102 protein-coding genes and 1 riboswitch (1 of these 103 only partly in view) are annotated in these 114,578 nt (G+C 64.9%); of the genes, 48 read left to right on the top strand and 54 right to left on the bottom strand.

From position 1 onward, the window contains the following. Positions 1-826 carry the final stretch of a TonB-dependent receptor gene (locus tag EDF56_RS08510; RefSeq protein ID WP_243652479.1) on the top strand. 1,493 nt of this gene lie to the left of the window's left edge, so the window shows 826 of its 2,319 coding nt (coding positions 1,494-2,319); the start codon falls outside the window, past its left edge; its stop codon occupies positions 824-826. A gap of 57 nt (positions 827-883) precedes the next feature. Here the strand turns inward: EDF56_RS08510 and EDF56_RS08505 are convergent, their stop codons facing one another. Continuing rightward, a complete protein-coding gene (locus EDF56_RS08505; RefSeq protein ID WP_132386284.1) occupies positions 884-2,119 on the bottom strand; it encodes an MFS transporter in 1,236 nt (411 codons plus the stop codon). Between the two features lie 165 nt (positions 2,120-2,284). Continuing rightward, the gene (locus EDF56_RS26585) at positions 2,285-2,416 is read right to left on the bottom strand and encodes a hypothetical protein (protein WP_279389704.1); all 132 of its coding nucleotides are present in this window, start codon (positions 2,414-2,416) and stop codon (positions 2,285-2,287) included. 253 nt (positions 2,417-2,669) lie between these two features. Here EDF56_RS26585 and EDF56_RS08495 point away from each other — a divergent pair, with 253 nt between their 5' ends. From EDF56_RS08495 to EDF56_RS08485, 3 genes are all read left to right on the top strand, one after another. Further along, the gene (locus tag EDF56_RS08495; protein ID WP_132386282.1) at positions 2,670-3,236 is read left to right on the top strand and encodes a ferritin-like domain-containing protein; all 567 of its coding nucleotides are present in this window, start codon (positions 2,670-2,672) and stop codon (positions 3,234-3,236) included. A 63-nt stretch (positions 3,237-3,299) separates the two neighbouring features. Beyond that, positions 3,300-3,563: a DksA/TraR family C4-type zinc finger protein gene (locus EDF56_RS08490; protein ID WP_132386281.1), complete on the top strand. Its 264-nt coding sequence runs from the start codon at positions 3,300-3,302 to the stop codon at positions 3,561-3,563. 104 nt (positions 3,564-3,667) lie between these two features. Further along, positions 3,668-4,252: a DUF4142 domain-containing protein gene (locus EDF56_RS08485; RefSeq protein ID WP_132386280.1), complete on the top strand. Its 585-nt coding sequence runs from the start codon at positions 3,668-3,670 to the stop codon at positions 4,250-4,252. A 56-nt stretch (positions 4,253-4,308) separates the two neighbouring features. On the opposite strand, the gene EDF56_RS08480 is transcribed toward EDF56_RS08485, so the two are convergent. Next, positions 4,309-6,648 carry a transketolase gene (locus EDF56_RS08480; protein ID WP_132386279.1) on the bottom strand — a complete coding sequence of 780 codons (2,340 nt, stop codon included), beginning with the start codon at positions 6,646-6,648 and terminating at the stop codon, positions 4,309-4,311. A 131-nt stretch (positions 6,649-6,779) separates the two neighbouring features. Here EDF56_RS08480 and EDF56_RS08475 point away from each other — a divergent pair, with 131 nt between their 5' ends. From EDF56_RS08475 to EDF56_RS08460, 4 genes are all read left to right on the top strand, one after another. Further along, a complete protein-coding gene (locus EDF56_RS08475; protein WP_132386278.1) occupies positions 6,780-7,253 on the top strand; it encodes an Lrp/AsnC family transcriptional regulator in 474 nt (157 codons plus the stop codon). Between the two features lie 105 nt (positions 7,254-7,358). Next, on the top strand, positions 7,359-8,108 hold the full coding sequence (locus EDF56_RS08470; protein WP_132386277.1) for an isocitrate lyase/phosphoenolpyruvate mutase family protein: 750 nt from the start codon (positions 7,359-7,361) through the stop codon (positions 8,106-8,108). Between the two features lie 123 nt (positions 8,109-8,231). Beyond that, positions 8,232-8,473: riboswitch (cobalamin riboswitch) on the top strand. A gap of 175 nt (positions 8,474-8,648) precedes the next feature. Next, entirely contained in the window at positions 8,649-10,676 is a 2,028-nt protein-coding gene (locus tag EDF56_RS08465; RefSeq protein WP_132386276.1) for a TonB-dependent receptor, read from the top strand. Between the two features lie 349 nt (positions 10,677-11,025). Continuing rightward, a complete protein-coding gene (locus EDF56_RS08460; RefSeq protein WP_132386275.1) occupies positions 11,026-12,042 on the top strand; it encodes an NAD(P)-dependent alcohol dehydrogenase in 1,017 nt (338 codons plus the stop codon). A gap of 29 nt (positions 12,043-12,071) precedes the next feature. Here the strand turns inward: EDF56_RS08460 and EDF56_RS08455 are convergent, their stop codons facing one another. The 3 genes from EDF56_RS08455 to EDF56_RS08445 all read right to left on the bottom strand — a co-directional run bounded on the left by EDF56_RS08455 (position 12,072) and on the right by EDF56_RS08445 (position 15,675). Continuing rightward, the gene (locus EDF56_RS08455; RefSeq protein WP_243652478.1) at positions 12,072-12,734 is read right to left on the bottom strand and encodes a hypothetical protein; all 663 of its coding nucleotides are present in this window, start codon (positions 12,732-12,734) and stop codon (positions 12,072-12,074) included. A 149-nt stretch (positions 12,735-12,883) separates the two neighbouring features. Further along, positions 12,884-15,043: a bifunctional diguanylate cyclase/phosphodiesterase gene (locus EDF56_RS08450; protein ID WP_243652477.1), complete on the bottom strand. Its 2,160-nt coding sequence runs from the start codon at positions 15,041-15,043 to the stop codon at positions 12,884-12,886. Between the two features lie 383 nt (positions 15,044-15,426). Then, positions 15,427-15,675, bottom strand: a complete 249-nt coding sequence (locus EDF56_RS08445; RefSeq protein WP_132386273.1) for a hypothetical protein — start codon at positions 15,673-15,675, stop codon at positions 15,427-15,429. A gap of 496 nt (positions 15,676-16,171) precedes the next feature. Here EDF56_RS08445 and EDF56_RS08440 point away from each other — a divergent pair, with 496 nt between their 5' ends. Both EDF56_RS08440 and EDF56_RS26345 read left to right on the top strand, forming a co-directional pair. Beyond that, on the top strand, positions 16,172-17,002 hold the full coding sequence (locus EDF56_RS08440) for a DUF2092 domain-containing protein (protein WP_132386272.1): 831 nt from the start codon (positions 16,172-16,174) through the stop codon (positions 17,000-17,002). 514 nt (positions 17,003-17,516) lie between these two features. Continuing rightward, positions 17,517-17,750 carry a hypothetical protein gene (locus EDF56_RS26345; protein WP_132386271.1) on the top strand — a complete coding sequence of 78 codons (234 nt, stop codon included), beginning with the start codon at positions 17,517-17,519 and terminating at the stop codon, positions 17,748-17,750. 184 nt (positions 17,751-17,934) lie between these two features. On the opposite strand, the gene EDF56_RS08420 is transcribed toward EDF56_RS26345, so the two are convergent. From EDF56_RS08420 to EDF56_RS08400, 5 genes are all read right to left on the bottom strand, one after another. After that, positions 17,935-18,795: a bile acid:sodium symporter gene (locus EDF56_RS08420; protein WP_132386270.1), complete on the bottom strand. Its 861-nt coding sequence runs from the start codon at positions 18,793-18,795 to the stop codon at positions 17,935-17,937. Positions 18,796-18,837: 42 nt separating this feature from the next. Beyond that, entirely contained in the window at positions 18,838-19,464 is a 627-nt protein-coding gene (locus EDF56_RS08415; RefSeq protein WP_132386269.1) for a hypothetical protein, read from the bottom strand. Continuing rightward, entirely contained in the window at positions 19,461-20,234 is a 774-nt protein-coding gene (locus tag EDF56_RS08410; RefSeq protein ID WP_132386268.1) for a DUF2092 domain-containing protein, read from the bottom strand. The genes EDF56_RS08415 and EDF56_RS08410 overlap by 4 nt, the downstream gene beginning before the upstream one ends. Before the next feature lie 256 nt (positions 20,235-20,490). Continuing rightward, positions 20,491-20,868: a DUF1622 domain-containing protein gene (locus EDF56_RS08405; protein WP_132386267.1), complete on the bottom strand. Its 378-nt coding sequence runs from the start codon at positions 20,866-20,868 to the stop codon at positions 20,491-20,493. Positions 20,869-20,888: 20 nt separating this feature from the next. Beyond that, positions 20,889-21,854, bottom strand: a complete 966-nt coding sequence (locus EDF56_RS08400) for a transporter (RefSeq protein WP_132386266.1) — start codon at positions 21,852-21,854, stop codon at positions 20,889-20,891. Between the two features lie 476 nt (positions 21,855-22,330). Between EDF56_RS08400 and EDF56_RS08395 the strand changes: the two genes are divergently transcribed. Next, a complete protein-coding gene (locus EDF56_RS08395; protein ID WP_132386265.1) occupies positions 22,331-23,233 on the top strand; it encodes a hypothetical protein in 903 nt (300 codons plus the stop codon). Between the two features lie 57 nt (positions 23,234-23,290). On the opposite strand, the gene EDF56_RS08390 is transcribed toward EDF56_RS08395, so the two are convergent. Continuing rightward, on the bottom strand, positions 23,291-24,145 hold the full coding sequence (locus EDF56_RS08390; RefSeq protein WP_132386264.1) for a hypothetical protein: 855 nt from the start codon (positions 24,143-24,145) through the stop codon (positions 23,291-23,293). Between the two features lie 379 nt (positions 24,146-24,524). Between EDF56_RS08390 and EDF56_RS08385 the strand changes: the two genes are divergently transcribed. From EDF56_RS08385 to EDF56_RS08375, 3 genes are all read left to right on the top strand, one after another. Then, the gene (locus EDF56_RS08385; protein WP_132386263.1) at positions 24,525-25,190 is read left to right on the top strand and encodes a DUF202 domain-containing protein; all 666 of its coding nucleotides are present in this window, start codon (positions 24,525-24,527) and stop codon (positions 25,188-25,190) included. A gap of 220 nt (positions 25,191-25,410) precedes the next feature. Continuing rightward, the gene (locus EDF56_RS08380; RefSeq protein WP_132386393.1) at positions 25,411-26,340 is read left to right on the top strand and encodes a formylglycine-generating enzyme family protein; all 930 of its coding nucleotides are present in this window, start codon (positions 25,411-25,413) and stop codon (positions 26,338-26,340) included. A gap of 160 nt (positions 26,341-26,500) precedes the next feature. Next, positions 26,501-27,361, top strand: coding sequence for a histidine kinase (locus EDF56_RS08375; RefSeq protein ID WP_132386262.1), 861 nt, complete (start codon positions 26,501-26,503; stop codon positions 27,359-27,361). A 33-nt stretch (positions 27,362-27,394) separates the two neighbouring features. Here EDF56_RS08375 and EDF56_RS08370 read toward each other — a convergent pair whose 3' ends face one another. Then, positions 27,395-28,045: a response regulator transcription factor gene (locus tag EDF56_RS08370; RefSeq protein WP_132386261.1), complete on the bottom strand. Its 651-nt coding sequence runs from the start codon at positions 28,043-28,045 to the stop codon at positions 27,395-27,397. Between the two features lie 322 nt (positions 28,046-28,367). Between EDF56_RS08370 and EDF56_RS08365 the strand changes: the two genes are divergently transcribed. Next, positions 28,368-29,243, top strand: coding sequence for a hypothetical protein (locus tag EDF56_RS08365; protein WP_132386260.1), 876 nt, complete (start codon positions 28,368-28,370; stop codon positions 29,241-29,243). An 11-nt stretch (positions 29,244-29,254) separates the two neighbouring features. On the opposite strand, the gene EDF56_RS08360 is transcribed toward EDF56_RS08365, so the two are convergent. Beyond that, entirely contained in the window at positions 29,255-30,556 is a 1,302-nt protein-coding gene (locus EDF56_RS08360) for a hypothetical protein (protein WP_165912143.1), read from the bottom strand. 252 nt (positions 30,557-30,808) lie between these two features. On the opposite strand from EDF56_RS08360, the gene EDF56_RS08355 reads away from it, so the two are divergent. Next, the gene (locus EDF56_RS08355; protein WP_165912142.1) at positions 30,809-31,948 is read left to right on the top strand and encodes a BamA/TamA family outer membrane protein; all 1,140 of its coding nucleotides are present in this window, start codon (positions 30,809-30,811) and stop codon (positions 31,946-31,948) included. A 20-nt stretch (positions 31,949-31,968) separates the two neighbouring features. On the opposite strand, the gene EDF56_RS08350 is transcribed toward EDF56_RS08355, so the two are convergent. The 3 genes from EDF56_RS08350 to EDF56_RS08340 all read right to left on the bottom strand — a co-directional run bounded on the left by EDF56_RS08350 (position 31,969) and on the right by EDF56_RS08340 (position 34,638). Further along, positions 31,969-32,499 carry a DUF4136 domain-containing protein gene (locus EDF56_RS08350; protein WP_132386257.1) on the bottom strand — a complete coding sequence of 177 codons (531 nt, stop codon included), beginning with the start codon at positions 32,497-32,499 and terminating at the stop codon, positions 31,969-31,971. Positions 32,500-32,599: 100 nt separating this feature from the next. Further along, positions 32,600-33,973, bottom strand: a complete 1,374-nt coding sequence (locus EDF56_RS08345; protein ID WP_132386256.1) for a HAMP domain-containing sensor histidine kinase — start codon at positions 33,971-33,973, stop codon at positions 32,600-32,602. Then, positions 33,970-34,638: a response regulator transcription factor gene (locus EDF56_RS08340; protein WP_132386255.1), complete on the bottom strand. Its 669-nt coding sequence runs from the start codon at positions 34,636-34,638 to the stop codon at positions 33,970-33,972. The genes EDF56_RS08345 and EDF56_RS08340 overlap by 4 nt, the downstream gene beginning before the upstream one ends. Positions 34,639-34,884: 246 nt before the next feature. Here EDF56_RS08340 and EDF56_RS08335 point away from each other — a divergent pair, with 246 nt between their 5' ends. From EDF56_RS08335 to EDF56_RS08320, 4 genes are all read left to right on the top strand, one after another. Continuing rightward, entirely contained in the window at positions 34,885-35,700 is an 816-nt protein-coding gene (locus tag EDF56_RS08335) for a hypothetical protein (protein ID WP_132386254.1), read from the top strand. 102 nt (positions 35,701-35,802) lie between these two features. After that, positions 35,803-36,450 carry a nucleoside triphosphate hydrolase gene (locus tag EDF56_RS08330; protein ID WP_243652476.1) on the top strand — a complete coding sequence of 216 codons (648 nt, stop codon included), beginning with the start codon at positions 35,803-35,805 and terminating at the stop codon, positions 36,448-36,450. Beyond that, the gene (locus EDF56_RS08325; RefSeq protein ID WP_207904663.1) at positions 36,450-37,796 is read left to right on the top strand and encodes a lipopolysaccharide biosynthesis protein; all 1,347 of its coding nucleotides are present in this window, start codon (positions 36,450-36,452) and stop codon (positions 37,794-37,796) included. Before EDF56_RS08330 ends, EDF56_RS08325 begins: the two co-directional genes overlap by 1 nt. Continuing rightward, on the top strand, positions 37,793-38,629 hold the full coding sequence (locus tag EDF56_RS08320; protein ID WP_132386252.1) for a hypothetical protein: 837 nt from the start codon (positions 37,793-37,795) through the stop codon (positions 38,627-38,629). Before EDF56_RS08325 ends, EDF56_RS08320 begins: the two co-directional genes overlap by 4 nt. A gap of 15 nt (positions 38,630-38,644) precedes the next feature. Here EDF56_RS08320 and EDF56_RS08315 read toward each other — a convergent pair whose 3' ends face one another. Beyond that, complete coding sequence (locus EDF56_RS08315; protein WP_132386251.1) at positions 38,645-39,355, bottom strand: response regulator transcription factor; 711 nt, start codon at positions 39,353-39,355, stop codon at positions 38,645-38,647. Positions 39,356-39,498: 143 nt separating this feature from the next. Continuing rightward, complete coding sequence (locus tag EDF56_RS08310) at positions 39,499-39,714, bottom strand: hypothetical protein (protein WP_165912141.1); 216 nt, start codon at positions 39,712-39,714, stop codon at positions 39,499-39,501. Between the two features lie 497 nt (positions 39,715-40,211). Between EDF56_RS08310 and EDF56_RS08305 the strand changes: the two genes are divergently transcribed. Further along, on the top strand, positions 40,212-40,892 hold the full coding sequence (locus tag EDF56_RS08305) for a response regulator transcription factor (protein WP_132386249.1): 681 nt from the start codon (positions 40,212-40,214) through the stop codon (positions 40,890-40,892). After that, positions 40,892-42,217 carry a HAMP domain-containing sensor histidine kinase gene (locus EDF56_RS08300; protein ID WP_165912140.1) on the top strand — a complete coding sequence of 442 codons (1,326 nt, stop codon included), beginning with the start codon at positions 40,892-40,894 and terminating at the stop codon, positions 42,215-42,217. The genes EDF56_RS08305 and EDF56_RS08300 overlap by 1 nt, the downstream gene beginning before the upstream one ends. Before the next feature lie 16 nt (positions 42,218-42,233). Here the strand turns inward: EDF56_RS08300 and bdcA are convergent, their stop codons facing one another. Both bdcA and EDF56_RS08290 read right to left on the bottom strand, forming a co-directional pair. After that, complete coding sequence (bdcA, locus tag EDF56_RS08295; protein ID WP_132386247.1) at positions 42,234-42,947, bottom strand: SDR family oxidoreductase; 714 nt, start codon at positions 42,945-42,947, stop codon at positions 42,234-42,236. Positions 42,948-42,972: 25 nt separating this feature from the next. After that, positions 42,973-43,602 (bottom strand): FMN-dependent NADH-azoreductase, encoded by a 630-nt coding sequence (locus EDF56_RS08290; protein WP_132386246.1) that lies wholly within the window; start codon positions 43,600-43,602, stop codon positions 42,973-42,975. Between the two features lie 205 nt (positions 43,603-43,807). Here EDF56_RS08290 and EDF56_RS08285 point away from each other — a divergent pair, with 205 nt between their 5' ends. Further along, complete coding sequence (locus EDF56_RS08285; protein ID WP_132386245.1) at positions 43,808-44,731, top strand: LysR family transcriptional regulator; 924 nt, start codon at positions 43,808-43,810, stop codon at positions 44,729-44,731. Here the strand turns inward: EDF56_RS08285 and EDF56_RS08280 are convergent, their stop codons facing one another. Beyond that, positions 44,732-45,151: an Ohr family peroxiredoxin gene (locus tag EDF56_RS08280; protein ID WP_132386244.1), complete on the bottom strand. Its 420-nt coding sequence runs from the start codon at positions 45,149-45,151 to the stop codon at positions 44,732-44,734. An 8-nt stretch (positions 45,152-45,159) separates the two neighbouring features. After that, positions 45,160-45,627, bottom strand: coding sequence for a carboxymuconolactone decarboxylase family protein (locus EDF56_RS08275; protein ID WP_132386243.1), 468 nt, complete (start codon positions 45,625-45,627; stop codon positions 45,160-45,162). A gap of 255 nt (positions 45,628-45,882) precedes the next feature. Between EDF56_RS08275 and EDF56_RS08270 the strand changes: the two genes are divergently transcribed. After that, entirely contained in the window at positions 45,883-47,184 is a 1,302-nt protein-coding gene (locus EDF56_RS08270) for an ATP-binding protein (protein ID WP_132386242.1), read from the top strand. Between the two features lie 9 nt (positions 47,185-47,193). Here the strand turns inward: EDF56_RS08270 and EDF56_RS08265 are convergent, their stop codons facing one another. Continuing rightward, positions 47,194-47,976, bottom strand: coding sequence for an SDR family NAD(P)-dependent oxidoreductase (locus tag EDF56_RS08265; protein ID WP_132386241.1), 783 nt, complete (start codon positions 47,974-47,976; stop codon positions 47,194-47,196). Between the two features lie 114 nt (positions 47,977-48,090). Here EDF56_RS08265 and EDF56_RS08260 point away from each other — a divergent pair, with 114 nt between their 5' ends. Next, positions 48,091-48,987: a LysR family transcriptional regulator gene (locus EDF56_RS08260; protein ID WP_165912139.1), complete on the top strand. Its 897-nt coding sequence runs from the start codon at positions 48,091-48,093 to the stop codon at positions 48,985-48,987. Here the strand turns inward: EDF56_RS08260 and cls are convergent. The 3 genes from cls to EDF56_RS08245 form a co-directional block, all read right to left on the bottom strand. Next, positions 48,979-50,376: a cardiolipin synthase gene (gene cls / locus EDF56_RS08255; RefSeq protein ID WP_132386239.1), complete on the bottom strand. Its 1,398-nt coding sequence runs from the start codon at positions 50,374-50,376 to the stop codon at positions 48,979-48,981. The genes EDF56_RS08260 and cls overlap by 9 nt on opposite strands. 69 nt (positions 50,377-50,445) lie before the next feature. After that, complete coding sequence (locus EDF56_RS08250; protein ID WP_132386238.1) at positions 50,446-50,940, bottom strand: MarR family transcriptional regulator; 495 nt, start codon at positions 50,938-50,940, stop codon at positions 50,446-50,448. A gap of 31 nt (positions 50,941-50,971) precedes the next feature. Beyond that, on the bottom strand, positions 50,972-52,879 hold the full coding sequence (locus EDF56_RS08245) for an FAD-binding monooxygenase (RefSeq protein ID WP_132386237.1): 1,908 nt from the start codon (positions 52,877-52,879) through the stop codon (positions 50,972-50,974). 368 nt (positions 52,880-53,247) lie between these two features. Here EDF56_RS08245 and EDF56_RS08240 point away from each other — a divergent pair, with 368 nt between their 5' ends. Both EDF56_RS08240 and EDF56_RS08235 read left to right on the top strand, forming a co-directional pair. Beyond that, positions 53,248-53,574 (top strand): hypothetical protein, encoded by a 327-nt coding sequence (locus EDF56_RS08240; protein WP_132386236.1) that lies wholly within the window; start codon positions 53,248-53,250, stop codon positions 53,572-53,574. Positions 53,575-53,748: 174 nt separating this feature from the next. Then, entirely contained in the window at positions 53,749-54,711 is a 963-nt protein-coding gene (locus tag EDF56_RS08235) for an alpha/beta hydrolase (RefSeq protein ID WP_132386235.1), read from the top strand. A gap of 41 nt (positions 54,712-54,752) precedes the next feature. Here the strand turns inward: EDF56_RS08235 and EDF56_RS08230 are convergent, their stop codons facing one another. The 7 genes from EDF56_RS08230 to EDF56_RS08200 form a co-directional block, all read right to left on the bottom strand. Further along, positions 54,753-54,983 (bottom strand): hypothetical protein, encoded by a 231-nt coding sequence (locus tag EDF56_RS08230; protein ID WP_132386234.1) that lies wholly within the window; start codon positions 54,981-54,983, stop codon positions 54,753-54,755. Positions 54,984-55,109: 126 nt separating this feature from the next. Continuing rightward, positions 55,110-56,216: an acyltransferase gene (locus EDF56_RS08225; RefSeq protein WP_165912138.1), complete on the bottom strand. Its 1,107-nt coding sequence runs from the start codon at positions 56,214-56,216 to the stop codon at positions 55,110-55,112. Continuing rightward, positions 56,213-57,343: a glycosyltransferase gene (locus EDF56_RS08220; protein ID WP_132386232.1), complete on the bottom strand. Its 1,131-nt coding sequence runs from the start codon at positions 57,341-57,343 to the stop codon at positions 56,213-56,215. The genes EDF56_RS08225 and EDF56_RS08220 overlap by 4 nt, the downstream gene beginning before the upstream one ends. Positions 57,344-57,376: 33 nt before the next feature. Next, entirely contained in the window at positions 57,377-58,678 is a 1,302-nt protein-coding gene (locus tag EDF56_RS08215) for a glycosyltransferase family 4 protein (protein WP_165912137.1), read from the bottom strand. A gap of 77 nt (positions 58,679-58,755) precedes the next feature. Continuing rightward, the gene (locus EDF56_RS08210) at positions 58,756-59,991 is read right to left on the bottom strand and encodes a DegT/DnrJ/EryC1/StrS family aminotransferase (RefSeq protein ID WP_132386230.1); all 1,236 of its coding nucleotides are present in this window, start codon (positions 59,989-59,991) and stop codon (positions 58,756-58,758) included. Positions 59,992-60,189: 198 nt separating this feature from the next. Then, a complete protein-coding gene (locus EDF56_RS08205) occupies positions 60,190-61,416 on the bottom strand; it encodes a cell wall hydrolase (RefSeq protein ID WP_243652475.1) in 1,227 nt (408 codons plus the stop codon). Beyond that, positions 61,409-62,533, bottom strand: a complete 1,125-nt coding sequence (locus EDF56_RS08200) for a glycosyltransferase 61 family protein (protein ID WP_243652474.1) — start codon at positions 62,531-62,533, stop codon at positions 61,409-61,411. Before EDF56_RS08200 ends, EDF56_RS08205 begins: the two co-directional genes overlap by 8 nt. Before the next feature lie 221 nt (positions 62,534-62,754). Here EDF56_RS08200 and EDF56_RS08195 point away from each other — a divergent pair, with 221 nt between their 5' ends. Next, a complete protein-coding gene (locus EDF56_RS08195) occupies positions 62,755-64,083 on the top strand; it encodes a glycosyltransferase (RefSeq protein ID WP_132386229.1) in 1,329 nt (442 codons plus the stop codon). A gap of 92 nt (positions 64,084-64,175) precedes the next feature. On the opposite strand, the gene EDF56_RS08190 is transcribed toward EDF56_RS08195, so the two are convergent. The 5 genes from EDF56_RS08190 to EDF56_RS08170 form a co-directional block, all read right to left on the bottom strand. Next, the gene (locus EDF56_RS08190; protein ID WP_132386228.1) at positions 64,176-65,141 is read right to left on the bottom strand and encodes a hypothetical protein; all 966 of its coding nucleotides are present in this window, start codon (positions 65,139-65,141) and stop codon (positions 64,176-64,178) included. Between the two features lie 71 nt (positions 65,142-65,212). Further along, positions 65,213-66,016, bottom strand: a complete 804-nt coding sequence (locus EDF56_RS08185) for a CpsD/CapB family tyrosine-protein kinase (RefSeq protein WP_165912136.1) — start codon at positions 66,014-66,016, stop codon at positions 65,213-65,215. After that, the gene (locus EDF56_RS08180; protein WP_132386226.1) at positions 66,016-67,509 is read right to left on the bottom strand and encodes a lipopolysaccharide biosynthesis protein; all 1,494 of its coding nucleotides are present in this window, start codon (positions 67,507-67,509) and stop codon (positions 66,016-66,018) included. Before EDF56_RS08180 ends, EDF56_RS08185 begins: the two co-directional genes overlap by 1 nt. After that, entirely contained in the window at positions 67,506-68,711 is a 1,206-nt protein-coding gene (locus EDF56_RS08175; RefSeq protein WP_132386225.1) for a hypothetical protein, read from the bottom strand. The genes EDF56_RS08180 and EDF56_RS08175 overlap by 4 nt, the downstream gene beginning before the upstream one ends. Positions 68,712-68,734: 23 nt before the next feature. Further along, positions 68,735-69,445: a polysaccharide biosynthesis/export family protein gene (locus EDF56_RS08170; RefSeq protein WP_243652473.1), complete on the bottom strand. Its 711-nt coding sequence runs from the start codon at positions 69,443-69,445 to the stop codon at positions 68,735-68,737. A gap of 305 nt (positions 69,446-69,750) precedes the next feature. Between EDF56_RS08170 and EDF56_RS08165 the strand changes: the two genes are divergently transcribed. The 3 genes from EDF56_RS08165 to EDF56_RS08155 are packed head-to-tail and all read left to right on the top strand — an operon-like array spanning position 69,751 to position 73,813. After that, positions 69,751-70,608 carry a WecB/TagA/CpsF family glycosyltransferase gene (locus tag EDF56_RS08165; protein WP_132386224.1) on the top strand — a complete coding sequence of 286 codons (858 nt, stop codon included), beginning with the start codon at positions 69,751-69,753 and terminating at the stop codon, positions 70,606-70,608. Beyond that, positions 70,557-72,170, top strand: coding sequence for a hypothetical protein (locus tag EDF56_RS08160; RefSeq protein ID WP_165912135.1), 1,614 nt, complete (start codon positions 70,557-70,559; stop codon positions 72,168-72,170). Before EDF56_RS08165 ends, EDF56_RS08160 begins: the two co-directional genes overlap by 52 nt. Continuing rightward, positions 72,167-73,813, top strand: coding sequence for an O-antigen ligase family protein (locus EDF56_RS08155; protein WP_132386222.1), 1,647 nt, complete (start codon positions 72,167-72,169; stop codon positions 73,811-73,813). Before EDF56_RS08160 ends, EDF56_RS08155 begins: the two co-directional genes overlap by 4 nt. A gap of 274 nt (positions 73,814-74,087) precedes the next feature. Here EDF56_RS08155 and EDF56_RS08150 read toward each other — a convergent pair whose 3' ends face one another. Next, positions 74,088-75,473, bottom strand: a complete 1,386-nt coding sequence (locus EDF56_RS08150; protein WP_132386383.1) for an oligosaccharide flippase family protein — start codon at positions 75,471-75,473, stop codon at positions 74,088-74,090. Positions 75,474-75,707: 234 nt separating this feature from the next. Between EDF56_RS08150 and EDF56_RS08145 the strand changes: the two genes are divergently transcribed. The 7 genes from EDF56_RS08145 (at position 75,708) to EDF56_RS08115 (ending at position 91,825) form a co-directional block, all read left to right on the top strand. Then, positions 75,708-76,607, top strand: coding sequence for a 2OG-Fe(II) oxygenase (locus tag EDF56_RS08145; protein ID WP_132386221.1), 900 nt, complete (start codon positions 75,708-75,710; stop codon positions 76,605-76,607). Further along, positions 76,604-77,791 (top strand): glycosyltransferase family 2 protein, encoded by a 1,188-nt coding sequence (locus tag EDF56_RS08140; protein ID WP_132386220.1) that lies wholly within the window; start codon positions 76,604-76,606, stop codon positions 77,789-77,791. Before EDF56_RS08145 ends, EDF56_RS08140 begins: the two co-directional genes overlap by 4 nt. After that, positions 77,788-78,699, top strand: coding sequence for a glycosyltransferase family 2 protein (locus tag EDF56_RS08135; RefSeq protein ID WP_132386219.1), 912 nt, complete (start codon positions 77,788-77,790; stop codon positions 78,697-78,699). Before EDF56_RS08140 ends, EDF56_RS08135 begins: the two co-directional genes overlap by 4 nt. Before the next feature lie 145 nt (positions 78,700-78,844). Then, positions 78,845-83,593 (top strand): MupA/Atu3671 family FMN-dependent luciferase-like monooxygenase, encoded by a 4,749-nt coding sequence (locus tag EDF56_RS08130; protein ID WP_132386218.1) that lies wholly within the window; start codon positions 78,845-78,847, stop codon positions 83,591-83,593. 3 nt (positions 83,594-83,596) lie between these two features. Further along, positions 83,597-90,064, top strand: coding sequence for a type I polyketide synthase (locus EDF56_RS08125; RefSeq protein WP_132386217.1), 6,468 nt, complete (start codon positions 83,597-83,599; stop codon positions 90,062-90,064). Continuing rightward, on the top strand, positions 90,061-91,065 hold the full coding sequence (locus EDF56_RS08120; RefSeq protein ID WP_132386216.1) for a glycosyltransferase family 2 protein: 1,005 nt from the start codon (positions 90,061-90,063) through the stop codon (positions 91,063-91,065). Before EDF56_RS08125 ends, EDF56_RS08120 begins: the two co-directional genes overlap by 4 nt. Further along, positions 91,058-91,825: a 4'-phosphopantetheinyl transferase superfamily protein gene (locus tag EDF56_RS08115; RefSeq protein ID WP_243652472.1), complete on the top strand. Its 768-nt coding sequence runs from the start codon at positions 91,058-91,060 to the stop codon at positions 91,823-91,825. Before EDF56_RS08120 ends, EDF56_RS08115 begins: the two co-directional genes overlap by 8 nt. Here EDF56_RS08115 and EDF56_RS08110 read toward each other — a convergent pair. After that, a complete protein-coding gene (locus tag EDF56_RS08110) occupies positions 91,819-92,049 on the bottom strand; it encodes a helix-turn-helix transcriptional regulator (RefSeq protein WP_132386215.1) in 231 nt (76 codons plus the stop codon). The two genes, EDF56_RS08115 and EDF56_RS08110, sit on opposite strands and share 7 nt — an antisense overlap. A gap of 604 nt (positions 92,050-92,653) precedes the next feature. Then, positions 92,654-93,322 (bottom strand): response regulator transcription factor, encoded by a 669-nt coding sequence (locus EDF56_RS08105; protein ID WP_243652471.1) that lies wholly within the window; start codon positions 93,320-93,322, stop codon positions 92,654-92,656. Between the two features lie 526 nt (positions 93,323-93,848). Between EDF56_RS08105 and rfbC the strand changes: the two genes are divergently transcribed. The 4 genes from rfbC to rfbA are packed head-to-tail and all read left to right on the top strand — an operon-like array spanning position 93,849 to position 97,319. Further along, positions 93,849-94,427 carry a dTDP-4-dehydrorhamnose 3,5-epimerase gene (rfbC, locus tag EDF56_RS08100; protein ID WP_132386213.1) on the top strand — a complete coding sequence of 193 codons (579 nt, stop codon included), beginning with the start codon at positions 93,849-93,851 and terminating at the stop codon, positions 94,425-94,427. Continuing rightward, positions 94,418-95,476 carry a dTDP-glucose 4,6-dehydratase gene (gene rfbB / locus EDF56_RS08095; RefSeq protein WP_132386212.1) on the top strand — a complete coding sequence of 353 codons (1,059 nt, stop codon included), beginning with the start codon at positions 94,418-94,420 and terminating at the stop codon, positions 95,474-95,476. Before rfbC ends, rfbB begins: the two co-directional genes overlap by 10 nt. Further along, positions 95,473-96,399 carry a dTDP-4-dehydrorhamnose reductase gene (rfbD, locus tag EDF56_RS08090; RefSeq protein WP_132386211.1) on the top strand — a complete coding sequence of 309 codons (927 nt, stop codon included), beginning with the start codon at positions 95,473-95,475 and terminating at the stop codon, positions 96,397-96,399. The genes rfbB and rfbD overlap by 4 nt, the downstream gene beginning before the upstream one ends. Further along, positions 96,396-97,319 carry a glucose-1-phosphate thymidylyltransferase RfbA gene (gene rfbA / locus EDF56_RS08085; RefSeq protein WP_132386210.1) on the top strand — a complete coding sequence of 308 codons (924 nt, stop codon included), beginning with the start codon at positions 96,396-96,398 and terminating at the stop codon, positions 97,317-97,319. The genes rfbD and rfbA overlap by 4 nt, the downstream gene beginning before the upstream one ends. A gap of 10 nt (positions 97,320-97,329) precedes the next feature. Here rfbA and EDF56_RS08080 read toward each other — a convergent pair whose 3' ends face one another. After that, positions 97,330-97,812, bottom strand: a complete 483-nt coding sequence (locus EDF56_RS08080) for a CHAP domain-containing protein (RefSeq protein ID WP_243652470.1) — start codon at positions 97,810-97,812, stop codon at positions 97,330-97,332. A 388-nt stretch (positions 97,813-98,200) separates the two neighbouring features. Here EDF56_RS08080 and EDF56_RS08075 point away from each other — a divergent pair, with 388 nt between their 5' ends. After that, positions 98,201-99,088, top strand: coding sequence for a PhzF family phenazine biosynthesis protein (locus tag EDF56_RS08075; protein WP_132386209.1), 888 nt, complete (start codon positions 98,201-98,203; stop codon positions 99,086-99,088). 249 nt (positions 99,089-99,337) lie between these two features. Here the strand turns inward: EDF56_RS08075 and EDF56_RS08070 are convergent, their stop codons facing one another. The 3 genes from EDF56_RS08070 to EDF56_RS08060 are packed head-to-tail and all read right to left on the bottom strand — an operon-like array spanning position 99,338 to position 101,633. Next, positions 99,338-99,766, bottom strand: a complete 429-nt coding sequence (locus tag EDF56_RS08070) for an SgcJ/EcaC family oxidoreductase (protein ID WP_132386208.1) — start codon at positions 99,764-99,766, stop codon at positions 99,338-99,340. Between the two features lie 41 nt (positions 99,767-99,807). Next, complete coding sequence (locus EDF56_RS08065; protein ID WP_243652469.1) at positions 99,808-100,536, bottom strand: GntR family transcriptional regulator; 729 nt, start codon at positions 100,534-100,536, stop codon at positions 99,808-99,810. Positions 100,537-100,571: 35 nt separating this feature from the next. Beyond that, positions 100,572-101,633 (bottom strand): aromatic ring-hydroxylating dioxygenase subunit alpha, encoded by a 1,062-nt coding sequence (locus EDF56_RS08060; RefSeq protein WP_243652468.1) that lies wholly within the window; start codon positions 101,631-101,633, stop codon positions 100,572-100,574. Positions 101,634-101,806: 173 nt separating this feature from the next. Between EDF56_RS08060 and EDF56_RS25880 the strand changes: the two genes are divergently transcribed. The 4 genes from EDF56_RS25880 (at position 101,807) to EDF56_RS08045 (ending at position 104,688) form a co-directional block, all read left to right on the top strand. After that, positions 101,807-101,983: a hypothetical protein gene (locus tag EDF56_RS25880; protein WP_165912134.1), complete on the top strand. Its 177-nt coding sequence runs from the start codon at positions 101,807-101,809 to the stop codon at positions 101,981-101,983. A gap of 73 nt (positions 101,984-102,056) precedes the next feature. Further along, positions 102,057-103,460, top strand: coding sequence for an aldehyde dehydrogenase family protein (locus tag EDF56_RS08055; protein ID WP_132386206.1), 1,404 nt, complete (start codon positions 102,057-102,059; stop codon positions 103,458-103,460). Further along, entirely contained in the window at positions 103,457-103,795 is a 339-nt protein-coding gene (locus EDF56_RS08050; protein WP_132386205.1) for a gamma-glutamylcyclotransferase family protein, read from the top strand. The genes EDF56_RS08055 and EDF56_RS08050 overlap by 4 nt, the downstream gene beginning before the upstream one ends. Next, positions 103,792-104,688 carry a bestrophin family protein gene (locus EDF56_RS08045; protein WP_132386204.1) on the top strand — a complete coding sequence of 299 codons (897 nt, stop codon included), beginning with the start codon at positions 103,792-103,794 and terminating at the stop codon, positions 104,686-104,688. Before EDF56_RS08050 ends, EDF56_RS08045 begins: the two co-directional genes overlap by 4 nt. Before the next feature lie 36 nt (positions 104,689-104,724). On the opposite strand, the gene EDF56_RS08040 is transcribed toward EDF56_RS08045, so the two are convergent. The 7 genes from EDF56_RS08040 to dld form a co-directional block, all read right to left on the bottom strand. Further along, positions 104,725-105,429 carry a glutamine amidotransferase gene (locus tag EDF56_RS08040; protein ID WP_132386203.1) on the bottom strand — a complete coding sequence of 235 codons (705 nt, stop codon included), beginning with the start codon at positions 105,427-105,429 and terminating at the stop codon, positions 104,725-104,727. A 16-nt stretch (positions 105,430-105,445) separates the two neighbouring features. Next, positions 105,446-105,622, bottom strand: a complete 177-nt coding sequence (locus EDF56_RS08035; RefSeq protein WP_132386202.1) for a YezD family protein — start codon at positions 105,620-105,622, stop codon at positions 105,446-105,448. Between the two features lie 10 nt (positions 105,623-105,632). Further along, complete coding sequence (locus EDF56_RS08030; protein ID WP_243652467.1) at positions 105,633-106,586, bottom strand: sulfate ABC transporter ATP-binding protein; 954 nt, start codon at positions 106,584-106,586, stop codon at positions 105,633-105,635. After that, a complete protein-coding gene (gene cysW / locus EDF56_RS08025) occupies positions 106,583-107,422 on the bottom strand; it encodes a sulfate ABC transporter permease subunit CysW (RefSeq protein WP_132386200.1) in 840 nt (279 codons plus the stop codon). Before cysW ends, EDF56_RS08030 begins: the two co-directional genes overlap by 4 nt. Then, positions 107,419-108,270, bottom strand: coding sequence for a sulfate ABC transporter permease subunit CysT (cysT, locus tag EDF56_RS08020; protein WP_132386199.1), 852 nt, complete (start codon positions 108,268-108,270; stop codon positions 107,419-107,421). Before cysT ends, cysW begins: the two co-directional genes overlap by 4 nt. A 46-nt stretch (positions 108,271-108,316) precedes the next feature. After that, entirely contained in the window at positions 108,317-109,354 is a 1,038-nt protein-coding gene (locus tag EDF56_RS08015; RefSeq protein ID WP_243652466.1) for a sulfate ABC transporter substrate-binding protein, read from the bottom strand. A 249-nt stretch (positions 109,355-109,603) separates the two neighbouring features. After that, positions 109,604-111,361 (bottom strand): D-lactate dehydrogenase, encoded by a 1,758-nt coding sequence (gene dld, locus EDF56_RS08010; RefSeq protein ID WP_132386198.1) that lies wholly within the window; start codon positions 111,359-111,361, stop codon positions 109,604-109,606. Positions 111,362-111,573: 212 nt separating this feature from the next. On the opposite strand from dld, the gene EDF56_RS08005 reads away from it, so the two are divergent. Next, a complete protein-coding gene (locus tag EDF56_RS08005; protein ID WP_132386197.1) occupies positions 111,574-112,308 on the top strand; it encodes an SDR family oxidoreductase in 735 nt (244 codons plus the stop codon). 17 nt (positions 112,309-112,325) lie between these two features. Here EDF56_RS08005 and EDF56_RS08000 read toward each other — a convergent pair whose 3' ends face one another. Continuing rightward, positions 112,326-114,458, bottom strand: a complete 2,133-nt coding sequence (locus EDF56_RS08000; protein WP_207904661.1) for a PKD domain-containing protein — start codon at positions 114,456-114,458, stop codon at positions 112,326-112,328. Positions 114,459-114,578 lie beyond the last annotated feature (120 nt).

Raw genomic sequence — 114,578 nt, 5'->3', positions numbered from 1 at the left:
GGAAGCGGGCGTGCACTGGCAGGTTGCGGACCACCACGAACTCTATGCCAGCTATGCCGAGAACATGGCGATGTTCCAGGGCGGCTTCAAACTCGGCCCGCAGTCGGTGACGCAGACCGTCTGGGACGCGCAGGGCAAGACGCTGAAGCCCGAGACATCGCGCAGCTTCGAAGGCGGCTATCGCTATGTGAACGGCCCGGTTCAGCTCGCGCTGAGCGGCTACTGGGTCAATTTCGACAATCGCCTGCTCCAGTACAACCCGTGCCCGACCAACCAGCAGCAGAACCCGGGCTGCGGCAATTCCTTCCACAATGCCGGTGGTGTCACCAGCCGGGGCGTGGAACTGGGCGTATTGTGGAAGCCTGCGCCGTGGCTGACCTGGTACAACTCGGCATCGTACAACAAGTCCACTTATGACGACGATCTCAACTGGTGCACGACCACTTGCGTCGTCAAGGCAACCGCCGGCAAGCAGCAGGTGGATACGCCCAAGGAGATGGTCTCCAGCGTGCTGACCGTGCGGCAGAACGGCTTCTCGGCCTCGCTTCAGGGCAAGTATACCGGCCGCCGTTACTACACCTACACCAACGACCAGAGCTTCGGCGGCTACACCACCTTCGATCTCGGTATGGGGTATGACTTCGGTTCGGTCGGCGTGGTGAAGGGCGCGAAGCTGTCGCTGAACGTCACCAACCTGACCAACAAGCGCTATGCGTCGAACTTCGACAACAGCGTGTTTGCACCGGACGATGCCGCCGGGACGCTGCTGGTGTTCCACTCGTCGGCGCCGCGCCAGATCTTCGGAACGCTGGGCGTCGCCTTCTAAGCCTTTGTAATACGCTCTCGATCCTTCCCCGTCGCGACAGGCGGGGAAGGGTCGACATCAGGCCGAACGAGTGGGCCGGGTCTCGGGGATCATCGCAAAGACCGGCAAAACGCCGAGGGCGACAGCGGCGATCATCAGGCCCGGAACGGCTTGCCACCCGGTCAGCGCAACCAGCCAGTGGGCAACGAATGGCGCAAGGCCGCCGAATATCGCCGTCGCTGCCGTCGCTCCAAGAGCAAGCCCTGAAAGGCGGCCTTCTCCGGGAAACAGTTCGGCGGTCGCCACTGCCCCCACGGCGCTGACCGCACCGCCCAGCGCTGCCAGTATCAGCGCGCCGATCAGGGCCGCGCCGTACGAGCCCATGCCCATCGCCGCAAAACAACTGGCGGGCGCCAGAACGGAAAGCACGCCCACTCCCAGCAGCACCGGCCGCCGTCCGATCCGGTCGGAAAGGGCGCCCACGAAAGGCGTCACGAAAATCACCATGACCGCCGCCGCCGTTGAGAGCCACAGCGCCTGGCTCTCTACCATCACGCCCGTTCCCGTGATGAACACGGGCACATAGGTGATGCCGACATAGTAGGTGATCGAACCCAGCGCGGAAATGGCGAAGCCGCGCGCGATTGCCGCGCGGTGGCGGGAAAGGACCTGACGCAGCGGCTGCTCGGGAACTGTGCGGTGGATGACTTGCCGCTCGAACTCGGGTGATTCTTCCAGCGTGGCGCGGGTTAGCAGTACGGCTCCGGCCAGAACCGCGCCGAACAGGAAGGGTATGCGCCAGCCCCATGAATCGAGCGCGGCTGGAGCCAGTGCATTGACCACCAGCGCGGAAAGTCCCGCTGCCAGCAGCCCGCCCAGCTCGCTCGCCGCCGCGGCGGAGGAGGTAACAAGGCCGCGCCGCCCGCGATGCGCGCCTTCCATCAGATAGGCAACGACGCCGGTATATTCGCCGCCCACCGAAAATCCCATTATGCAGCGCAGGAACAGCAGCAACCAGCCAGAGGCCGGGCCGATGCTGGCATAAGTGGGCAAGGCAGCAGTGGCGAGCATGGCCGCCGTCATCAGTGCCATGGACAGCAGCATCATTCGCCGTCGCCCAAATCGGTCTCCGACATGGCCGAAGACTGCGGCGCCGAGGGGGCGCATCAGATAGGCAATCGCGAAACCGCCCAGTGTGGTCGACAGCGCGGCTTCATTGCCGCCGAAGAACACGCGCGACAGGACGGTGGCCAGATAGAGATAGAGCGTGAAATCGTACCATTCGACGATTGTCGAAAAGGCGGCGATCGCCATGGACTGCCTCGACAAAGGCGCGTGTTCGCGTGCCCCGTCTCCGGCGTTCATCGGCCGGGGCGGCCCGTGCGATTTCCAAACGACATGAAGGGCATGATAATCCGTTGCCCGGTCTTGGCAATCGCAGGACTTCAGTGGCTCAGAGGTGTGGCCGCAAGGAAATAGTCAGAGCGCGCTGGCAAGATGTCCCAGCGTCAAGGCGACACCGGCGCAAGAGATAACTGCTCCCAGACCAAGCTGTACGGGATTGGACAATTGCCGAAGGGGCAGGGCGAGCGTGTTTTCCAGTGTTTTCATGCCCCTTTTGTAGTCCGGTTCGGGGTGGGCAATGAGTGGGAAATGCCGCTCACTCTGATTGCCCATGGCGATTTCCGCAGGTCGCAGCCAACGGCTGTCGTTCGGCGCAAAACTAAATATCCGAGTATACGCCGCGAAATCAAAGACAAGGATAGTCTTGAAGCGCCCAGGTCATTGTTGAGAGTCGTTCGCGTGGAACAAGGGGGCGGCCATAGTCATTGAAGGCGCAAACATCCATGACAGGAACTCCACCATGGCAGGCAAAGTCGAGGAACGCAGCGCCTTTCTGACCGACGTCAAGACTCTGCGTGCACGGGCGCGCAAGTCGCTGGACGATGGCGCGGTCATGCCCAGCTATCACGGCGATGTCGCAAAGACGATTGAGCTGTTGCAGAACGTGGTGGCGACCGAACTCGTCTGCGTGTTGCGATACCAGATGCACGCGATCACGGCGGACGGCATCACCTCCAAGAGCGTCGCTGCCGAATTCGAAGAGCACGCCGCGAGCGAGCACGAGCACATGATGATGGCCGCGAACCGCATCGACCAGCTTGGCGGAGTACCGAACCTCAACCCCGAAGGCCTGGCCTCGCGCGCCGCTACGGAATACGGAAACGGCGGCAATCTGGTTGAGATGATCAAGCAGAATCTCGTGGCCGAGCGGCTGGTGATCGAGCACTATCAGGAACTGATCCGCTATTTCGACGATCACGATCCCACCACGCGCATCATGCTGGAACACATTCTGGCCGACGAGGAGGATCACGCTTCGGACATGCACGATCTGCTCGTCGCGCATGAGGGCCGCCCATTTTTGTAATGGGACGTCACCGGCCTTGCCGATGACGTGCCCGCAAATCGGAGGGATGGAAAGGCAACGGTCATGGCCAATGGCTGGGCGCCGGACGGCGCCGTTCAGGACCAGATAGAAGACAGCCTGAAGGACGCGATATCGGCCGCGAGGGCGCGAATGCCTCATGGCGAAGGCCTCGCGGAATGCGAGGAATGCGGCGATCCCATCCCGGACGCGCGGCGTCAGGCAATGCCCGGTGTCCGCACTTGCGTTGCCTGTCAGGCCCGGCGCGACAAGGTGCCGGTCCATGGGGGCATCAATCGGCGCGGGAGCAAGGACAGCCAATTGCGTTGAATGGAGGAAGGGCCTCCGGGCTGCGGAGCGGTCCAATGGGAACGCGTCAGGCCCTGAGTAGTTGGGGGAACACGATTGCCATCTTTCGAAACGGGAGCTTTTTCATGAAAAATGCCGCTCTGTTCGCAATCCCGCTTGCGGTTCTCGCCTTGGCGGGGTGCAAGAAAGAATCGCCCCAGCCCGCCGAGGCGACCTCTCCCGCGGCCCCGGATACCGCGATGCCGCCCGCCGTGGTGCCCACCGCTACAGAAACCGTTGCAGAGGTCGTGAGCCCGGGACAGGCCTTCGCCAACACCGCTGCGGCCAGCGATGCCTTCGAAATCGCCGCATCCAAGCTTGCCGCGACGCACGCCCAGTCGGCTAACGTCAAGCATTTTGCCGAGCAGATGATTACGGCCCACACCAAGTCCACCACCTTGCTGAAGACCGCTGCCAGCGCTGCGATTCCGGCGATCACGCCCGATCCGACGCTCAGCCCCGCGCAGCAGCAGACGCTCGATACGCTCGCCACCAAGTCGGGTAAGGACTTCGACGAGGCTTTCGCCAAGGCTCAGGTGGATGGTCACCAAGCGACGCTTGATGTTCTCAAGGCCTATTCCTCGACCGGAGACGTGCCTTCGCTGAAGGCTTTCGCGGATCACGTGATTCCGATCGTGGTTGCCCACCTCAACATGGCCAAGGCCCTGTAAGGCGGCGCGGGTTGTCCGGCTACGCGGCGATTGCGCCGCGTAGCCGGATTAATCGATCAATGCCCAAGGAAGAGTTCCGCGACGGCATCGATGATCGCATCGGCATCGAGGCGGTATTCGCGGTAGAGATCGATCAGATCACCGGTCTGCCCGAAGCGGTCGGTTCCGAGCGGACTGACCCGCATGCCCCTGACCCCGCCCAGCCATGAGAGCGCCCCCGGTGATCCATCCAGCACCGTTACGAGGCCTGCGCCCGGTGCCAGTGCCGACAGCAGCGTTTCCGCATGGCAGGACTGCGCCTCACCGCCGTTCCAGCGCGCTGACCGGCGCTCTGACCAGCCCCGGTGCAGCAGGTCCGGCGATGTGACATTGAGCAGCCCGATTCCGGGCAGATCGTCGGCAAGCTGCTCCCACGCGGACAGCGCTTCCGGGGCGACGATGCCGGAAAAGACGATCGCCGCCTCCGCGCCGGGGCCGGGTTTCCGCAGCCAGTACCCGCCCTTGAGCGCATCGCCCTCCCATGCCGCATCCTCGCGCGTCACTTGCGGGATCGAACGGGTCGAGAGCCGCAGATAGACCGAACCGCCGTCCGCCTCCTGCATATGTGCGAAGGCCCAGCCCATGATGAGCGCAAGCTCGTCCGCAAAGGCGGGGTCGAAATAGGTCAGGTTCGGCTGCCCCATGCCGATCAGCGGTGTGTTGATGGACTGATGCGCGCCGCCTTCCGCCGCCAGCGTCAGCCCCGAGGGGGTGCCGACCAACAGGAACCGGGAATCCTGATAACACCCGTAATTCAGCGCATCGAGCCCGCGCGCGATGAAGGGATCGTAGACCGTGCCCACCGGCAACAGTCGCGTGCCGAAATGCGGTGCGGCAAGCCCCAGCGAGGCGAGCATGATGAAGAAGTTGTTCTCGGCAATGCCCAGCTCGATGTGCTGTCCGGCGGCATGCCCCTGCCATTTCTGCGCGGAGGGGATTTTCGCTTTCTGGAACACGTCCACCAGTTCCTGACGCCGGAACAGCCCGCGCTGGTTGACGAAGCCGCCCAGATTGGTGGTCTGCGTCACGTCCGGCGCGGTGGTGACGATGCGGTCGCCCAGCTCCTCACCGGACTTGGCGATGTCGAGCAGGATGCGCCCGAACGCGGCCTGTGTGGATTGCTCGGCGCCATCGGGAGTGACCAGTGCCGGAACCGCGACGATGGGGGCTGCCGGCTCGGCGGCTTTCCGGGCGAGGGCGCTCGTTTCGATGAAGGCCTTGAGCCGGGCCGCGACATTGTCGCCCAGACCGCCCCAAGGCTCCCATTCCTGCCCTTCGGCAATGCCCATGCTGGCGCGGAACTGCTCCATCTGGGGCTTGTTCATCATCCCCGAATGGTTGTCCTTGTGCCCGGCAAGCGGCAAGCCGTGCCCCTTGACGGTATAGGCGATGAACATCGTGGGCCGATCATCGTCGCAGGCATCGAACGCGCTGGTCAGAGTGTCGATGCAGTGCCCGCCGAGGTTGGTCATCAGCGCGGCCAGACTGTCGTCGTCGAAGCTTTCGATCAGTTGGCGCACATGCGCCTTCTCGCCGATATCCGCCATGAGCCGCGTACGCCAGGCCGCTCCGCCCTGATAGGTGAGCGCCGCGAATTCCGCGTTGGGGCAGCTGTCGATCCATTCCTCGATCGCCTTGCCGCCGGGTCGCGCGAAAGCCTCGCGCTGCAACTTTCCGTACTTCAGCGTGACGACGCGCCAGCCGCAAGTCTCGAAAATGTCGTCGAAACGGCGGAACATGCGGTCCGCCGTCGTGGCATCGAGCGACTGGCGGTTGTAGTCGACGATCCACCAGCAATTGCGCAGATCGTGCTTGTAGCCTTCGATCAGGCACTCGTAGATATTGCCCTCGTCCAGCTCGGCATCGCCCATCAGCGCGATCATTCGGCCTGCGTCTTCCTCGCGCACTTGGCCGTGGGCGATGAGATAGTCCTGCACCAGACTGGTAAAGGCCGTGACCGCCACGCCAAGGCCCACCGATCCGGTCGAGAAGTCGACCGGTATCGCGTCCTTCGTCCGCGAGGGGTAGCTCTGCACGCCGCCCAGCCCGCGAAAGCGCTGCAAGCGGTCGAGGCTCTGGTTGCCCAGCAGATAGTGAATCGCATGGAGCAGCGGCCCGGCATGCGGCTTCACCGCAACCTTGTCTTGCGGGCGAAGCGCATGGAAATAGAGCGCGGCCATGATCGCCGTCATCGAGGCGCAGCTTGCCTGATGGCCGCCCACTTTCAGTCCATCGCGCTTCTCGCGAATGTGGTTGGCGTTATGGATAGTCCAGGCGGAGAGCCACAGCAGTCGCTTTTCCAGCGCCTCAATCGCGCTGACGATTTCGGCCCGATCCTGTTCGACGATAGCCGCCATATTTCCCTCTCTCCCGTACTTATTGCGAAGGAGAATAGGCCGGATCGCTGTGGCAGGTCCTTGCAAAACCATGCGCGATGCGCTGCACGGATGGCAGATAGTGCCAAATCTGGATGGCCGGAGAGAATTATATGCCAAATTCGTCGCTCGATCACTTCGACAGGCGTATTCTCGATGAAGTGCAGATCAACGGCCGCGTCACCAATCAGGACCTGTCGGACCGGATAGGACTGTCTCCTTCGCCATGCCTCCGGCGCCTGAAGCAGTTGGAGAGCGACAACGTCATCACCGGCTATGTTGCGCTGGTCGATCCGGAGGCTGTCGGCTTGTCGGTAACCGCCTTCGTCCGCGTACGGCTCGATCAGCAGGACGATCACCATCTGGCATTGTTCGAAGATGCGGTGACCAGCTTTCCGGAAGTCATGGAGTGCTACCTGATGACCGGGGAAGCGGACTATCAGCTTCGCGTTCTGGTGCCCTCGCTCAGCGCGTTCGAGGATTTCCTGCGCGCCCGGCTGACCCGGATCAAGGGCGTGGCGCAAGTGACGACCAGCTTCGCGCTGCGCCCCGTCGTATACCGGACCGCGCTGCCGACCACTGCGTGATCCTGCCGGACAGGGGCGAGCGGTTCATCCTCCACGAGGAACGGAACGTCTTTGCGCTGGCCCACAGGCCAATCGTGGATATGCTCCGCACCAAGGAGAACCACGATGCCGACCACGTCCGAGAAGCGAGCCGCGTTCCGCAAGCTGCATGAGAGCGGGTTCTTCATCATCCCCAACGCCTGGGACGGGGGGAGCGCGGTGCGTCTCGCCAAGCTGGGTTTCAAGGCGATCGCCTCCACCAGCGCGGGCGCCGCGTGGGCTGCCGGCAGGGACGACGGCCAGCTCAGCCGCGACGAAGTGCTGGACCATCTCGGCATGCTGGTCGCCGCGACCGACCTGCCGGTCAATGCCGACTTCGAGAACGGTTTTGCCGACGATCCGGCCGGTGTCGCCGCGAACGTCGCGCTGGCGGTGGATACCGGCATTGCGGGCCTATCCATCGAGGATTGGTCGGGCAGCGTGATGTACGACCTTGGCCTTGCGGTAGAGCGCATTGCCGCCGCGCGGGCGGCAATCGACGCGATCGATCCGGCAGTCATGCTGATCGGCCGTAACGAGAATTTCCGGGTGCCGGGCATGACGGCGAAAGTGAGTATCGCCCGCGCGGTAGCCTATGCCGAAGCCGGCGCGGATTGCCTATTCGTGCCGTTCATCCTCGACCTGGGCGCCGTTGCCGAACTGGTGTCGGCCGTTGCGCCCAAGCCCGTCAATGTCGTTATCCACGACTACGACGCCAGCATCCGCGCGTTTGCCGATCTGGGCGTGCGGCGGTGCAGCGTCGGCGGGAGCCTTGCCAAGCGCACCTGGACGGCATTCGACGAAGCCGCCGCAGCGCTTAGAAGGTGCGAGCCCTAAGGCCACCGAACACACCTCCCAAGCCCGAAAACATCGCTGGAACAATCCTAAACGCGCTTCCTGCCCTTGCGTCCGCCTGCGGGGCAAGTTAGCAGGCGGCGTCTTTCCGCGTCCTGTGGACCGGAAGGGCAAGATCGCGCCGGTGCCTCGAAAGAGGCTTAATAGGGAACGCGGTGAGGGGGCTCGCCCCTGAATCCGAGGCTGTCCCTGCAACTGTAAGCGGCGAGCGCGATGCACATCGCGGCAGGGCAAGGACGCCTGTCGCAGCCACTGGGCCGGACGCTAAGTCATGCGGGGCCTGGGAAGGCCGTGCATCGTGCCGTGACCCGTGAGCCAGGAGACCTGCCGGCGTCTGGTCGCTCTCGCTTTGGCCCAGGGAATGGCCGGGGCCCGGTGATTTTTCCGTCTGAGCGACGAACGAGCGGTGGAGACCGCATCGGTTCGCGTAACGGTCGCCTCGGGCGTCCGGCCGTCCACGCGCGCCGACCGTCGTTGGCGGCAGGTCTCTGCCGGTAGTCGCAAGACGCCGGGGAAATATTGATGACTTTCCGTATAACTGCATTTTGCGCAGGCGTGGCCCTGTGCGCGATTGCTTCCGCTCCTGCCCTTGCGGAGGACGCGCCTTCGGCGTCGGACGCTGGAACCGCCGAAGAAATCGTGGTCTTCGGCCGCGGCGAGACGAAGATCGGCGAGGCCCATGCCGCCAGCGAAGGCAGCGTGGCGGGCTCGGACCTGCTGGTCCGCCCCCTGCTGCGCGTCGCCGAATTGCTGGAAGCCGTGCCGGGCATGGTGGCGGCCCAGCATTCGGGCAGCGGCAAGGCAAACCAGTACTTTTTGCGCGGCTTCAACCTCGACCACGGGACCGATTTCACGACCTATATCGACGGCGTGCAGATGAACTTGCGCACGCACGGCCACGGGCAGGGCTATCTCGACCTCAATGGCCTGATCCCCGAGATCGTCGCCCGTGAGGATTTCCGCAAAGGGCCCTATCGCGCGGATGGCGGCGATTTTGCGCTGGCGGGCGCGGCCTACATGACCACTATCGACGGGTTCGACCGGCCTTGGGTCTCGGTGGAAGGCGGTTCCTACAATGCCGGGCGTCTTGCGGCGGGCGGTACGATCAAGGACCTTGGCGGCGGCGATCTCACCCTTGTCGGGCAGGCCAAGCGCTATGACGGGCCCTGGGAAGAGGCCGAGCATCTGCGCCATTATGCGGGCTTCGCGAAGTACGCGGTGCCGCTCGGCGATGGAAAGCTGGAAGCCTCGCTCCACGCCTATCACGCCACCTGGCGGCCGACCGAGCAGATCCCCGAGCGCATCATCGGCTCGGACATTTGCCCCGATGTGTTCTGCTCGCCCGATCCTTCCGCGCGCGGGCGGACCACGCGTTTCGTTGGCAATGTCGGCGTGACGCAGGCCAGCTGGAGCGCCAATCTCTACGCCCAGTACTACGACTGGAACATGTACTCGAACCCCACCTACAGTGACCCGGACGGCACCAGCGCGCAGATCGAGCAGTACGACAAGCGCTGGGTCACCGGCCTCACCGCGCGCAAGCAGTGGGAGCTTGCGGACAGCCTGCAGTTCACTGTCGGAACCGAAAATCGCTACGACCATATCGGCAGCGTCGGCGTGAACCGCACGGCGGATCGCGAGCTGCTCTATTCGCTCGGCCGCTATCATGTCGAAGAGCTTTCCGGTGCGCTCTACGGCGAAGCGATGTGGAAGCCTCTGCCCGGCCTGCGCCTGACCGGCGGGCTGCGCGGCGATTACTATCACTATTCGGTACGTGCCCGCGATGCGGCGGCCGCCGCGATTGGCGAGGGCAGCGGGCACGATTCCATCGTCTCGCCCAAGTTTTCGGCCGCTTATGAAGTGACGCCGCAGTTCGAGGTCTATGCCAACTGGGGCCGGGGCTTCCATTCGAACGACGTGCGCGGCGCGGTCAATGTGGATACGCCGGTGCCCGTGCTGGTGCGCGGCACCGGCAAGGAACTGGGCGGCCGCCTCCAGATCGGCAAGTTCTCGCTGACCGGCACGTACTGGTGGCTCGACGTGGCCAGCGAACTGCGCTTCGTGGGCGATTCCAACGCGGTGGAGCCCACCGGCGCCAGCAAGCGCCATGGCTACGAGGTAGTCGCCTTCTGGCGTCCGCTGCCGTGGCTGGCGCTCGACGGCAATTATACCGAGAACCATTCGCGCTACGACAATGGCGACCGCATTCCCAACGCCTTCGAGAACGCCGCCTCGGCGGGTGCCTCGATCGTGCTCGACCCGTGGGAAGCGAGTATCCGCGTACGCCATCTCGGGCCCTATCCGCTGGTTGAGGACAACTCGGTGCGCGACAAGGGCAGCACCGTCGTCAACGCCCGCGCCGCGTGGAAGGGCAAGAAGATCGAGATCTATGGCGAAGTGCTCAACATCTTCGACAGCCGGGACAAGGACATCGCCTATTACTACGAATCCTATATCCCCGCATTCGACGCCGACGGACCGACCGATGGCCGGTTGAGCCGTGTGATCGAACCGCGCACCTTCAAGATCGGCGCGCGCTACACGTTCTGAATGCAAGGCGTACCGCGGAGTTTGCTCCGCGGTACGACGCGCCCGTCATGCCCGTCATCCTGAGCTTGTTTCAGGATCCATCTGGCCGCCGATGTGAGTGTTTCGGGAACCAGCGGATATCCCAGTCTGCCAAGGCGACGGCGGTGCGGGCGGAGAGATGGACCCTGAAACAAGTTCAGGGTGACGATGTGGGGAGTACAGGTTGTACTTCTTGTCGAAAGCGGAATTGCCGGATTTGAGCCCGCGATTGATCGGCAGGGCGGTGTCATCACGGTTGCGGCAGGTTCGCGTCTGGACCCCGCCCCGAACGCAAACTACCCCTTGGCCGAACGAACCGAGGGGACATCGAATGAAGCGCGCACGAGCGATGCACATCCGCCAACCGGCGGGGCTGGATCATCTGGAACCGGGCGAAGTCGATGTCGGTTCGCCCGGTCCCGACGAGATCCTCGTGCGCCTTCACGCGGCGTCGCTGAATTTTCGGGACGATCTTGTCGTGCGGGGCGTGTTCCCCGCGAAGGACGGGCTGATCCCCTTGTCCGACGGCGCGGGTGAGGTGGTCGAGGTCGGCTCTGCGGTCTCCGGCTTTGCCGTGGGGGACGCGGTCGTCAGCACTTTTCATCCCAACTGGCGCGACGGTCATGTCGAGCGGGCGGAGCTGAACAATTCTCCCGGCGGTCCGGCAGACGGTTATGCCTGCGAATTCGCGACCCGGTCGGTATCTCACTTCACGCGTGCCCCCGCCGGTTACACGCATGCCGAAAGTGCGACGCTCACTTGCGCCGGTGTCACCGCATGGCGCGCGGTGGTGACCGACGGGCAGGTCCGCCCCGGTGAGACCGTGCTGGTGCTGGGCACCGGCGGCGTGTCGCTGTTCGCGTTGCAATTTGCCAAGGCTGCCGGGGCCACAGTGATCGCGACGTCTTCAAGCCGCGAAAAGCTGGACCGCTTGCAGGAACTGGGCGCGGATCATGTCATCAATTACCGCGAGAATCCCAATTGGGGTGCCGCAGTGCTTGAGCTGACTGGCGGGCTGGGCGCCGATCATGTCATCGAGGTTGGCGGGCCGCACACGCTTCCGCAATCGCTGGTGGCGGCGAGGACGGGCGGCCACATTGCTATCATCGGCGCGGCGGCAGGCTTCGATATCGACACGATGCCGTTCGCGATCGTGCAGGCCAAGCGCCTGCGGCTGCAAGCCGTCACCGTGGGCAGTCGGCGCGATCAACTCGACATGGTGCGCGCGATCGAGGCGCACGGGATACGGCCGGTGATCGACCGGAGCTTTCCGCTGGAAAAACTGCCCGACGCTTTCGACTATCTCAAGACCGGGCAGCATTTCGGCAAAGTGGTGATTGCCATCTGAAGGGCGGCTGGTCGACCGCCCTGAATCACTCATCCGTGCTTTTGTATGAGCGGTGTCTGCGCCCGGATCGCGACAAGGAGACCGTCAAGATACTTCTCGGCCTCGGCAGCGTCACTTTCGGGATAGGCGGCGGTCAGTCGTCCGCTCCAGTAGCCGTAGTTTGCGGTGGTCAGACTGAAGCGCCAGGGAACATTGTTCCGATTGCCACTGAAGATGCCGCGATAGGCATCGAGGTTCGGGTTGTTCGGCACGGTGACCGGGCCTTCGGAGACGATCTGGGGCGCCGAGAAGTGCGACATCGTCTGCTGCCGCATGATCGTGTAGTGATCCTTGGCAGGCATATCGTCGATATGCACCACGGCCATGCGCACGATGAGGTGGTCCTTGCCCTCGTTCAGCAAGTGATCGTAGCCGATCGCGACATAGTCCCCGCTGGTATCGAAGGCCTGTTCCTTGAGGCGGGTGAAGCCTTCCACTTGCGCCGGGAAGCGAAGCCCGCTGGCGACGTGGATAAGCGTGGTTCCGTCAGGCGCGAACTTGAAGCCTTCCGGCACCTCGCTTCCGGTCACCTTTTTGGCGGCGGCCTTGGTCGTGTGCGCGGCGTTGGCAGCGGAAGAAGAGGCCTGAGCCGCCGATGGAGCGGTGAGCAGAAGGCCCAGAAGGGCTACCGATGCAAGTGGCAAGGGCGACATCGCGTTGGCTCCTGTGATCGAGAGACTGAACGAACAGAATGCCTTGAATGAAACAGGCTTCTGGAATTGTGAAGAGTATTATGACGCGGCCATGAAATTCGATGTCGATAAGCGATCATTTGGTGGCAAATTCACCGAATGATCGCAGGTCATGCGGGGTGCGATTGCGCCTCCGGTCCCAGCGCGGCGCAAAGTTCTTCGACCGAAGTCGGCCGCCCGAAGTGCCAGCCCTGCATGCGGGTGCAGCCCGCCGCGCGCGCGATCCGCGCCTGTTCCTCGGTCTCCACGCCTTCGGCCGTGACTTCGGCGTCGAAGGCATTGGCCAGCGCGACGATGGAGAGCATCATCTCGCGCGAACGGGCATCGCGGCTGAGCGGCGCGACGAAGGCCTTGTCGATCTTGATGCGGTCCAGTTTCAGCCTTTGCAGGTAGCCGATGCTCGCATAGCCGGTGCCGAAATCGTCCAGCGCGATCCGGACGCCGAGTTCGCGCAGCCGATTGATCACTTGCGCGGCCTTGTCGGGACGGCGCAGCAGCAGGCTTTCGGTGATTTCCAGTTCCAGCCGCTCGGGCGGGAACTGGGTTTCCTGTAGCGCGTGGCGCACGTCGTCCAGCAGGTTGTGGTCCCAGAACTGTACCGGCGAAATGTTGACTGCCAGTTCGAGTGCGGTCTCCCGCATCGCCAGACAGGCCTGATAGAGCACCTGACGGCCGACCGCGTTGATCAGGCCGCTCAGTTCGGCAATGGGAATGAAGACATCCGGCGGAACGTCGCCGTGTTCGGGATGGCGCCAGCGCACGAGCGCCTCCACGGCCACGATCCTGGCATTGTCGGACGCGACGATGGGCTGGTAATGGACATAGAGTTCCTTGCCGGCGATCGAGGCCTGAAGATCCCGCTCCAGCTTCATTCGCAGCAGGTGGCCTTCGTCCAGATTGACGGCATATTTGCGGGTGCAGTTCTTGCCATCTCCCTTTGCCGCGTACATCGCCACATCTGCGCGGCGCATCAGTTCGTCCTGTCCTTCCGGCCCCACATCGGCCGCATCGGCGCATCCGATGCTGATGCCCAGCGTGACGCGATAGGCGCCGATGACGAACGGCGCCTCGAACGAGCGGATGATATTCTCGCAGATGCAGTCCGCGTCCCGCGCCATGTCGCGGGAGAGCAGGACGGCGAATTCGTCTCCTCCGGCCCGCGCCACCAGTTCGCCCTGGGCGATGCTGCGAACGCGCGCGGCGGCTTCCTTCAGCAGGAGGTCTCCGGCGGCGTGGCCGTAGACGTCGTTGGCGTCCTTGAACCCGTCGAGGTCCATGAACAGGAGCGTGAGATCGTCCCCTGCGGCGAGGTGGGCGGAAATCTGGGAGAGCAGGGTCCGCCGGTTGGGCAGCCCGGTCAGCGAATCGTGGCCCGCGTGGTGGCGTGCGCGCAATTCGCTTTGCCGGAGCGCTTCGATGGTGCGGCTGTTGTTCTGGAAGATCAGGATCGCCGCCGCCACGGAGAGCAGCCCCAGCGCGACGATGGCCGGCGCCACCTGCCGCAGCAGCCGGGTTCCCGGTTGATGGGGTGCCCACGCCAGCCAGCCGAGCGTCGTGCCGTCGGTTCCTTTCAAGGCAACCGATGCGGACGACGGCTCTGGCGGCGCGAGGCTCAACTGCACGGTCGAAAGGCGCAGTTCCTGCGTGATCCGGGCCAGAGTCGGAGCATCGATGGCATGGGCGATCACCAGCATGAACGTGGGATGGTCGGCCGGGATCGAGACTTTGGGTGTCAGGGGAACGATGGCGGCGGTGGAATAAGTGACGATGCGATTGCCCTGGCGGCTGAAACCGGCCTCGATAGGGCTGCCTTCGCGCGGCATCTTTCGCACTTCGTCTATCGAGCGGGTGAATGCCGGGCCGAGCGTTTCCTGCGCGGCGTGCGCGGGGGCTTGGGGGTGCCTGAAGCTGTAGATGGTCTCATCCCGGCCATTCAGGATGAAGATGTCCTCATAGCCCTGAATTCGGCCGAGATAGGCAACGACGTTGTCGTCCACCCAACCCGGTTGCAGGCCCATGCTGATATGGCGGACGGCATCGTCCCACTTCGCATAGTCCTGCAAATCGTGCTGGACCCCCACCGCGAGAGTGCGCACGGCGCCTTCCACGGCCTGTTGTTCGCGCTGCTGTTCCAGACCGTCTTGTGCGCGCGTGGTGAGCGCGATCAGAAACAGAACCGATCCGAAACAGGCGAGGAGCAGCAGGATGACCGGCCAAAAATGCCTTGCCTTGAGCGTGAAACTCAGACGTCTCAGGACAGGATGAGTCATGAAGGACATGTTTCGGAACTAGAAATCACCTCTTAAATTATAGTTCCACTTGGCCTCGGTTGGTCGAATTCGATCAGCTTTCCTGCGCGGGCGAGCGGCGCCAAGTTTGGCGCAATTATGTTTCCCATGATTTTTTCGGCCGCAACTGATTGAGTCGGAAGTGTTTTGGACTGCCAATCGCCGGGAGGCTATTGCGATTTTTCGGAGGGTGCGTGCCGCGATTGGGGCATCCGCCTGCCGGCGCTGCCGCCGATTGCCGCAAGCCATGCTCCCCGAACCCGCTCAGGCTGAGCTTGTCGAAGCCCCTGCGAGCGTGGTGGGAGGTTCCGATCCTTCGACAGGCTCAGGATGAGCGGGGTGGGGAAGGGGAGAAGAGGGGTTATCTATTCCGCTGCGGCGGCAAATTCCGTTGCGCATTCGATCGTCTTGCGCACCACCATGGAGTCATGTTCGAGGAAGACGCGCTCGATTTCCGAGCGTTTCTCGAAGATCAGCTTCGCCACGCCTGCCGTCATGCCGCCTTCGTCACCGACGCGGCCGAGTACACCCGCGAGATCTTCGAGAGTCGCTTTTTCGGGGCTTCCGTGAAGCCCTCCCTTCGAATCGCGATAGGCTACGCACTCGGTTGCCATTGCTTACCCTCATGACAGTAATAATTTGAACGAGATGCGGCGAATTCCGGAGCCGAGCCACCGATCGGATTTCGGGAGGATACCCCAAGGAACATGCCTGTTTGTCTCAAATATGCAGGTATAATTCCAGACATAACTGCGGCTAAAATTGATGATCGATAGACAAATTTGATCCATCGGCCGTCGCCGTTTGTGCTGGTGAGCGGAAGTTTACCATTGCGATGGCAAGTAATTCAGCGGCTTGCACTTTTCTCCTTTTCGTAACACCCACGAACCACCCCGGCGGATGCATGTGGATAAAACACCGCATCACTTCGGCGTGCCGGGGACCTGTCAGCCGTGGAGAATGGACTGACGGACGGCCTCATGCCATTCGCATCAAGGGGTTCCTGCCGCTGGGACAAGGGGTCCGCCCGGCCGTTCATCCGGATAAACCCCGATGGCAACGGATGGTCCGGTGGGAGAGGCTGGGCACCGCTCAAAGCGGAGGCCTCGCATGCGATCAACTCATTCTGGTGCGGCTGTCGGAGCCCCGGCCCTGACTGCCGTCCTGACAGTGGCGCTGGCCCTGTCGGCCGTCCCGGCAAACGCGCAGGACAATGCCACTGCCGCGCAAGACACCCCATCGGCGGCCCCATCTTCGGGTAACGACACGCTCGTACTCGATCCCGTCGCGATGTCCGCGCTCAAGGGGATGGGCGCCTATCTCGCCTCTCTCCAGAAGTTCGAGCTGCACACCAAGGCCACCGTCGAAACCACGCTTCAGGACACCGACCTGTCGGTGCATCTGGGTTACGAGGGGACGTACTACGTGCAGCGGCCGACCGGATTCTTCGTCCAGATGAAATCGGACCGGACCATCCGCGAGTATATCTACGACGGCAAGACCTTCACGGTGAACGTGCCGCGGCAGAAGTTCTTCAGCACCGTGGCCGCGCCGCCGACGATCCGCAAGACGATCGACAAGGTCTATCTCGATTACGGCATCAGCCTGCCGCTGGCGGACTTGTTCTACTGGGCGGACAATCCCACCACGGACGGGATCCGCAAGGCGGTGCGTATCGGTTATGCCAACGTCAATGGGCAGGACTGCGACCAGTTCGCCTATCGCGGCGATGACCTCGACTGGGAGTTGTGGATCGCGCGCGGCAAGGCGCCGCTGCCGCTGCGTATCGTCGTGACACACCGCGATACGAACCCGCGCGGTTCCTACAGCGCGGACCTGACGTGGAATACGTCTCCCAGCTTCGATGCGAGCCGCTTCAGGTTCACGCCGCCCGATGGCGCGAAAAGCATAAGCCTTGCGGCCGCAACAGGGGAGCAGTGACATGCGCAAGAAAAGGTCCTGCCAGCTCATCGCCGCCACCAGCGCCCTGCTGCTGGTCGCGACGGCCCTGACTCCGGCTGAAGCCCAGCGCCGTTTCGGCGGTGGGGGCGGCATGCGCGCCGGGGGCGGTTTCCATGCCGGAGGCGGCATGCGCGGCGGCATCTCTCCGGGCCGTGCGCCGGACAATTTCCATGCACCCGGAAGCGGGGGTGGGGGCATTCACAACCCCGACATTCCCCGGGGGCCGCCGCCGTCGCCGGGACCCCATCCCGGCCCGGGACCCAATCCGGGCCCAAATCCGGGACCAAATCCAGGACCGCATCCCGGACCGGGCCCAGGCCCAGGACCAGGCCCTCATCCCGGACCAGGCCCAGGACCCGGACCTGGCCCAGGACCACATCCGGGCCCCGGCCCCGGGCCCGGACCGCACCCGGGACCGCCTCCTCCTCCTCCGCCGCCCGGTTGGGGCTGGGGTTGGGGCTGGGACGACGATCCATACTGGGATGCCGTGGGCGTGGGGATGATCGCCGGCACGACGGCGGCCGTGGTCGCCAGCAGCGCCGCGAACAACAACACGACCGTGGTGATCAACACCATGCCCGTGGGCAGCGTCGTGGCTGTGCTGCCGCCCAATTGCGCGCAAGTGACGCGGGCGGACGTGACGTACTATTCCTGCGACAACGTCTGGTACAAGCCGCAGTACCAAGCGAGCGGCGTCACTTACCTGATCGTGAACCCGCCCGAATAAAGCCCGAAGCACAGGGGTGGAGGCGCTGCGAGCCATTGCGCTCGCAGCGCCTTTTCATTTGGCCCGTTACCCCGACAAGCGGGCGTTCGGGGCGATGAGGGGGCAAAGGGGCGATGAGCGGGATCGCGAGCGCATGGGCTGCACTCTCGAAACGGCGCGGGTTTATACCCGGCGCCGCTTTTTTTCAGGCGGGATTTCCGGCGCTCTTCCTGCCGAGATAGTGCAGGAACGGAATGCCGATCAGGGTCGAGACGACCAGCGACAGCACCACCGCTGCCGGAACCAGCGGCACATTGGGTATGGTCTGGGTAACGATGGCAAGCGCGACGCCAGGATGGCGCGTCGATGCGGCCAATGAGAGTGCGGCCTTGTCGCCGCGATCGGGGCCGCCCAGCCAATAGCCCGCAGCAAGGCCGACCACGGCCATCACCGCGAAAGCGACCAGCGTTCCGTTACCCGCCAGCCTCCAGAACGCGGGTGCGAGAATGATGACGAAAGCGATCACCACCAGCAACAGCAGAATGGTGCCCACCTTGCTGACGATTGCGCTGACGCGCGGCACCGCGCAGCCGAACAGGGGCTGCGCCAGCAGGCCGAGGACCAGCGGGATCAGTACCGAAATCGCCAGCGGCTTGAGCAGCGCGAGCGGCGAGATCGAAACGTCGACCGCGAATATGCGCGAGGCGATGGCGAGCCCTATCGGGACGACGAACAGCGAAACGATCGTCGCCCCGAACAGGAGGCCGGTCACATAACAGCTCTCCGCCCCTGCCTTGAGCTGTTTGCCGGGCAGGATGGGCGGCAGTGGAGACAGCGCCATCGCCGCAACGGCGATGACCACCGGCCGGGGCAGCTCCACAAGGTAGATCATGAGGAACGCCGCGGCCGGGACCAGCACGAACATGGCCACGAAAGCACCGAGGCCCAGCCGCCAGTGAATGACCAGATACATCAGGTCACTCACTTTGGCGCGCAGGGCCAGCGCGAAGAGCAGGAGCACCACGCTCAGGACGGTGGCGAGCTTGACGACGACGAGAAGGCTCATACCGTTGCTCCCGTGGCCTTGCGTGGAGCGGCGTCAGGGCCCTCAGCGCGGCGGATTGACGACGACGTACTGGACCGACGATCCCGCATATTGCGGCTGGTACCAGGTGTTGCCGCATTGCGAGTAGCTGACACCGTTGACCACGACGGTCGAGCAGTTCGGTGGAACCGACCGCACGATGCTGCCCACGACGGCGGCGGTGACGGCGGCGGTCGCGATCGTCGCGGCCGGGTGCCAGTGATCGTCCCAATCGTCCCAGTCGCCGTGGCCGTGATAGCCGCCGTGATAGTCATTGTGCACGTTGACGTTGACGTCGCGATTGACGTTTCGGTTGACGTTGCGGTTCACGTCCCGGTTGGCGTTGTGGTTGATGTTGCTTGAAGCTCCACCACGCGCGGCGGGACGGCCACCGCCACCCATGTTCGGGTGCGCGCCGCCGCCGGCATGGACACCGCCACCAGCGGGCCTCGCACCTCCGGCATGACCGCCGCCGGCGCGGGCTCCGCCGCCGCCTCCCCGCTTGGGAGCAAGCTCGACAACAGCCGGGGCGCCCGCGCCGTCAAGCGAAGTTCCGACGCCATGGGAAGCGGGTGCGGCGAGCGGCGCTCCCTCGAAGGCCAGCGCAAGCGACGCAGCCAGTGCCACGCCGCCGTTCAGCATCATGCTCATTGTCCTTCTCCCTTGGCAGGCGTCATCTTCGAGACATCGGCAATGTTGATGCGGTTGGCACCGGACGGCGGCACGAAGGTGAAGTTCTCACTCGGCGAAAGCGGAGTCAGGTCCCAGGTCAGCAGGGCCGTGTACTGGGGCATCGTCGGATCGTCCTTGTTGGTGATGACGATCTTGCAGGGCAGCCCTTGCGATCCCTGGTCGATCCACAGTTGCCAGTCGACGTGTTCCTGCCGGAACGCGTAGTGCATGCACTGCTTGCCGCCGACCTGCTCGGGCCGGACGATCATCGCCTCCTGAATGCGGGAGCGGATCTTCTGGTCGGTGCTCCAGGTGAACAAGTCCGCCAGCGGGATCTCGATATCGAACTGGGTCTGCGCCTTGTCGACGGTCAGGCCGATAGTCGAAGGTGCGGCGAAGTCGGCATAATAACCCAGTTTCGGCGCGAAGATCGTGAAGGTCTTGCCGTCATAATACATCTCGCGCGAACGGGTGTCGGCGGCGACGATGATCCTGAACGCATTGGGCCGGCGTACGAACGTGTCGACCGTTCCGCCGAACTGGATCTTCTGCCCGGTCACCAGCACCACTTCGGTGGTGACGTCCGACCGGACGTGGAAGGAGGACAGCGCCTGAAGCGCGGCGCTCATCTTGTCGACCGCCGCCATGGCGGCCGGATCGATGGGGGCGCTGGCATCCGCACTCGCCGCCGATGATGCGGCGCTTTGGGCCTGCGCGGGGAAACTCGCCCCCGCCGCGGTGCCAAGCATCGCGATGACCAGTAGTCCGCGCCGAATTGAACCTGAACCCAAAGAGCCTGGACGCAAAGAGCCGGGGCTGGCCATGATCTCTTCCTTTCCTTGATCGGTGTTTCGGTTTCGATATCGCGGGCCGGACAAAGGGAGCGAAGCGTGACGGACGCCGCGTGAACTCTCCCACTATCTGCGTTCCAGCGGGAAACCCCATCGGGGTTTCTGCTGAGGCGGCCGGGTTAGAACCCTTTGGCCGGGCCCCGTTGTTTCCTTGTCAGGAGCGGATTTCTTCCGCTCTCGCCGCCGCGGCCATGGCTTCCTTTTCGGGCGCGAATTCGTCGATGTCGCGCTCAAGGAAGAAGCTGAGACCTGTGCGGATCGCGGCGATCGCCGCCAGCTTGCCGACATCGTCCCAGGTCGGCGCGATGGCCGTCCTGATGATGTCGGCGCCCAGCGCGAATTCCAGCGCCAGCACGATCCACTGCGCGAACTGCATCCAGACCTGGCGGCGCGTCCATGCATTGGGGCGGCGGGTGAGGCGTACGGCCATGCGGACCAGCGCCTCGGCCGCGCCGTAGACCACGATGAGCGCGACCACCGTCTCCAGAATGAGCGCGGAGGATGAGGCAAAGAGGCGAAGTGTGTCTTCCATCTGCGGCGTCCTCCGGGCCTTTATTGCTTGGGGATGTTCATTTTCAGCGGGATCGAGAAGTCCAGCCAGAACGAGTCGCCCTGGAGACGGTTGGTGGTGTCGAGTTCGTGCATGATGCGGGCCCGGAAAGTCGCGGGTGTGCGCGCCATCACGACATTGAGCGCCGCCGTGCCGCCCACGGCCACTGCCTCGCCCTTGAACGAACCCAGGGGGCCCTGGTCGCTGGTCACCTGCTTCTGGTAATAGGCCTGCGCGCCCAGTGAGAACTTTTTCGACAACGCCTTTTCCACGGCGCCTTCCAGATGGATCTCGTCACCGCTGCTATAATCGGTCACGTCGTTCCTGCCGTTGAACGTGTAGCCACCCTTGGCGGAAACATCCCAGCCGGACTCCGGATCGTGCCAGCTGACAGCGACAGACTGGTCGACCGCCCAACGGTGGAGCGAAAGATTGGCCAGCTGACCCTCCCGGTAATTGCCGACCGGAACGCTCACCAAGGTTGCAAGTTGAGCGTGGAGCTTCTTGCCATGCCAGCCAAGCATGATCACGCCGACCGGATCGCCGGTGGTGAGGGCCGTATCGCGCCGGTTCGCCGAGAAGACGCCGCCGTTCGGGCCGGTCAGCACCGCGTCCGCACTCATCATCGGCGCGCCGAACGGCATGATGCCGCCGACGGCAATCGTGCCGCCTAGGAAATTCGTCGAGGGCACGAGCAGAATTGTCTCGAAATCGGCGACGATCGTGGCGTCAAGACCGGCCACGACGTTGCCGTTGATGGGAAACTCCCGCTTCGCGCTGACGCTGCCGTCATAGACGTAAATCGTCTTGTCGTAGAAGATACCTTCGACGGGGGGCATCACGGCCGTGCCCGGACCGCCGGATCCCAGCAGATAGAGCGAAGTACCGCCCTCGGTCGCGTACGCCGCGCCGGGCAGCCCAAGCGACAGGACCGCGAGTGCGGCCGATGCCTTGCATAGTGCCCTCATGTTCGTTCTCCGCAAACCTAAGTTCGGCGGCAAATCTACACGTTCGGATAATGTCGCTTTATCGGGATAAACCCTTGGGAACCGTGACGGACGTTCCCCGCCGTTTCTGCCGTCGCGATTGCACCGACAATCAAGGCGCAGCGCACATAAAGGCGGCGATCCGTATGGGATCGCGGTGGCCGGTCTTAGGGCTTACCCTATGTCCTCCTTAGGGAAACCCCCGATACGCGGTGGAGCAAGCCAGTCATATCCTCAAGCGAACAAAGGACTCTTGAGATTGCTTCGAATTTTTGGCTTCGGCTGATAAATTACCATCGGAATCGAGCGCGTGAGGCCGCTCTCAACTTTGTCTGGATATAGGGGCCGATCCGGAATTCGCCGAAATCGGGCCCGGACAGCCTCGCGAACCTGCCAGTTACTTCACTTTTCCAGTTGCCCGCCTGCCAACGACAGGCCGTCCTATCAGGGAGCCGAACATGGGAAACGATTTAGCCGAAGTGATTTCAGATCGCTTGCCAGTCGCCACGGCGGCACATCGGGCGCAGTCTGCTGGGCGCCGGCATCGGCGGCTGGCCGGGGTGCTCGGCGCAATAGCGGCGACGTGCGTCTGGCAATTGCCCGCGCATGCGCAGACCGTCGATAACGATTACTGGATCAGCGGGATGGCCTATTTCCCGCGCGTGGCCACCAATGTTCGGGTATCCACGCCCGCGCAGGTTCTTCCCAGCACCGACATCAGTCTGGAAAAGGACCTGAAGCTCGACAAGAATGACGTGCTGCCTTCCTTCACGGCCGGCGCCCGGTTCGGCAGGTTCATCATCGGTGCGGACTACTACAAGCTCAAGCGCAATGGCGACGTATCGCTGGCGGACGACATCACGTTCGACGGCGTGACCTATCCGGCGGCCGCCAATGTCAGCAGCGGCTTTGACAGCACGATCTACCGCCTGACGTTGAACTATGCGATCGTCAAGAAGCCAGACCTTGAACTGGGGGCGGGGATCGGCCTTCATGCCACCGATTTCGTCATTTCCATTTCGGGCGAAGGCTCTGTCGGTAATCAGGCCGCGCAGACCGAGGTTCGGCGGCGCAAGGCGCTCGCGCCTTTGCCGACGCTGGGTCTGTTCGGCATCTACAAGGTGGCGCCGCGCGTCGAACTGAATGCACGGGCGGATTACCTTTCGCTCAACATCGGCGATTACGATGGCCGCCTGATCAATGTGCAGGGCGGTGCGAATTACAACGTCATGAAGAACGTCGCGATCGGTGTGGTCTATCGCTACGTCAACTACCGGCTGGGCGTCGACAAGGACAGCTGGAATGGCCGTGTGCGCTACAAGCTCTACGGCCCCGCCGTGCAGCTTCAGGCCTCGTTCTGACGGGGCGAGGCCTGCCCGCAAGCAATGCCGAAGCCGGGCCCTGGGCCCGGCTTCAGTTCATTTCGGGAACAGGAACGTGACCACAAAGCGGGCGCCCCACTCGGGGCCGCCCTCAGGGCGTTCCGCGTAATAGCGCGCGCCGACGGTGAGATTGACCGGCTGCTTGCCGAACTTGACCACGTGACCCACCGAGAAGTTGATCGGGACCACCCAGTTCTTCCCCTTCCAGTCATAGCTGGTTTCGGTGTTGAGCGTGAAACTGGTGGAATCGGGAAGCGTGCGCGTCACGAACGGCTGGAGGAAAGTCTGGCTGACATCCGCGCTGGAAGACTTGCCTGCAAACGACCAGATATGGTTGGCGAGGATCCCGAATGTCATGCCGTGGCCCTGCTTGAGCACGACTGCGGTGGGGCCGGCGCCGAACTTGCGGCCGCTGAAGGCGTCGGCGCCGCTGGGCCACAGGATGGCCGGGCCAACGCCCCAGACGAGGCCGTTTTTCGCCTGCTTGGGGGAGAGAAAGAAGCTTTGCGTGATATCGCCGAAGCCGGTGGCGCCATCTTCGCCGCGAACGGTCGAACCCTCGCTGATGAACGGCACGATGGTTCGGGTGATGAGATTCCAGTTGCTCCCCACGCTGAAGGGAATCACCGGTTGAAAGTTGAGCGTGAAGCGGTCTCCGTCATGCGGGCCGTAGCAACAGTCATAGTTCGTCTGGAACGGCACCGAGATGAGGTTCGAGACCGGATTCGCCAGTTGCTGTGCCAATGCCTGCACATCGGATGAGGCGGCGGGGCCGGCGCTTACGGTAGCGGGCGGCGCTTCATCTGCCTGCGCATGCGCCGCCATGGGGGAAAGGCCGGTTCCGACCAGCGCGAGAAGCGCAAATCGTGACTTCCATCCGTGCGTGGCCATCTGTACCTCCTGAGGTCCCTGAAGCGACTGTTATCAGGGGCTCCATTGTCCGGTCCCTGCGCGCGCATACCATTGGTGTTTTCCCTAGGGGTGCGCGGACAAGTCGTCAGTCCACCGGCATGTGCCGATCGCATCGCCGCGCACGGAATGTCCATCAGGCGTCCAATTCGCCCCCGCGCCCATGTTCCGGGCACAAATTCCTCTGCATTGAATTGGCGGCATATTCGGGATCACGGCGGGTCCGCGAGTCGCAGCGCATCGCCTCGGGGCAAGTCCGCCACGGGCTCGGGAATTACCCTGATTGCCGAGCGCGGACCCTGAGGGGAGAACTGCGTAGTCTCGCGCCACTCAACCCCATTTCGTCAGGGAACGTACACGCATGGCCCAAGCTCCAAACGAAACGCCGTCGAGCAAAACCCCGCTGGCCCGCCCGGAACGCTTCACGGTAACGCCGGTACCGCCATTGCCGGACGTCGGCGCGGCGAAATCGGAAGAAGCCTCGACGATCTATTCCCACTTCCGCACCGGCCTGTCCCGGCATCGCACCGGGCTTTCCGAGCATCGCACCGATCTCTCGGAATATCGCACGGACCTCTCGCGGCATCGCACGGACTTGTCGGAAGACCGCACGGAGATGTCCACGCGGCGCACCGGAATGTCGATCCAGCGCACGCGAATGTCGGCGGATCGGACACTTATGTCCGAAATTCGCACCTCTCTGTCGATGATCGGCTTCGGGTTCACCATCTTCCAGGCGTTCAAGCGACTGGCCGATGCCGGGACCATTTCGAATTCACGCGCACCCGGAAACTTTGGCGGGACCTTGATCGTTCTCGGCATGCTCATTCTGGTGGGCGGGATCTGGCGACACGTCCAGTTCGCGAACGAACTGCGCGCCCGCCGAAAGGAGATGATCGCCGACGGACTGCTCCATGGAGACAGCGCCTATCCGGTCTCCATCACGCTGATCGTGGCCATCGGGCTGATGATCGTAGGACTGCTCGCCTTGGTAAGTGTGGTGTTCGATATTTCCGCATTCGGATGAGGCGTTCCCTGAGTGCGGCGAAGGGAAAAATGCAAATATGTCAATTGCGGCCTAAGGGTAATTACCGATGACAAAGGGCAATTACTGATGGTAACACTACTGAAATTCGGTCCACGTACATAGCAGTGCGATGGATCTTCGAAGAACCATCAGGAGGATTTCGGTGCGGGAAGCTTCCGATACAGCCATGCAGGCGCCTGACCCGATGGTGATTCAGGGCATGGTGTTCGTGTCCGGTGGAACCTTTTGGATGGGTTCGGACGAGCATTATCCCGAAGAAGCGCCCGCGCACCCCGTGATCGTGGACGGTTTCTGGATAGATGCAACTCCGGTCACCAATCGGGACTTCGCCGCTTTCGTCGATGCGACGGGCTATGTCACGACAGCGGAAATCGCGCCGAACGCGGCCGACTACCCGGGCGCGATGCCCGAAATGCTGCGGCCCGCTTCGCTTGTGTTTACGCAGCCGGACCGGCCGGTGCCGCTCGACAACATCGGTTACTGGTGGGACTACCGCTTCGAGGCGGACTGGCGCCATCCTTTGGGACCGGGCTCATCGATCGAGGGGCTGGAAAACCACCCGGTGGTCCACGTTTCCTATGACGACGTTCTGGCTTACGCGAAATGGGCGGGCAAATCGCTTGCCACGGAGGCAGAATGGGAAATGGCCGCGCGCGGCGGGCTCGATCGCGCCGAATTCGCCTGGGGCCACGAACTGATGCCCGATGGGCAGCCGATGGCCAACACCTGGCAGGGGAATTTCCCGAGCGAGAACCTGCTGGAGGACGGCTATCTGCGGACCTCGCCGGTGGATGCGTTTCCGGCCAACGGCTACGGCATTTTCGACATGATCGGCAACGTCTGGGAATGGACGAGCGATTACTTCGCGGCGGCGCATGAGGTCGTGACGACCAAGCCTTGCTGCGCTCCGCGCAATCCTCAAGGCGCTGCGCGTGAACGCAGTTTCGATCCGGCCCAGCCCGAGATTCCCATTCCGCGCAAGGTGCTCAAGGGGGGCTCTCACCTCTGCGCACCCAATTATTGCCGCCGCTATCGGCCCGCCGCGCGCCATGCGCAGCCGATCGACACGTCGACCAGCCATGTCGGCTTTCGCTGTGTCGTGCGCCCGGTCGACGACACCGCCGCATAGGCAGATCGCCTCCGCGGATATCCGTAGGGAAATTTGAAAAAAGGACTGGAAAATGACTTAATTTTCGATCGTTGGGTGGGTGATGAAATAGTTGCAATAGGAAAAAAATCAGGGGTCGCGCTGTCGATTGTGATGTGTTTTGCAACATCGAGGCGCCCAAATGGCTTTCAGCGAACTCTCTTATCTCATCGAGCGTCTGGCCGGCGACATGTCGGTCGATGCGCTTGCTGCCGAAACCTGTACGCCGGAAGACGTCCGTGTAACCTTGCTAAGGGCACGCGACGATGAACGACGGCGGCTGGCGCGCGATCTTCATGACGTGCTGGCGCAGCACCTTTTCATCCTGGAACTCGAATTGCAGTCCCTGCACGACGGCAGGGCCGAGTATCGCGAGCGTGCACATCGCAGCGCGAAAAGCACGATCGACGAACTCCAGCGGCAGATCCGCTGTTTCAGCTATCTGCTGCATCCGCCCGAACTGGAGGTATTGGGACTAGCCGACGCGCTGGATACGCTCGTCTCCGGCATGGCCGCGCGCACCGGGATCGACGTGGAATTCGACACTTATGGTTATAAACCCGGCGCCTGCCACGAAACGGAGCTGTCCCTGTTCCGCGTGGCACAGGCCGCGTTGATGAACGTCTTCAAGCACAGCGGCGCCGGCAGCGCGCAAGTGCGCCTGAAATCCCGGCGCAACTGGATCGTCCTGACTGTGCGCGACTATGGGCCGTCGGATGGCCACGCGGCGAAGCCGCCGGTGGATCCGCGGGACTGCGGAGTCGGCCTCAACGGAATGCATGCCCGGATGGCGGGCCTGTGCGGCCGCTTCACGGTCCGTTCCAGCCAGGACGGGACCGTGGTCACTGCGATCGCGCCGCGACGGCTTGGCGACGATTGCGCGATGGACGCCGCCCTGTTCGAAGACCGCGACGCGTTCCCGCTTCGCGCGCAAACCGTGCCGCGTCAGGCCGATGTCTTGCGCGTCATGAAGGTCCTGCCCGCGATCGCGGGCAGCGGCTGAGGCCCCGCAGAGTGCGCTGATCGGGGCCTGTAATCAGGGTTCGATAATGTTGTTCCGCACGGCATAGCGCACCAGCCCGGCGGTAGTCTTGATATCCAGCTTATGCATGGCCGAGGCGCGGTGCGTCTCAACCGTCTTGATGCTGAGCCCCAGAATTCCTGCAATCTCCTTGTTCAACCGCCCTTCGGCGATCAACTGGACGATCTCCCGCTCGCGCGTGGTCAGTTGCGAGCTACTGGAACTGCGCGTGGACGCCTCTACGAAGCGGTCAAGCAGTGTCTGCGAGACATTGCCGGAGAAGTAGGGGCGTCGCACTGCCAGCGCTTCGACCGCCGAGATCAGGTGCTTGGTCGCATCCGACTTGAGCAGATAGCCGCGCACACCGGCCGTCAGTAATTCCGCCAGAATATCTTCGCGATCATGCATGGTGAAGATGAGTATTTCGACACGCGGAAGTTCCCGCTTCACCGCTCTTGTCACTTCGAGGCCGTTCATCATCGGCAACGAATAGTCAAGAATGACAATGTCGGGCTGTGTCGACCTGATCAGTTCAAGTGCATCCCTTCCGTTTGAAGCTTCCCCGACGATCCGCCAGTCGGGATTTACGGACAATGTGGATCGTACACCGAGACGAATGGCCTCGTGGTCGTCCGCAATTACGATACGCCTGACAGGGCTACTCATCGCCTCCTCGTCGATGCGGCGCGCAGTGCGGGCCTGAATTGTTCGGAAAAGGATTCATCGGACAATCGAACTGTGTCGGCTATCGGGAAAACCCCTTATCCCGGCATGCACATTCCCCGGCCATGACTGAAAGAAACAGGGGGATTGCTGAGTTGCCTTGCGAAAGTCCTCTGGAAGTCGCGATGGCCTTGATGCTGTTAGGCAGCATTCCTTTTGTGGTCTCGACCGGCGCTATCCCTTCTTGGAATTTCCCAGGGTTTATACGGATATTGAGGAAGTTGGGTGGGTGTCAAGCTGTTACTCCCAACAACGGAGCGCGGCTATGTCGGTACTTGGTCATTGGTTGCTTGTCACACCGATCTGGATCATCGGAATCGTGCTCTATGGCGCGATGATCGTGGCGGCATGGGCCGGGTGGAAGCTGCGCGGCGTCACGCGCCGTCGGAAGGCCTCTGCCGCCGGACCGGGAGACGAGGACGAGCAGGCCAAGGACGACCATGCCGAGCTTGGCTACATCGTCTCGGCCGTGATGGGGTTGCTGGCACTGCTGGTGGGTTTCACCTTTGCCCTGGCGATCGACCGTTTCGACACGCGCCGCATGATGGTTCTGGACGAATCCAACGCTATCGGCACGGCCTACTTGCGCACGCAATTGCTGGATGAACCGCATCGCACGAAGATCAGCACCTTGCTGCGGAACTACACGGAGAACCGCATCGCGCTCGCCCGCGAACCGATCGGCCCGCATCAGCAGGAGTTGCTGGCGCGCAGCAACGCGATGATCACGCAGCTCTGGTCGGATACCGTCGATGCCTTCCCGACGATGGTCGCGCGGCCTTTCTCCACGTCCTACATCTCCTCGATCAACGAGATGATCGATGACGATGCCAAGCGCCAGCAGGCCCGTCGTTCGCATGTTCCGCTGGAGGTGTTCGTCCTGCTGGTGGTCTACCAGACTGTCGCGGGCGGCGTGCTGGGCTATGTGCTGGCCGGTCAGCGGGGGCGGATGAGCGCGGCGATGCTGCTTTTGCTGTTCGGCGGCGCTTTGCTGCTTGTCATCGATATCGACCGTCCGACATCTGGCGGCATCGTCGAGGACCAGGAGCCGATGATCGAGTTGCTGGACATGATCAAGGCGCAGCCGCCGGGCAGCTTTGGAAGCGCCCCGACTGCGGCTGCGTTGCCGCCGGGGCACTGATCCGCGCCGGATCAGTCCAGCCCGAAGGACCAGGCGTGGCCGAATTGCAGGTAGAACACCGCCCCGCCCGGTCCGTAGGCCACGTCTACCCCCGCATCGAGACCGAGCTTTCGGGCAATGCGATAGCGAAAACCGCCGCCTCCGGCGAAGATCGCGCCGGAATTGTCGAAGGTTCGCTTGCCGCCGGCGTCGGTAAAGCCCAGCCCCGCAAAACCCAGGATCGACCACCGATCGCTCAGTCGCCGCGTTACTTCGATTTCGCTGCTGTAGACGGTGGCACCCTGATAGCGCGAGGCCTCTACACCGCGAATGTTGATGGCGGGCGCGAAGAAGGCCGGATAGTTGTCCCGCGCGGCATCGATCTCCAGCTTGGCGCCTACGTCCCAGGCCGGCGAGAGCTGATGAAAGCCGTAGCCGTGAAGCTGATAGATCTGGAAGTCGCGGTCGCTGCCGAAGGCGCCTGCGTTGAACTTGCCCTCGGCGTAGATGTTCACGCCCTCGGTAGGTGAAAGCGCATTGTTGCGGCTGTCGAAATGCACGCCGAAGCCGAGCGCGCCGGTGTTCAGCTTGCGGTCGAAATCGGGGGTGAAGTTGTCGGGCAGTTTAGGACCGTCCGGGTCCTGCTGGAAATCCAGCTTCGAATGGAGCTGGCGGAAATCGAAGACCGGCCCGAACGAGAAACGCCGGTCGGCCAGATGCAGGCGCACCGAGCCGACGGCGCCGTAGTCGTAGCGGTTGGTATATTCGATGCCCTGCGGCAGGAACGACGGGTAGATATTGAGATTGATCTTGCCCCGGCCGACTCCGAATTTGTAGCTGACCTCGCCGTCCCACAGCGATCCGGAGCGGAAGAACCCATAGCCGTAGGAGCCGTTTCCGGTTTTTACCGCACCGACCATCGTGCGCGTTATGCCGCTCTTGCTGTCTTTCGGCAGCTTGATGAACTGGGCGATGAGGCCGAAGCCACCGTCCACCGCCGGTTCGGTGATGATGACCGGCATCGGCAGGAAACCACCTTTGGCAAGCGTGTTCGAGAAGTCGAACTTGCCGTCCTTCTCGTCGAAGAACATCCGGTGGAATTTCGATTCCTTCTTGGGTTGAGGGGCTGCCCCGTCGGCCGTGGTATCGGCGGAAGTGTCGGCAGGTCCGTCGGTCGTGGCCGTCACCGGCTGCGTACCGGGGGCAGGGGCCGCCTGCGCCCATGCGAGGCTTGCGGGAAAGACGAGTAGCGAACCGGCGCCAAGCCGGGCGAGCACTCGTGCGAGCGAACGGTGTTGCCGTGGTGCCATGCCGAAATCGTCGCCCCCTGCCATGGATGAAGCTGCGGAACTTCAAAGCTTAAAGCGCTTGGGGCGGCGACCTATCGGTAGTTCACCTGAGATTGCGAGGTACTGGCATGATCTTTTACCGCGTTGCGGCGATATGCCCGGCAAGCTCAGGGTAATTTCCGATTATATGGCCTGCGGGAAGGGCCTAGGCTGATAAGCGGGATGCCAGCCAACCAGCCATCGCCGGGCCCACACGCGTGGGCCCGCATTCGCGGACCCCTCGCGCGGCGCCGGGGCTTGGGCTGTCTCATCGTGCCGATGCTGGTCTGCGTCAGCACGCCCGCGCTGGCCGACGGACCGGGCGACCAGATCGACGATATGGACGAACAGGCCGAAGCGGTCGCCAGAGCCGTGAGCGGCAAGGAAGCCCCCGGCAAGAGCGGAAAGGACATCCTTGCCGTACCGTTGCCGATCACCAATCCCACGCTCGGCACGGGACTGGTCGTGGCCGGTGTTGCCTTCTACAACCCCAACAACGCGCCGTCGCCGTGGATCACCGGCGGCGCGGCGATGAAGACCAGCAACGGCAACTGGCTGGTGGGCGGCTTTCACAGCATGTCGCTGGACGGCGATCGCTACCGCCTGAATGCGGCCGTGGGTGCAGGCGATCTGGTCATGGACTACTACGGCATCGGACCCGAGGCGGGGGATCGCAATATCTCCACGAACCTGCACCAGAAGATCGCGGTGGTCCGGCTTCAGGGGCAGATGCGAGTGGCGCCGGGGCTCTATGCCGGCGTGCGGATGTTCTACGCCAGCGTCGATGCCACGCAGAAGGACCTCGATCCGACCTATCCGGATCTGGCGATCCCGCCGGGTCAGGAGAACACCGACCTTGCCCAGATCGGCCCCGTCGTGACTTACGACACGCGGGACAATTCACTCAATCCACGGCACGGTGTCTATGCCCATGCCGAATGGCTGTTGAGCCTGAAAGTGCTGGGGGGAGACTTCACTTCGCGCAAGTTGACGGCCGGAGTCAGCTGGTACGTGCCGAGCGGAAGCAAGACGGTCTGGGCGTTGCACGGGGGCCTCTGCGGTGCTTCGTCCGGTGCGCCGTTCTATGACTTGTGCCTCTATGGGCAGAAGAACGACCTCAGGGGCTACAAGACCGGACGCTACCGCGACCGTGCGAGCTGGGCCATGCAGGTCGAATGGCGGCGGCAACTGTTCGGCCGGTTCGGCGCGGTGGCTTTCGGCGGCATCGGCGGAACCGCGCCGCGTCTGGACCGGCTGGACGATACCAAGTTCCTTCCCGCAGGCGGCGTGGGCCTGCGCTATCAGCCCTCGCGCAAGACCAATATCAACCTGCGTCTGGATCTGGCGGTCGGCCGGGATTCCAGAGCGGTCTATCTGGGTATTGCCGAGGCCTTTTGAGCAGGGCCCCCGCCGCCCTTCTACTTCGGAGGTGGGGGCGGGAACTTGGCCAGCACGGCGCGCACCGCCGTATCGATCTTTTCCTGCGTCACCGAACTCTGCGTAACCTGCTGGGTCGCCGTGCCGTGCCAGACGGGCGCCTTGGTGCGCGTGTCGTAGATGTCGATCACGAGCGTTCCGTCCGTGACGTTCCGCACATCGACGCGTGATCCGCCCCAACCGCTCCATCCGCCCCAGGGACGGAAGTAGGGCCCGTAAGAACCGAAGTCTGTCACTTCCACCCGGTCGCGCGAGCCGATGGTGAAGCCCACGGCGAAATCGCCGGGGTCCGCCTGGGTAAAGCCTCGGTTCGCCAGTTCGGTGTCGATAGAGGCGCGGATCCGCTCCGTCAGCAGTGGGTTCATGCCGTTCGGCACTTTGCGGTAGGCCCAGCTATAAGTCCGGAACGAGGCGAAATTGGCGTTGGGATCGGAGTCGAAGTTCACGGTGGGCGTTGAGGCACACGCGGTCAGAAGCGCGGCCAATGCCAGAGTGGCCATCCGTCTGCTCATGGTGATTCCTCCTGTGGACATAGGCGGATAGTCGCCGAGTCTCAGGGATCATGCCATCAGGGCCGCCCCTAGGACGGAAGGGGGCTCGCCCCGAGTATACTTAGCGGGCAGCGGGCAAAGTCAGCACGACCAGCAGACCGGGGCCGTCCTGACGATCCAACAGCTCAATAGACCCCCGCGCCAGCGTCATCGCCTTGACCGCGATGGAAAGCCCGAGGCCGCTGCCGGAAGACGGCGCTGCGCCGCGCTCGAAGCGGCGCAGCAGGCGGTCGCGGTCTTCGGCAGGGACGCCGGGGCCCCGGTCGCCGATAGTCACGACGAGGTGATCGGATGTGCGGATGATGGCGATGTCGACCTGTCCGCCTTCCCGCGCATGGCGGACGGCATTGTGGATCACCGCAGCCAGCGCAATCTGGAGCGATGCGGGATCGCATGTCCAGCGCACCACATGCTCGGGCAGGACGGTGAATTCGATCTCGTCGGGCGGCAGGTTGATAAGGGCCTCGGCCACGACATCCGCCACCAGCGCGTGGATATCCACCGAACGCACGGACACCGCCGTCGCATTGAGGCGGGCGAGCGTCAGCATGCCGTCGACCAGATCGTTGGCACGCTTCACCACGGCCAGCAGGCGGTTCACGTCCTCCACGATCGGCTGGGGCGCGGTCTTGCGCAGCAATTGCGCCTGCGCCCGGATCGCCGCCAGCGGCGTGCGCAATTCGTGCGCGACATCGTCGGTAAAGGCCTGTTCCAGCTCGTAGGCCTGCTCCAGCCGCGCGAAGAGCTTGTTCAGCGCCACGATCAGCGGCCCGAGATCGCGCGACCAGTCTTCGGGCACCAGCGGCATCAGATCCGCGAGCGTGCGCGCGTTGAGCGTCGCGGCGAGCCGCTCGACTTCGGACAGGCTCTTGCGCAGCGTCCACCAGAGAATGACCATGGCAGCGGTAAGCAACAGGAACAGTGGCAGCACGAGCCTGCGCACGACCGGACCGATCGAGAACTCGCGCATGGCGTCGCGTTCCGCCACCACCACCAGCAGCCGGGGATCGCGGCCCGGAAGGCCATAGCTACGCCAGCGTTCACCCAGCGCGGTAAAATCGTGCAGGCCCGGCTGGCGCGGGACCAGTTCGACCGGCGCGCCCCAGCTCGATTGCGCGACCGGCTGGCCTTTCCAGAACACCGCGAACATGCACCAGTCATAGGAGGCGCGGAACGCCTTCTTTTCCTCGGCCGACAGCAGCGGATCGGCCTTTCCGGCAAGATCGTTGCTCCGCGCCACCATCACGCCGGCAGTCAGTTCGTCCTGCATCATCATGTACAGCAGGCGCGAGGCATTCACGAGCTGGGCGTCGGAAGAGCGCCCGATCTCCACGCTGGCGACCGAATAGAGGATCGCGCCCATGGCCAGACCGGTGATCGCCAGCAGCATCAGCACGCGGCGGTAGAGCCGGGTGGAGAGCGAGGAACGCTTCACGCCTCCAATCCGCCGACCATGTAGCCCAGCCCGCGCGCCGTGCGGATGAAGTCGCGCCCGAACTTGCGCCGCAGCGAGGAGATGGCGACTTCGATCGTGTTCGATTCCACCCACTGGTCCTGATCGTAAAGCTCGCCTTCCAGATCGGTCTTGGAAACGAAACGCCGGCTGCGCCGCATCAGCAGCGCGAGAACGCGGAATTCCTTGGCGGTCAGCAGCACTTCCTCGCCATCCATGCTGGCGACATGTCCGGCGAAGTCCAGCGTGACCCGGCCAACGCTGAGGCTATCGTCGTGCCGGCGCTCACGGCGGCGCAATTGCGAGCGGATGCGGGCGGCCAGTTCCTCAAGGTCGACGGGCTTGACCACGTAGTCGTCGGCCCCGGCGTCGAGCCCGGCAACGCGGTGCGGCGTGCGGTCGAAGGCGGTGATGACGATGACCGGCGTCTCGTCGCGCCGCGCGCGCAAGGCGCGCAGCACTTCGAGGCCGGTCATGTGCGGCAATCCGATGTCGAGCAGAATGACGTCGTAACTGCCCACCCCGACAGCGACGAGCACGTCGTCACCGCGCGCGAAAAGATCGACGACATAGCCGTCGAGTTCCAGCGCCCGCTTCATTGCCGGGCCAAGATCGGCATCGTCTTCCGCGATCAGCAGGCGGGGCAAGAGGGGGACTCCACGTCGGTTTGCGGGATTGCCAGACGGATCGCCGGATGGTTCAGGCGCCCCATCGGAGGCGGACGAACCGGGACTACGCCAGCTTTCGGGCGACCGTCAAACCGGCCCGAAAACTTTTGTCGCCATCAGCTTCGCGTCAGCTTCGCAGGCTAGGAAGCAGGGCTCGACCTGAACCCACGAGCTTTTCCCGCAGCCCCCCGCTTCGGAAGAGCGGCAGGAGCGGCCAACGAAATCATGACGATACAAAAGTCTCCACGCGAGATCGCGTCCTGCACTCCGTTGGATTCCTCTTTCGCGCAGAGACCGGCCCTGTCGCTCGTCACTGCGGATGATTCTGCCCTGGCGCCCTGCATCGCGCTGGTCGGCTGCGACGGTTCGGGCAAATCCACGCTTGCCCGCGATCTGGTGGCACTGCTGGAGCAGCAGGCGCCGACGCGCGCGATGTATCTCGGCCTCGGTACCGGGGACCTTGGCCGCAAGATCGGCCAGGTGCCGCTGATCGGCCGGATCGTCGAGCGGTTCCTGACCAGCAAGGCCAAGCGCGCGCATGAGGGAGATGCACGGGCGGCAGAGCGCAAAGCGTCCGACAAGCGCCTGCCGGGGCTGGTCACGGCGCTGGCGATGTTCGCCTTCTCGCTCGCCCGGCAGCGGCGTTTTCGCAAGGTTCTCGATTATCGGCGGCAGGGCGTGCAAGTGGTGACCGATCGCTACCCGCAGGCCGAAATCCCCGGCAGCTTCGACGGACCGGGCCTGTCGTGGATGCGCAAGGGCTCGGCGCTGGTCGAACGGCTCGCTTCGCGGGAGCGTGCATTGTACGACGGCATGGCAGCCTATCGCCCCACCGTGGTGATCCGGCTCAATGTCGATGTCGACACCGCGATGGGCCGCAAGGCCGATCATGAGCGTGCGATGTTGGAAAAGAAGCTTGCCGTGATGCCGACTTTGCGCTTTGGCGGCGCGCAGATCGTCGATGTCGATGCCACGCGGCCTTACCGTGAGGTGCTCGACACCGTTCGCGGCGTGCTGCGGCGGCACGGCCTGCAAACATGACGCATACCAACTCGCTTTCCTAATTCGGGCCCGACGATGAATTCTGCTTCCCTTCCGCCCCTCATTGCTGTCGTCGGTTGCGACGGTTCCGGCAAATCGACCGTGACCGAGGCGCTTCGTGCCTGGCTCGACGAGCAGCGACCTGCGCGGATCTGCCATCTGGGCAAGCAGTCCGGCAATATCGGCCGCGCCATCGGCCGCCTGCCGCTGCTGGGCGGCAAGCTCGACAAATCGATCCATGCCAAGGCGCAGAAGGCACAGACCGACAAGGGGCCGGGGCTGGGCGCCGCGCTGGTGATCTATCTGTTCTCGATGCGGCGCGTGCGCCGTTTCCGCCGCATGATGCGCGCCCGCCGCGATGGCTACGCGATCATCGCGGACCGTTTCCCGCAAGTGGGTATACCCGGCCCGATGGACGGGCTGGGCCTTGCCCATGCCGGAGCCAAGGGCCTTGTCGGCGTGCTCGCCCGGTCCGAGCGGCGGCAGTATGAGGCCATGGTGGCGACCCGTCCCGATCTTGTGCTGCGACTCAACGTCTCGCTCGACGTGGCGGTGGCGCGCAAGCCCGACCACCGTTTGTCGTCGCTCGCGCGCAAGATCGCCGACGTGCCGCGCCTGACTTTCGAAGGCGCGCCGATCGTGGAGATCGATGCCGAAGCCCCGCTTGAGCAAGTGCTCGCAGAGGCGAAGGCAGCGATTGCCGAGCGGCTTGCCGCCATGGGCGCGGCCCCGGCACGAAAGGCCGCGTGATGAAGGCCGTGAAACACTGGTTTTCGGACGGCGTGTTCCGCACGATCCTGCGCAATGCGTCCTATCTCGGCTCGACCAAGCTGATCGCCGCGCTGCTGGGCCTGATCGCGCTGGCCTGCGCCGGGCGCGGCATGAGCCCGGCCTTGTTCGGTACGCTCGTCATCATCCATTCCTACGCCAACGGCGTGGGCGCGCTGGTCAAGTTCCAGACCTGGCAATTCATCGTCCGCTACGGCACCCCGGCACTGGGCCGGGGCGACCTTGACGAACTGCGCGACGTGACCGGTTTCGCCTTCGGGCTCGACCTCGCCAGCGGTCTGGTGGGGCTGGCCGGGGGCCTGATCCTGTTGCCATTCCTGGCCAACTGGTTCGACATCCCGGCCGAGGATGTGCGGCTGGCGATGCTCTATTGCACGCTGATCCCGACGATGACGGCGGCCACCCCGTCCGGCATCCTGCGCGTGCTGGACCGGTTCGACCAGATCGCCCTCCAGCAGCTCGTCACGCCGGCTTTGCGCGCCCTTGGGGGCGCCATTTCCTATTTCGGGAACTTCGGTTTCGTCGGCTTCGTGCTCACCTGGTACATCGCGGACCTTGCGGGCGACTTGTGCCTCTGGGCGATGTCGGTGCAGGAACTGCGCCGCCGGGAAATCCGGGGCGCGCTGCGTCCGGGCCTGCTTGGGCCGGGACGGCGGCTGTCGGCCGCCTGGGACTTCGTGTGGACGACCAATATCGCCCATTCGATCTGGGCCGCCTGGGGCCCGGTCAGCAACCTGATCGTCGGCGCCATGCTGGGCCCGACGAGCGCGGGCCTGTTCAAGATTGCCGCCACGTTCTTCGATTCTGCCAGCAAGCCGGCAGACCTCATGTCCCGCAGCTTCTATCCGGAAATCATGCGGCTCGATCCGACCAGTCGCCACCCGTGGCAGCTGGCCATTCGCAGCGCCGTAATGTCCGGCGCGATCGGCGCGCTGATCCTGCTGGTGGTCATCATCGGCGGAGAGCCGGTCATCGGCCTGGTGTTCGGCAAGCGCTATGTCGAGGCTTACGACCTGCTCCAGCTCATGACCGCGTCGCTGATCGTCACGATGGCAAGCTTCCCGCTGGAATCGCTGCTCTACATGGCCGGGCGCCAGCGCTCGGCACTGGTGGCGGAAGGCACGGCGGCCGCCGGTTATGCGCTGCTGCTGTTCGTTCTGATCCATTTCTATGGATTGACCGGCGCGGGCCTGGCCTATGTCGCGGGCGTTTCGCTCAAGGCGCTGTTCATGCTGGTACCCACGCTCTGGGCATATCGTGAGCGGCAGAAACTGGTCTACGTGATGACAGGCGGAGCGCGGGCGTGAACGGGGGCCGGACTTTCCCGGCAGAGACGCTGGATGCGCTGTTTCAAGCGGTCGAGGTGAACGACGTGGTCGACCCCGTCGTCAGCCTTCCCAATCCGATCCCGATCGCCTGTAGCGAGGAGGAAATGCGCCGCTGTCTGGATCTGTGCATGCAGTTCTGGAGCGAAAACGCGGACCCGGTGCAGATGCGCGCGCTGGCCCATACGCTGATCGTTTCCGGCGACCTGCCGCCGGACGCGCGGGTGCGCTACAAGAATATCCGGGCTGCCTACAAGCAACTGCGCTTTGCGCTGGTGCTCCACGGCAAACGGCACAAGGCGCCGCGGCTGTTCCGCTGGACCGTTGCAGTCATGGGGCATCTTCAGGATGCCTTCCGCAACCGGCGGCGCATGGCGGTATTGGGCTATGGCCTGATGCTGCGCCTGATGCTGTCGCGGCCGCTATGGATGGCGGTGCGCCGCGAAGTCGAGACGGTAGAACTCGACACCTCCGCCGGGTTCCTTGCCTTCCGGCGCGAGGAATTCCACCGGCTGAAGCGCTGGCTGGAAAGCGGTTCGCTTAGCGGCCATCAATTTCACATGATGCGCAAGGTCGTGAGCCGTCAGGTCTCGTTCTATGACGTGATGCGCACGCTTCAGCCCGATGAGCAGGTCTACCGCATGTCCCGCTTCCTCAGCGCGATCAACGGGCTGATGGGCGGCATGCATGACGATCTGGTGGAGCAGGCCGGAGCCGGGCAGCGGAACTATCACCGCGACAGCGTCGCTATTCCCGGCGATCTTGCCGACCGTCTGCGAACACTGGTGGCGCGCAATCCCTTCGTGGCGGCCTGACCGGCGCGCCCTGCGTCAGTGGCTGCTGCGGGCGCGGGGGAGGTTTTCGCCGGACATCTCGTAGCGAGGGCGGGGTTCGCACAGCGACATCTCGCGCGCCATGACGGCGGCCTGAGTCCGGTTCCGCGCGCCCAGCTTGGTCAGGATCGACTTCACGGTCGCCTTGATCGCGGCTTCGGTGACATTGAGGTCGTAGGCGATCGTCTTGTTCTGCAAGCCGTTGCGCAGGCTGGCGAGGACATCGAGTTCGCGGGTGTTGAACTTGTAGTCCTCCACGCTCGCACTCTGCGGCGCCCCCCGGCTTGTGACGACCAGCATGTTGTCGACCATGTCGATGATCTCGGGCGGGGCCACCCGCTGTCCGATTGCCACCATCTGCATCATCGAAACCAGCGACTGGCAGGGCGAGTCGATCAGGAAGTAGGCATGCGCGCCCGCCATGTAGAGCGCCGCCATTTCCGAGAATTCGAAAGATTCGACCAGTACGACGATGCGGAGCCGCGGATAGCGCAGCAGCAGGTTGCCCAGCGTGGCCGCACCGTCGGCGCCGCAAATCGACCTGTCGATGACCAGAATGGCCTCTTCATGGCGCCCTGCCAGCGCGGGAGCGAGAGCGGCCAGACTGCGCAGGGGCTCGGCGGTTCCAAGGGCGGAATCGGCCAGGATCCGGCACATTCCTTCCTGCGCGAGTGAGTTCTTCATCGCGACGAACATCGTGATGGACATGGTGGATGCTCCTTGCTTGCGGCGTTCAACCTCGAAAGTTTGCCGGGGCCGTCGTGCCCGGCGGAAAGGGACTGCGGCCGCTTTTCAGGCGGCGAAACGGACGGCGGAGCGCTGGGGGGATTTCGGTGAACAACCGCGTCGATCTAATGGATTTCGCTGTTAACCAGATGCAGCGAGGATTTGCCGGTACAAGGCGATGCACCGTCGGGATATTCGATATTGCCGTCAGGTCGCAGGATGAAGAACTCGGTGGTGTCGACGGAGCCGTTGATGGTGATCGGCCAGATCGTCGAGATCGGCACTTCGTCGCCCGCGATGCGGAAAGTATCGATGCGCCAGGCGATGACCTGATCCATCATTTCCGGTGCGGGAGATTCTCGTCCTCGTCCATGCAAATTCGGTGACACGTAGAAGCCGTCACCCGCAGATACACACGTCGTAGAAATAAGCTCGTGGGTCATGCTACCCCCAGCCAATGGCGCCAGGCGCCGGGACATTCGCCTTGCAAGATCGGAACGGAATATTCCAATGATGACTTGCCTGTTTACTATGTCTCGTCCCGGCTTACGGCGACCTTACAAGCACAGCCGGATAAGATGATGTTGCGCTTGCCGTATTGTGTCACATTGGTGCAGTGTGGCGTGCCGGTCGCATGCGGTTCCCGCATCGCCGCAGCATGAAAGACGTTTGAGCATTTTCAAGTCAGGTGGGATCACCTGACGACTCGGAAAATGCGCCAAACAAACGATAAACAGAGCGCAATCCGGTTCGGAACGAACGGATTACGCTCTGAGCAACCACGGCAACGGCATGGCGGCTCCGGCCGGGATGCCCGAAGCCTTGCGGGGGGCGGGGCATGCGGCTGCTGATCGTCGAGGACAATCCGGAACTGGCAGAGCTTATCGGCCTCCATTTGGCCGAGGCGGGGTTTCCCAACGACATCGTTTCTACAGCCGATGAGGCGCGCGCCTTCGTGGAAACGGGACATCATGCGGCCATGCTGCTCGATCTCGGCCTTCCGGACGAGGATGGCATCGTCCTGCTGCGCCAGTTGCGTGCGGCGGGGCACTTCCTGCCGGTGCTGGTGCTGACGGCGCGATCGGCCATTGCGGACCGGGTGGCCGGGCTCAATGCCGGAGCGGACGATTATCTGCCGAAGCCCTTTGCTGCCGAGGAACTGATCGCCCGCGTCGCTGCGCTCTTGCGGCGGGCCACGGGCGATCAGGGCGGCGCGATCGCCTGTGGCCAGCTTCGGTACGATGTCGCCTCGCAGACCCTGCGTGTGGACGATACCACGATCGTGCTGGCCCCGCGCGAAGTGCAGCTTCTGGATCTCCTGATGCGCCACCGGGACAAAGTGGTGCGCAAATCGCAGATCGAGTCGGCGTTCTTCGGCCTTGGCGAGGAATTTTCCTCCAACGCCGCCGAAGTGAGCGTGCACCGGCTGCGCAAGCGCCTGATGTCGCTGGACGTCGGCGCCGAGATCGTGACCGTGCGCGGGCTGGGATATCTGCTGCGGTCCGCGCAGGAGAAATGATGCGCACACCTTCCGTCCTGCGCCGGATTCTCGTCCTTCACGCTGCCGCCACGCTGATTACGGCCGTGTTCGCCGCATTGGGCGCGTGGCTGCTGATCGACAGCACGGGAGACCGGCTCCAGCGGCAAGTCCTCGACGAATATGCGCAGAAGATGCAGGCGGGGCTGGAGCGCCATTCGAAAGGCTGGACGATCTCGGAAGAGGCGGCCGTGGCCCTGCGCGGCGGGGGCAGCAGCTTCAGCTTCTGGGTCGAGGACCGGGGGCGCCGCATCGCCGTGGACAACCTGAAGTCCTCGCCCTCGCTGGCCGTGCCGACCCGGCCGGACGTCACCTACTTCAGGCGTGTGCGCGGTTCGAAGATCTATTCGGGCATCAGCATGCCGCTTGTCCGCGAGCCGGGAAGCTGGCTGGTGATCGTCCAGAACCTCGATCACCCCGACGTGATCTTCGACGACCTGCGCGCCCAGATCGTGATGGTTGGCGGCGGGCTTCTGGCGATTTTCCTGGTCGGGCTGCTGACGGTGGACACTTACATCGTGCGGCAATCGCTGGCGCCGGTGAAGCGCGCCTCGCGCGAGGTGGAGCAGGTCTTTCCCCACCAGTTGCAGCAGCGCGTCGATACCGAAGGCATGCCGGAGGAAGTGCTTCCGCTGCTGCGCGCCTTCAATGCCGCGCTCGACCGGGTGGAGGATGCCTATCGGATCGAGCGGGAATTCGCGGCGGATGCAGCGCACGAACTGCGCACGCCGCTGGCCATTCTGCGCCTGCTGGCGGGGCAGGGCGGGCCGTCCGAAGTGCAGATGCGGATGCTTCGCCAGATCGATGTCGTCGAAGCGATTGTCGAGCGCCTGCTGCTGGTGGCGGAAGTGGATGCGATGGCCTGCGATCCGGAGGAAATGGTCGAACTGCGCTCGGTCGTGGAAGACCGCGTGGCCGCCATCGTGCCGCTGCTGATGGCGAAAGGGCAAGTCGTCGAGATCGTCGGCTTGCCGCGCATGGAGGTCTTCGCTTCGGAGTATCTGGTCGGCCGGGTGCTGGATTCGCTGCTGGAAAATGCTGCGAAACATACGCTGCCCGGCACCCGCGTCACGGTTGCCGTGGGGCCGGGATCGGAAGTCCATGTGGCCGACACAGGGCCCGGGCTTCCCACTTACGATCCGCAGATATTCGCGCGTTTCGAGGCGGCTCGGCGGGATCTTTCGCGCAGTTCCGGATTGGGTCTCGCGATCGCCAGCGAATTGATGCGCAAGGTGGGCGGGAAACTGGAATCCCGCGCGAACGTCCCGAACGGCGTGATCTTCACGCTGCGATTTCGTTCGGTCTGAACGCGCGGGATAAGGATCAGGCGGCGAAGCCGCCGTCGATGGCGTAGAGACCGGCGGTAACGAAGCCGGCTTCCGCGCTCGCCAGCCAGGCGACGAGGCTGGCGACTTCATCGGGCTGGCCGTGGCGGGCAATCGCCATGAAGCTGTGCATGCCGTCCGCCATCGGCCCGTTCGCCGGGTTCATATCGGTATCGACCGGGCCGGGCTGCACCACGTTGACGGTGATGCCGCGCGGGCCAAGATCGCGGGCAAGGCCGCGCGCCATGCCCTGCATGGCCGACTTGGTGAGCGCATAGGCCGCTCCGCCCGCGAAAGGCATGCGGTCGCCGTTGGTGGAGCCGATCACCACGATCCGGCCGCCTTCGGGCATTGTGCGCGCCGCTTCGACCGAGGCGAAGTAGGGCGCACGCACGTTCACGTCGATCATCCGGTCGATGGCGTCGGGATCGAGTTCGAGCGCATCGCCGATAACCAGCACGCCTGCGCTGACGACCAGCACGTCGAGTGGCCCGGCTTCACGCACGGTAGCGATCACCGCGTCGCGATCCGCTGCGTCGGAGCGCACGGCGGTCGCGCCGGTCTCTGTGGCAAGGGCTTCGGCTGCGTCCTTCGAACCGGCGTAGGTGAAGGTGACGGAGGCGCCTTCCTCGGCCAGTCTCCTGACGACAGCGGCACCGATACCGCGGCTACCGCCGATGACGAGGGCTTTCTTGTTGGTGAAGCGAGTCATGAGTTCGGTTCCTTTCGAATGGAGATCAGGCAAGTTCGAGCGCTTGCGCGGGGAGAGGGAGAGTATCGATAGCGGCCTCGGCAGCGGCGACGACAGTGCCGCGGGCATCGGGAGAGAGGGCCAGCCCTTCGGCGTGGACCACGGTAACATCCGTGATGCCCACGAAGCCGAGCACGGCCTTGAGATAGGGCGTCTGGAAATCCATGCCGTCAACCGGCGATCCGGGGACGAAGGCGCTGCCGCGTCCGGTAACGAGGTAGACCGGCTTGTCCGCGACCAGTCCCACAGGGCCTTGCGCCGTGTAGCCGAACGTCACGCCGGCCTGGCACACGCGGTCGATCCAGGCCTTGAGCTGGCTGGAAATGCTGAAGTTGTACATCGGGGAGGCAATGACGATGGCGTCAGCGGCAAGGAATTCGGCGATCACGGCATCGCCAAGCGCGATTTCAGCCGTGAAGTCGGCATCCGTTGCCGCGCCGCTCTTGGCCGCCAGATAGGCGCCGCTCAGGTGGGGGATCGGATCGGCGGCGAGATCGCGATAGGTCACATTCGCGCCGGGGTTCTCGGCAAGCAGCCTTTCGACAAGGCGGCGGCCAAGCGGGCGGGTAACGGAAGCGTCGCCCAGAATGCTCGAATCGATGTGCAGAATGTTCATGGCGGTAATCCCTGTTCGGTTTCGTTGATCCTGAGATATCCTGCCGCCGACATTCCGATTAGCGGGCTGATGGGCATCTGATTGTTGCCTTCCTGATGCGTAATCACTGTCCATTATGTTTGGAAGACAGGGCTGGCCCGGAGCGATTTCGCGTGACGGATCATTGTGCTAGCCTTGCCGAGTTCAATCGCGTGAAGGGGCACGCATGCCGCATCTGCCGGATTTCGAGGCATGGGCCATCTTCGCGAAAGTCGCGGAAAAGGGTTCGTTCAGTCACGCCGCCGAAGAACTCGGCCTTGCCAAGACCACCGTTTCCAAGACCGTGACCCGGCTTGAGGAGCGGATGCGGACCACGCTGCTCCACCGCACCACGCGCAAGCTCTCGCTTACCGAGACGGGGCGGCTGTCGCTGGAGCGCGCGATGCGCATCCTTGCGGATGGAGCGGCGATTGAGGCCGATATTCTGGAGGAAGCGGCAGTGCCGCGCGGATCGATCCGGCTCGCCTCGATGTCGGGCTTCGGCACCGATGCGCTGGCCGGTGCGCTGCCGGAGTTCCTTAGGGCCTACCCGGAAGTGCGTGTCGATCTCACGCTGCGCGAAAGCCATGTCGATCTTGTGGGGGAGGGGTTCGATGCCGCAATACAGGTCGGCGCGGGCGTGGATTCCAGCCTCAGGACCAGCCGTCTGTTTTCGTTCCGGCGCCCGCTGCTCGGCGCGCCGGCGCTGCTCGAAGCGCGGGGCATGCCCGCGCACCCTTCGGAACTGGCGCGCTATCCGGCGGTGATCCCGACCCATGTTTCATGGGGGCAGGACTGGGTGTTCGAACGGGAGGGGCATGAGGCGGTCGCGCTGCGAATGGACGGCTGTTACCGGGTGAACAACCCGATCGCCATGATACCCGCGCTCGTCGCCGGGATCGGGCTGGCGATCCTGCCCGAGTTCTACGTCTGGAAGCAGCTTGAAGAAGGCTCGCTGGTGGAACTGTTGCCCGACTGGCGGCCGCCGTCGGGCCCGGTCTTTCTGGTGACGCCGCCCGGCCGCGCGCGCCCGGCGCGGGTGCGCGTCCTGCTCGAATTTCTGCGCGAGCATTTCGCGCGCCAGCCCTGGGCGCACGGTATCGAGAGCTGATCAGGTCACGTCGATGCGCACCTCGACATTACCGCACACCGCTTTCGAATAAGGGCAGCGTGCGTGGGCACGCGCCGCCAGTACCTCCGCCAGTTCGGGAGGGAGTCCGGGCAGGTCGAGCGAAAGGGACACGGCCAGCACCGGCCCCGATGCATCGCCGGCGGTCAGTCGAACCGTCGCGGTGACATTGCTGTCCGACGCCAGTGCGACGGCGCGCTCCTGCGCTTCCATCCGCAAGGTAGCGAGGAAGCAGGCGGCATAGGCGGCCGCGAAGAGCTGCTCTGGATTGGTGCCGCGCCCATCGTCGCCGCCAAGGGCGGCCGGGGTCGAAAGATCGACCCGCAACCGCCCGTCGCAGCTTGAAACGCAACCGGAACGTCCGCCAAGGACAGTGGCCTGCGCGGTATAGATCGGGTCCATGGGCTCTCTCACGCCGCCCCGGTCAGCTTCGCGACGGCGGCAGGCGCGGCGCGAAACGAGATCGCAAGGCGATTGTAGGTGTTCATCAGTCCGATCGCGATAGTCAGGTCGGACAGCTGCTTGGCATCGAAGACGCGGGCGGCGGCCTCATATTCGGCATCGGGCACGGCCGTATCGGCCACGCGGGTGACGGTTTCCGCCCAGGCAAGGGCGGCCTGTTCGGTCTCGCTGAACAAGGGCCGTGCCTCGCGCCAGACGGGCACGAGCACCAGCTTCTCCGTGCTGACGCCCTTGGCCAGCAAGTCGCGGCTATGCATGTCGATGCAATAGGCGCAGCCGTTGATGAGGCTGACGCGCAAGTAGACCAGATCGACCAAGGCGGGATCGAGTCCGCTTGTCATCACATAACCGTAGACATGGCCCAGTGCCTTCATTCCGGCGGGGGCGGCGAGATTGTGATCGATGCGGTGGGTCATGGGAACGTCTCCATCGTGATCGTGAACTCGGGGTATGCGGCCATGAATAGAGCAATGCGGGCAAGCCGATTAGGCACCGCGTCGTCACCTGATTGGTGCCTGTGAAGGGCATAATCGATGCCGGTCCGTGCCTTCCGCTCGTGTCAAATCATTGCCGGACACCCCTGCAAGATTGACGCGCTCCCCTTGTGATGAGAGGCCTTGCAAGAGGCGCGGCAAGCAAAGGAACCGCGGCGCCCGCCGAGAGAGGTGCCCTTGCCACGATTACGCTCCTCGCGCCTTCCGGCGCAGGCCGCGATCCTGCTGCTGCTACTGGGGCTGGTACAACTGGCCGGTAGCCTGCTGTTCTATCAGTCGATTGACCGCCAGACCCTGCGCGAGGACCACGCACGGCGGATTGCCGAACTGCTGGTGGTCAGTGAGCGCATCCATGGCATCGACGCGGGGCAGGTGGTGAAGGTCATGTCCACCCGCCATCTCGACGCGCACGTTGCCACAAGCCCGCTAGTGACCGGCGCCAAGATGGCGCGCCCGCTGCGGTCGATTGCGGGTGAAGTCGTCCGGTGGGAGCCGTCACTGGCGGGCCGTGATCTCCATCTCGCCTATTCACCGGGGCCCGAGGGAAGGCGCGATCTGGTGGGTTCGATGCGGCTCGCCGATGGAACGTGGCTGAACTTCCGGTCCAGCGACATCGGCGGCACCTGGCCGGTCGCGGCGCGCGCGACCGTGCTGACGTTGCTGACCGCACTTGCTTGTCTTGCGGTTGGTCTTCTGGCGCTGGGCGTGCTCACGCGGCCCTTGCGGCGCCTTGCCCGCGCGGCCGATGCGATTGGCCATGGCCAGCGCGTGGAGATCGACGAGCAGGGCTCTGCGGATCTGCGCGATCTCGCCCATGCGATGAACGTGATGCAGGAGCGCATCGCCCGGCTCGTCGAGGATCAGGCCCGCTCGTTCGAGGCGATCAGCCACGATCTGCGCACGCCGCTCGCGCGCCAGCGGGTTGTTGTCGATCTTGTCGAGGACCGGGAGCTTGCCGACATCCTCGGCGGCAGCATTGAGGAGATGGAGGCGCTGATCGCGTCGCTTCAGGGCTACCTTCGCGCCCAGCATATCGCCAGCGAGCCTGAAGAGGTCGATCTGGGCGCGCTCGTCGCGGGCGTGGCCGGGGCCTATGGCGACTGCGTGCAGGTTTCCGGTCCGGGCGATGCCAAGACCCGGACTTATGCCGAGCCGGTCAGGCTGGCCCTCTCGGCACTGGTCGAGAACGCGGTGCGGTTCGGAGGCGCGGCGCAAGTGCGGCTGCTGAGGACGGCCGATGGATGGAACATCGAGGTGGAGGACCCGGGCGCCGGCATTCCGGCCCGCCACTTCACCGACGTCCTCGCCCCGTTCTTCCGGATCGACGAGGCGCGCAGTCGGGACGTGCCCGGCTTCGGCCTTGGCATCCCGACGGCGCACCGGCTGATGATGCGCTTCGGGGGAGCGCTGTCGTTCGAGGACAGGGCGCAGGGCGGCTTTGTCGCGCGCATTCGAGTGCCCGCCGCCCCGCATTCCTGATCGGCGCGGCTATCCGGCCATGGCCTTGGCGATCTGCTGGATACGCGCGCGGCGGGCGCTGGCCGAGGTTCCGGCATAGCCCACTTCCTCGTCCTCCAGTGCCCAGTTGCACACCGGCCCATGCGGGAGACGCGCCAGGCCGAGCGCGGCCACATCTTCCGACGAGGCGCAATTGTCGGGGAAGGCGTGCCCCTTGCGCGCCATGAGTTCGCGGTGCGCGGGCGTGTCGGTGCGCCCCATGATGAGGTTCAGCACATCCACGCCGTGGGGGTTGAGTTCGGCCCAGAGTCCTTCGCCGAAGACCAGATCGAAAGCCTTGCTGCCGCCATAGACGGTAATCCCCGGTAGCCCGCCATAGCACGCGCCCGAGCCGACCAGGATGATGCCGCCCCGCCCCCGCGCGCGCATCGGTCCGGCGAAGCGATGGCATGCCCGCATCGTGGTCATGACATTGCGCGTGACGAGCGCTTCCCAGTCGGCCAGTGCGCCGTCGAGGAACAGCGCGCCGTTGGAATCGGCACCGGCATTGAGGATCAGCAGCCCCACCTCGCGCCCGTCCGCAAGATCGGCCATGCGATCCGCCGCGTCCTCAAGCGCAAGATCGATCGAGCCGGTGACGCAGTCGACGCCGTGGTCCCGCGCGATTTCGGCGGCAAGATCGGTCAGGGGGCCCTCGCGCCGGGCCACGAGAATCAGGTTGACGCCCTCTGCCGCCAGTTGGCGGGCGAAAGCGGCGCCGGTTCCTTCCGATGCCCCCGCGACAACGGCCCATGGTCCGTACCGTTCGCGCATGTCCAAAATATTCTCTCCCGCTTATCCGTTCGCCGGGAGGATATCGAAGCGCGGCCATGCCGCCATTTCAAAATGCGGCAGACTTCTATCTCGATCCGAGATAGCCCAAGGGCCATGGAGATCAGACGCCTGCGCTACTTTCTGCGGATTGCCGAAGACGGTTCGCTCACGCGGTCCGCCGGAGTGCTGCGGATCGCGCAATCCGCGCTGACGCGGCAGATGCGACTGCTCGAACAGGATCTGGGCGTGAAGCTCTTCGTGCGCTCCTCGCGCGGGATGGCGCTGACAGAGGACGGCGAGCAACTGCGGACTTCGGTGGCAGCGCCGCTGCGCGAACTGGAACTCGCGCTCGATGCGATCCGGAGGCAGGGGCCGCAAGCCCGCTCGACCGTGGTGATCGGCCTGCCGCCGGGCCTTGCCGACATGCTCGGCCTGACGCTGGCGCTCGAACTGGAACGCCGGGTGCCGGACATTGCCGTGCGCATGGTGGAAGGGCCGACCGGCAGCCTGGTCGACTGGCTCAATCGCGGCGTGGTCGATCTTGCGCTGCTGGAGGATTCCGCCCGTGACGGCAGGATTGAGGAACGTCTGCTGCATGAAGAGCGGCTCTGGCTGATCGGTCCCGTCGATGCGCCTTTCAACGGCACCGTGCGGTTCGAGGATGCGGCGCCGTTGCCGCTGATCGTGCCGTCGCACCATCTCGGCATTGGCGGCGCCATCGAGGATGCCGCAGCGGCGCGCGGGCTGGCGCTCAATGTTCGCATGCATGTCGATGCTGCGCGGCTCGCTCGCGATCTCGTCGAAAAGGGGGCGGGCTATGCGATCCTGCCACACGGCTATTGTCGGGACGCGATTGCGCAGGGCCGTTTTCAGGGGTGGGAACTGGTCGAGCCGGAGCTGATGGTGGGTATCCACCTCGCCTTCCGGCGGCATCGGCGCGCGCGCAAGGGCGATTTCGACAGGTTGCAGGACGCCGTGACTGCTATCGCGAGCGAACGGTTCCTAAAGTAGCGGACTGACAAGCCGCGCCAGATTTTCCAGAAGGCGGGAAGTCTGCGGCCGGGCGCGCCATTCGGGCAGGGTCAGTTCGTCGCTGCACTCCAAATACCCGCGCAGGATTTCGAGCATCGGGGCGACGGCGTCGGCCCCGTGCAGAATAAGGCTGATCTCGGCATTGAGTGCGAACGAGCGCATGTCGACATTGCTCGATCCGACCACGGCGATTGTGTCGTCAATGGCCACCGACTTGGCGTGCAGCAGATGGCGGCGATAGCCATGGAGGCGCGCGCCGGCCTCCAGCAGCTCCTGATAGTAGGAACGCTGGGCATAGCTGACGAGGCGCTGGTCGACGACTTGCGAGACGACAAGGTTCACCGAGACCGACCGGGCAGCCGCGTTCTTGACCGCCGTAATCAGCGCCTGATCGGGGATCAGGTAGGGCGAGACGATGGTGACTTCGCGCCGCGCCCGGTGGACCAGCTCGACGAGCAGACGCTCGTAGCCGGTCGTGCCGAAATCCGGGCCGCTCGGCATGGCCTGATGCACCGAACTGCCCGGAGGGGCAGGGATCGGCAGCGCGTCGAGCCGCTCACCGGTTTCGAGGTACCAGTCGCTGGCGAACATGGCATCGAAGGCCGCCACCACCGGCCCTTCGACGCGCGCGACCAGTTCATCGTTGACGATTCCCGGCTTGAAGTCGCGGTTCACGATGTTCTGGGATCCGACGAAGACGATCCGGCCATCGACAAGGCAGAGCTTGCGGTGATTGCGCAAGTCCGTGCGCGCGCGGCGCAAGGGCGCGAAGCGTACCGGCAGGACGAGGCGGGCCTCTACCCCCGCTTGCCGGAGCAGGGCCATGCTGCGCTTGGCCCATGGGCGGGACCCCAGCGCATCGACCAGCACATGCACCGGAACGCCGCGCTCGCGCGCCCGTGCGAGAGCCTCCACCACGGCCTTTCCGGTGCGGTCGTCGGCGAAAATGTAGGTCTGGAGACGTATGCGGATCGTGGCGGCATCGATCGCCTCGATCATTGCGGCGATAGTGCCGTCATAGTTGCTCAGCAGCCGGGCGGAATTACCGGCACAGGCCGGAAATCCGCCGAGCGTTTCGGCCAGTTGCTGGATCTCGGACTGTTCGGTGCCATCGGCCGCGAGGTCCCGGGCGACCTGCTGCCGGAAGGGCTGATCGTCGGCGAAGCGGGCCTGTCGCCACGCCGGGAACTGCGCCCGACCAATGAAACGATAGAGGATGAGCGCCGGGACCGGCAGGAACAGCACGAAGAGCAGCCAACTGCGCGCAGCTTCGGGCGAGCGGCGCATCGGCAGGATCACCACCATGGCCAGGCGAATGACCCATTCGATCAAGAGGTAAGTCAGCGCAAGCCGCGAGGCGTCGAACATGCGGACCAAGGTATCGAGCCGCGCGCGCCATGGCCAGCCTTGAGATAGGAAGGCCGGATTCGGCCCGTATCAATCCTCCAGCGCGGGCAGTTTTCCGCTGTCGACAGCGCGCAGCGGTGCCCGGCTGAGTTCGTTTCCGGCGCGCGTCAGCTTGGAGAGCAGGGCAACGAAGGTCTCCTGCTCTTCGGGCGAGAGACCGGCGAGAATGTCTTCCTGCACCCGCTCGATCCACGGATTGGCGCGCTCCAGCACGTCCTGGCCCGCAGGCGTAAGCGCAAGGACGCGGGCGCGCCGGTCGGTCGGGCTGATCTCGCGCACGACAAGGCCCTTCTGGACCAGCCGGTCGATCACCCCGCCGATCGTCACGCGGTCATAGGCGATCATCCCCGCCAGCGTCTGCTGGCCCAGCCCGGGATGATCGCGCAAGGTTATCAGCGCGGCGAACTGCACTGCCGTCACGTCGATGTCCGCTTCGGCCATGCGGCTGCCGAAAAGGGCAACCGAGATCTGCTGGAGACGGCGGATCAGGTGGCCGGGCAAAGTTTCGAGGTCGCGGTTGCTCATGCCGGCACCTAGCGCGATTTTGCCGCCTTCCTCAAGCCCGCCGAAGGATCGCCGCGAAGTAGGCTGCCAGTTCGTCTCGGGCGTCCAGCGGCAGCACTTGTCCGATGTACTGGTCCGGGCGGACGACGACCACGCAGCCCCGTTCGCGATCGACCCCGCGCATATCGTAGATATCGCCCGCTCCAGCGTCGACGCAGAACGCCTTTTCGTAATCGCGCAGCCCCAGTTCACCCTTGCGGGGCCAGAGCAGACCCGGAAGATCGTCCATCGACAGCGACTGGTGCGCCTGCTGGAATATCGCGCGGACGTCGATAACCGCATCGCTGTCCGCGCCCGCCGTAGTGTGGCGCACCAAGGGAGAGGCCGGATCGCTTTCAAGGAAGCGACAGAGTTCGGCAATGTGGGATTCCGGGCGCGAACCCGGCGCGAGGCCGTCCTTGCCCGCGAAGAGATAGATCCGCCAGCGTCCGTCTGCCTCGGCGACATGGCCGAGCTGCATGGGCTTGGCATCGGCCAGTCGCACGACAGGCGCAGAATGGAAACGCATGCCGATCCCGAACCCTTCGGCAAGGGCCTGATACTCGCCGCTGCCGGTCAGTGCGGAGGGGCGATACTGCGTGGCGGTGCCCGCGGTAAAGCGGCCCTGCTTGACGAAGTAGCGCTGGAACGCGGCGGGATCGACGCCGTCCCCGGTCTCGTCCGTCTTTGGCTTGGCGCTGAACATGGCGGCGAATTCGCGGTCGAAGTCGATCAGTTCCTTGGCGATGGCCTGCCGCTCGGCTGAATAGCTGTGCAGCAGTTCCGGCCCGGCCCTATCGCCCAGCACGGCGGCAAGCTTCCAGCCGAGGTTGAAGGTGTCCTGCATGGACACGTTCATGCCCTGACCTGCCTTCGGGCTGTGGGTATGGCAGGCGTCGCCCGCGATGAAGACGCGGGGAAAGCGCGTGGTTTCTTCGCCTGCGGGCACATCGTCGAACTTGTCGCAGAGGCGCTGGCCGATCTCGTAGACGGACCACCACGCCACCTGCTTCACATCCAGCACATAAGGATGAAGGATGCGCTGCGCTGCCGCGACAAGCTGGTCCTGCGTGATGTTCTTGGCCGAGACGCGCTCGTCCGCGCCCAGTTTGTCTAGCTCGATATAGAGGCGCACGAGGTAGCCGCCCTCGCGCGGGATGATGAGAATATTGCCCTCGTTGGCCGAGTGGATCGCGCTCTTGAGGCGGATGTCGGGGAAATCGCTGTAGGCAAGCACGTCCATTACGCCCCAGGCCTGATTGGCGGATTCGCCGGTGAGGCCAAGTCCGATCGCCTGGCGAACCCGGCTGCGCGCGCCGTCGCAGCCGACGACGTAGCGGGCGCGGATCACCTCGATTCCCTCCTCGCCTTCGGTGCCGACCGGGTGGAGGCGGACCAAGACGGGCGCCTCAGGGTCTTCCGGAACGGTCAGATCGACGATTTCCGTCCCGTAGTCCGGCACCAGCCGGCTCGGCGAATTGCGCATGGCTTCAAGATAGAAGTCATGGACGCGCGCCTGATTGAGGATGACGTGCGGGAATTCGGAGAGCCCTTCCTCGGTGTCGCGGATGCGGCCGTGGCGGGCGATGTTGCGAGCCTCGGTCTCGTCGGGCTTCCAGAACGTGGTCTCGTTGACCCAATAGGCTTCCCGAGCCACGCGGTCTGCAAAGCCGAAGGCGTTGAACATTTCCATCGTGCGGCAGGCGATGCCGTCAGCCTGACCCAGCTCCAGCGGGCCCGGCTTGCGCTCGACGATGCGGGTGCGGATCGCGGGGAAACGGGCGAGTTGGGCGGCCAGCGTCAGACCGGCGGGGCCGCAGCCGACGATCAACACATCGACTTCGTCCGATACCGTGGCGCGAGCGGCGGCCGGATGGATTTCGGGATCGCCGGTGCGGAATCCGTTCAAATGAAACTGCATGTGCATCCTCGCTTGCATGACGGTCTCATTGGGAGAAAGCCGCCTTTGAGTCGATATATGTAGTATACGACATAAATTTAGCGGTCAACGCGGATGAGGGCTGCGCGCGGTAAGCGACGGCAGCCATGAGGAACTATTTTTGTCGCTGTTCGCCGGAATTGTGCGGGGTGAAAGCTTGCAGCGGATCGCGAAAGCATGTCGCCGCGCGGCCATTGATATCGATCAAGCACGCTGAATTGTCATGAAAATCACATATTGCGTGGTTCCCGGCAAAGTTGAATGCTGGCGCGCCGAAGTGCGGCGGGCCGTGCCGGCCGGTTGAATTGCGTGATGCCGATTGTGGGGTCACGATAATGGAGGACGTATTGATGAAGCTTGTTGGAATGGCTCTTGGCCTGGCAGTTGCTTTCGCTCCGATGGCCGCCGAAGCACAGGCAGCGGCGCCTGTGGCCGCCACGCCCTCTGCCACTGCGGGCTATACCGTGACCGAAACGAATATCGGCACCCTGCTTGACGATCCCGCCGCCAAGGCGATCATCGACAAGTACCTGCCCGGTCTTTCCACGAACCCGCAGATCGACATGGCCCGTTCGATGTCGTTGAAGACCGTCCAGCAGTACGCACCTGACAAGATCACCGACGAGGCGCTGTCGAAAGTTCAGACCGACCTTTCGAAACTGCCCGCCAAGAAGTGAATACAATCCGGTCGCCGGACATGATGCCGGCGGCCGGACAATGCGGCAAACAGAGCGTGATTGCGGTGTTCGCCGGTGGTGCGATGCCTGCCCGCTGGCGGCCGATCTTGGTTGGCACCGGCAACGGGGCGGGCCATCAGACGCGGACGACAGGACAATTGAGGTCAATCGACGATGCATGAGAGCAGCCGGAAGCTGGTGGCGCCTGAACTCCTGATCGGGCTCGATGTGATGCCCGACGTCGATTTCGGCGCGGGCATGGCGCAGTTTCGCCAACCTTTCGCCTCGCGGGAAATGCCGCCGCTGCCGGAAAAGCTGGCCGTCGTTTCGCGAAGCGAGCATCGCATCCCGAGCGGAAGCGATGCACCGGACGTGAGGGTGCTTCGTTACGATCCTCCCCAGACGGACAAGGCCTTGCGCCCGGCCATGCTGCACATTCATGGCGGCGGCTATGTGTTGGGCGATGCCGACATGAGCGACATCTCCAACCGCTCCACGGCGCTGGCGACGGGCTGCGTGGTCGTATCGGTGGACTATCGCCTCGCGCCGGAAACGGTCTGGCCCGGCGCGCTGGAGGATTGCTACGTCGCGCTCCGCTGGCTGGCCGACAATGCGGACGAATTCGGAATCGACAGGGACCGTATCGCGGTTTCAGGCGAAAGCGCGGGCGGCGGCCATGCCGCTGCGCTGGCCATTCACGCCCGCAATGAAAACGGGCCGGCGATTCGCTTCCTGCTGCTCGACGCCCCCATGCTGGACGACCGCACGGTCGCCGGAAACGATCTCAATCCCTATTGCGGCGAATTCGTCTGGACGCCGCAGAAAAACCACTTCGGATGGTCGGCTATGCTGGGCCGCGAAGCCGGCGGCGATGACGTGCCGGAAGCCGCCGTTCCCGCCAGAACGAAAGACCTGACCGGATTGCCATCCACCTTCATTTCGGTGGGCGCGCTGGATCTATTTCTGGAAGAAGACATGGAATTCGCCCGCAGACTGATGCGGGTGGGAACGCCCGTGGAACTGCACGTGATTCCGGGTGCCTATCATGGCTTCGGCGTTGCCCAGAACGCCCCGCAAGTGGCCGAGCTTGTCCGCCTGCGCATGGCAGCCTTGGGACGGGCTTTTGCGCAGGGGTGAATTTACAAGGCGCTGCGCGGATGCGCTGCGCCTTGGGGTCCTCAGCGGGTTGCCCGGCTCGGCGTGATCGAGAAGCGGCCGGACCGGCTCCAGTATCCGGCACCCGCCCGAAAAGTGCCCGTTCCGTCAAGGTGCACGAAAGCGTCGGGCTTGCCCAGCGCCTGTGCGATGACGCGCTTGGCGGCGGCATGGGCGGCGGCTTCGTCGCCGGCATCGATCTTCTGGTGGATGGGATCCGACCCGGGCGAGGTCGAGAACTGGAGGTCGAACATCGACGGATTTGCGCTCCTTGCGCGGATCAGAGCAAATGCAATGCCTGATGCTTTAGGGGCGGTGGGGGAATCGTCAATGGCCGCTGGGCACGGCAAGCGGCAGACCGAGTGTCTCGCGCGGCTCAACTATTGGGCGGCGAGGGGATCGCGCCCGACCGCGCTCTTGCTGCGGCGCCGGAGCCAGCGCTCCACGGGACGGTCGAACAGGAGGTACGTCAGGATCGCGGCCGTCAGCGCCAGCAGCAGCATCGCCGAGGCCAGTGCCAGATCGCCCGCCGCAGTGCCGCTGGCCCAGCGCTCCATGAACGTCATGAGCGGCCGATGCACGAGGTAGAGCGCGAACGATGCCTCGCCCAGAAGTTGCAGCACGGGATTGTGCAACATGCCGGACAGAGCCCCCCGGCCATGCGCGAATATCAGAATCAGCGCCGCCATCGGCGGCACGAACACGAGCTGGTACCGGAACGCCAGCGGCACCGAGAACCAATCGACCGCGAACATCGTGGCCAGCACCGTCGCAACCAGTAGGGCCTCGGTCGGGCCGGTTGCCCAGCGTCTTCCCATGCCTTGCTGCCATGCGCGGTAGAGCAGGATGCCCGCGAGGAATTCGAACAGACGGGTCAAGGGGAAGACGTAGAACAGCCAGTCGACGAAAGGCGAGTAACCGTGGACCCGCATCGCCGCGAAGCTGGCGCCTGCCGCGATCACGGCGATGCCGCCGATGAAGACGCTCCGCATCGTCTTGGGGCTCATCTTCACCAGCCAGGGAAACAGCGTGTAGAAGAACAGCTCATTGGACAGTGTCCAGGAAGGGCCGTTCAATGAATAGTGGATCAGCGGCTCGGGAAACCAGCTGTGCAGCAGCGCGAGGTTGAGCCAGATCGCGGGTGTGGGCGGCAAGTCATTCTTCAGCACCAGATAGCCGATAAACGCCAGTCCGACCGCCAGATGGAGCGGAAAGATCCTCGCCAGACGCCGATAGAGGTAAGTCGCCACCGAAACCTCGCCGGTTTTCAGCGCGCGCTCATAGGCGTGGGTCAGGATGAAGCCGGAGAGGATGAAGAAAAAGGTGACGCCGCAGGCGCCTTGCCGCAGGAACACCTCATAAAGGCCCCGCAAGGCAGGGCTGCGGCTCTGTTCGAAGAACACCAGATGCGAAAGCAGAACCAGCAGCGCCGCGAAGAAACGCAGCGAGGTCAGCTGGGCAAGCTTGGCGTGGCTCTGGACCGTCAACATCCGGGCGCGGGTGTCAGCAACTCAAGATAGCGATTGGCCGAAACCCGGGTGGTGAACTGCTCCAGCCAACTGGTCGGTACCGGCGCGGGGCGCTTGTTCAGCACATCGAGCATGGCGTCCGCCAGCATGTCCGGGTCTTCCACGTTCACCAGCTTGCCGAAGCGGCCATGGTCCAGCGCTTCGGCAGGGCCGGAAGGGCAGTCGGTGGCGATTACGGGCGTGCCCAGCGCCATCGCTTCGATCACCACGTTGGCCAGGCTCTCGAACCGCGAGGACAGCACGAAAAGGCTGGCCTTGGCGGTATAGGCATGGGGATTGGGCGCGAAGCCGGGCATCGACACGTCTTCCGAGAGGCCGAGGCGATTGACCAGATCGGTCAGCATCGGGCGCTCCGAACCGTCGCCCAGGATGATGAGGCGGCAGCGCATCTGCTTGCGGACTTTCGCGAAGGCGGTGATGAGCGTGCCGAAATCCTTCTGGTGCTCAAGGCGGCCCACGCCCATGACGATCGGCACGTCGGGATCGCGGAACCACGGATGGTCGACCGGTGCCTGACCGGATTCGATCAGGCCGTCGCTGACGATAGGGTTGTAGATACAGGTGATCGTGCCCGGATCGATGTCGATCACTTTGGCAAGATCCAGCGCCGTGCCCTTGGACACCGCGACGATGGTATCCGCGCGCGGATAGAACAGGTGGGCCAGCCGGAAGAACCAGTACCGCGATTGCCAGGGCCGTGCCTCGTCAAGATCGACCGAGGGGAAGCAATGCTCGGTCAGCATCAGGCGGAAGTGGAAGCCCGCGATCCACCGCACCAGAATGGCGACGAGGTTGGGGAAGCCGAAGCCCGTGCACATCACCGCCTGCGGCCGGGTCCGGCGCAAGTAGGCGCGCAGCTTGGTCACCCGCGCGATGGGGCCCTTTGCGTCGAGCACTTCGTACGTCACGCCCTCGGGAATGAGGTTGCGGAACGGCGACCACGGATTGTCGAGATCGACCAGGATCACCGGGTGGATGCCGCGCGCCAGGAACTCCTCGGCAAGGTTGAACACCACCCGGTCGACACCTCCGTTATAGAGCTGCCGCGCGTAGAAGACGATGTCTGGTCTGTCGGTCTGTTCCATGGGCTGGCTTTCGCAAGATCCTGTGTGACGGCGCTATTCGGCCATGACCGGCGCGGCGCGGTGCGGTTGGGAAACATCCTGCAATATCCCTGCGATCGTACGTGCCTTCACCGCCCAGTCGTGCCCTTCGCGTTCGAGGTGACGGCGGCCGGCATGGCCAAGATCGCGGCGCAGTTCGGGTGAATTGGCAAGCTGACGCATGGCGGCGGTCAGCCCGTCCACGAAGTCGCTCTTCGACGAAGGCGGCACCAGGATCGCGCAGTCGCGGCTTGCATATTGGGCGGCGCCGCCCCAGTCGGCGGCGATTACGGGAACGCCAATGGCCATGGCCTCCATCATCGCGATGCCACCGCATTCCCGCAGCGAGGGCGATACGAAGGCGCCGGCGTCCAGCAGCAGTTCCATGTAGCGTTCCAGCGGGACGCGGCCATGCATCACCACGCTGTCGGCAAGGCCTTCCGCACGCACCAGTTCCTCGATCTCGCCGTAAAGCTCTCCGTCGCCGACAAGATCCAGGCGGACCCCGCCGGCGCGGGCCAGCGGCGCGAAAGCGCGCACGAGGTAGGAGATGCCTTTCCAGTCCACGAACCGGCCGCAGAAGATGAAGGACATCTTGCCGCCCAGCGCGGGATCGGCGCCGCGCTGCTGCCAGCGGCCGAGGTCGACCGCGCTTTCCATCACTTCGCGGATCTGTCCGGAGACACCGCTCGGCAGGGCCGCCCGCGTCTGCTCGTTGGCGACCAACAGCACGGCCGCCTTGCGCTTGCCCGGGATCAGCCGGTGGAGCAGCCCCGTGGCGCTGCGCGTGCCGGAGATCGCCATGCGCACCAGCGGGCCGTCCATGTGCCGGAAGGCGGGCGGCAGGTCCATGCCGCCGCTCATCGGCCCGATCACCACCGGAGCGCCCAGATCGTACATGAAACTGACGGCCCGGGCCGCAATCGGCGCGGGCTCGAAAACCACGTCGACAGTGCCTTGCGCCACCCGCTCTCGCGCCATCCGCCGGATGCGCTGCTGGGTAATCAGGTGGATCAGCTGGTTGAAGACGAGATCCTCCACGCGGTGCGGAAAGATCCGGCCGATGCGGAACAGGATGCGTTGCAGGAAGTGATCACCGACGAAGGAAAACCGCGCGAACATCGCCGGGTCTAGGTCTTCCGCAAGTTGTTCGCGAACGCGCTCGTGGCAAATGATTCTGACATCGTGCCCCAGCGCAAGGAAGTGCTGGAGGTAGTAATAGGGCAGGATCGTTTCGCCGCTGAGATTGCGCGATACGTTCTCGGCGATCAGCAGAATGTTGAGCTTCGGGGCTTCCGGCTCTGACGGAGTCCTCACATCCCCCCGGCCGGGCTGCGGGAATTGAGGGGAGGGCAACTGCACGGTCATTCCGTTAACATCCGTTCGGTCCTTCCTCAGGCGTCGCTCGCGCAGAAATCCCGGATGATGCCGATCGCCGTTTCGATATGGCGCGGGGCAAGGTCGGGATAGAGCGGCAGGCACAGGATCCTACGGGCAAAGCTGCGGGCGACCGGCATGTCCGCGCGGGCGGACGGCAAGTCGCGGTAGACCGAATGATCGCTCACCAGCGGCCAGAAATAGGCCCGCGCATGGATGCCCCTGGCCCGCAGGCGCTCACAAAGCTCTTCGCGGCGGTCCGCTAGATGGTCCGCAAGCAGCATCGGGTAATAGGAATGGTTGAGCTGCCAGCCGGGTTCGGGCTGGAACAGGTCAATGCCTGCGATCTCCCGGATGCCCGCCGTGTAGCGCGCCGAGATCGCGCCGCGCCGGGCGATCACTTCATCGGCATACTTGAGCTGGAGCAGGCCGAACGCGGCCTGGAACTCGCTCATCTTGGCATTGGTGCCAACCGCGTCGACCGAGGTTGCATTGGAGAACCCGAAATTGCGCAGTTGCGCGATCCGCGCCTTCAGGGGCGCATCGCAAATGATCGCGCCGCCTTCAAACGTGTTGAAGACCTTGGTGGCGTGGAAGCTGAGGCAGGTGGCGTCACCCGCCGTCAACAGGCTCTTCCCGTCGCGGCGGACGTTGAAGGCATGGGCGCCGTCGTAGAGCGTCTTCAGGCCGTGGGCCGCCGCGATCTCGGCAATGCGCTCGGTCCCGCAAGGGTGGCCGAAGCAATGCACCGGCAGGATGGCGCACGTCTCGCTGGTGATGGCCTGCTCGATCAATTCGGGATCGAGATTGCCCGTTTTGGGGTCGATATCCACGAAGACCGGCCGCAAGTTGCACGACTGGATCGCATGGGTGGTGGCGACGAACGTGAAAGGCGTGGTGATGACCTCGCCCTTCAGGTCGAGCGCCCGGAGCACGAGTTCCAGCGCCGCCGTCCCGTTCGAGGTCAAGGCGACATGCTCGACGCCGAGATAGGCGGCCAGTTCTTCCTCGAACTGCTGGTGGAACGGCCCGGCATTGGTCAGCCAGCGATTGGCCCAGATCCCTTCGAGATAGGGCAAGAACTCGCTGAGCGGGGGCAGGAACGGGCGCGTTACCGGCGCGTCGTCCAGATCGACCGGTGGGGCCCGTCGTTTCTTGACGACGGTCCGCTCGGCAACAGCGCTGCCGGTGTCTTCAGCCTCATATTCGCTAAGCGAAAGGGGCTCGCCAGTAGTGGCTTTCTGCAATTCCATTGCCGCCCCCATCTATGAACGGAACATGGAAAGAGACTATCGCGCGGTGCCCGTCGGCGTCAGTCTGCATTGCCAGTACAGGTTTTCAGGGAGGCTGGATTCCCGCGCGCGGTGCTTAGGTTCCGGGAGCGGTCGTCGGCTCCGGTAAAGCGCCTTAAGATATATCAAGATGCAAACTTTGAAGTGCCGCAAACGCGCTCAAGTGGCGCGTTGCAGGCATTCATCCGTGTTTACCCGGGGAAACTCGCTGCAATTCCACTGCACCCGCACGGCCTTGTCATTTGAGTGTCGTACGAATGTAAAGGAGATGGCGTCCACCGAATTGCCGGGCAGCGGCAACGTGTTGGCGCGGCGGGAAGAGTCGGTCCAGCCGACGAAGCGGCAGTCGGCAAATCCCGCGCAGCGCTGCTCGGCAATGCGCCGGAAACTGTCGGGGGAGGCACCGGCGGGAAGCGTGACAAGGAAAATGCCCTGATCCTGCAACGATGGGGCCGGAGCTTGTGGAACCGAAGCGAGCGGCGAGGGTACTCCAGCCGTGGCAACTGCGGTCAGTGCGGATGCGGAAGCCGGCTGTCCTCCGTCAAGCGGGCCATCGACCGCGTGTGCCTGAGACAGCGGCGCCAGCAGCGCGATGCGCGGTTCGCTTCCGGCATAGTGCTTGCCGAAAGTGGGGGCGCCGCTCGCGCCGTGCCAGCGGAAGAAGAGGTGGGTCTTGACCACCGCCAGCTTGTCCATCGTGCGGTCCCAGACCGGGCTCACCCAGTCGGTGTGATAGTGCGTGGCCTGCCCGACGGTGGCCTCCACCCGCCCCAGCAACATCTCGGCCGCTACGCGCCGCGCGTCCTGCCAGGCGGCGGGAGTGGGCCGCCTTCGGAACAGTGAGCCGTCGCAGGTAAAGGTGAACTGGCAGCCTGTCGGACGGTCGGCGCCTTCGAATACGACGCCGCAGATCGTGGACGGGAACGCGGCGTGGCGTACCCGGTTGAGCACCACTTGCGCCACCGCCCGCTGGTCCGAAGGATCTCCTCCGGCCTCGTAGAAGTCAGCCGCTGCAAGGCAATCGAGCGCGCGCGAACGGTCCGCGAACGAGCTGTCGAGATAGAACGGCTGAGCCGGGAACAAGGCGCCCTGTGCCAATGGAATCGCGGCATTCACGGTTCGTGCGAGTTGCGCCTGGGCGTCGGTTGCAGGGGGCGGCAAGCCGGCTGTGGACATGGTCAGCGCGGGGACCGCGCGGGTTTTCGTCAGCAGTGCCGCAGCGGGCGAGGCCGGCTGGAAAGCAAGCCCGGCCACCGGAACCGTGGCGCCGGGAGCCAGCGCCATGACGGCGCCAAGGAGCATGGCGCGCGCCCGAACCACGGCGTGGAAACCGTCCCGCCAGCGGCCGGTGCTGCGGCCATCGATGCTCTGCAAAGGGTCAGACAAGATCGAGCGTCCGCTCGACATCGTCGATGTCGGCAATAAAGCCATTGTTGGCTCCTTTCGCGACGACCAGCGCATAGTCCTGCCCCTGCCGGTCGGTGAGCCGCTTCAGTGTGGAATTCACGCCCGTCTGCGGCTGGATCACCAGCGCGCGGGCATCGGCGGGCATCATCAGCAGCCCGTGAACGAGATGATCGCCCTCGACTCCGGCAATCACTTCGGCACCGCCACAGGCGCGGGCGATCTGGGCAATATCCACCCGGCTCGGGTCGAGCACGCGGAAGCCATGCCGCACCGCGAGATGCTCGGCGATGTTCAGTTCGTTGAGCAGCGCGTGGGGCCCAGCCCGGTTCGCGCGCTCCTGCAGGAGGAAGACGCCGGGATGGCGCTCTACCGGGCGGCGCACAAGCCGCCACCGCATCTCGTCGGCCCGGGCGCGTTTGTGTTCGTTATCGGTCTCGTCATCGAACAGCACGAGTTCGTTGCAGTGGATCGCGGCGGCTCTGGCGGGAAGCATCCCGAGCGCGCTTTCGTATTCGAACATGTGGCGGCCGAATTTGCCCGTCGATGACAGTGCAGTCGTGAAAGGCACCCCCGCATCTTCGGCAAGCCGGTAGGTCAGGCAATCGTCGCCCAGCCAGGAGCCAAAGCGGAGATTGCCCGGCCCGCTTTCGTAGAGGGCAAGGCGGCCCATCTCATGCGGGGCAAATGCAAGCGGGGCGAAGCGCGTGCCGGGGCGAAGCCGGCGAATGGCACCACGCGCATGGAGCACGCCGTTGTGGAGCAGCACATCCCTGATGCAATAGCCCATGGTCGGCGCCGCGATCACATCGAAGCCGCCCTTGAAGTGGCGCATCGCTTCCTTGACGGTGCCGACCTCGGCGCCGGAAATCCGCTCCAGCTGGCCGGGCAGGACTTTCGCGCTGCGCACTTCGATGCAGCTGCGGGGGGCGATCTGCCAGCGTTCGAACGCGGCCTTGGTAATGTCAGGCTGGCCATTGCCGAGCAACCGGTCGAGCAGCCTGCGCGCGGGCCGCCATGACAGCGTGCGCCGGGAGGTCGCCGGTGTGAAGGGCCTGTCGGTGGTGGGCGAGAAGGCCGTGTGGGAAGCGTCGTTCACGGGCGCACCACGGCGGCTTGTCGGCTGAACCGGCAGGATCCCTGTCCGCGGTTTCGCGAGGCGGGCAGGACCGTCAAGGCAAGTCTCCACTCATCCCCGAAGGGTCTCATGACGCGCGCGTACGCGCATCCGGGCGACGGCCCACCCACGCAACACAGGCCAAAACTCATTGGGAAAAGTCGCAATGCCGCGAAGCGCCACGCTGCCGCATAATGTGAGCCATGATCGAGATTGCAGGCAGCGCGGCATCCGGCCCCTTCGTCCTGCCGCGACGGCGCGGCGATACAGGGGGAGCGGCGGAGCGGCGAGCACAGGCGCAGGCCGTCCATGGTACAGCCTCTGCTCAGGCAGCAGGAACGCGGCGGGTCGCGTACCTGACGAACGTCTACCCCAAGATCAGCCACAGTTTCATCCGCACCGAGATCGCCGCGCTTGAGCGGCAGGGCTTTGCGGTCAGCCGCTTCACCGTGCGCCGGTCGGACCAGCCGCTGGTGGGGCAGGAGGATCGCGCCGAAGCTGGGCTCACGACCTCGCTGCTGGACAATGCGGCGGGCCTTGCCGGTGCGGTTGCGGCCTGTTTGGCTTCACGCCCCGGTGCGGTATGGCGGGCGCTGCGGCTGTCGCTGCGGGCATCCGGCCCCGGCAACCGGCTGCGGGCCTGCGCCTATTTCGCGGAGGCGGCGCTGCTGGCGCGGCAACTCGAACGCGAGGGGACGCGGCATCTCCACGTGCACTTCGGCACCAATCCGGCCATGGTTGCGCGCCTTGTCGCGCAGCTGGCGCCGGTGACCTACAGCTTTACCGTCCACGGCCCCGACGAGTTCGATTCCCCGCTAGCCCTCGACTTGCCGGGCAAGATTGCCGATGCGGCTTTCGTGGCGGCGGTGTCCAGCTTCGGGCGGGGGCAGTTGATGCGATGGTCCGACCCGGAGCACTGGAACCGCATTCAGGTCGTGCACTGCGCGCCGGATGCGCCGTTCTTCGGCGATATCGAGACCGTGCCGCCCGGCGATGCCTCGCGTTTTGTCTGCGTCGCGCGGCTCAGCGCACAGAAGGGATTGCCGCTGCTGATTGAGGCGGTCGGCCGTGTCGCGGCCAGGCGCCCCATCGCGCTAGACGTACTGGGCGACGGCGAGGACCGCGCATCGATCGAGCGGCAGATCGCCCGGCTCGGCCTTGGCGACAGCATACGCCTGCTCGGCTGGGCTGGTCCGGAGGAGATCCGCAGCGCGCTTTCCGCCGCACGCGCGTTCGTGCTGCCCAGCTTTGCCGAAGGGCTCCCGGTGGTCCTGATGGAAGCGATGGCGCTCCGCCGCCCGGTGATCGCCACCGCCATCGCGGGCATTCCCGAGCTGGTGGATGACAATGTGGGCTGGCTGGTGCCTTCGGGATCCGTCGATGCGATCGCTGAGGCGCTGGAAGCGGCCCTGGATGCGCCTGCCGATGAGCTTGGAGCGATGGGTGAGCGCGGGCGGGAGCGGGTCTTGCAAGACCATGCTCCGGATCGCTGCGCGGCCGGGCTTGCGGCGCTGCTGGCGCCGTTAGTCTAGCAGGTTTTTCCAGGGTATTGCCCGCTCCGTCAGTGGGGGGACATCTGACGAAGCGGGCAACTCGGTGAAACAGGTCTGAGCCGCGAAAATCCTTACAGTCCTGCAGGCGGTATCATCCGCAGCAGCAGCGACAGTTGCCGCCGCCAGAGCGCCGCCTTGCGCTGCCGGGGAGGAAGGAAACGTGCCATCTGTGCGATATCCTTGCGCGACAGTCCCGTGCGTTCGCACAGGAACGGATGGCGCGGCGGATTGGCGAAATAGCTGTAGAACAGCGCCGCGCGGTCACGCCGGGTGGCGGGTTTACCGCGATGAAAGAAGCGCGCCGTGTCGGAGAACACCACGGTCCCGCGCGGGCCCACGCAGCTGACGACATCGTTCTGGAACGAGGCGCCCAGCCGGCGTTCCAGCTCGGCATCGTCGGCCAGTTCGTACGTGAAGCCGTCGCGGTCGTTTTGCAGCGTGTCGGCGCGCGCGATCAGCTCGAACGGACCGCCATCGGTATCCACGTCGTGCAGATAGACCGCGATCTTGAGCATGCGGCGGTCTTCCCAGTCGCGGTGCCATTTGCGCGTGGAAATCGCGCGGCCGTCGGCGACGGTGTAATTGATGGCCACCCCGTCATAGGCGACCGGCAGGCCAAGATAGGCCTCCGCGATGTTGAGCAGCCGCTCCTGCACGCCCCAGCGGTAAATCCACGGATTGCGAACGATGTCGCTGGGCGGCACGATGATGAATTCCGTGCCCTGGCTTGCCAGAGCCCGAGCCTCTTCGGCGAAAGCGCTCGCCAGTTCGCCGGCCTGTGCGAGCAACGCCTGCGAGCCGGGCAGGCTCAATTCGTCCAGCGTCGTCATGTAGACGCCGTGCGTGTCCAGCGCGGCAACGATCCGGGCATCGGCGGCGGAAAGGCTGCGCAGGGCACCACTATGGCGATGCAGCGCCTGACTATGCTTGCCGGCAAGCCACATGCGGACATGGCGCTGATTGGTGATCTTCAACGCGCTGCGTGCCGGCAGATCGTGCAACCAGCGCGCTTTCTGATCGCGGGTCATGCCCGTCATCGTCTTACCTCCCTTGCGTGCGGGCAGGGCTACCCCGCCGGTTCGTCCGCATCCTGCGCTTCACGGAGCTGCTAAAGGTTGGCGAGTGGCGCTCCGGTGGAATGGCCCTCGCGGTCGTCCTGGTAATAGTAGCCGTAGGAATTGGAACGGGACTGAAGTGCGATCGAGTTGTTGAGGATCGTCCCGACAATCGGCGTCGGGTTCAGCGCGTTCGCCACATCGATGATGTCGCGTTTACGGCTGCGCGCCTCTTCGGCCACCAGCAGGACGCCGTCGATGCCGCGCGCGATCAGGACAAGATCGTCCCCGATAAGTGCGGGCGGCGTATCGACGATGCAGATCGGCCCGTTACTGTTAGAGCGCAGCCGCTTCAGGATGTCGGCCAGCGCCGCCGAGGCGAGCAGGCTTCCCGCATTGACGCGGGCGAGGCGGACGCGGTGCACGGTCAGGTCGAAGCCCTCGATCTGTATCGCGGTGTCTTCCCACGCGGCCTCGCCCGAAAGGTAGTCGTCGATGCCGGGCGTGTCTGTCGGCAGGCCCAGCCTTTGCCCGAGCGAGGGCTGGTGAAGGTCGAGTTCCAGCAGGATCGTGGGATGGATGCGGCTGAGCGTCGCGGCAAGGTTCGTGGCGATATGCGTCTTGCCGTTGCCCGCCTGCGCGGAGGTGACTGCGAAGACGCGCTGGTGCATTGCCGTGGCATGGTGCAGCAGGCCCGAACGGATCATGAAGAAGGGCCGCGAGTGATCGCTCATCGCTCCGAACCCGACGATGTGATTCCGGGTGAGCACCTCGGGATCGAGCACCCAGCGGCCGGAGCCCGTGGCAACCGGTTCGGCAAGGCGAAGCGTGGGCTCCACGCTGGTTTCCGCGTTCATCATGCTGCTCCTCTCGCCGGTCTGATGCCGGCCCATCGCGCTTCTATCCACCGCAGGATGCGGGGAAACAGGGCGTCTTCCGGCTGAAGCGCGGGAACCACGCCCAGCACCGGAATCTGCGCCGTCCGCGTCAGCGTTTCCTCGCCATGGATCGTGCCGCTGACCAGTTCGTAGGTGAAGATCAGGGCCAGTCCGAGGCCCATGCCGCCCACCAGTCCCATCAGGATCAGCACCAGCGGCTTGGCACCCAAGGGTTCCAGCGGCAGGCTGGGCTGATCGACGACGGTAAAGCGCTCGCCCTTGTCTTCGGTCTGGAGATTGGCGGCGACTTGCGCGTCGAGCTGCTTCTCGCGAAGCGAGTCGTACTGGCGCTTGAGGTTATCGTACTCGCGCTCGATCATGTTGAGCTGGTAGGCGGCCTCTGGCGCCTCGGCGGCGCGGCGGTCCATGTCACCCATGGTCCGGATCAGTTCGGACCGCCGGTCCGACAGCACCGCGATGCGGTTGCGGCCAGCAGCGATTTCCGAGACCACGACGTTCGAGGCCTGCTGCGGCTGCTGCGCGGCCACGACTTTTTGGCGCTCGACTTCGGCCTTGGCCGCGATCACGTCTGGAAAGCTGTCGGAATGGATGGCCTGAAGCTGCGCGAGCCGAGCCTGGGCCGTGCGCAGGCCTTCGGATCCCGCAGGCGGTGCCTGATCCAGTTCCTGCTGGCGCGAGGCGAGCAGCCCGTTCTGCTGGATGATCCCCTGCGTTTCGGAATCGGTCCGGGAGATCTCGGCGCGGAGGGCGGAGCTGGACTGCGCACTGAGCGCCACTTCGGAGGGAAGCGCACCGGCATACCGCGCCTCGACATCGCGCCGCTTGTCTTCCAGATCGCGCAGCTGCCGCTCCAGTTCCTCTGACCGGTGTTCAAGGAACGCTGCCGTGCCGGTCGCCTGTTCGGTGCGGAAGCGCTTGTCTTCCACCAGGAACATCTGGGTCAGTTGCTCGGTAATGGCCTGCGCCTTTTGCGGATCGGCGTACTTGTACGACAGCGTGAAGGCGATCGTGCTGCCCCGGCCCCCGATGCCCTGATTGGTGCCGACAAGATCGACCCCGATGTTGCTGCGCATCAGTTCCAGCAACGTGGGCGTGTCGAGCTTGGCGCGCTGGGCCGGGTAGAGGTCGTTGTCCCGGATCAGGTGCGCAAGGCTGTCCCGGCTGACGATCTGCTGGCGGATCTTGGCGATCCGCTCATCGGCGATGTCGGTCAGCGGAGAGGCGACCAGCGTGGTCGGGATCTGCGGGGAATCGATCAGCAGCGTCGCGTTCGACTGGTAGAGCGGGTTGCGCAGCGCGATCGCCACGCCTGCCGCCAGCAGGCCGACTACGACGGGCGGGATCAACCATCGCCAGCGCCGTCTGAGGATCGCAACGATCTCACGCAGGTAGATGCCGAGCCCGTCAGGGTCCGTCTTTGGCAGGGCAGGAGGCTTGATCGATAGTGTCATCGGCGCGGTATCCCGAGAGTGATGCCGATCTGAAGGACGGCGGAATCGGCGGGTTGTCCGCCAATGCCGGTCCTTCGGCGATATTCGACGCCGCCAAATACCGACATCCGCGAATCCAGCCTGTGGTCGTAGCGCGCCGACAGCCGGGTTGCGTTGATGTCGCCATTGGGCCCCAGCTGGGGCGTGCGCCGGTAGTCTGCGCTGGCAGTGATGGTTCCGTATTCGCTGGTCCGCCAGTTGAGCGTGGCGCCGACGGCGCTTTCCCGCTGGATGCCCCGGAAACTGGTGACCACGGGTTCGATGCTGGCGTTGATGCAGACGCTGACGTGGCCCGGTTCGTGGCACAACTGGCCGGAACCGGCGAATTGCACGCCGCCGCTTCCGCGCTGTCCGAACGTGTCGAGGCGAGACGTCTGGGCGATGCCGAGTTCGACCTCGGCGCGCCAGCCATGGCCCATCCGGCGCGAGGCCGTGGCCCGGACCGACCACGCATTCGGGTCGCCGCCAGTTTTCGATTTCGTCCAGGTAAAGACGCCGACCGCACCAAGCGTGGTCAACGAGTCGATCTGCCGCTGGGCATTGAACGTGGCGCCCAGCGCCGATGTCTTGTCCAGCAGGAGGGAATCGTGCGGGACCAGCCGGTTCCAGTCGACCCGCCCGCTCACCGTCGTCAGGGCATCGCTGTGCCAGGTCACCGTCTGCCCAAGGACCGTGCGGTCCTGAAGGCTGAGCGGATCGATGGCGGAATCGATGCTGTCGGTGAGTTCCTCGATCGACAGGATCCGCTCGAACGAGGCATCGGTGTGCAGCGAGAGATATTCGTTATGCCGATGGTCCAGCGCGAGCGCGACACCGCCGGTGACGAAATTGCCGTAGCCCTGGCTGTACTGCCGGAAGGCCACGCTACCATCAGCCTGAAGACGAGTGCCGGGGCCAAGGTCCAGGCCCGCGCCTCCCCGTGCGGCCACTTCGCCGCCGACGGTGAAGGCATCTTCGCCGGGGATCAGGAAAGGATTACGCCCCCCGAACATGCTCAGGTCGAACTCGATATGAGGCGGCGACTGGGCCGTGCCTGTGGCAGTGATCGGGGCGGTATCCGTGACCGGAGAAACTTGTGCCTGGGCGAAGGCAGGCTGCGGCAGCAGCATGGCGAGGCCGATTGCAGGGCCCATCGTGGAAACGATTGCAGTGGCGGATGCCATGATGGGAACATGCCTGTGGCCCTTCACGGAATGACGAGAACGTCGCCGCTCGAAAGCGTCGGCAGCGGCTTGGCAAGTTTACCTGCCTCCATCGCCCGTCCCCCCTTTAGCAACTTGTTGAGCGCTACCGGTTCGACCACTTCGCCACGGGGGGTTTGGCGAAGGATCACCGCGTTCTTGACGTCCGCGAAGTCCGCGGTACCGCCTGCCATGCTGAGCGCCTGAAGAATGTTGGGCGCGGTGCCCGCGGTGAAACCGCCGGGCGTGCGCACTTTGCCCACCACGAAGAAGCGCATGCCGGTGGTTTCACGCACCGAGACCGTCACGTCGGGCGGAGTACCGCGATAATTGAGCGAGATCCGGTCCCGGATTTCGGCAGCGATGTCGGAGACGTTGCGGCCGCTCGCCTTGACGGTTCCGGCGAGTGGAAACGAGAAAGTACCGTCCGGCTGAACCAGCACCTGGCGCTGCATGCGATCCTCGCCCCAGACGAAGACGTCCAGCGAGTCGCCGGCATTGATGGTGTAGCGCGGCGTCATTGCACCGGCGGGGGAGGCGGCCATCGCCGCGCCCACGGCCGCCGTGGAGACCGGCGCGGTTTCCTGCGCCATGACCGGCGCGGTGCTTGCTGCCAGTACCGCCATGAGAATGCCGATCCCGATGGACCGCTCGAAGGCGTGACCCCGGCGAACCGGACGGCTGGCGGACAGGATCGGATGGCTTGCGATGGGCACTTTACCTCCTCGTCCCCGTATTTGACGGGTCTCAGACGGGTTCTGCAAACCGGTTTTTCGGCCGGTTTTGAGGCTTCCCCGCGATCATGGATAAACCTTAACGATTTGGGAAAAGCCATGAAATCGTACGATTGTGGTTCGGTCTTCACCCCCCGGAGAATTCGCAAGGTTTCAGGGGGCAAACAGGCCGAAAGATCCGGCCGCAAAATCCCGGTCCGAATTTTCCGGAGGTTCGATGCGGGTGGCGGTTCGGTGAACAGATCGCGGCGGCGCGTCGCTGCATAATACGGGCGGGGAGGTGACGCATGTCCACGCTCAGCATTCATCACGAGTTCGAGACCGCAGTGCCGTCCGCCCGCGCGCTTTCACCGGCAGCGGAGATGATACGCAAATCCTCCGATCCGGTGGAGTTTCTCGAACTGGCCTTCACGCCCATCGATATGGAGACTGCGCTCGACGCCGTGATCCGGCGCGCGCCTTCCGCCCGGTTTACTTACGTGGTCACGCCCAATGTCGATCACGTGGTCCGCCTCCAGCTCCAGCGCTCCGATCTCTGGCCCGCCTATCGCGGTGCGTGGATGACGCTGTGCGACAGCCGCATCCTGTCCCGCCTCGCGCGGACCGTCGGCCGGGATCTACCGGTCGTGACCGGCAGCGACCTGACCGCCGCCTTGTTCGAGCGTATCGCGCCGGACGATCCGGTTGCCATCCTGGGCGGCAGCAGCGCCAAGATCGACGAGATCGCGAAGCGCTTCGGCCTGCGCAACGTGCGGCACTACAATCCGCCGATGGGCTTCATCCATAACCCGCGCGAGCTTGCCCGCGCGGTGCGCTTCGTGGTGGAGGCCAAGGCCCGCTATTCGTTCCTGGCGGTGGGATCGCCGCAGCAGGAGATCGTCGCGCGGCGCGTGGCCAAGGCCTGCGGCGCACGCGGCGTCGGCTTCTGCATCGGCGCCAGCCTCGACTTCCTGACCGGAGAGGAGCAGCGGGCGCCCGTGGTCATGCAGCAGATGGCGCTTGAATGGCTTTACCGCCTCTGCGCCAATCCGCAGCGACTCTGGCGGCGGTACCTGATCGAGGGACCGCAGATCTTCAGCATTCACCAGACCTGGTGCAGGAGAGCGTCGCCCATGGAAAGGGCGGCCGGAGGCCGGTCACGCTGAAACGCCCACTCACTGTGCTCGCAGGGATTTCCACTCTTGCGGCTGCGGCCGTTCTCTCCATCCACCTTGGCGCGTCGGGCCGGGAGGCGCGGCTTGTTGCCGTTGCACCTTCCGCCCCGCCGACCCCGCACCCGGCTGCAGCAGCCCCTCCGCGGCCCACGGTGATCGGGGTCAATCTCTACGGATTGCTCACCTACAACCGGCAGCCTGTCTTCGCCAACCTGATCGAGCAGGGCGAGTGGTTCTCGTCTCGCGGGCAGAGTTGGAAGCAGATGGGAGACAGCCAGCTCGATCCGTCGGGCTGGGTGAAATGGTTGAACCCGGGAGAGACGGCCCCCCATCTGCTGGCCCTGCCGGGCGCGCCGTTCCGTCCGGAGACCGTGCGGTGCACGTTCACCGGCAAGGGCGAACTGCAAGCCGGCGGCGTGGCCAGAGTGCAGGACAGCGACGCGCATTCGCTGACGCTGGATCTGCAACCGACCGGTAACCCCGAGGAGCTGGCCTGGATCGAGCTGGTTCGCACCGATCCGCAGGACCCGCTGAAGAACATCGATTGCCGCAAGGTCGGAACCCTGGCCGATGCCCGCTTCGATCCCGATTTCCTCGCATTCCTCAAGGGTTTCCGGGTAATCCGGTTCCTTGACTGGCAGCGCGTCAATGACAATGCCCCGGTTTCGTGGGCGACGCGGACGTTGCCGGGTTCGGCATCGCAAGTCTCGGCGGCAGGCGCCTCGATCGAGGACATGGTCGATGTTGCCAATGCGACCGGCGCCGATCCGTGGTTCCTGATGCCTTACAATGCGGACGCCGACTATGTGCGCCACTTCGCGCAGCTCGTCCGCGCGCGCCTCTCGCCCAAGCGCACCGTCTATGTCGAATTCGGCAACGAGGTCTGGAACGATTACTTCGACGCGGCCCAACAGGCCCAGCGCGAAGGCCTGGCGCAAGGACTGGGCGCGGGCGACCCCATGCGCGCGCGGATGGAACGCTATGCCGAGCGCATGGAAGAGACCATGAAAGTCTGGACCTCCGTCTATGCCGACCGGCCGAGCGCGTTGGTCCGCGTCTGTTCGACCCAACACGCGAATTCCTCGCTTGCACGCATGGTGCTGGGCCATCGCGACACGGCACGCTGGGTCGATGCGCTGGCGACGGCGCCCTATATCTGGTTCGATCTCAAGGGCTACCACGCGGGCGATGTCGACCGGGTATTCGCGGGGCTGCCCGGCGCGGTGGACCGCACGATGGCGATGGCTGACGAGAACAAGGCCATCGCCGCCGAATACGGCAAGCGCTACATCGCCTACGAAGGCGGTCAGCATCTGATCACCGACGATCTGGACCTCGCGCGCGCCATCCAGCGCGACCCGCGCATGGGCGCGATCTATGCCCGCTATCTCGAAGGCTGGCGGCAGCGCTTCGGCGACACCATGGTGCTTTACGCATCGACCACCCCGATTGCCGGATACGGCTCGTGGGGCCTGCGCGAATATGCCGGGCAGCCCCTGTCCGAAGCGCCAAAGCTCGCCGCCGTGCGCCGTTTCATGGGAGACGCCGAGTGAACCTGCCACTGGGCCTGAACACCGATCGACTGCCGGAATCGCCCCTGAACCCGCAACCGAGACCGCCACTGGCGCAACCGTCGAACGGTTCGACCGATGCGACGGGTGTCGCCGTGTGTCTGGGGCTTCTGGCGATGCTGGTGCTGGGCGCGGGCGCCTTCGTGGTGGTCCGTACCGGCGTTTATCTGGCCTGCGTCAGCACGCTGGGCGTGGCGCTGTTCGTCCTGTCTCTGAAGGGCGAATATCGGCGTGAGATGTTGCCTCGGGCGCTGATCGGCACGTTCATGCCGCCGATGCTCGCCTGGATGCTTCCGGAAGCCCATCTGATCCAGCTTGTGATGCTGTTCTGGGTGCCGCTGCTGGCGGGGTCGGTCAGCCGCATTGCCGGGGTCTACCTGTTCAGCGTGCTGCTGCTGCCACCGCTTGACCTGCCGGTCTACGTCGGTTCGCTGAAACTGTTCGATTTCGGCATTCTCGATGCGCTGGTGCTGGGGAGCGCCGTTGCCATTGCCTGTCGCCCGGTCCTCCACGCCCGCCGCTTTGCAAGCGACAAGTGGGTGATCGCGGTCATACTGCTGCTGAGCGTGGCGGTCTCTCGCCAAACGAGCATGACGAACGTGTTGCGCATGCTGGTGAACGCCGTGTTCGACCTGGGCCTGCCCTATTTCGTGCTGAGCCGGGGTATCAACGGAGTGGACCAATTGCGTGCCGCGATGCGCTGGTTCGCATGCGGCGGCGTTGCGCTGGCATCGCTGATGACCTTCGAGGCCTTCCGCGCATGGCCGATGTACAACGAGCTTTACGCCCGCGACATGGTGCCCACGATCATTCTGGTCAAGGAACGGGCGGGAATCCTGCGCGCCGCCGGACCCTTCATGGAATCGACTTCGGCGGCGCTGGTCCTTGCCCTGTGCCTTATGGCGCTGTGGATCCTGCGCAGCGATTTCCGCTCACGCCTGCATCATTACCTGCTGGTGGGCCTCGTCTTCCTGGGCATGTCCGTGCCGCAATCGCGCGGGGCGTGGATCGGCTTCTTCCTTGGCCTGCTGGTGCTCGACGTCTATCGCCGAGACTACAAAAGGCTGATCCTCAAAGCCGCCCTGTTCGCGGGCGGCATCGTTCTGGTCTTTGCCGCCGCCCATGTATCAAGCGGGATCGCGGCATCGCTTGGTATGGGAGCGGGCCCGGACGACACCGTGGCATATCGCCGCATGCTGCTCCAGCGCGGTATCGAAGAGATCATGCGGCGGCCGTTCACCGGCTATTCGACGCCCCAGCTCGCGTACATCCTTGCCGACATGCGACAGGGGGAGGGGATCATCGATTTCGTCAATTCCTATCTCTGGGTGACGTTGGTGTCGGGGGTGGCGGGGCTGTCGATCTTCGTGGGAGCGTTCCTGTCACCACTGATCGGACTGTGGAAACGGCGCCGGGATCTTGCCGCGCCGGATATCGATCCACTGGCGTCTCAGGCCTGCGCTTTCGCGTTCACCTGCCTGGTGATGCTGATGGTGATGTTCGCCTTCACCTCCTTCGGATCGCGACCGGCATTCCTGACATTCGCCTTCTTCGGCTTCGCGCTGGCGGTGCGGGGGAGCGACTTGCGGAGTCCAAGGACTCCGGAGGCGATACGGCTGCGTTGACCACGGCGCCAAGGCTTATCCCGGCGCCACTAGAGAGCCACACGACATCTCCTAAATCCCCTGATTTCCAAATCCCGTCATCCCCGCGCAGGCGGGGATCCCGCTTTTTCTTCGTTCAGCACGCAGAGACACGCGGAGACGCAGAGGGAGCAGTCTCTCTGCCTCTCCGCGTCTCTGCGTGAAACCAAAAAGCGGGGCCCCCGCCTTCGCGGGGGCGACGGGCTTATTTGGTCAGAAAGACGGAGAGAGGGCTGGCCTTGGGACCGCCCGTTGTTCAGTGCAGCAAGGGCCCGATCACCAGATCGGCACCAAGACCGCAAGCCACACCCACCGGACCGGCTGCCAGATAGAACAGCTCCTGCCGCAGGTCGAGCAGGTCGAATTTCTGCATCCGCACCCATTTGACCAGCAGGGCGGGCAGTTCCATCACGCCCACCGCCACGATCAGGCCGAACTCGCCGTAAAAGACGAAGCCCGCGACGCCGGCGAAAGCCAGCCAGACCAGCTTGGAAATACTGGCCTCCAGCGAGGCGCGCACGTGTCCGGCGGCCAGCAGTGCCTCGTTTCCAGCATTGGACGAAAGCGCCAGCAACGACGAGATCGAAAGCACCTGAAGGTAGATCGCCGCTTCGGCATAACGGGCGCTGTAGAACAGTTTGACGATTATTGGCGCCGCACCGATGATCCCGCCCGTCGCGAACGTGTAGAGCAGGGAGGGTATCTTGCGCCGTTCGTAGAACTTGGCCTTGAGATCCCCGTGCCCGTCGCGCCAGAGCTGGGCATAGGTGGGATAGAGCACACGGCTCGCATATGTCATCGCAAACGCCAGCGGCGCCGAGGCGAGGTTGCCCGCCAGCACGTAAAGGCCGAAATGGTTGAGCGACATGACCTTGGCGAGCACGAACTTGTCGCACTGCGAGATCACGAGGAAGATCAGGCTGGAGCCGGTGATATAGCGCGCAAAGGACCACAGTTCCTGCACGACGTCCCGGTCCAGCCGGAACTTGCGGAATGAATCGTCGAACATGACGTAGCTGAGCACCAGCTTGAGCGTCCCGTTCGTCAGCATGCCCGCCAGGATCGCCCAGTAGCTGCGCCAGAAATAGGCCAGGACCGCGCTCACCGCGATCTGCACGACAAGCACGACGATATCGATGGCCGAAAGGCGAAGCACCAGTCGCTGGCGCAAGGCGGTGAGCATGCTGCTCGACGAAAAACCGTCCAGCACGAACGTCAGGCTTGATACCGCGATGATCAGCGCAAGCTCCGGCTTTTCCAGAAGCATGGCGATCGGACGTGCGCAGACGACCAGCACCAGCGCCAGAAACAGCGCCCGTATCAGTGATGCGGTCCACACCGTGTCCAGGAAGCGCGGATCGTCGCCATTCTTGTGGCGCACCACGAAGGGCTGGAAGCCGAAGTCGGTAGACATCGTCGCGGCGAACTGGATCGAGGCGACGATGCCGGAGATGCCGAAGACTTCCGGCACCAGCAGGCGCGTCAGGATCATGCCGCTGACGGCTCTGAGCAGGTTGTTGAGGATGACGGTGACGACCACGACATTGGTGTCGCGAAGCGCCAGTCCCTTGATCCGGTCGATCAGGTTGCGGCTTGGCGCCGACCCGGGTTCCGCTGCCGGCGCGGCATTCGGAAAGAACATCAGATCGCGACCCGAATGGACTCTGGTGGCAAAGCCGTCCCCATCTGCACGCACAATCCTCCCTCAGGGTATCGCGGGAAATCTACCGTTCGGGCGCGGGCAGTGTCGATCATGAGAACTGCGAGGGGAGTTTCAGGTCTGCCGCCGCGCCCCCCGCGCGATCTATCCTGCGGGCCGGAACGTGGGCCCGCGAACGCGTTTTCGCGCGTGGTGCCAGCAAGAGGGCAGGCTGCGATGGCGTATCTGGAAATGACGGATCTGGGCGGTTATCAATGCTTCGATCATGAAGCCTGCAAGGCTGCCGGTGCCGACAAGGCGGCGGAATACCGCTTCAACGACCCGTTCCCCCATGTGGTGGTGGATGACTTCCTCGATCCCGACCTGCTGCGCCGGGTGGCCGCCGAGTTCCCTGACAGTACCGGGCATGACTACTTCGACCGCTCGCAGGAACGGCTGAAGTTCCAGTTCCGCCCGGACCAGTGCGAAGGCCCGGCATCGCGGATCCTCTTCGCCGAACTCAACTCGCGCGCGTTCCTGACCTTTCTGACGCAGATGACCGGCATTCGCGGGCTGATCCCCGATCCCTATCATGCCGGTGCCGGGCTCCACGAGACGCGCCGGGGCGGGCACCTTGGCGTCCATGCCGACTTCCCGTTCCACGCGGGCATGAAAGTCGAGCGCCGGCTCAACCTGCTGATCTACCTCAACGAGGACTGGGCGCCCGAATATGGCGGCGCGCTGGAGCTGTGGGATCGCGGCATGCAGCAGGCCCGCCACTCGGTACTGCCTGAATTCGGACGGGCGGTGATCTTCAGCACTGACCGCGACACGTTCCACGGCCATCCCGAGCCGCTGACCTGCCCGGAAGGCCGCTCGCGCCGCTCGATCGCGACTTATTACTATACGGCGATGGGCGAAGACCCGCGCGGGATCGAACGCTCCACCGACTTTCGCGTGCGGCCCGGCACCGGCGACAAGACCGACTGGCGGATGCGCCTGCAAAACCTGAAGTCCGACTGGATGCCGCCGATCCTGCAACGCCGCCACCGGCAGCCGCTTGAGCCAGTGCCGATGCCGGTGCCGAACGAGGCCGAAGCGCCGGTTGGCCCCGCTGCTGCCAGCCCGGCGCGATGATATTCGTTCTGGCATGGGTGATTGCGCTTGGCACTGCGCTGCCCGTGCTGATGCTTGCGTTGGAATGCGCGGTGGGCGCCTGCCGCTCCGCGCGGCTGCCCGGGACCGGCAATGAGAACGCGCTTGCCTGCATCGTGCTGATGCCCGCGCATGATGAGGCGCAGGGGATCGCGCAAGTCGTTTCCGCCGTTCTCGCGCAGCTGCGCGCCTGCGACGAACTCGTGGTCATTGCCGACAACTGCACCGACGATACGGCCGCCATCGCCCGCGCGCTCGGCGCGACGGTGATCGAGCGCACCGACCCCGCACTGCGCGGCAAAGGCTATGCGCTGGAGCACGGCCGCGTCTTCATCGAGACCCAACGGACCACCGGCGAAGCGGGCATCGTCGTCATCAACGACGCAGACTGTCTACCCCATCCCGGCGCGATCCCGGCGCTGGTGGCGGCTGCCGCTCGGTGCGGCGCGGTCGTGCAGGGCGCCTATCTGATGATCCCGCCGCCAACTGCCGATGCAGTGGTGCGCGTCTCGTGCTTCGCATTCCTCGTGAAGAACCTCGTCCGCCAACTCGCGCTCGACAGTCTGGCGGGCGCGGCCCTGCTGCAAGGATCGGGCATGGCCTTTCCGCGCCCGGTCTTCGCGCGGATCGGCTGGGCCGCTGCGTCGCTGGTCGAGGATCTCGACATGGGGGTCGAACTGCTGCTGGCCGGACAGTCCGTGGTGTTCGAGCCCGCCGCCCGGTTCGACAGCGGCGCGAGTTCCGCGCGCGGCACCGCCAGCCAGCGCCGCCGATGGGAACACGGCATGCTGGAGAGCGCACGCCAACTCGTGCCCCGGCTGCTTGCCGCCGGATGCGCCCGGCTGCTTCGCGGCGGCGCGAGCCTGATCGTTGTCGCTTTCGATCTGCTGGTGCCACCCACCGTGCTGTTGATCACCGTGCTCATGGCGGTTCTGGTGCTGCTCCTGCTGATGGTGGGGATCGGGCCGCAGACGCTGTTCCTGTTGGGGGCTGGCCTCGCGCTGGCGCTGGCGCTTGGCGCTGCATGGTGGCGGCATGGCCGCAGCGTGCTGCCGGTGGCGAGCATCGGCCAGATCCCCGGATACATCCTGTGGAAGCTGCCGCTGCTGGCCCAGTTCGTCACCCGGCGTGAGCGCAGCTGGATCCGCACGGAACGGGGGCCATGAACGAAGTCGCCTTCGTCATCATCGGCCGTAACGAGGGCCCGCGCCTGTCCCTCGCAATCGACAGCGTGCTGCGCCAGACGCCGCGTGCCGTCTATGTCGATTCGGGATCGAGCGACGGCAGCGTCGCGCTGGCAGAACGACGCGGGCTGCCGGTAGTGGAGCTCGACCCGCGCTTCCCTTTCACCCCGGCCCGCGCGCGCAATGCCGGTCTTGCCTGGCTGGTGCGCGACGATCCGGGGCTGGCCTTCGTCCACTTCATCGACGGCGATTGCGAACTCGTGCCGGGCTGGCTCGACCACGCGCTAAGTGCCTTGCGCGCGGATGGAGAACTTGCCGCCGCCTGCGGTCGCCGCCGGGAGCGTGATCCCCACGCCAGTCCCTACAACCGCCTCCGCGACTTTGAATGGGACAGTTCCGGAAACGCGGCCCGCGCCTGCGGTGGTGACATGCTGTTCCGTGTCGCGCCGTTCCGCTCGGTCGGCGGCTTTCGCGAGGATCTGATCGCGGGCGAGGAGCCGGACTTGTGCTGCCGCATCCGCCGCTGCGGCTGGACGATCCGGCAGCTCGATATGGACGCGACGATCCACGATGCGGCGATGACGCGCTTTTCGCAGTGGTGGCAGCACAACCGCCGCACCGGCTACGCGCTGGCGGAGGGATTGGCGCTGCGCGGTACGTTCGATCCGGCCTTGCGGCGGCGGGTGATGCGCAATGTGATCTGGGCCATGCCGCCGATGTGGCTGTTCTGGCCGGTGCTATGGACGCGCGTCTGCCTGCGGGGCGGCCCCCTGCTGGCCAGCTTCACTACACTGGGCAAGCTGCCGCATTTTCAAGGACAGCTGGACTATTGGCGCCGCCGTCGCAAGCCGCGCTTTGCCGAAACGGGCCCGCTCATCGAATACAAATAAGTACTGCCGCCGAATTTCGCGCGCGCTCAATTCCGAATATCCGGGCCATCCTGAATTTCTGGCACCATGAATTTCTGGACCGTGTTGATGAAATGGTGGTCCGCGGGCCAGTCCGATAGGCTTCGTCGGGTAAGGAGATAAGTCCATGGGTGGGACGACTGATCCGAATACCGATCCGTTTGTCGAACTTGCAGGTCTGGACTTTGACGGGAAACGGGGGGGCGCTGCCCGCACAATTCTTGTCGGTAACGAGACGCTTCTGGCCCAGTGCGGCGAGCTGTTGCGGGAGCGCGGCCACCAGATCGTAGCCGTTGTCGCGACGCCGCTGTCGCCGGCGGCAGACTGGGCGCGGCGCGGCGGACTGCCGCTGTTCGGCCGCCAGCAGGACCTGCTCAGCGCCGGGATCGGACCGATCGACTGGCTGTTCAGCATTTCCAACCTCTCGGTGCTGTCGGAAGACGTCCTGGGGCTGGCGTCACGCGGAGCGGTCAATTTCCACGACGGCCCGCTGCCTGCCCGCGCTGGGCTCAACACGCCGGTCTGGGCCCTGCTCGACGATGCAGGCGAACACGGCGTCACCTGGCACCTGATGACCCGCGAGATCGATCGCGGCGCCGTTCTGGCCGCCGAAACGTTCGAGATCGCCCCGGGCGAGACCGCGCTTTCGCTCAACACCCGCTGCTTCGAAGCGGGCCTGCGCTGCTTCGAGACGATGGTGGCGGACCTTGACCGCGCCGTCGCTTCGGCCGTGCCGCAAACGCAAGCGCCGCTGCGCATGTTCGGCCGCGCGGACCGTCCCGCCGCTGCCGCCACCATCGATTGGAGCTGCCCGGCTGCCGAGATCGCAAGGCTGGTCGGCGCGCTCGATTACGGTGCCTATGCCAATCCGATGGGCACTCCGAAGGCGCTGCTGGGCGAGCACTTGTTCCTTGTCCGCCAGATCACCGTGCTCGACGACTGGTCGGGCGCGGAGCCCGGCACCGTCCTGCATTGGGGCGCATCGCCGGTTGTCGCCACGGCTGACCGGGACATCCGGATCGAACGCATGGCCACGCTCGACGGCGAGCCGCTGGAGAGCCTCGATATCGGAAATGCGACGGTCTTTTCCGCGCTTTCGGCGGAGCGGTGCGCCAGTCTGGAAATGCTCGATGCGGCGGCAGGCCGGTTCGAGGCATGGTGGCGCCGGCGTCTCCAGCTGCGCGAAAGCCTGCAATTGCCGAGCTTCCGCCCCCCTTCGGAGGAAGGCGGCCCCGTCTGGACCGTGATCGACCGACCGCTCGCACCGGGCTGCGGCGGCATGGCGACGATGGCCCTGATGGTGGCATGCCTCGCCCGCATGGCCGACCGCGACAGTGTCGAGATCGGGTACGGCGACGAGGTCGGCCGGTCGCGGCTCGAAGACGTGGCGGCGTGGTTCGCCAATGAAGCCCCGCTCAAGGTCGCGGTCGATTTCACCGCGCCGGTCGCTGCTCTGACCGAAAGGCTCCAGCGCGAAATCGCGGACTTGCATCGGCACGTCGCAATATCCCGCGATCTCGTCGCGCGCAGTCCGGAACTGCGCAGTGGCAGCGGCTTCGCGCATCCCGTCAGCGTGCAACTGGTCGACCGGTTGGAGGACGCGCGCCCGCGCGAAGGCTCCGTGCTCAGCCTGGCCATCTGCGCGCCGGAAGGAACGTGGCGCTGGACGTTCGACGCCACCCGCTTCCTGCCCGACGAGGCGGACGACCTCTGGAACGCGTTCGAGGCCATGCAGGCCGCCGCCGAAGCCGCGCCCGAACTGTCTGTCGGCAAGTTGCCGCTGCTGACTGCTGCCGAACGCAGCCGCGTGTTGCAGGACTGGAACGCGACCGAAACCGCGCTGCCGCCGGGCGAGACATGGCATCAGCGCTTTGTAGAGCAAGCGGCCCTCACGCCAGATCGCCTTGCCGTGACCTCCTGCGGAACCTCGCTCACTTATGGTGAACTTGACGCGCTTTCCAACCGGATCGCCCATAGCCTTGCCGCACGCGGCGTCGGGCCCGAGGTCTTGGTCGGCCTGCACCTGTCGCGCTCGGTCGAGATGCTCGCCTGCCTGATCGCGGTGCACAAGGCAGGCGGCGCCTATGTCCCGCTTGACCCTTCGTATCCGCGCGACCGGCTGGCCCACATGGTGGCGGATTCGGGCATGCGCCTGATCCTCAGCGAGGCCGCGCTGGCGGGAGACCTGTCGCCCGGCCATGCGCAAGTACTGCTTGTCGAAGACCTGCGCCCGGCGCTGGCCACGCTTTCGTCCGACCCGATCGAGGGCGGCGAAACCGGCGGCAATCTCGCCTATATGATCTACACTTCGGGTTCGACCGGGCTGCCCAAGGGCGTCATGGTCGAACACCGCAACTTGCTCAATTTCTTCGCGGGCATGGACGCCAAGCTGGAGCCCGAGGGCACCTGGCTGGCCGTCACCAGCCTCAGCTTCGACATCTCGGTGCTGGAACTGCTCTGGCCGCTGATGCACGGCTACCACGTCATCATCGCCAATGAGCGCGAAGTGCGCGGCGATGTGCGCAGCGGTGGCCATGGCAGCGTTCAGGCCGCCGTGCCGACGCGGCCCGTAGGCTTCAGCCTGTTCTACTTCGCCAGTTCGCGGGCAGGCGATGCCGCCGAGCAATATCGCCTGCTGCTGGAAGGCGCGCGGTTCGCCGATACCCATGGGTTCGAGGCCGTCTGGACGCCCGAGCGCCACTTTCACGCTTTCGGCGGGCCCTATCCCAACCCCTCGGTCGCCGCTGCCGCCATCGCCGCGAGCACCACGCGCGTACAGATCCGCGCGGGCAGCGTGGTGGGCACCTTGCACCACCCGCTGCGCATCGCCGAGGAGTGGGCGCTGGTCGATAATATCTCTGGCGGGCGCGTGGGCATTGCCTTCGCTTCCGGATGGCAGCCCGACGACTTCGTGTTCAACCCCGCCGCTTTCGCCGACAAGGCCGGCACGCTGCGCCGCTGCATGGACGACGTACGCGGGCTCTGGCGCGGCGAGGCGCGGTCCTATCCGGGTCCGCTGGGTCACGATGTGGAGATCCGCACCTATCCGCGTCCGCTCCAGCCCGAACTGCCGTGCTGGATCACCTCGGCGGGCAATGTGGACACGTTCATCCAGGCAGGCCGGGTCGGCGCCAATGTGCTGACGCACTTGCTCGGCCAGTCGATCGAGGACGTGGCCGTCAAGCTCGCCGCCTACCGCGAAGCATGGCGCGAGGCCGGTCATCCGGGCGAGGGCCGCACGACGCTGATGCTCCACACCTTCCTTGGGGAGGACGAGGCCTCGGTCCGCGCCATCGTGCGCGAGCCGCTGCTGGATTATCTGCGCACCGCGACGAACCTGCTCCATCAGTACGCATGGTCGTTCCCCGCCTTCCGCCGCCCCAATGGCGAGGTGGAGCAAGTCAGCCTCGAAGGCCTCACTGCCGAGGAAACCGACGCACTGCTGGAACACGCGTTCGAGCGCTATTTCGAGACCAGTGGCCTGTTCGGCACGCCCGAGGACAACCTCGACCTGATCGCGCGGCTTTCCGAGATCGGTGTCGACGAAGTGGGCTGCCTGATCGACTTCGGCGTCGATACGGAAACGGTGATCCGCCACCTGCCGACGCTCGACCGCCTGCGCGACCGCGTCCAGAACCCGGCGCCCGCTCCGGCATTCGAGGCCGACAGCCCGCTCCACGAATTGATGGCACGGCACGGGGTCACGCATCTGCAATGCACGCCCTCGCTGCTTCAGGTGCTCGCAGGCGATCCGGAGGCACGGCCCCGCCTTGCCGCGCTCCGCCGCCTGATGGTGGGCGGCGAGGCATTCCCGCCGCAACTGGCACAGGACATGGCCGGGCTCGTCCACGGCAAAGTCATGAACATGTACGGCCCCACCGAGACCACCGTATGGTCCGCCGTTCACGTGCTCGAACCCGGCGAAGTGGCGCCGCCGCTTGGCCGTCCGCTCGCCAACCAGCAGGTCTATATCCTCGACCGCAGGCTGGAACCCGTGCGCCCGGGAAGCCCCGGCGAGCTGGTCATCGGCGGCGCGGGTGTGGTGCGCGGCTATCATGCCCGCCCGGACCTGACCGCCGAGCGCTTCGTTGCGCACCCCTTCCTCGCGGGTGAGCGGGCCTACCGTACAGGCGACCTTGCCCGCCAGCGCGCGGACGGCACGCTCGAATTCCTCGGCCGCCTCGATCATCAGGTTAAGATCCGTGGTTACCGCATCGAACTTGGCGAAATCGAATCCGCGCTGACCGCGCATCCGAACGTCGCAGAGGCCGTGGTAGTGGCCCTGCGCGAAGGTGCGACGACACGCCTTGTCGGCTACGTCTCGCCGCGCGGTGTTCCGGTTCAGGTCGACGCCTTGCGCGAGCACCTGCGTATTGGGCTGCCCGAGTTCATGGTGCCCGGTACTCTGGTCGTGCTCGATGCCCTGCCGCGCACGCCCAACGGCAAGATCGACCGCAAGGCGCTGCCCGATCCGGGAACGGTGACTACCGCCGCTGCCACCGAACACGCGGAAACGGCAGAAACCGCGCCGGCCAACGAGATCGAGGCGCAGATCAAGGCGATCTGGTGCGATTTGCTCAAGATCCCGCATGTCGGGCGGGGCGAGAACTTCTTCGATATCGGCGGCCATTCGCTGCTCGCCATCCAGGCACATCGCCGCCTTGCCGCGATCGCGCCGCGTCCGCTCGCGCTGACCGACGTGTTCCGCTTCCCGACCATCGCCGCGCTCGGCGCCCATCTCACGGCGGACGAGAGCGACGCACCGGCCATGCGCGAAGTCAACGAGCGCGCACTGGCCCGCCGGAATGCCTTCATGCGGCGCGGCGCGGCGCGTGCGGGGACGCGCGTCGGTTCGCCAATTGGTTCGGGGGTCTGAATCATGCACCAGTCGTTCGATTCATTCGAGGAAGGCGGCATGGAGACCACCGCGCCCTCGATCGCCATCGTCGGCATGTCTTGCCGCTTTGCCGGGGCACGCGGTCCTGAAGAGTTCTGGTCGCTGCTGCGCGAAGGGCGGGAGGGGATCGAGACTTTCGGAGAGGCGGAACTGCTCGCCGCCGGGGTGCCCGCCGCCTTGCTCCGCAACCCAAACTACGTGCGCCGGGGCGCGCCGCTGGCCGATATGGAATGCTTCGACGCGGCGCTGTTCGGGCTCAGCCAGCGCGACGCGGCGATCATGGACCCGCAGCACCGCCATTTCCTGGAATGCGCGTGGGAAGCGCTGGAAGATGCCGGGCACACGCCCAAGGGCTTCGCGGAAGCGGGCGGGAGTGGTGGTGGCGGCGGCGTGATCGGCGTCTTCGCGGGCTCGGGCCACAATGCCTACATGCCCTACAACCTGCTCACCAACGGCAAGCTGGTGAACGACGTGGGCCTGTTCCTGCTGCGCCACACCAGCAACGACAAGGACTTCCTGACCACGCGGGTGTCCTACCTGTTCGACCTCAAGGGGCCGAGCATCAATGTCCAGACCGCATGCTCGACCTCGCTGGTGTCTATCCACATGGCGATGCAGAGCCTGCTTTCGGGCGAGTGCGACATGGCGCTGGCGGGCGGCACCTCCATCGAACTGCCGCACCGGCAGGGCTATCTCTACGAAGAGGGCGAGATCCTCTCGCCGGACGGGCTCTGCCGTCCGTTCGACGCGGCCTCCAAGGGCACTGTCTTCGGCAGCGGCGTAGCCGTGCTGGCGCTGCGCCGGCTTGAGGACGCCATCGAAAGCGGCGACCACATCCATGCCGTGCTGCGCGGCTCCGCGATCAACAACGACGGTGCCGGTAAGGTCGGCTATCTCGCCCCCAGCGTGGACGGGCAGGCCGCCGTCATTGCCGAAGCTTTGGCGGTGTCCGACGTCGATCCGGCCGAGATCGATTATGTCGAGGCGCACGGCACCGGCACGCCCATCGGCGATCCCATCGAAGTGGCCGCGCTGACGCAAGTCTACGGCGGTTTCTCCGGCGCCGAGAAGCCCTGCGCGCTCGGCTCGGTCAAAGCCAATATCGGACATACCGACACCGCCGCCGGTGCGGCCGGCGTCATCAAAGTCGCGCTCGCCATGCGTCATGGCGAGATCCCTCCCGTTCCCAACTTCACGACCTCCAATCCAGATTGCGCGCTCGATGCCGGCCCCTTTTACATACCGGCATCAAGCGCGCCCTGGCCCCGGCGTGCTCATCGCCCCCGACGCGCCGGGGTCAGTTCGCTCGGCGTGGGCGGCACCAACGCCCACGTCATCATGGAGGAAGCGCCGCTGCGCGCTCCGGGCAGCACCAGCCGCCGCCGTCAGCTCCTGCTCGGTTCGGGACAGACGGCGGAGGCGGCGAGCGCCAACCTGAAGGCACTGGCCGCCCATTTTGCCGCGAACCGCGAAGGCTCGCTGGCCGATGCGGCCTTCACTTTGGTAACGGGCCGCCGCCACTTGCCGATCCGCCGCTTTGCCGTGGCAGGAACGGCGGACGAAGCGGTCGTCGCGCTTGAGGCTGCGGCTGCGGATCCCTCCGCACGGCCGCCCTGCATTCCGGGCCGCCCGGTCGCCTTCCTGTTCTGCGGCGGCGGTCCCCAGCATGTCGACATGGCGCGCGACCTCTACGAGACCGAGCCCACTTTCCGTGTCGAAATCGATCGCGGTATTGCATTGGCGAACCGGATCGGCGTGCCCGAACTGCGCCGCTGGCTTTTCCCGGTGGAGGCCGACCGCGCCCGCGCCGCCGAGGAAATGGAGCGCCCCTCCAATGCCTTGCCCGCGCTCTTCATCGTGCAGACCGCGCTGGCGCGGCTGTGGATGTCGTTCGGCATAGAGCCTGCTGCGATGATCGGGCACAGCTGCGGCGAATATGCGGCGGCGCATATTTCCGGCGTCGTGGACCTCGAAACCGGCCTGCGCATCGTCCACGCGCGCGGCCGCCTGTTCGAAACCACGGGCGAGGGCGCCATGCTCGGCGTGCCGCTGTCCGAGGCCGAACTTGCGGCGATGTTGCCCGCCGACCTTTCCATCGCGACGATCAACACGCCGCGCCTCTGCGTCCTCTCCGGCGCGGCGGACGCCATCGCCCGCTTCCACCAGACGCTGGAGACGCGCGAGATCGAATCGCAGCCGATCCCGATCACCGTGGCCGCGCATTCACCGATGCTCGACCCGATCTTGCCCGAGTTCCGCGCGCTGCTGCGGACGATGAACTTGCGGGCGCCGACGATCCCCTTCGCCTCGAACCTTACCGGAGACTGGGTGCGCCCGCAGGACGCGACCGATCCCGAGTACTGGGTCCGCCACTTGCGCGAGCCCGTGCGCTTCACCGATGGCCTCCAGCGCCTGCTCGACGATCCCGAGCGCGTGCTGCTGGAAGTCGGCCCCGGTCGCACCATGGGCAGCCTTGCGCGCCATCATCCCGCCCGGCCCGCCACGCAGCCGGTCATCAGTTCGATGCGCCACCCCGACCAGCCATTGGCCGACGATGCCTGTCTGATGCAGGCGCTGGGCGAACTGTGGGCAGCGGGCGTCGATATCGACTGGCAGGCCTGGTGGGGCGGCGAACGCCGCTTGCGCGTGCCGCTGCCGACCTACCGCTTCGACCGCCAGCGCCACTGGATCGAACCCGGCGCCAGCCTTGCGCTTGGCGGGCACGGCCATGCCGAGGATGTGCGGCTCGATCTGGCCGACTGGACCAACGAACCGGTCTGGACCCACTGCGACCTTCCCGACAGCGAACCGCTTGAAGGCCCTGCGCTGGTGCTCTGCGACGAGTCCGGTTTCGGTGAGCGCCTCGCCGCCCGGCTGCGCGCACGCGAGGTTCCGGTCGTGACCGTCCGCGCCGGAAAGCGCTGCCTGGAGACGGCGGAAGGTTCGTACATCGTCCGCCCCGGAGAACGGAACGACTGGGGCTGGCTGCTCGGCCGCCTGGCCGATGCGGAACTGCTGCCCCGGCAGGTCTATCACTGCTGGCAGGTCACCGCCCCGGGCAGCGGCCGTTCGGGCAGGGAGCGCGATGCGCTGCTCGCGCGCGGGCTGCACAGCCTTGTCGCCCTGGCGCCCGAACTGGCCGACGCCTGCGACGGTATCGACGTGGCACTCGCGGTCGTCACCAGTCAGGCGCAATGCGTGGGCGGCGACAGCGCCGTCATGCCGATCAAGGCAACGATGATCGGCGCCGCGCGCACGGTCGCGGCCGAATATCCGGGCCTGCGCACGCGCGCCATCGACATCGACTATTCTCCCGTCGCTCACCCGCAAGCGATCGCCGGGCTGACCGACTGGGTAATCGCCGGATTGGGCGAGACCGATGCCCGCGAATTGTCGGTGCGCGCGGGTGAGGGCTGGCTGCTCGATCACCGCATGGCCGCCAGCGCGCCTACGGCCGAGGGCCACAGCCTGCTCCGGCAGGGTGGCACTTACGTCGTTACCGGTGGCCTCGGCGGTATCGGCCTCACCATCGCTCGTCATCTGGCGAGCCGGTTCGGTGCGCGGATCGTGCTCGTCGGTCGCACCGCGCTGCCGCCGCGCGCGCGCTGGGCCGAACTTCTCGCCCGGGGCGATCTGCCGCTGGCGACCGAGGAAAGAGTGCGCAAGCTGCTGGCTCTCGAAGCGGCGGGCGCGCAAGTGGAATCGGTCGTTGCCGACGTTGCCGATGCCCGCGCGCTGCGCCGGGGCCTGCGGCGGGCGGTTTCCCGGTTCGGGCCGATCACCGGCGTGTTCCACGCAGCCGGTACACTCGATGACGGTCTGATCGAAACCCGCACACGCAGCGCGGTTGAAGCCGTGCTGCGGCCCAAGATCGACGGCACGCTGGCCTTGGAAGAGGCACTGGACGGCCACGCGCCCGAATTCCTTGTCCTGTTCTCGTCGATCAGCGCCTTTGCGGGCATTCCGGGGCAGATCGACTATGCCGCCGCAAACGCCTTCCTCGATGCCTATGCCCAGTCGCGCCGCCACGATCCGGTTACCCGAGTGTGCTCGGTGGGCTGGAGCCAGTGGGCCGAAGTGGGCATGGCCGCCGCGCTCAACCGGCCCGAAGGGGCTGCGAGCGAGCTTCCGGCCGATCTTGGCGAAGGCAAGCCCGTCGCGCATCCGTTCCTCGAACGGATCCATGCAATCTCCAGTCAGGAATTCGTCGTCACCGGCACGTTGTCCCCCCAACGGCACTGGCTGCTCGCAGAGCATCGGGTCGTAAATGCCGGTGCGCTGTTGCCCGGGACCGGCTTCCTTGAGCTGGCCCGGGCAGCGGTTGCACTCGTGAAGCCGGGGCCGCTGGAATTCTCGGACTTCTCGTTCCTGCGGCCGTTCGCGGTGCCCGACGACGGCGCGCGTGAACTGTGCATCCACGCCCGCCGCCGTGCCGAGGGCGGATGGCGCATCTCGGTGCTCGGCCGTCCCGAAGGCGCGGGCGGCAAGGACTGGGTCGAACACGCGCGCGGACTGGTGCGCTGCCATGGCACGACGCCGCTCAATCCGGCGCTCGACCTCGACGCCATTGCCGAGCGCTGCCGCGCGGGTATCGGCGGCGGAGCGGACCAGCCCAAGCTTCAGGTCGGCCCGCGTTGGAACAACCTCACGCGGACGCTGGTGGGCAAGGGCGAGGCGCTGCTGCGGCTCGAATTGCCGGAAGAATTTCACGGCGACCTTGATGAAGTGTTGCTCCATCCCGCGCTGCTCGATTTCGCCACTGCCGGGGCGCAGACGCTGATCCCCGGCCGCGATGCCGAGCGCGATTTCTACGCCCCGTTCACCTATCGCCGCTTCTTGCTCCATGCCCCGCTTCCGGCAGAGATCGTCAGTCATGTGCGCCTTCGCCCGGGCGGTGAGGATGCCGGACAGACGGCGGTTTTCAACGTGACCATCACCGATCCCGACGGCCTCGTGCTGGCGGAAGCGAGCGAGTTCACGATGATGCGGGTGATCGACACCGGCCTGCTCTCTCGCGGGAGCGAATCCGGTGCTGCGCCCGTCTCGCTCGCTCCGGTCCCCGGCGCGCAGGAGGGTGAGGCTATCCTGCCCGAAGAGGGCGTTCGGATCGTCGAGCGCCTGCTGGCGGGCAAAGCCCGGCCGCACACGGTGATTTCGCCCTATCCGCTCCCAGGCGTGCTCGCCCGCCTGCGCAAGCCGCCGCGCCGGGCTCCGGCCGCCAGCGAGGGCGATCCCGCCGACTTGCCTGCGACCGAGGCAGAGAAGGTCATTGCCGACTTGTGGTGCGATCTGCTCGGCATGGACGCGGTGGGCCGCAACGACAATTTCTTCGACCTTGGCGGCCATTCGCTGCTCGCCGTCCAGTTCACCAATCGCCTGCGCCGCAAGACCGGGCAGACGCTGCCGCTGGCGGCGATGCTGGGTCAGCCCACCGTGGCGAACCTTGCGGCGATCATCGATCCCGACAGCCGCGCGCTGGGCGGCGGATCGGGCGCGGCGGCGGAAACCGTCGAGGCGGGCGTCATCACCATCCGCAAAGGCGGATCGGGTCTGCCGCTGTTCCTCATCCACGACGGGCTTGGCGAGACGCTGCTCTATCGCGGCCTTGCCCTGCGGCTGGACTCCGCGCGGCCGATCCTCGGGCTCGAACCGCTGCGCAATGCGGACGGCAGCTATGCCCATACCCGGATCGACGAGATGGCCGCCTATTACCTCGGCCTGATCCGGCAGGCCCGGCCGACCGGCCCCTATCTGCTGGCAGGGCTCTGCGCCGGTGGCGTGATCGCTTTCGAGATCGGCCGCCAGCTTCAGGACCTTGGTGAGCAAGTCGCCTTCGTGGGCATTATCGACGCCGCCGATGTCGAGGCGCGCAGGCGGCGGTTCCTCAACACCCGGTTCAGGCTGGCGCGCATGCGCGGGCTGATCGGCGAGGTCGGCACCGCACATGTCCTGCCCGAACTGGGACGCCGCGCCTGGAACGCAGTGCGGTGGGAAGTGGGTTCGCGCGTCAGCCGGATCCGCGACCGCCGCACCGTCCAGTCCCTGCGCGCCGGAGGCGTGCCCACGGCCGCCGAAAGCACGCCGGCCCGGGCCATGTCGTTCCTCAAGCTCTATGAAGTGGCGCACAAGGAGCATCAGCCGCGCGGCATTTTCGAAGGCGGCATGGTGGCGCTGTTCAAGGCTAGCGACGTCACCAACTTGCCCGACGACATGCCTTACCGCCTGACCTACCGCGACTATGCGCTGGGCTGGGGCAAGCGCGTGCGCGAGGAGATCATGATCGTCGACGTGCCCGGCGGGCATGGCAGCAGCTTGCAGGAACCGAATATCGAGACGCTGGCTCCGCTGTTTCAGGAAGCGCTCGACAATGCGCTGATGGACCTGGCCCCGTCCTACGCTTCCGAGGCGCTGGAAGGGCCCGTCGAATTGCTGGGAGTAGCCGCGGAATGACGCCTTCCAACGCCGCAAAGACGGTGCCTTCGCTCGACGTTATCATCGTCAACTACCGCACCGGACCGCTCGTCGTCTCCTGTCTGGAGAGCCTGCTGGCCGAACGCGGCCCCGATATCGCGCTGCGGGTCTTCGTGGTCGACAACGCCTCACCCGATGGCTCGGCCGCTGTGATCGAAGCGGCAGTCGCGCGTGAAAAGTGGGACTGGGTGACCGTGATCCGCTCGCCGGTGAACGGCGGGTTCGGCGCGGGCAACAATATCGGTTTCGAGGCGATCCTGTCGGGCTGCGATCCCGCGCAGACGGTGTGGCTGGTCAACCCCGATACCCGCGTCATGCCCGGCGCGGCGCGGGCGTTGGTGGAGTTCATGGCCGCCGTTCCCGCTGCGGGCGTGGTCGGCACGGCGCTGCTCGAAGGCGACGGCGCGTTGTGGCCCTATGCCTTCCGCTTTCCGACCATTCTGGGTGAGCTGGAGCGGGGACTGCGCTGGGGACCGGCCTCCAGGCTGCTGTCGCGCCACGCTATCGGCCGCCGGATGGGGCCGCGCCCGGAACCCGTCGACTGGGTCAGCGGCGCCAGCTTCGCGATCCGCCGCAAGGTGCTGGAGGAAGGGCTCCGCTTCGATGAGGGCTTCTTCCTGTTCTACGAGGAAACCGACTTTTGCCGTATGATCCGGGCTGAGGGCTGGCAAACGTGGTACCTGCCGCAGGCCGTGGTGCTGCACATCGCGGGGCAGAGCATCGGCGTCCACGCCAAGGATGCAAAACTGCCGCGCATGCCCGGCTATTGGTTCGATTCTCGCCAGCGCTACTTCGTCAAGAACCACGGCCGCGCCTATGCCATGCTGGCCGACATGGCATGGATGGGCGGGCATATCCTGTTCCTTGCCAAGCAGCTGTTGCGCAGGGAAGACACGCCGGATCCGCCCCGCCTGCTGAGCGATTTCGCGCGGCGCTCCGCATTGGCGCCGCGTCGCAGCCAAAGCCTGGAAAGTGCGTAACCACGCACTACTGGCGCTGAACCGCGAGGCGGACAGGGCCCTGCGCGGCTTTGGCCTTGCGATGGAGCCGATTACAGCACCGTTTCCGCTATGGCTGCTGTCCGTGCCGGACATCGTCGATCCGCGTCTTGCCGCCAGCCTTTCGGATGCGGAGCGGGAGCGGGCAGGGCGCTTTCTGCGGGAGCCACTGCGCCGACGCTACATCGCCGCGCATGGCGCGCTGCGCGTGCTGGGTGAGTGCTATTTCGGAGTGGCGGCGGCAGACCAGCGCTATGATCCCAACGACTTGGGCAAACCCTATCTGTCGGGCGTACCGGGCGCGCAATGCAGCATCAGCTACAGCGGCCAGTCGGCGCTGATCGCATGGTCGCAGGAATATGAGATCGGTGTCGATCTGGAAGTGGTCCGTCCCATCGAGGACGCGGACGATCTGAGCGTGCTTCACTACACGCAGGATGAGCAGGCGGGACTGCGGGGCCCGGAATGCGGGCCGGGCAGCCCCATCTGCGATCGCGCCTTCCTGAGCGTATGGGTCAGGAAAGAGGCTTGCATAAAAGCGCTCGGTGCCGGGCTCTCGATCGCGCCGTCTTCATTTGACTGCGGGGTCGGGCCGGGGGTCAGGAGCGTCGAAATTGAAGGACAGTTCGTGGAATGTGAAAATTACGACCTGAAGGACGACCTGATGGTCGCCTGGGCCCGATTGCGCCGCGTGGCTTCACCGGGTCCATCGGCTTACGAACTGTATAATTGGTCTTACTGATAGGGCTGAAGAAGCCCTTCGCGGATCACGTGAGCAATCATATGAGCACGATTGCGCGTTCTTGTTTTAAGGCGAACGTTTTCTACGTGCCGCTCGACAGTGCAAGGTGCGATCTTCAATTCGATCGCGGTTTCTTTAGCAGAACGTCCCATCGCCACAAAACGAAGTACGTCCAGTTCCCTCGCAGTTAATTGCACTGCATCTTCATTACCAAATCTGTGCATGTAATTCCCCCAAATTTAATCGGTGAGGTCATTTCAACCTCATAAGCAATGTTACCTAGGGCGCTAAATGAGTCACGCTATATTTTGGATTCAACCGCAGCCGTTTGGCTTGGCCTTTTGCGTTTGCGATATCGCATGAGCCTATTCCGTTCATACTTAATCGCCGCTTCGGAACTCTCGGAATGATCCGGGAGTATTATGATGACGATTGCACACAGCGAACCGCACGGAAAAGCGTCCGGAACGTGTGTGGAACACAGATGCGGAAGGGAGCGATGGACGGCGCGCGTTAGTCAAATGGCTAACCCGTAAGAGCGAGGGGGAGGGGGTAAAAAATGGTCCCCGGTGCGCCTGGACAAATCCTTGGCTGAGGGGGCGCCCGATCTTGGGGGGCGAGAGGCCCAGTTTCCGTTTGATCCTGAGTCGGGAGGTCCATCACCCCGTCGCCCCCGCGTAGGCGGGGCCCCGCTGTCTTTTCGCCCCGCCGCAAGAAAAGCGGAATCCCCGCCTTCGCGGGGATGACGGGTTTTGGGTTCGATAACGGGATTGGAATGGCGAATGGCTTGTGGGCGCGGGATTCGCCCCGGTGAACGCTCTGCTTAGCCTAGGCCTGAGCCGCGTCGTCGATGCACACGGTCACCGATTCGCCCGGCTGACGCGATGGCTTACCCAGCGACAGCTCGCGCGCCATGACGGCGGCCTGCGTCCGGTTGCGAACGCCCAGCTTCTTGAGGATCGATTTGACCGAGGCCTTCATCGCCGACTCGCTGACCCCAAGGTCGCGCGCGATGGCCTTGTTGGGCAACCCTTGCCCCAGATGGCCAAGGACCATCCGCTCCCGCTCATTGAGGTTGTAGCTGTCGACCTTGGAGTTCTGGGGCGAATGGCTGGTGACCAGCAGCATGTTCCCCAGAAGGTCCACCAGCTCCGGCGGCGCCACCTTTTGCCCGATGGCCACCATCTGCATCATCGCCACCAGCGCCTGATAGGGCACGTGGTCCAGGAAGTAGGCATGCGCCCCGGCTGCATAGATCGCGACCATCTGCGAAAAGTCGAACGAGTCCACCAGCGTGACGATCCGCGTATCGGGAAAGCTGGCGAGGGTGGCCGCCACGGTGGCTGCACCGTCCACGCCGAGCAGCGACCGGTCGATGACCAGAATGTGGATTTCCGCGGAAGCGGACAAGTCCGCATCCAATTCGCGAAGATGGTCCACCGTCTCGACAATCTCGAACCATGAATCGGACAGAATGCGGCGAACACCTTCGCGCACGAGTGCATTCTTGATAGCAAGGGAAACTGCGGTAGCCATTTTGGGAAAGCCTCTGTTTTCCAATGCGCCAATTGTGCAGCGCCTCAGACGAGGTGGCCGTATATACTGCTCCGCCCAGCAGTGCTTATTCTGGATATCCGAATGCGTACTGTATATTTGCTTTTATCTTATCGCAATGCGTCCATTTGTAGCCCATCGTGACGAGCGGTCGTGGAGCAACGGGTAGCCGCAAGGTGCATGCGAATTATCGAATTTCCCGCTTTTCGGGCGCCGCATCCGGTACCATGCACGGTGCCGATTATCACGAGAGGCGATCGCTCTGAGTATTGCCTCCATGGTCCCGGTAATAAGCGGAGGGCGATTTTCGGAAGGCCCCTTTCGGGATCGAGTAAAGAGGTCCGTCGGCGCGGAATTGGCAAGGCGCTTGATATCCGGTTTTGTTGGGTAGAGATCGGAGCAAGTCCCGCGTCGGAACAGGGCACGGGGCGCTTCGTTACTGCCGGCAGAATTCAGAGGATCCGGTCAAATGCACGTCACCACGTACGACATCGCCGGACCCGTCCTGCTCACGCCCCGGCGTCATGAGGACGCGCGGGGCTATTTCATGGAGACCTTCCGTGCGGACATCTGCGCCCAGCACTGTGACGGCGCCATGTTCGTGCAGGATAACGAGTCCCTGAGCGCGCGGGAGGGAACCCTGCGCGGGCTGCACTTCCAGACGGCGCCGCATCAACAGGGCAAGCTGGTCAGGTGCACCGCCGGCGCGCTGTTCGATGTGGCGGTGGACATTCGCGAGGGCTCGCCGACGTTCGGCCGCTGGATCGCGGAAACGCTCACACCGGATAATGGGAAGCAGCTCTGGATCCCGCCCGGGTTCGCGCATGGCTTCTGCACACTGCTTCCCGATACGGTGATCGCCTACAAGGTGACCGACTACTACAGCCCCGAATGCGACACCGGCCTGGCGTGGAACGATCCGGCGATCGCCGTCGCCTGGCCGGATATCGCCGATCCGGAAACGCTGTCTGCGAAAGACAGGGCGCTTCCCACGTTGAGCGATCCCGCCGCCCGCGTCGCTGGCAAGGAGGCGCTGCGATGCGCGTGATCGTCACCGGCGGGGCCGGCTTCATCGGATCGGCGCTCGTTCGCTATCTCGTTCTGGAACGCGGGTTCGATGTGCTCAACATCGATGCCCTGACATATGCGGGCTGCGAGGCATCGCTGCGCGCCGTGGCGGACCGCCCGAACTACCGCTTCCTAAAGGCCGATATTCGCGACCGCGCGGCGATGGACGCCGCCTTCGCGCAGTTCCAGCCCGACCGGGTTATGCATCTGGCCGCCGAAAGCCATGTCGACCGCTCGATTACGGGAGCTTCGGCGTTCGTCGAAACCAACGTGATGGGAACCTTCGCCCTGCTCGAAGCGGCGCGCGGCTATTGGGCCGGGCTGGACCGGGAGCGGCACGCGGCGTTCCGGTTCCTCCATGTCTCCACCGATGAGGTCTACGGCACACTGGGCGAGGAAGGGCTGTTCACCGAGGACACGCCCTACGATCCCAGTTCGCCCTATTCGGCATCCAAGGCCGCGTCCGACCATCTCGCCAAGGCGTGGCACCGCACCTACGGGTTGCCGGTGGTAGTGTCGAACTGCTCGAACAATTACGGGCCCTATCATTTCCCCGAAAAGCTGATCCCGCTGACGATCCTCAACGCGCTCGCCGGACGGAACCTGCCGGTCTACGGGCGGGGCGAGAACGTGCGCGACTGGCTCTATGTCGAGGATCACGTGCGCGCGCTCGACTGCATTGCGGAGCGCGGCCGACCGGGCCGGACATACAATGTCGGCGGCGGCAATGAGCGTCGCAATATCGACGTGGTGCGACAGATCTGCGCGATCCTTGACGAACTGGTCCCCGCCGAAACCCCGCGCGAACGGCTGATCGCCTTCGTGACCGACCGGCCCGGGCACGACGCCCGCTACGCCATCGACGCCTCCCGGCTGGAGAACGAACTCGGCTGGCGCGCGCAGGAGACTTTCGAGACCGGCCTTGCACGAACCGTCCGCTGGTATCTCGACAACGAGTGGTGGTGGGGCCCGCTGCGCGCCCGCTACGAAGGCGAGCGACTGGGCCTTCCGACAGTGGTCGCCGCATGAGGCTGGCCGTCACCGGAACCAGCGGGCAAGTCGCCAGCAGCCTGCTCGAATGCGGACCGGCACGCGGCGTCGAAGTCGTGACCGTGGGCCGCCCCGAACTGGACCTCGCCTCGGCATCGCCGGACGATGCGATCCGCGCTCTGGAGGCGGCGTCACCCGATGTCATCGTCTCGGCCGCCGCCTATACCGCCGTCGACCGGGCCGAGAGCGACGCCGAAACCGCCCACGCCGTCAATTGCCGAGGCGCCGCCGCGATTGCGCAGGCCGCGAAACAACTCGGCGTGCCACTGGTCCATCTCTCCACCGACTACGTCTTTTCCGGAACGACCGGCCAGCCCCGCCGCGAAAGCGATGCCACCGCGCCGCTTGGCGTCTATGGCCTTACCAAGCTCGACGGCGAACACCGCGTCACCGCGCTCTACGGCGAAAACACCGCGATCCTGCGGACGGCGTGGGTCTACAGCCCGTTCGGCGGCAATTTCGTCAAGACCATGCTGCGGCTGGCGGGCGAGCGCCCGGAAATCTCCGTCGTCTCCGACCAGATCGGCAATCCCACCAGCGCGCTCGATATTGCCGAGGGCGTGCTCACCGTCGCGCGCAATCTCGTCCGCAGCCCGGATCCCGCCTTGCGCGGCACTTTCCATATGGCGGCGACGGGCGAAGCCTCATGGGCGGACCTTGCCGAGGAGACTTTCAAGATCTCGCGCCGGTTCGGCGGCCCGCAGGCCGAAGTGCGGCGGATTTCCACCGAGGACTATCCCACCCCGGCCCGGCGCCCCGCCGATGCCCGGTTGGACAGTTCCCGGATCAAGCTGGTGCATGGCGTCGTCATGCCCACCTGGCAGTGGTCGCTTGCGGCCGTGGTCGAACGGTTGGTCGGCAAGCCCGGCGTCGTTCCCTTATTGGTGAGAGCACAGGCATGAAGGGCATCATTCTCGCCGGTGGCAGCGGCACCCGGCTCTATCCGATGACGCTGGCGACGTCGAAGCAGCTCATGCCGGTCTACGACAAGCCGATGATCTACTATCCGCTCACCACGCTGATGCTGGCGGGGATCCGGCAAGTACTCATCATCTCCACCCCGCGCGACCTGCCCGCATTCCGCGACCTGCTGGGCGATGGATCGCAGTGGGGCATGGAAGTGGAATATGCCGTGCAGCCCCGCCCGGAAGGGCTGGCGCAGGCCTATGTCATCGGCGCCGACTTCGTGGGCCGAGATCCCTCGGCGCTCATCCTCGGCGACAATATCTTCCACGGCCATGGCCTGCCGAACCTGTTGACCGACGCGGCCCAGCGCGAGAGCGGCGCCAGCGTCTTCGCCTATCACGTGCAGGATCCCGAGCGTTACGGCGTCGTCGAGTTCGATGGGCAGATGAATGCCCTGTCGATCGAGGAAAAGCCCGCCCGGCCGCGCTCGAACTGGGCGGTTACCGGGCTCTATTTCTACGACGGGCAGGTGGTGGACATCGCCGCAAATCTCAAGCCCTCGGCGCGCGGCGAACTGGAGATTACCGACGTCAACCGAGTCTATCTCGAACGCGGATCGCTCTCGGTGGAAGTGATGGGGCGGGGCTTTGCCTGGCTCGATACCGGCACGCCTGAAAGCCTGATGGACGCCGCCGAATTCGTGCGCATCCTCGAAAAGCGGCAGGCCGTAAAGATCGCCTGTCCCGAAGAGATCGCCTTCCGGCGCGGCTTCATCGACGAGGGCGAGTTCGAGCGGTCCATCGCCCGCCTCGGCAAGTCGGAATATGCGCGCTATCTTCTGGGCGTGCTGGCCCAGACCAGTATCGCGAAAGGTTCGATCACCACCGAACCCGAACCGCGCATCGCGGCGCGGTAGGCAGGCTGGATCAGCCGTTGCTGGGGTAGATGAAGCCGGATACCGGGTTCGAACGTGAACCCATGCCGCCTGCCTGGGCGTACCATACGCGCACTTGGCTCCAGTCACCGGCAGCCGAAACGTCCTCGGCCAAGGCCCCGCGCTCGATCTTGCCGCGGAACGACCAGTTGGCATGGTCGAGCAGGATGTGGCGCGCGTCGAGGATCTTCTCGACAACCGCGACATGGCCCAGCGGCATGGCGGCCGACCGAGCCATCGCCAGCACCGCGCCGATCTTCGGCGTGCTGCCCCGCTCATAGAGGTCCTTGGCCTTTTCCCACCAGGTCCAGGCATTGCCGTGGATATCGATCCCCGAATGATCGCGGGCATAAGGCACGCACTGAAGCGGCGCCGCCATGGCCTGACCCGAGAAGCCGAACACCAGCAGCAGCGCAAACAGCGCCTGAGCAAGAGCCCGCGCCGGATTGCGGCGTGCCGACATCTGCTTGGTCATGGACATGATTTCAGGAGATGAATTGACAATAGAAAACCGATTGCCGCTCAACTACGCCACCCGCTTGTTCTTTTTGGACCCGCTCTGGCGACCCGCCAGGACCGCCGAATTCGGTCGGTGACCGGCGTGAAGCAGCCCTATCGCGGCTTGGCCATGCTCTTTCCCCAAGCCGTGGCGTGGGTGCGACGGATCGAAGAAGGCGCGGGAACCTTATCGATTCGTCGCAAAACTGGGCTCGAAAGCTGCGGTAAACTGCGGTTTCGGCGCGAAAACCGCGATTCAGGAGGGTGCCTGCAAGCCGATTTCCGCAACGGAAACAGGAGATTGCAGACAAGTCCTTTCCCATGGTGCATTGCGGGCGCTCTGCCGAACCGAATGGACCGATGCCGTGCCCCAATTGCCATTCTTTACCGCCGACGTGTTCACCAAAGTCCGCTTTGGCGGAAACCCTCTCGCCGTCGTCTTCGGCGGCCAAGCGATTGATGTTGCAACGATGCAGGCGATAGCAGCCGAGTTCAATCTCAGCGAAACGACCTTCGTTCTGCCACCGGCCGACCCCGCCAACACCGCCCGCGTTCGTATCTTCAACCGAAGCGCGGAAATGGCATTCGCCGGTCATCCGCTGGTCGGCACAGCCTTCGTTCTTGCGAATCAGCGTCCCGATCTGAACGCGGCCACATTCGAGGTTCCCGCCGGGATTGTGCACGTCCAGATCGAGCGCGATGCCGATGGCGTAGTTGTCGCTGCAGCCATCGAAACGCCGCAGCCGCTAACCATTGGAGACACCGTCGCGCACGAGGTCATCGCGCAGGCACTTCGATTGGCTCCGGCCGATGTGGTGACAACGCACCATTTGCCCGTTGCCGCTTCGAACGGAAATGCTTTCGTCATCGCAGAAGTGACAAGGGAAGCGCTGTCGCGCTGCGATCCGGATCTGGCCGCGTTCCGCGCCGCGCTGGCGGCCCATCCGCAATTCGGCAGCCGTTTCGCGATCCACGTCTACAGCCGGGAAGGGCAGGTGCTGCGCGCGCGGATGTTCGCGCCGCTTTCCGGAACCTGGGAAGATCCCGCCACGGGCAGCGCCAACACGCCGCTGGCTTGCCTGCTGCTGTCGCTCGAACCGGAAGCGCAGGAGGCAGGCTTCGAAATCCATCAGGGCGTCGAAATGGGGCGGCCCAGCCTGTTGCATGTCGATGCGCGCCGAACGTCGGATGGGATCGTTGCGACATTGCGGGGGGCCTGCGTGGCGGTCATGCAGGGGGAGATCGCTTTGTGAGCTTGAGGCGCACGGCGGCCCGGCGGAGGGCGGACTGAGACGCAGCACCGCACGCTCCACATAAACACCTGCCACCCAAATCCCGTCATCCCCGCGAAGGCGGGGATCCCGCTTCTTTTGAGCCGGGCGAGAGGTGGGCAAGAAGCGGGACCCCCGCCTTCGCGGGGGCGACGGCGGTCAATTTCGATAGCTTCCGGTCAATTCCATGCGAGGCGCATTTCGCGGCATTCGGCATGGAATTGGCTGAGGCTAGGGCGCTCCCACTTCATGCCGCAGAACGGGTTCGCCGGTCCTCGGATTCGTCAGAGTAACATTCTCCAAGGCTTTGATTAACCAAGTTTCGTCTCTCTTGGTGAGCACCGCAAGGATCAAAGTGTCCACGGCATGCACCCCCGCCGGATGCGCAGGTCCGGTCGTCAGCCGGCTCCAGAAATGAACGACCGTCGCCCCTTCGCCAAGCGGGAGGACATCGATCAACTGGTTTTCCAACGTGGAATCGCTGTAGATCGTCTCGTGAATGGGGCGATGCAGTTCGACGATCTCCGCCACGCCGCGAACATAGTGCCCGAAGCGGTTCACGAACGTGGCGTCCTCCTGAAACAGCGCGCCCAGTGAACCCATGTCGTGGCTGTTCCACGCCGCCTCGAAAGCCATCGGCACATCTTCGGGCCGGTTCATGACTGTCCTCCCGTTTGCTCCGCCGTCGGTTGCCATATCTTTCAGGCAGTCTCGGGCATGAAGCGGCGAAACAGCCTTTCGCTCCCTACGGCAGCGCGGGCGTGTTCGCGCATGTTCCGTTCGGCGCGGTCGGGGTCCATGCGCAAGATCGCATCCATCACTTCACAGTGATTGTGATGAGCCGATAGCAAATGCATGTATTCGCTGGCCGGATCGCTCTCCAGCGCCAGTGCCGAGGCTGATGCGAAGGGCAGATGATCGTTGCGGGCAAGGGCCTGCGCGATGGACGGATTGCCGCTGGCCTCGACAAGCAGCGCGTGGAAGTTCTGGTTGTAGTCGTGGAAAAGATCGAGGTCACCGGCGGCAAGGTACCCCTTGGCGAAGATCGCCTCACCTTCGGCAAGGCAGGCGGAGAACTGCGCTTCCTCATGCGCGGAGAGCCCCCGCGCGGCAACCCGGCGGGCGGCCAGTCCTTCCAACACGCCGCGCACTTCGATCGCGCCGTGGATATCGGCAGCGGTCATTACGCGCGCGGTGTAGCCCCGCGCACCCAGCTTCTCGACCAGCCCTTCGGCTTCCAGCGCCCGCAAGGCGGTGCGCACCGGCATGCGCGAGACGCCCAGCGCTTCCGCCGTGGCGACTTCGCCGATGCGTTCGCCTGGCTTGAAGGTGCCATTGGCGATCATGCGCCGGAGCGAGATAATCACGTAGCGGCCGGGCTTGAGCCGGCCGCTCGCGTTCATCTCATCAAGATCGTCTCTCTCGTCCATCCCTCGTCTTTGGCGGGGTTTTCGCCGCTGTCAAATCAAGCCGTCCCGGCGGCGATGGCGCGGTCGATCATCATGCGAGAACGCACCCCGCCCGCGTCGATATTGAGCTTGAGCAACCGTCGTTCGGGCCAGCGCAGCAGGTTTGCCTGCTGCATTTCCAGCATTTCCAGATCCTCGCTGAAGATCTTGTGCTGCCCCTCGCGGATCGTGTCGGTGAGCGCCGGGTCGTCAACGCCGAAGCGGCGCGCCATGCCCCAGAAGTAATGGTGGCTGGTTTCGGTTTCGGGCGTGATGAAATCGACGACGATGCTCGATGCCTTCGCCGCATCGGGCGCGTCATAACCGCCATGGCCTTCCAGTGCGACGCCGACCTCGATCATCACGTGGCTCGGCAGGCTGAAGCGGCAAAGCTGCCAGCGGTCAACCGTTGCATCCTCGGGCAATCCGGCACCGCGCAAGGCCATGCGCCAGAACGGCGGGGCCTTCACGCCCTCCATGAAGCGGCTGGTGACAACTTCGGTCTCATCCGCGCGGGTGCGCACGGGGGCTTCGTCGATCTCTTTCTGGCCGATGCTGCTGGCATGGACATAAGTCTCGTGCGTCAGGTCCATGAGGTTGTCGATCATCAGGCGGTAATCGCAGGCGATGTGGAAATAGCCGCCGCCATAGGCCCATTCGTCGCTCTCGGCCCAGGCGAGGTGGTGCAACTTGGCGGGGTCGGCCGCCTCGGCATCGCCGGGCCAGACCCAGATGAAGCCATAGCGCTCGATCACCGCGAAACGACGGGCGGCGGGAAAGCCGCCGACTTTCTGGCCGGGCATCCCGGCTACCTTGCCGCGACAATCCACAGTGAGGCCGTGATAGCCGCAAACAAGCTGCCCTTCGCGCACGAATCCAAGCGAGAGCGGCGCGCCGCGATGAGGGCAGAAATCCTCCAGTGCGGCGGCGCGGCCGTCCGGCCCCCGGAAGATCACCATCCGCTCTCCGCAGATGGTTCTGCCGAGTGGTCGGTCCGCGATCTCTTCGGGCGTACAGGCCACGTACCAGGTATTCACCGGCCAAGTGGGCTTGATTTCCGAGGTCGCTTTACCGTCCATCATCCATTCCTGATTCTGCTTTATTGGATCCAATAATCGTATTAATGGATCCAATGTCAAGTCCGGCCAAGCGGGATCGCTCACGAACGGCTATGTCCCGTTAGGTGCCTGCAAGGTATGGTTCAGTCGCTCTTGCGCAGAGGCGCCGGATCGCCGCGAAAGGAAGCACGAACGTGATCGCCATCGGATGCCTTGCGCTCATTGTTTTGCCGCTGCTGGGCCTTGCACTCGGGGGATTTCTGGCGGGGGCGACAGGCGCAAAAATAGGCGCGGCGGCGGGGTTCGTGCTGGCGCTGGGGCTCTGCGGCGTGAGCAGCTATGCGCTTGTGAAGGCGGCCCGCAGCAAGTAGCGCTCCCTCTTGCCGCGAGCCGGATCTTGGCCCATCTGGGCACTCCCCCCGACGACGTCCCGAGGTAGTCTCCATGGAATATGCACTGCTCATCGACGGCCAGCTGGTGGCCGGCACCCAGACGCTCGAAGTCGTCAATCCGGCGACCGGCAAGCCCCTCGCGCTGGCGCCCCGCGCCGATGAGGCGCAGGCCGAAACCGCAATCGCCGCGGCCCGGCGCGCTTTCCCGGCATGGGCGGCGCTCGGCTATGCGAAACGGCGGGCCTATCTCGAAACTCTGGCAACTGCGATGGAGCAGCGGGCGGAGGATTTTGCCCGCCTGCTGACGCAGGAGCAGGGCAAGCCGATCGAGCAGGCGCGCGGGGAAGTCGGGGCCAGTGTCGCGGCGATCGCATATTATGCAGAACAGGAACTTACACCGCGAACCTTGCGCGAATCCGAGGGCGAGCGGATCATCGAGCAACGCTATCCGCTGGGCGTGGTCGCGGCGATCACGCCGTGGAACTATCCGCTGTTGCTGTTGGTACTCAAGATGGCCCCGGCGCTCATCACCGGCAACACGGTGATCGGCAAGCCCGCGCCGACGACGCCGCTGACCACGCTGCTGCTGGGCGAGATCGCGGCTTCAATCCTTCCGGCCGGCGTGTTCCAGACGCTGGTCGACCAGAACGACGTCGGCGCCCTGTTGAGCGGGCATCCCGACGTGGCGCATGTGAGCTTCACGGGCTCGACGCCGACCGGCAAGAAAGTGCTCGCCAGCGCGGCCGATACGCTCAAGCGCTTCACGCTGGAACTGGGCGGCAACGATGCGGCGCTGGTGCTTGACGATGCCGACATCGCGCAGGTCGCGCCGCGCATCTTCGCGGGCGCCACCACGAATTCCGGCCAGATCTGCCTGGCGATCAAACGCGTCTACGCCCCGCGTGACAAGCTCGACGCGCTCTGCGACGCCCTTGCCAAACTGGCGGGGGAGGCCGTGGTCGGCGACGGGCTGGAGCAGGGGACCACTATCGGCCCGATCCAGAACCGCGCGCAGTACGAAAAGGTGCTGGGCTTCATCGAGGAAGCGCGCGGTCAGGGTACGCTGGTTGCCGGCGGTGAGCCGGTTGCCGGGGAGGGCTACTTCATCGCGCCAACCATCGTCCGCGACTTGCCCGACGATGCCCGACTGGTGCGGGAGGAGCAGTTCGGACCAGTCCTGCCGGTGCTGGCCTACGACGATCTCGACGAGGTGATTGCTCGCGTTAACGGCACCGATTACGGCCTTGGCGCCACGGTCTGGACCTCCGACGCGGAGCGCGGCATTGCGGTCGCCTCGCGCATCGAGAGCGGCACGGTCTGGGTCAATCGCCATCTCGATCTGCCGTTCGACGTCCCCTTCGGCGGCGCCAAGCAGTCCGGCATCGGCCGTCAGCAAGGGATCGAGGGCATGGAGGACTTCACGCAGCCCCGCATCGTCAACGCGGCGCTTTCGTGACAGTCCAGCTCTTTTCCTACGGCACCTTGCGCGATCCCGTGGTCCAGCGCGCCTTGTTCGGGCGACAGCTTCAGGGGAAGGCCGACGCCATGCTGGGCTGGCGCCAGCGTATGATCGAGATCACCGATCCCGCAGTGATCGCCAAGAGCGGCACGCGCTGGCATCCGATGGTGGAACGCAGCGAGGATGCGGACGATGCCGTCGAAGGCATGGTGTTCCGGCTGACGCCGGAGGATCTGGCCCGTGCCGATGCCTATGAGGTCGACTACGTGCGGCGAGAGGTCCTGCTCCGTTCGGGAAGTACGGCGTTCGTCTACGGCGATCCCGCCGAATGATCGTTCGCCCCAAGCCCGGCCTGTGGGAAGTTGCCTTCGCGGTGCGCGGCTCGATCCTGCCCTCGATCGCCGGACGGCTGACGTCGATTGCGGCCGTGACTCTGCTCGCGCTGGCAGGGGCGCGGTTCCACCCCGGTCTGTTCGGGCAGATCAGTTCCATGCCCTTCGCGCTGATCGGCATCGCCCTCTCGCTCTTCATGAGCTTTCGCAACAACGCCTGCTACGACCGTTGGTGGGAAGGGAGAAAGCTGTGGGGATCGCTGGTCATCGCCTGCCGCTCGCTGGCCCGGCGGATCGCGACGCTGGAGGAGAGCGAGCGTGCCTTTATCCTGCGCGCGATGTGCGGTTTTTCAGCAGGGCTCGTGGCGCGCCTGCGCGGCGGCGACGAGGTTGCGGCAATCACCGCACATTGCGGTGAGGGGCCGTGGGCCGCAGCCGTCAATCCTACCGACAGGTTGCTCGCTGAAATCGGCACGCGGTGCCTGATCCTGATGCGGGACGGGCGGATCGGCGCGATCCATCACTCCCTGATCGAGGAACAACTCCACCTGCTCGCGCAAGTGCAGGCGGGGTGTGAGCGGATCGCGCTGACACCAGTGCCGTTCAGCTACTCGCTGCTGCTGCATCGGACGGCTTACATCTTTTGCCTGGTGCTGCCGTTCGCGCTTGCGGGAACGCTGGGTTGGTGGACCCTGCTGCCGGTCTTGCTGGTCAGCTATACGTTCTTCGGCCTCGACGCGCTGGGCGACCAGCTTGAGGATCCGTTTGGCCGTGAGCCGAACGACTTGCCCCTCGATGCCATGGCGCGGACGGTGGAGCGGGAGATGCTATCGGCTTTGGGTGAAAGGGATCTGCCGCCCGCAATCGCGCCGGTCGGGTATCTGCTTCAATAACCGGCGAATATTTCGCTTGCACCGGGCTTGTGCGCTCTAGCGCAGTCCGGCCAGCCACTCGCCGATCATCGCTCTTCCCGCCGCCACGGCGCCGGGGCCGAGCGCCTCGTGCGCGCCGCGCAGCGACGCTTCATCGCCGCCTGCTTCGATCACCGCGCCGGGCCATTGCTCGATCCATGCGTCGAAACGCGGGTCCATGCCCATTTCGGCATGGAATTGGAGCCCAAGTATATTGCTGCCGCGCCGGAATGCCTGATGCTTGTAGACATGGCTCGATGCGAGCAGTTCGACATTCTCGGGCAGGGTGAACGTGTCGCCATGCCAGTGCAGCACGGGCACGCCGGAAATGTGCCGCAGCGGGCTGTCGAGAGCATGATCGTGGACCGTCACCGCGTGGAAACCCACTTCCTTCGCGGGCCCCGCGTAGACATTGGCGCCAAGTGCGGCGGCCATCATCTGCGCGCCGAAGCAGACGCCCAGTGTCGGCCGGTCTGCTTCGAGGCGCAGGGTCAGCCGGCGCATCTGGCAGGCGATCCAGGGATAGCGATCCTGCTCGTAGATCCCCATTGGCCCGCCCATCATGATGAGCAGGTCAGGCTCGCGCAAGTCGAGCGAGGAGAAAGCGGGATCGGTTACATCGATGCGATCGACCTGATAGCCGTGATCCTCGATGGGCTGGCGGAAGCCCGCCACGCCCTCGTAAGGGACGTGGCGGATGATCAGCGCGGTCTTCTGCGGCATTGCCCTATTCGTTCGCCTACTGGAAACGCTTCTTTTCGGTGACGTCGATCTGCACCACACGCCCGTCGTGGACGGTTAGCGAGATCTGGCCATAGCGCAAGTTCAGCAACGCCTCGCGCACGGTGGCGAGATTTTCCTCAAGCTGGCGTTTTTGCTCGGGAGAATTGGCCTGCTGGGGAGAGTTGGCAGTCATCTGGGTATCCTCAATCTGCAAAAGTTCGCGATCGCCGGGCTTCGATGCGTACCGTCTGGCCGACTGACGGGGGAACTTGGTTGGTATCGACGTCGATCTCGATAATGGCATTGCTGTCCGCCAGCCGTCCCTCGACGCGCCAGGCGCTGCCCTTGCGGAAGACATTGTCCACCGCGACCGCATCGCCGCCCTCGGCAACGATGGCGATGTCATGCGGGCGCACGTGGCGACCGTCGGGCAGGCGGTTGGTCTCGCCCACGAAGTGCGAGACGAACGCGGTTGCCGGTTCCATATAGACTTCTTCGGGTGTGCCCACCTGGTCGATGCGGCCATGGTCCATGACCACGACGCGGTCGGCGAGTTCGAGTGCTTCCTCCTGATCGTGGGTGACGAAGATCGAGGTCAGGCCCATCTGCTTGTGCAGGTCGCGCAGCCAGCGGCGCAGATCCTTGCGGACTTTAGCGTCGAGCGCGCCGAAGGGCTCATCCAGCAGCAGCAGGCTTGGTTCGATGGCCAATGCGCGGGCGAGCGCCACGCGTTGGCGCTGGCCGCCGGAAAGCTGGCCCGGATAACGGCCGCCAAGCCCGTCGAGCTGGACGATCCGGAGCAATTCGTCGGCGCGGGCCTTGATCTCGGCCTTCTTCGGACGTGTCTTCGACTTGCGCACATTGAGTCCGAAGGCGACATTGTCGGCCACGGTCATATGGCGGAACAGCGCGTATTGCTGGAACACGAAGCCGACTTTGCGGCGGCCGACCGGAATATCCGACACGTCCTCGCCGTCGAAATAGACGTGGCCTTCGTCCTGGAACTCAAGGCCCGCGATGATGCGCAGCAGGGTGGTCTTGCCCGAGCCCGAGGGGCCCAGCAGGGCGATGAATTCGCCCGGCTGGATCTCAAGGTCGATGCCGTGGAGCGCGGCGTAGTCGCCAAAGCGCTTGGTGATGTTCTGGACGCGGATCAATGTCTTGCTCCCGAGTGAAGATCGAAGCGCCATTCGAGCACGCTCTTGAGAACAAGCGTGACGAGCGCGAGTGCGGCCAGCAGCGAGGCCACCGCGAAGGCTCCGACGAAGTCGTATTCGTTGTAGAGGATCTCGACGTGAAGCGGCATCGTGTTGGTCTCTCCCCGGATATGCCCGGAGACCACCGAAACCGCGCCGAATTCGCCCATGGCGCGGGCGTTGCAGAGCAGCACGCCGTAGAGCAGGCCCCAGCGGATGTTGGGCAGGGTTACGTGCCAGAACGTCTGCCATCCGTTGGCGCCGAGCGAGAGGGCGGCTTCCTCATCGTCCTTGCCCTGCTCCATCATCAGCGGGATCAGTTCGCGGGCGACGAAGGGGAAAGTGATGAAGACTGTTGCCAGCACGATGCCGGGCACGGCGAAGATGATCTTGAGCCCGTGCGCCGAGAGCCACGGTCCCAGCAGGCCCTGCGCGCCGAACAGCAGCACGAAGACCAGACCCGAAACCACTGGAGAAACCGACAAGGGCAGGTCGATCATGGTCAGCAGCAGGTTCTTGCCGGGGAAGCTGAACTTGGTGATGGCCCAGCTTGCGGCAAGGCCGAACACGACGTTGAGCGGCACGCTGATCGCCGCGATGAACAGCGTCAGCCGGATGGCCGCGAGTGCATCGGGGTTGGAGACGGCCTCCAGGAAGGGTTCGATGCCCTGCTTCAGCGCCTCGATGAACACCGCGACGAGCGGCATCACGAGGAAGAAGGCGAGGAAGGCAAGCGCGAGCAGGATCAGGACGACCTGCGTGGTGCGGCTCTCGGTGCCGGGAGCGTGCTGCCTCATGAGCCGAGCCTCCGGCGACGGGCAGACTGCATGGCATTCAGCGTGAACAGCACGGCGAAGGAAATCAGCATCATGATCATGGCGATCGCGGTGGCACCGTTATAGGCATATTGCTCCAGCTGGGTGACGATCAGCAGCGGGGCGATCTCGGTCCGGCCGGGCATGTTGCCCGAGATGAAGATCACCGAGCCGTACTCGCCCACCCCGCGCGCGAAGGCGAGGGCGGCGCCGGTGAAGAGCGCGGGCATGATCGCGGGGAAGATCACGCGGAAGAACGTCTGGAAGCGATTGGCGCCCAGCGTTGCCGCCGCTTCCTCCACATCCAGCCCCAGATCGGCGAGCACCGGCTCCACCGAGCGCACCACGAATGGCAGCCCGATGAAGATCAGCGCTACGGTGATCCCGGTGGCCGTGAAGGCAACCTTGATGCCCAGCGGGTCAAGAAACTGCCCGACCCAGCCGGTTGGCGCATAGATCGACGTCAACGCGATGCCAGCCACTGCGGTCGGCAGCGCGAAGGGCAGGTCCACCAGCGCGCTGACGATCCGCTTTCCCGGAAAATCGTACCGTACCAGCGTCCAAGCCACGAGCAGCCCGAACACGGCGTTGACCAGCGCTGCTGCCGCCGCCGTGCCGAAGCTCAGGCGATAGGCCGCCATCGCGCGGTCGGAGAACCCGACTTCGACGAACGCGTGCCAGCCCATGCCTGCCGATTTCAGGAACAGCGTGGAAAGCGGGATCAGGACGATCAGGGAAAGCCAGGCAAGGCTGAACCCGAAAGTCAGCCCGAAGCCCGGAAGTACCGAAGGCGCGCGCCATCGCGGCTTGCGCATTGCAATTGAGGTCATCTGCAGTGGCCTGCTCGATTGAGGACGCCGTTTACGGAGCGTCGTTTCACTTCTTCGTGTAGATACGGTCAAATGCGCCGCCATCGTCGAAATAGGTCTTCTGCGCATTCGCCCAGCCGCCAAAGTCCTTGTCGATGGTGACGAGGTTGACCTTCGGGAACTGCGTGGCGAACTGTTCGGCGATCTTGGGATCGCTCGGCCGGTAGAAGTTGCGGGCGATCGCGACTTGCGCCTCGGGCGTGTAGAGATATTCGAGGTAGGCCTTGGAGACTTCCTCGGTACCGTGCTTCTTCGCATTGGCGGCGATCACCGCGACCGGCGGTTCGGCGAGGATAGAGATCGAGGGATTCACGATCTCGAACTTGCCCGCGCCGAGTTTCTTCTCAGCCAGCAGCGCTTCGTTTTCCCAGGCCAGCAGCACGTCGCCGATGCCGCGTTCGACAAAGGTCGTGGTCGACCCGCGCGCGCCGCTGTCCAGCACCGGAACGTGCGAGAAGAGCTGCTTCACGTAAGTCTCGGCAGCGGCATCCGATCCGCCCGCCTTGCGGCCATAGGCCCAGGCGGCCAAGAAGTTCCAGCGCGCGCCGCCGCTGGTCTTGGGGTTGGGCGTGATGACTTCCACGCCCGGCTTCACCAGATCGCCCCAGTCATGGATGCCCTTGGGATTGCCCTTGCGGACGAGGAAGACGATCGTCGAGGTATAAGGCGAGCTGTTGTTGGGCAGCGCCTTCTGCCAGTCGGCCGGAAGCAGCTGTGCCTTCTTCGAAATCACGTCAATATCGTAGGCCAGCGCCAGCGTGGCGACATCGGCCTCAAGCCCGTCGATGATCGCGCGGCTCTGCTTGCCCGAGCCGCCGTGGCTCATGCGGAAAGTCACGTCCTGCCCGGTCTTCTTCTTCCAGTAGGTCGCGAAGGCGGGGTTGATCGCCTGGTACAGCTCGCGGGTCGGATCGTAGGAGACATTGGTGATCTCCACGCTGTTGCCCGACTTGTTTCCGCCCGAACATCCGGCGAGCGAAACGGTAAGCGCCGTCGCAGCGGCTGCGGCCAGGAACATGCGGCGATGGATTGGCAGGGTATTCATCGTGTCACGTCTCCCGTTGAGGCTTGCATGCCTAATCTCAATTGATTTGGTTGACATTAAAGTTCTTGTTGCAGGGTGACAAGCGGCGTTTTGGAGGCAGGCCATCGCCCATCCGGAGGATACGGCCGGAAGGCCCGGAAGAAGGCCGAATTTTCGGCCGCGAGGCGCGCCGAACCTGTGGGTAATCGGAGGCAGACCGCCTCGTTCCAGCGCCAGGGCGGTATCGCCCGACCGCTGGTGCCCGCCCGTTCACTGCGACGGTGCGCCTTCGGGAGTAGGGGTGCGGGCCGTGCGCGGCGTATGTCCAATTCCCGGATTGAACATGTTGCAGGGATCGAGCGCGGCATAGTGCGCGCTCAGCGCCGGCTTGGCCTCATAGAGATGGCCGACGTTGTGTTCGGCCGGATATTCGGCGCCGCGCCGGTCGAGCAGGGGTAGCATGGCCTGCTCCAGTGCCGCGCAGTCGGTGCCCTTGGCGACGATATAGTCCTGATGGAACACGTGGCAGAAGAAATGCCCGTAATAGAGCTTGTGCAGGATCGGCCGCTCGATCTCTTCGGGTAGGTGTTCGAGCCAGTCCTCGCAATTGCGCGGCAGTGCGATATCGAGCGCGACGATGTCCTCCACCTCCTCCGGGTGGACAGCCCGGTACCGTATCGCCGCTCCGGCCGCCGCGAAGCGGTGGAGGAAGGCGGCTTCGGCCTCCTCGTCACTGCATTCGAAGACCTCGCCCGTTGCAGAAGGGAAATGGCCGGCAAGCCAGCTGCGCGCTTCTTCGATACCGTCATCGGCCATGCGCAGCATGAGATGATGCTCGAAACGGTCGCGCCAGTCCCTGAGGCGGCGCGGCAGGTGTCCGGGCAGGCGATCCGCCACCCATTGCATCACCCTGTCCGAGAGGTTCGACGGCAGCAGGCGGCTGCGCCGCGTAAATGCATCCACCCGGGCCTTGGCTGCGAACAGTGCGGGCAGCCGATCGGTGCCCAGCTTGCGGATGGCGAGGTAGATGTCCTTGCCATAGCGTTCGGCAATATCGAAACAGTCGCGGTGCATGTACTCGCCCGCGACCGGCAAGTGTGCGAAGCCGCCCAGCACCGCGCGGCGCAGTGCGGTGAGTTCGGCCGGGTCGTTGGTGCCCACGTAAAACACCCGGGTTGTGCGATCCTTGACGAAAGTGTCGAGCCGCACGGCGAAGAGCATGACCTTACCCGCGCTGCCCGATGCCTCGAACAGGCGGGAGGGATCAGCATTGAAGCGGGCAGGGCTTGAAGCGTCGATTTCGCGCACATGGTCGGCATAGCCGTGGTCGCACGCCGCGCGATCTTTCGCCGGATCGACATCGGCCTCCGCGAATTCGCCGCGTTCGAGACGGGCGAGCATCGTTTCCGGCTCCTCCCCCAACGCGATGCCGAGATGATTGACAAGTTCGAGCCGCCCGCCGGCATCGACGCGGGCGTAAAGCGCCAGTTCGGTATAGGCAGGCCCGCGCCGCACGAGCGCACCGCCCGAATTGTTGCAGATCCCTCCCAGCACCGACGCGCCAAGGCAGGACGAGCCGATCACCGAATGCGGCTCGCGCCCCAATGGCTTCAGCATGGCTTCCAGCTTGTAAAGTGTGGCGCCGGGCAGGCAGACCACTTGCGACCCGTCCCGGATCAGCCGAATGCCGTCGAGCCGGCGCATGCTGACGATTACCACCGGCCGGTCATAGTCGCCATCGGGCGTCGATCCGCCGGTAAGGCCGGTGTTGGCCGCCTGCGCGATCACGATCACTCCCGCATCGACACAGGCGCGCAGCACGCGCCATTGCTCGACCAGACTACCCGGCTGGACCACGGCCAGTACCGGGCCGGAACCGAAGCGATAGCCGGTACGGAAAGCCAGCGTGGCCTTCTCTCCCGTCAGCACATGGCGCCGTCCTACCGCTTCGCGCAGGCGCACAAGGAGTGCGCCGGCCGCCATCGGGACGGAAGGAATCGCGCTGGAGCCGGGGCAGTCGATCGGCATGGCGTCTCGTCGGCTGGCCGGGTTTCCCGGCGGGGGCAGTCCCTTATGGGGTAACCCGCTAACGCAGAATGCGCAATTGGATGGCGATCTTCGGGGCCATTTACTCCGGATGGCGGGCTGGCGATGTGCCTCGGGTCTCGTTATCGGAAGGTGATGACCAGATCGAATGCCACCCGTAACTGTGCGCTCTTCCTTACGCCGGAGACCCCGGCGTGACGCTGGCAGGCAAAACCGCACTGGTGACCGGTGCAACGGGCGGTCTGGGGCGTGAAATCGCTTTTGGCTTTGCCGAGGCGGGGGCCCACGTCCTTGTGCAGGCACGCGGCCGCGACCGGGCGGAGGACTTGGTCGCCGCCATTGCCGCTGCGGGCGGAAGCGCCGAGGCCGTGGTTTTCGATCTCGCCGATACGCAGGCCGTGGCCGAAACGCTGGCGGGGCAACGGGCGGTGGACATCCTCGTCAACAATGCCGGCCACCGCGATCGCAGGCCGATTTCCGAACTGGACCGTGAGGCAGTTCGATACATGCTGGAAATCAATCTGGTCGCTTGCTTTGACCTTGCCCGCATTCTTGCTCCGCGCATGACCGCGGGGGGCCGCATCGTCAACGTGACCTCGATTGCCGGCCCCATCGCCCGGGCCGGAGATGCCGCCTACACCATGTCCAAAGGCGGCCTTGAGGCGCTGACCCGGGCGCTCGCCGCCGAGCTGGGTAGCCGGGGCATTACTGTCAATGCCGTGGCTCCGGGCTATTTCGCGACCGAGGCAAATGCGGAGATGGTGGCCGATCCCGGCATTGGTCAGCACCTTGCGCGGCGTACCTCGCTCGGCCGCTGGGGGCGCCCGAGCGAAGTGGTAGGGCCGGTGCTTTTCCTGGCCTCACCCGCCGCTTCCTATATCACCGGACAGGTCCTGGCCGTTGACGGCGGATATCTGGCCCACTTTTAGCGGGTCCGTGCCCCGTCCTAGGGGCGCACGACGATCTTCGCCCGCGACAGATTCTGGATGCGGGCAAAGGGCGTGTTCGCATCGCCTTCCCGCTGGGAGGCGGCGCGCAGGACCACGAAGTAGGTGCCCGGCTTGTCGAAGCTATGCGTCGTGGAAACCGTGACATTCGCGCCGGTTCCCGGCTTCGCGTCCTCGTCGAAAGTGCCGTCGCCCTCGAAGTCCCATTGCGCGGAGACCACGGAGCCGGCGCCCGGCGGGACCGATACCGTTCCGGCAAGTCGCACCGGCTCTCCGCGTCGCACGTCCGTCTGCGCCTTGCCATTTGCGGTGATCGTGACGACCGGCTGGATGCCCTGACGCGCGCTTGCCGTGGCGGGGACCTGAATTTGCCCGTCAACCACCTTGTACTGCGTCGATTGTGGCGGCGCCTTGCCGGTTTCGACCCATGCGGACAGATCGCGCAGCGCCTGCTGCAACACGCCGATGTAGGATATCACGCGCGAGGGATCGTCCTGCCGCGTCTGATCGCCGTGCAGCGCGCGGTCGGTGTACCAGATGCGGAACCGGTCATCGAGCGATGCGCCCACGTTCGCGGCAACCTGCCGGCGATACCAGTCGCCCTGCCACGCCAGCGCCTCGCGGTCCCACATGTTCTCGATCAGGATCACCTTGCCGTCGAACTTGCCGTTCGGCACCGCGCCCGAAGCGTTCTTCGTGAACATCGGGCCGAGCAGCATCTTGCGCTGCGCATAGCGCGGCGTGCCGTCGGCGGTGCGGAACTGGTCCCAGACCGGATATTGGCCGTCGTTTGGCGGGACCTGATGCCGGTGATAGCTCTCCACCGCCAGAATATCGCTGTTGTCGAGCGTGACCGCATCGCCCGCCTTGACCTCAGCCACGACGCGCGGATCGTTGATACCGATCATCGCGATGCCGTCCTTGACGTCGCTCAGCAGCAATTTCTTGCCCGATGGCAGCACGAGATCGGCCAGCAGCAGCGGCTTGCCCTGTGGCACTTGCTCCAGTCGCAGGGCCACCGGCACTTCGTCCGCCGAATTGAGCCCCATCGCCTTCCATGCGAGGTCGGCGGTGCCTTTTGCCGTGCCGGGGGAGCGGCCGGTGTCGAGCCCCATGGTCGCGGCCTTCGCCTCGGTGATGACCTCGACGATGCGGGTGGCGGTGTGCGTCCGGTCGGCGGCGTAGAGTTCGGGGCTGTCATGCCCCTCGTAGCCGGGCTGGCTCCAGAAATCGCTGAAGTAGCTCGGATCGACCATGCGCACGGCGCCGAAAAGCAGCGCGAAGGCGTGCGGCCCCATCGTCCGCCAGGCATACCAGGACTGCGGCGGGAAGCCCATGCGCGTCGCTTCGACAAGCGCCGCCTTCTGCTGGGCGTCAAGCCCGGCGTAAGGATTGCCGCTGCCGCCCGCGTCGAGCGCGGCGACCACGCCGTCCAGCTTCGGGCCAAGCACGCGCATGGCATTGAGGCGGACGGTGAACATGTTCGGAATGGCCATTGGCGAGCCGAGCACATAGGGCACCGCCCCGTCCCAGACGCCGTGGGTGTTCTCCAGCGAACCCAGCGTGCGATAAGCGCCGCCGCTGCCGCCATAGGCATAGCCATAGACGTGCGGACGCGGTGCGTAGACCTGCGCGGCCACGAAACGCGAGAAGCGCGCGGCGGCGGCATTGGCGCGATAGGCACCGATGGTCTGGTCCATGCCGCCGATCGGATCGGCCGCCTTGGGGCCGCCGCCATTGGTTTCGATGAAATAGGCCCCGCTGGTCAGTGCCGCGCCGATCCGGTCTTCCTCGCCGCTCAGCCCTTGCGAGAGCGTTTCGCTGTCCGGCACCGGCGTGATGTACTGGAAGAACCGGCCTTGCCAGCCATCCACCGGGAAATAGTAGGAAAACCGTGTGTCGGTACCTTCGAAGCCGCCGTGGACATAGCGGTAGGCCATTGTCCCGTCATGCCGCACTTCGTCCAGATCGACGAAGGGATGAGCGAACATGGCATCATCGGCGGTATAGCCATCGGCCCGAAGCGTCGTCTTGGCGGGAGTCTCCACAGCAGCGGGTGCAGCCATGACAGGCGTTGCCGCCACGCAGGCGAGTGCCAGCGTGGCCGTCGCTGCCAGCATTCCTGCACGCATTTGAGACGGGCGCAAGGATCGCGCGCGCTGGTCGTTCGAAGTCCCGTGCTTCGGCATCCGCATTTTCTCCCGCTTATCCGGCGCACTCGTCGGCGCGCTTTGTCAAACCTCTAGCGCGGT

The organism is Novosphingobium sp. PhB165, assembly GCF_004341845.1.
In the GTDB taxonomy this organism is placed as follows: domain Bacteria; phylum Pseudomonadota; class Alphaproteobacteria; order Sphingomonadales; family Sphingomonadaceae; genus Novosphingobium.
This window is presented reverse-complemented; position numbering and strand designations above follow the sequence as displayed.

Coding starts and splice junctions, on each gene's coding strand:
- EDF56_RS08190 (WP_132386228.1), bottom strand. CDS start 65,141: ATGACGGGCATGACCCGCGATCAGAAAGCGCGCTGGTTGCACGATCTG.
- EDF56_RS08410 (WP_132386268.1), bottom strand. CDS start 20,234: ATGCTTGGCACCGCGGCGGGGGCGAGTTTCCCCGCGCAGGCCCAAAGC.
- EDF56_RS08380 (WP_132386393.1), top strand. CDS start 25,411: ATGGTGTTCGTGTCCGGTGGAACCTTTTGGATGGGTTCGGACGAGCAT.
- EDF56_RS08390 (WP_132386264.1), bottom strand. CDS start 24,145: ATGGCCACGCACGGATGGAAGTCACGATTTGCGCTTCTCGCGCTGGTC.
- EDF56_RS08415 (WP_132386269.1), bottom strand. CDS start 19,464: ATGAGCATGATGCTGAACGGCGGCGTGGCACTGGCTGCGTCGCTTGCG.
- rfbB (WP_132386212.1), top strand. CDS start 94,418: ATGCGCGTGATCGTCACCGGCGGGGCCGGCTTCATCGGATCGGCGCTC.
- EDF56_RS08290 (WP_132386246.1), bottom strand. CDS start 43,602: ATGAACATTCTGCACATCGATTCGAGCATTCTGGGCGACGCTTCCGTT.
- EDF56_RS08460 (WP_132386275.1), top strand. CDS start 11,026: ATGAAGCGCGCACGAGCGATGCACATCCGCCAACCGGCGGGGCTGGAT.
- EDF56_RS08235 (WP_132386235.1), top strand. CDS start 53,749: ATGCATGAGAGCAGCCGGAAGCTGGTGGCGCCTGAACTCCTGATCGGG.
- EDF56_RS08000 (WP_207904661.1), bottom strand. CDS start 114,458: ATGCGTGCAGGAATGCTGGCAGCGACGGCCACGCTGGCACTCGCCTGC.
- EDF56_RS08305 (WP_132386249.1), top strand. CDS start 40,212: ATGCGGCTGCTGATCGTCGAGGACAATCCGGAACTGGCAGAGCTTATC.
- EDF56_RS08280 (WP_132386244.1), bottom strand. CDS start 45,151: ATGGACCCGATCTATACCGCGCAGGCCACTGTCCTTGGCGGACGTTCC.
- EDF56_RS08110 (WP_132386215.1), bottom strand. CDS start 92,049: ATGCACAGATTTGGTAATGAAGATGCAGTGCAATTAACTGCGAGGGAA.
- EDF56_RS08465 (WP_132386276.1), top strand. CDS start 8,649: ATGACTTTCCGTATAACTGCATTTTGCGCAGGCGTGGCCCTGTGCGCG.
- EDF56_RS08300 (WP_165912140.1), top strand. CDS start 40,892: ATGCGCACACCTTCCGTCCTGCGCCGGATTCTCGTCCTTCACGCTGCC.
- EDF56_RS08365 (WP_132386260.1), top strand. CDS start 28,368: ATGTCGGTACTTGGTCATTGGTTGCTTGTCACACCGATCTGGATCATC.
- EDF56_RS08315 (WP_132386251.1), bottom strand. CDS start 39,355: ATGTCCATCACGATGTTCGTCGCGATGAAGAACTCACTCGCGCAGGAA.
- EDF56_RS08125 (WP_132386217.1), top strand. CDS start 83,597: ATGCACCAGTCGTTCGATTCATTCGAGGAAGGCGGCATGGAGACCACC.
- EDF56_RS08505 (WP_132386284.1), bottom strand. CDS start 2,119: ATGGCGATCGCCGCCTTTTCGACAATCGTCGAATGGTACGATTTCACG.
- EDF56_RS08220 (WP_132386232.1), bottom strand. CDS start 57,343: ATGGAACAGACCGACAGACCAGACATCGTCTTCTACGCGCGGCAGCTC.
- EDF56_RS08080 (WP_243652470.1), bottom strand. CDS start 97,812: ATGACCAAGCAGATGTCGGCACGCCGCAATCCGGCGCGGGCTCTTGCT.
- EDF56_RS08325 (WP_207904663.1), top strand. CDS start 36,450: ATGAAGGCCGTGAAACACTGGTTTTCGGACGGCGTGTTCCGCACGATC.
- EDF56_RS08485 (WP_132386280.1), top strand. CDS start 3,668: ATGAAAAATGCCGCTCTGTTCGCAATCCCGCTTGCGGTTCTCGCCTTG.
- EDF56_RS08375 (WP_132386262.1), top strand. CDS start 26,501: ATGGCTTTCAGCGAACTCTCTTATCTCATCGAGCGTCTGGCCGGCGAC.
- EDF56_RS08135 (WP_132386219.1), top strand. CDS start 77,788: ATGAACGAAGTCGCCTTCGTCATCATCGGCCGTAACGAGGGCCCGCGC.
- cls (WP_132386239.1), bottom strand. CDS start 50,376: ATGTTCGACGCCTCGCGGCTTGCGCTGACTTACCTCTTGATCGAATGG.
- bdcA (WP_132386247.1), bottom strand. CDS start 42,947: ATGACTCGCTTCACCAACAAGAAAGCCCTCGTCATCGGCGGTAGCCGC.
- dld (WP_132386198.1), bottom strand. CDS start 111,361: ATGCCGATCGACTGCCCCGGCTCCAGCGCGATTCCTTCCGTCCCGATG.
- EDF56_RS08015 (WP_243652466.1), bottom strand. CDS start 109,354: ATGAATACCCTGCCAATCCATCGCCGCATGTTCCTGGCCGCAGCCGCT.
- EDF56_RS08120 (WP_132386216.1), top strand. CDS start 90,061: ATGACGCCTTCCAACGCCGCAAAGACGGTGCCTTCGCTCGACGTTATC.
- EDF56_RS08060 (WP_243652468.1), bottom strand. CDS start 101,633: ATGGACGGTAAAGCGACCTCGGAAATCAAGCCCACTTGGCCGGTGAAT.
- EDF56_RS08055 (WP_132386206.1), top strand. CDS start 102,057: ATGGAATATGCACTGCTCATCGACGGCCAGCTGGTGGCCGGCACCCAG.
- EDF56_RS08250 (WP_132386238.1), bottom strand. CDS start 50,940: ATGAGCAACCGCGACCTCGAAACTTTGCCCGGCCACCTGATCCGCCGT.
- EDF56_RS08360 (WP_165912143.1), bottom strand. CDS start 30,556: ATGGCAGGGGGCGACGATTTCGGCATGGCACCACGGCAACACCGTTCG.
- EDF56_RS08245 (WP_132386237.1), bottom strand. CDS start 52,879: ATGCAGTTTCATTTGAACGGATTCCGCACCGGCGATCCCGAAATCCAT.
- EDF56_RS08400 (WP_132386266.1), bottom strand. CDS start 21,854: ATGAGGGCACTATGCAAGGCATCGGCCGCACTCGCGGTCCTGTCGCTT.
- EDF56_RS08310 (WP_165912141.1), bottom strand. CDS start 39,714: ATGATGGATCAGGTCATCGCCTGGCGCATCGATACTTTCCGCATCGCG.
- EDF56_RS08175 (WP_132386225.1), bottom strand. CDS start 68,711: ATGGCATCCGCCACTGCAATCGTTTCCACGATGGGCCCTGCAATCGGC.
- EDF56_RS08455 (WP_243652478.1), bottom strand. CDS start 12,734: ATGTCGCCCTTGCCACTTGCATCGGTAGCCCTTCTGGGCCTTCTGCTC.
- EDF56_RS08385 (WP_132386263.1), top strand. CDS start 24,525: ATGGCCCAAGCTCCAAACGAAACGCCGTCGAGCAAAACCCCGCTGGCC.
- cysW (WP_132386200.1), bottom strand. CDS start 107,422: ATGAGGCAGCACGCTCCCGGCACCGAGAGCCGCACCACGCAGGTCGTC.
- EDF56_RS08440 (WP_132386272.1), top strand. CDS start 16,172: ATGCGATCAACTCATTCTGGTGCGGCTGTCGGAGCCCCGGCCCTGACT.
- EDF56_RS08445 (WP_132386273.1), bottom strand. CDS start 15,675: ATGGCAACCGAGTGCGTAGCCTATCGCGATTCGAAGGGAGGGCTTCAC.
- EDF56_RS08275 (WP_132386243.1), bottom strand. CDS start 45,627: ATGACCCACCGCATCGATCACAATCTCGCCGCCCCCGCCGGAATGAAG.
- EDF56_RS08350 (WP_132386257.1), bottom strand. CDS start 32,499: ATGAGCAGACGGATGGCCACTCTGGCATTGGCCGCGCTTCTGACCGCG.
- EDF56_RS08140 (WP_132386220.1), top strand. CDS start 76,604: ATGATATTCGTTCTGGCATGGGTGATTGCGCTTGGCACTGCGCTGCCC.
- EDF56_RS08130 (WP_132386218.1), top strand. CDS start 78,845: ATGGGTGGGACGACTGATCCGAATACCGATCCGTTTGTCGAACTTGCA.
- EDF56_RS08480 (WP_132386279.1), bottom strand. CDS start 6,648: ATGGCGGCTATCGTCGAACAGGATCGGGCCGAAATCGTCAGCGCGATT.
- rfbD (WP_132386211.1), top strand. CDS start 95,473: ATGAGGCTGGCCGTCACCGGAACCAGCGGGCAAGTCGCCAGCAGCCTG.
- EDF56_RS08165 (WP_132386224.1), top strand. CDS start 69,751: ATGTCCACGCTCAGCATTCATCACGAGTTCGAGACCGCAGTGCCGTCC.
- EDF56_RS08475 (WP_132386278.1), top strand. CDS start 6,780: ATGCCAAATTCGTCGCTCGATCACTTCGACAGGCGTATTCTCGATGAA.
- EDF56_RS08150 (WP_132386383.1), bottom strand. CDS start 75,473: ATGTTCTTTCCGAATGCCGCGCCGGCAGCGGAACCCGGGTCGGCGCCA.
- EDF56_RS08230 (WP_132386234.1), bottom strand. CDS start 54,983: ATGTTCGACCTCCAGTTCTCGACCTCGCCCGGGTCGGATCCCATCCAC.
- EDF56_RS08335 (WP_132386254.1), top strand. CDS start 34,885: ATGACGATACAAAAGTCTCCACGCGAGATCGCGTCCTGCACTCCGTTG.
- EDF56_RS08065 (WP_243652469.1), bottom strand. CDS start 100,536: ATGGACGAGAGAGACGATCTTGATGAGATGAACGCGAGCGGCCGGCTC.
- EDF56_RS08210 (WP_132386230.1), bottom strand. CDS start 59,991: ATGGAATTGCAGAAAGCCACTACTGGCGAGCCCCTTTCGCTTAGCGAA.
- rfbA (WP_132386210.1), top strand. CDS start 96,396: ATGAAGGGCATCATTCTCGCCGGTGGCAGCGGCACCCGGCTCTATCCG.
- EDF56_RS08495 (WP_132386282.1), top strand. CDS start 2,670: ATGGCAGGCAAAGTCGAGGAACGCAGCGCCTTTCTGACCGACGTCAAG.
- EDF56_RS08285 (WP_132386245.1), top strand. CDS start 43,808: ATGCCGCATCTGCCGGATTTCGAGGCATGGGCCATCTTCGCGAAAGTC.
- rfbC (WP_132386213.1), top strand. CDS start 93,849: ATGCACGTCACCACGTACGACATCGCCGGACCCGTCCTGCTCACGCCC.
- EDF56_RS08240 (WP_132386236.1), top strand. CDS start 53,248: ATGAAGCTTGTTGGAATGGCTCTTGGCCTGGCAGTTGCTTTCGCTCCG.
- EDF56_RS08045 (WP_132386204.1), top strand. CDS start 103,792: ATGATCGTTCGCCCCAAGCCCGGCCTGTGGGAAGTTGCCTTCGCGGTG.
- EDF56_RS08370 (WP_132386261.1), bottom strand. CDS start 28,045: ATGAGTAGCCCTGTCAGGCGTATCGTAATTGCGGACGACCACGAGGCC.
- EDF56_RS08040 (WP_132386203.1), bottom strand. CDS start 105,429: ATGCCGCAGAAGACCGCGCTGATCATCCGCCACGTCCCTTACGAGGGC.
- EDF56_RS26585 (WP_279389704.1), bottom strand. CDS start 2,416: ATGAAAACACTGGAAAACACGCTCGCCCTGCCCCTTCGGCAATTGTCC.
- EDF56_RS08395 (WP_132386265.1), top strand. CDS start 22,331: ATGGGAAACGATTTAGCCGAAGTGATTTCAGATCGCTTGCCAGTCGCC.
- EDF56_RS08145 (WP_132386221.1), top strand. CDS start 75,708: ATGGCGTATCTGGAAATGACGGATCTGGGCGGTTATCAATGCTTCGAT.
- EDF56_RS08260 (WP_165912139.1), top strand. CDS start 48,091: ATGGAGATCAGACGCCTGCGCTACTTTCTGCGGATTGCCGAAGACGGT.
- EDF56_RS08185 (WP_165912136.1), bottom strand. CDS start 66,016: ATGAACGCGGAAACCAGCGTGGAGCCCACGCTTCGCCTTGCCGAACCG.
- EDF56_RS08035 (WP_132386202.1), bottom strand. CDS start 105,622: ATGACTGCCAACTCTCCCCAGCAGGCCAATTCTCCCGAGCAAAAACGC.
- EDF56_RS08490 (WP_132386281.1), top strand. CDS start 3,300: ATGGCCAATGGCTGGGCGCCGGACGGCGCCGTTCAGGACCAGATAGAA.
- EDF56_RS08265 (WP_132386241.1), bottom strand. CDS start 47,976: ATGCGCGAACGGTACGGACCATGGGCCGTTGTCGCGGGGGCATCGGAA.
- EDF56_RS08070 (WP_132386208.1), bottom strand. CDS start 99,766: ATGAACCGGCCCGAAGATGTGCCGATGGCTTTCGAGGCGGCGTGGAAC.
- EDF56_RS08405 (WP_132386267.1), bottom strand. CDS start 20,868: ATGGAAGACACACTTCGCCTCTTTGCCTCATCCTCCGCGCTCATTCTG.
- cysT (WP_132386199.1), bottom strand. CDS start 108,270: ATGACCTCAATTGCAATGCGCAAGCCGCGATGGCGCGCGCCTTCGGTA.
- EDF56_RS08195 (WP_132386229.1), top strand. CDS start 62,755: ATGATCGAGATTGCAGGCAGCGCGGCATCCGGCCCCTTCGTCCTGCCG.
- EDF56_RS08470 (WP_132386277.1), top strand. CDS start 7,359: ATGCCGACCACGTCCGAGAAGCGAGCCGCGTTCCGCAAGCTGCATGAG.
- EDF56_RS08420 (WP_132386270.1), bottom strand. CDS start 18,795: ATGAGCCTTCTCGTCGTCGTCAAGCTCGCCACCGTCCTGAGCGTGGTG.
- EDF56_RS08450 (WP_243652477.1), bottom strand. CDS start 15,043: ATGACTCATCCTGTCCTGAGACGTCTGAGTTTCACGCTCAAGGCAAGG.
- EDF56_RS08180 (WP_132386226.1), bottom strand. CDS start 67,509: ATGACACTATCGATCAAGCCTCCTGCCCTGCCAAAGACGGACCCTGAC.